Origin of the sequence: Streptomyces sp. NPDC002698, assembly GCF_042888945.1 — a bacterium.
In the GTDB taxonomy this organism is placed as follows: domain Bacteria; phylum Actinomycetota; class Actinomycetes; order Streptomycetales; family Streptomycetaceae; genus Streptomyces.
In genome coordinates this window covers 1-108,632 of record NZ_JBIAQM010000027.1, presented here as the reverse complement: position 1 = coordinate 108,632, position 108,632 = coordinate 1, and the positions used below count along the sequence as shown (strand labels likewise).

At 71.6% G+C, this 108,632-nt stretch carries 92 protein-coding genes and 4 pseudogenes; 68 read left to right on the top strand and 28 right to left on the bottom strand.

Features of this window, described 5'->3' with window-relative positions; genetic code table 11:
• Window positions 1-320: 320 nt before the first annotated feature.
• Together ACFYW9_RS30105 and ACFYW9_RS30100 are read left to right on the top strand one after the other, a co-directional pair.
• Complete coding sequence (locus ACFYW9_RS30105; protein WP_389156794.1) at window positions 321-1,496, top strand: cytochrome P450; 1,176 nt, start codon at window positions 321-323, stop codon at window positions 1,494-1,496.
• A 31-nt stretch (window positions 1,497-1,527) separates the two neighbouring features.
• Window positions 1,528-2,031 (top strand): hypothetical protein, encoded by a 504-nt coding sequence (locus tag ACFYW9_RS30100; protein ID WP_389156791.1) that lies wholly within the window; start codon window positions 1,528-1,530, stop codon window positions 2,029-2,031.
• A 91-nt stretch (window positions 2,032-2,122) separates the two neighbouring features.
• On the opposite strand, the gene ACFYW9_RS30095 is transcribed toward ACFYW9_RS30100, so the two are convergent.
• Window positions 2,123-3,136, bottom strand: a complete 1,014-nt coding sequence (locus ACFYW9_RS30095; protein ID WP_351862082.1) for a Gfo/Idh/MocA family oxidoreductase — start codon at window positions 3,134-3,136, stop codon at window positions 2,123-2,125.
• A gap of 128 nt (window positions 3,137-3,264) precedes the next feature.
• On the opposite strand from ACFYW9_RS30095, the gene ACFYW9_RS30090 reads away from it, so the two are divergent.
• From ACFYW9_RS30090 to ACFYW9_RS30005, 18 genes and pseudogenes are all read left to right on the top strand, one after another.
• Entirely contained in the window at window positions 3,265-4,002 is a 738-nt protein-coding gene (locus ACFYW9_RS30090; RefSeq protein WP_351862357.1) for a GntR family transcriptional regulator, read from the top strand.
• A gap of 210 nt (window positions 4,003-4,212) precedes the next feature.
• Window positions 4,213-5,217, top strand: coding sequence for a sugar ABC transporter substrate-binding protein (locus ACFYW9_RS30085; protein WP_389156788.1), 1,005 nt, complete (start codon window positions 4,213-4,215; stop codon window positions 5,215-5,217).
• On the top strand, window positions 5,214-6,269 hold the full coding sequence (locus tag ACFYW9_RS30080; RefSeq protein ID WP_389156784.1) for an ABC transporter permease: 1,056 nt from the start codon (window positions 5,214-5,216) through the stop codon (window positions 6,267-6,269). Before ACFYW9_RS30085 ends, ACFYW9_RS30080 begins: the two co-directional genes overlap by 4 nt.
• A 14-nt stretch (window positions 6,270-6,283) precedes the next feature.
• Complete coding sequence (locus ACFYW9_RS30075) at window positions 6,284-7,090, top strand: ATP-binding cassette domain-containing protein (protein ID WP_389156781.1); 807 nt, start codon at window positions 6,284-6,286, stop codon at window positions 7,088-7,090.
• 129 nt (window positions 7,091-7,219) lie between these two features.
• Window positions 7,220-8,407 (top strand): ROK family glucokinase, encoded by a 1,188-nt coding sequence (locus ACFYW9_RS30070; RefSeq protein ID WP_328446601.1) that lies wholly within the window; start codon window positions 7,220-7,222, stop codon window positions 8,405-8,407.
• Window positions 8,404-8,985: a sugar kinase gene (locus tag ACFYW9_RS30065; RefSeq protein WP_389156777.1), complete on the top strand. Its 582-nt coding sequence runs from the start codon at window positions 8,404-8,406 to the stop codon at window positions 8,983-8,985. Before ACFYW9_RS30070 ends, ACFYW9_RS30065 begins: the two co-directional genes overlap by 4 nt.
• Window positions 8,986-9,144: 159 nt before the next feature.
• A complete protein-coding gene (locus ACFYW9_RS30060) occupies window positions 9,145-12,129 on the top strand; it encodes an SNF2-related protein (protein WP_389156774.1) in 2,985 nt (994 codons plus the stop codon).
• 356 nt (window positions 12,130-12,485) lie between these two features.
• On the top strand, window positions 12,486-14,456 hold the full coding sequence (locus tag ACFYW9_RS30055; RefSeq protein WP_389156771.1) for an SWIM zinc finger family protein: 1,971 nt from the start codon (window positions 12,486-12,488) through the stop codon (window positions 14,454-14,456).
• 533 nt (window positions 14,457-14,989) lie between these two features.
• On the top strand, window positions 14,990-18,664 hold the full coding sequence (locus ACFYW9_RS30050) for a S8 family serine peptidase (RefSeq protein ID WP_389156768.1): 3,675 nt from the start codon (window positions 14,990-14,992) through the stop codon (window positions 18,662-18,664).
• Window positions 18,664-19,305, top strand: coding sequence for a hypothetical protein (locus ACFYW9_RS30045; protein ID WP_389156765.1), 642 nt, complete (start codon window positions 18,664-18,666; stop codon window positions 19,303-19,305). The genes ACFYW9_RS30050 and ACFYW9_RS30045 overlap by 1 nt, the downstream gene beginning before the upstream one ends.
• 103 nt (window positions 19,306-19,408) lie before the next feature.
• Window positions 19,409-20,452, top strand: coding sequence for a helix-turn-helix domain-containing protein (locus ACFYW9_RS30040; protein WP_389156762.1), 1,044 nt, complete (start codon window positions 19,409-19,411; stop codon window positions 20,450-20,452).
• 155 nt (window positions 20,453-20,607) lie between these two features.
• On the top strand, window positions 20,608-21,624 hold the full coding sequence (locus ACFYW9_RS30035; protein ID WP_389156759.1) for a helix-turn-helix domain-containing protein: 1,017 nt from the start codon (window positions 20,608-20,610) through the stop codon (window positions 21,622-21,624).
• Window positions 21,625-21,852: 228 nt separating this feature from the next.
• Window positions 21,853-25,242, top strand: coding sequence for a S8 family serine peptidase (locus ACFYW9_RS30030; RefSeq protein ID WP_389156755.1), 3,390 nt, complete (start codon window positions 21,853-21,855; stop codon window positions 25,240-25,242).
• Window positions 25,243-25,607: 365 nt separating this feature from the next.
• A complete protein-coding gene (locus ACFYW9_RS30025; protein ID WP_389156752.1) occupies window positions 25,608-26,903 on the top strand; it encodes an alpha/beta fold hydrolase in 1,296 nt (431 codons plus the stop codon).
• A 59-nt stretch (window positions 26,904-26,962) separates the two neighbouring features.
• Complete coding sequence (locus ACFYW9_RS30020; protein WP_351862108.1) at window positions 26,963-27,598, top strand: MBL fold metallo-hydrolase; 636 nt, start codon at window positions 26,963-26,965, stop codon at window positions 27,596-27,598.
• 125 nt (window positions 27,599-27,723) lie between these two features.
• Window positions 27,724-28,503, top strand: a complete 780-nt coding sequence (locus ACFYW9_RS30015) for an exodeoxyribonuclease III (protein WP_389156747.1) — start codon at window positions 27,724-27,726, stop codon at window positions 28,501-28,503.
• Window positions 28,504-28,733: 230 nt separating this feature from the next.
• The gene (locus ACFYW9_RS30010) at window positions 28,734-29,174 is read left to right on the top strand and encodes a DUF6278 family protein (protein WP_326784704.1); all 441 of its coding nucleotides are present in this window, start codon (window positions 28,734-28,736) and stop codon (window positions 29,172-29,174) included.
• A 211-nt stretch (window positions 29,175-29,385) separates the two neighbouring features.
• Window positions 29,386-29,601: pseudogene (locus ACFYW9_RS30005) on the top strand (amino acid ABC transporter permease); the annotation flags it as partial.
• Window positions 29,602-29,678: 77 nt separating this feature from the next.
• Here the strand turns inward: ACFYW9_RS30005 and ACFYW9_RS30000 are convergent.
• Together ACFYW9_RS30000 and ACFYW9_RS29995 are read right to left on the bottom strand one after the other, a co-directional pair.
• Window positions 29,679-31,253 (bottom strand): alpha/beta fold hydrolase, encoded by a 1,575-nt coding sequence (locus ACFYW9_RS30000; protein WP_389156742.1) that lies wholly within the window; start codon window positions 31,251-31,253, stop codon window positions 29,679-29,681.
• Window positions 31,254-31,437: 184 nt separating this feature from the next.
• Window positions 31,438-32,256 (bottom strand): hypothetical protein, encoded by an 819-nt coding sequence (locus ACFYW9_RS29995; protein WP_389156739.1) that lies wholly within the window; start codon window positions 32,254-32,256, stop codon window positions 31,438-31,440.
• A gap of 103 nt (window positions 32,257-32,359) precedes the next feature.
• On the opposite strand from ACFYW9_RS29995, the gene ggt reads away from it, so the two are divergent.
• Window positions 32,360-34,177 (top strand): gamma-glutamyltransferase, encoded by a 1,818-nt coding sequence (ggt, locus tag ACFYW9_RS29990; RefSeq protein WP_389156736.1) that lies wholly within the window; start codon window positions 32,360-32,362, stop codon window positions 34,175-34,177.
• 153 nt (window positions 34,178-34,330) lie between these two features.
• Here ggt and map read toward each other — a convergent pair whose 3' ends face one another.
• The gene (gene map / locus ACFYW9_RS29985) at window positions 34,331-35,098 is read right to left on the bottom strand and encodes a type I methionyl aminopeptidase (RefSeq protein WP_389156733.1); all 768 of its coding nucleotides are present in this window, start codon (window positions 35,096-35,098) and stop codon (window positions 34,331-34,333) included.
• Between the two features lie 32 nt (window positions 35,099-35,130).
• Between map and ACFYW9_RS29980 the strand changes: the two genes are divergently transcribed.
• From ACFYW9_RS29980 to ACFYW9_RS29940, 9 genes are all read left to right on the top strand, one after another.
• The gene (locus ACFYW9_RS29980; RefSeq protein WP_351862120.1) at window positions 35,131-35,385 is read left to right on the top strand and encodes a helix-turn-helix transcriptional regulator; all 255 of its coding nucleotides are present in this window, start codon (window positions 35,131-35,133) and stop codon (window positions 35,383-35,385) included.
• A gap of 257 nt (window positions 35,386-35,642) precedes the next feature.
• Window positions 35,643-37,568 (top strand): hypothetical protein, encoded by a 1,926-nt coding sequence (locus tag ACFYW9_RS29975; protein ID WP_389156730.1) that lies wholly within the window; start codon window positions 35,643-35,645, stop codon window positions 37,566-37,568.
• Window positions 37,569-37,915: 347 nt separating this feature from the next.
• Window positions 37,916-38,758 (top strand): nitrilase-related carbon-nitrogen hydrolase, encoded by an 843-nt coding sequence (locus tag ACFYW9_RS29970; protein ID WP_351862124.1) that lies wholly within the window; start codon window positions 37,916-37,918, stop codon window positions 38,756-38,758.
• Complete coding sequence (locus ACFYW9_RS29965) at window positions 38,755-40,038, top strand: aspartate aminotransferase family protein (protein ID WP_351862126.1); 1,284 nt, start codon at window positions 38,755-38,757, stop codon at window positions 40,036-40,038. The genes ACFYW9_RS29970 and ACFYW9_RS29965 overlap by 4 nt, the downstream gene beginning before the upstream one ends.
• A 149-nt stretch (window positions 40,039-40,187) precedes the next feature.
• On the top strand, window positions 40,188-41,744 hold the full coding sequence (locus ACFYW9_RS29960; RefSeq protein ID WP_351862128.1) for a PucR family transcriptional regulator: 1,557 nt from the start codon (window positions 40,188-40,190) through the stop codon (window positions 41,742-41,744).
• 225 nt (window positions 41,745-41,969) lie between these two features.
• Window positions 41,970-42,812 carry a nitrilase-related carbon-nitrogen hydrolase gene (locus ACFYW9_RS29955; RefSeq protein WP_359019453.1) on the top strand — a complete coding sequence of 281 codons (843 nt, stop codon included), beginning with the start codon at window positions 41,970-41,972 and terminating at the stop codon, window positions 42,810-42,812.
• A gap of 196 nt (window positions 42,813-43,008) precedes the next feature.
• Complete coding sequence (hydA, locus tag ACFYW9_RS29950) at window positions 43,009-44,409, top strand: dihydropyrimidinase (protein ID WP_351862132.1); 1,401 nt, start codon at window positions 43,009-43,011, stop codon at window positions 44,407-44,409.
• Between the two features lie 19 nt (window positions 44,410-44,428).
• Window positions 44,429-45,451: a TIGR03842 family LLM class F420-dependent oxidoreductase gene (locus tag ACFYW9_RS29945; protein WP_389156722.1), complete on the top strand. Its 1,023-nt coding sequence runs from the start codon at window positions 44,429-44,431 to the stop codon at window positions 45,449-45,451.
• A 127-nt stretch (window positions 45,452-45,578) separates the two neighbouring features.
• Window positions 45,579-47,105, top strand: a complete 1,527-nt coding sequence (locus tag ACFYW9_RS29940; protein WP_389156719.1) for an NCS1 family nucleobase:cation symporter-1 — start codon at window positions 45,579-45,581, stop codon at window positions 47,103-47,105.
• Window positions 47,106-47,144: 39 nt separating this feature from the next.
• On the opposite strand, the gene ACFYW9_RS29935 is transcribed toward ACFYW9_RS29940, so the two are convergent.
• Entirely contained in the window at window positions 47,145-47,813 is a 669-nt protein-coding gene (locus tag ACFYW9_RS29935) for a hypothetical protein (protein ID WP_351862138.1), read from the bottom strand.
• 156 nt (window positions 47,814-47,969) lie between these two features.
• On the opposite strand from ACFYW9_RS29935, the gene ACFYW9_RS29930 reads away from it, so the two are divergent.
• Entirely contained in the window at window positions 47,970-48,911 is a 942-nt protein-coding gene (locus ACFYW9_RS29930; RefSeq protein ID WP_389156715.1) for a DUF4232 domain-containing protein, read from the top strand.
• Between the two features lie 267 nt (window positions 48,912-49,178).
• Here the strand turns inward: ACFYW9_RS29930 and ACFYW9_RS29925 are convergent, their stop codons facing one another.
• Window positions 49,179-50,372: a PP2C family protein-serine/threonine phosphatase gene (locus ACFYW9_RS29925; RefSeq protein WP_389156712.1), complete on the bottom strand. Its 1,194-nt coding sequence runs from the start codon at window positions 50,370-50,372 to the stop codon at window positions 49,179-49,181.
• On the bottom strand, window positions 50,369-51,961 hold the full coding sequence (locus tag ACFYW9_RS29920) for an ATP-binding protein (protein ID WP_389156707.1): 1,593 nt from the start codon (window positions 51,959-51,961) through the stop codon (window positions 50,369-50,371). Before ACFYW9_RS29920 ends, ACFYW9_RS29925 begins: the two co-directional genes overlap by 4 nt.
• A gap of 129 nt (window positions 51,962-52,090) precedes the next feature.
• Between ACFYW9_RS29920 and ACFYW9_RS29915 the strand changes: the two genes are divergently transcribed.
• Together ACFYW9_RS29915 and ACFYW9_RS29910 are read left to right on the top strand one after the other, a co-directional pair.
• On the top strand, window positions 52,091-52,864 hold the full coding sequence (locus ACFYW9_RS29915; RefSeq protein ID WP_389156704.1) for a response regulator: 774 nt from the start codon (window positions 52,091-52,093) through the stop codon (window positions 52,862-52,864).
• A 745-nt stretch (window positions 52,865-53,609) separates the two neighbouring features.
• The gene (locus ACFYW9_RS29910; RefSeq protein WP_389156701.1) at window positions 53,610-54,254 is read left to right on the top strand and encodes a GAP family protein; all 645 of its coding nucleotides are present in this window, start codon (window positions 53,610-53,612) and stop codon (window positions 54,252-54,254) included.
• Here the strand turns inward: ACFYW9_RS29910 and ACFYW9_RS29905 are convergent.
• Window positions 54,236-54,439 carry a restriction endonuclease gene (locus ACFYW9_RS29905; RefSeq protein ID WP_389156697.1) on the bottom strand — a complete coding sequence of 68 codons (204 nt, stop codon included), beginning with the start codon at window positions 54,437-54,439 and terminating at the stop codon, window positions 54,236-54,238. The genes ACFYW9_RS29910 and ACFYW9_RS29905 overlap by 19 nt on opposite strands.
• Before the next feature lie 362 nt (window positions 54,440-54,801).
• Window positions 54,802-55,380, bottom strand: a complete 579-nt coding sequence (locus ACFYW9_RS29900) for a DUF5994 family protein (protein WP_389156693.1) — start codon at window positions 55,378-55,380, stop codon at window positions 54,802-54,804.
• Window positions 55,381-55,464: 84 nt separating this feature from the next.
• Between ACFYW9_RS29900 and ACFYW9_RS29895 the strand changes: the two genes are divergently transcribed.
• The 6 genes from ACFYW9_RS29895 (at window position 55,465) to ACFYW9_RS29870 (ending at window position 58,937) form a co-directional block, all read left to right on the top strand.
• Entirely contained in the window at window positions 55,465-55,680 is a 216-nt protein-coding gene (locus ACFYW9_RS29895) for a hypothetical protein (protein WP_389156690.1), read from the top strand.
• Window positions 55,681-56,020: 340 nt separating this feature from the next.
• Window positions 56,021-57,022: an acyl-CoA desaturase gene (locus ACFYW9_RS29890; RefSeq protein WP_389156687.1), complete on the top strand. Its 1,002-nt coding sequence runs from the start codon at window positions 56,021-56,023 to the stop codon at window positions 57,020-57,022.
• 33 nt (window positions 57,023-57,055) lie between these two features.
• Window positions 57,056-57,499 carry a DUF5994 family protein gene (locus ACFYW9_RS29885; RefSeq protein WP_389156684.1) on the top strand — a complete coding sequence of 148 codons (444 nt, stop codon included), beginning with the start codon at window positions 57,056-57,058 and terminating at the stop codon, window positions 57,497-57,499.
• Between the two features lie 580 nt (window positions 57,500-58,079).
• Window positions 58,080-58,274 carry a hypothetical protein gene (locus ACFYW9_RS29880; RefSeq protein WP_389156681.1) on the top strand — a complete coding sequence of 65 codons (195 nt, stop codon included), beginning with the start codon at window positions 58,080-58,082 and terminating at the stop codon, window positions 58,272-58,274.
• Window positions 58,275-58,359: 85 nt separating this feature from the next.
• Window positions 58,360-58,485 (top strand): hypothetical protein, encoded by a 126-nt coding sequence (locus tag ACFYW9_RS29875; protein WP_389156678.1) that lies wholly within the window; start codon window positions 58,360-58,362, stop codon window positions 58,483-58,485.
• Window positions 58,485-58,937, top strand: a complete 453-nt coding sequence (locus ACFYW9_RS29870; RefSeq protein WP_389156675.1) for an SPFH domain-containing protein — start codon at window positions 58,485-58,487, stop codon at window positions 58,935-58,937. The genes ACFYW9_RS29875 and ACFYW9_RS29870 overlap by 1 nt, the downstream gene beginning before the upstream one ends.
• A 97-nt stretch (window positions 58,938-59,034) precedes the next feature.
• Here the strand turns inward: ACFYW9_RS29870 and ACFYW9_RS29865 are convergent, their stop codons facing one another.
• From ACFYW9_RS29865 to ACFYW9_RS29855, 3 genes are read right to left on the bottom strand one after another with little or no spacing between them, the layout of a single operon-like run.
• The gene (locus tag ACFYW9_RS29865) at window positions 59,035-61,455 is read right to left on the bottom strand and encodes a phosphoketolase (protein WP_389156672.1); all 2,421 of its coding nucleotides are present in this window, start codon (window positions 61,453-61,455) and stop codon (window positions 59,035-59,037) included.
• Between the two features lie 26 nt (window positions 61,456-61,481).
• Window positions 61,482-62,207, bottom strand: coding sequence for a GAF and ANTAR domain-containing protein (locus ACFYW9_RS29860; RefSeq protein ID WP_389156669.1), 726 nt, complete (start codon window positions 62,205-62,207; stop codon window positions 61,482-61,484).
• Window positions 62,208-62,238: 31 nt separating this feature from the next.
• Window positions 62,239-63,042 (bottom strand): GAF and ANTAR domain-containing protein, encoded by an 804-nt coding sequence (locus ACFYW9_RS29855; protein WP_389156666.1) that lies wholly within the window; start codon window positions 63,040-63,042, stop codon window positions 62,239-62,241.
• Between the two features lie 1,758 nt (window positions 63,043-64,800).
• Here ACFYW9_RS29855 and ACFYW9_RS29850 point away from each other — a divergent pair.
• From ACFYW9_RS29850 to ACFYW9_RS29835, 4 genes are all read left to right on the top strand, one after another.
• Window positions 64,801-65,079 (top strand): hypothetical protein, encoded by a 279-nt coding sequence (locus tag ACFYW9_RS29850; protein WP_389156663.1) that lies wholly within the window; start codon window positions 64,801-64,803, stop codon window positions 65,077-65,079.
• Window positions 65,080-65,751: 672 nt separating this feature from the next.
• On the top strand, window positions 65,752-66,081 hold the full coding sequence (locus tag ACFYW9_RS29845) for a MerR family transcriptional regulator (protein WP_389156660.1): 330 nt from the start codon (window positions 65,752-65,754) through the stop codon (window positions 66,079-66,081).
• 60 nt (window positions 66,082-66,141) lie between these two features.
• Window positions 66,142-66,939 carry a hemolysin III family protein gene (locus ACFYW9_RS29840; RefSeq protein WP_389156657.1) on the top strand — a complete coding sequence of 266 codons (798 nt, stop codon included), beginning with the start codon at window positions 66,142-66,144 and terminating at the stop codon, window positions 66,937-66,939.
• Between the two features lie 264 nt (window positions 66,940-67,203).
• On the top strand, window positions 67,204-68,442 hold the full coding sequence (locus ACFYW9_RS29835) for a PP2C family protein-serine/threonine phosphatase (protein ID WP_389156654.1): 1,239 nt from the start codon (window positions 67,204-67,206) through the stop codon (window positions 68,440-68,442).
• Window positions 68,443-68,573: 131 nt separating this feature from the next.
• On the opposite strand, the gene ACFYW9_RS29830 is transcribed toward ACFYW9_RS29835, so the two are convergent.
• The 3 genes from ACFYW9_RS29830 to ACFYW9_RS29820 form a co-directional block, all read right to left on the bottom strand.
• On the bottom strand, window positions 68,574-69,179 hold the full coding sequence (locus ACFYW9_RS29830; RefSeq protein ID WP_389156651.1) for a DUF5994 family protein: 606 nt from the start codon (window positions 69,177-69,179) through the stop codon (window positions 68,574-68,576).
• A 265-nt stretch (window positions 69,180-69,444) separates the two neighbouring features.
• Window positions 69,445-70,113, bottom strand: a complete 669-nt coding sequence (locus ACFYW9_RS29825; RefSeq protein ID WP_389156648.1) for a hypothetical protein — start codon at window positions 70,111-70,113, stop codon at window positions 69,445-69,447.
• The gene (locus ACFYW9_RS29820; RefSeq protein WP_389156644.1) at window positions 70,110-70,514 is read right to left on the bottom strand and encodes an STAS domain-containing protein; all 405 of its coding nucleotides are present in this window, start codon (window positions 70,512-70,514) and stop codon (window positions 70,110-70,112) included. Before ACFYW9_RS29820 ends, ACFYW9_RS29825 begins: the two co-directional genes overlap by 4 nt.
• Before the next feature lie 651 nt (window positions 70,515-71,165).
• Between ACFYW9_RS29820 and ACFYW9_RS29815 the strand changes: the two are divergent.
• Window positions 71,166-71,418, top strand: a pseudogene (locus tag ACFYW9_RS29815) (FAD-dependent oxidoreductase); the annotation flags it as partial.
• A gap of 116 nt (window positions 71,419-71,534) precedes the next feature.
• On the opposite strand, the gene ACFYW9_RS29810 reads toward ACFYW9_RS29815, so the two are convergent.
• The gene (locus ACFYW9_RS29810) at window positions 71,535-72,368 is read right to left on the bottom strand and encodes a serine hydrolase domain-containing protein (RefSeq protein WP_389156641.1); all 834 of its coding nucleotides are present in this window, start codon (window positions 72,366-72,368) and stop codon (window positions 71,535-71,537) included.
• A 437-nt stretch (window positions 72,369-72,805) separates the two neighbouring features.
• On the opposite strand from ACFYW9_RS29810, the gene ACFYW9_RS29805 reads away from it, so the two are divergent.
• The 4 genes from ACFYW9_RS29805 to ACFYW9_RS29790 all read left to right on the top strand — a co-directional run bounded on the left by ACFYW9_RS29805 (window position 72,806) and on the right by ACFYW9_RS29790 (window position 77,829).
• Entirely contained in the window at window positions 72,806-74,629 is a 1,824-nt protein-coding gene (locus tag ACFYW9_RS29805) for a gamma-glutamyltransferase family protein (protein ID WP_389156638.1), read from the top strand.
• Window positions 74,630-74,882: 253 nt separating this feature from the next.
• Window positions 74,883-75,749 (top strand): inositol monophosphatase family protein, encoded by an 867-nt coding sequence (locus ACFYW9_RS29800; RefSeq protein ID WP_389156635.1) that lies wholly within the window; start codon window positions 74,883-74,885, stop codon window positions 75,747-75,749.
• A 164-nt stretch (window positions 75,750-75,913) separates the two neighbouring features.
• Window positions 75,914-77,323 (top strand): phytoene desaturase family protein, encoded by a 1,410-nt coding sequence (locus ACFYW9_RS29795; RefSeq protein WP_389156632.1) that lies wholly within the window; start codon window positions 75,914-75,916, stop codon window positions 77,321-77,323.
• The gene (locus ACFYW9_RS29790; RefSeq protein WP_328446509.1) at window positions 77,320-77,829 is read left to right on the top strand and encodes an O-acetyl-ADP-ribose deacetylase; all 510 of its coding nucleotides are present in this window, start codon (window positions 77,320-77,322) and stop codon (window positions 77,827-77,829) included. Before ACFYW9_RS29795 ends, ACFYW9_RS29790 begins: the two co-directional genes overlap by 4 nt.
• Before the next feature lie 288 nt (window positions 77,830-78,117).
• Here ACFYW9_RS29790 and ACFYW9_RS29785 read toward each other — a convergent pair whose 3' ends face one another.
• Window positions 78,118-79,062, bottom strand: coding sequence for an endonuclease/exonuclease/phosphatase family protein (locus ACFYW9_RS29785; protein WP_389156627.1), 945 nt, complete (start codon window positions 79,060-79,062; stop codon window positions 78,118-78,120).
• A gap of 232 nt (window positions 79,063-79,294) precedes the next feature.
• The gene (locus ACFYW9_RS29780) at window positions 79,295-79,681 is read right to left on the bottom strand and encodes a BlaI/MecI/CopY family transcriptional regulator (protein ID WP_351862162.1); all 387 of its coding nucleotides are present in this window, start codon (window positions 79,679-79,681) and stop codon (window positions 79,295-79,297) included.
• Between the two features lie 219 nt (window positions 79,682-79,900).
• Here ACFYW9_RS29780 and ACFYW9_RS29775 point away from each other — a divergent pair, with 219 nt between their 5' ends.
• The 12 genes and pseudogenes from ACFYW9_RS29775 (at window position 79,901) to ACFYW9_RS29720 (ending at window position 92,346) form a co-directional block, all read left to right on the top strand.
• Window positions 79,901-81,403 (top strand): hypothetical protein, encoded by a 1,503-nt coding sequence (locus ACFYW9_RS29775; protein WP_389156622.1) that lies wholly within the window; start codon window positions 79,901-79,903, stop codon window positions 81,401-81,403.
• 278 nt (window positions 81,404-81,681) lie between these two features.
• Window positions 81,682-82,617 (top strand): YbhN family protein, encoded by a 936-nt coding sequence (locus ACFYW9_RS29770; RefSeq protein WP_389156800.1) that lies wholly within the window; start codon window positions 81,682-81,684, stop codon window positions 82,615-82,617.
• 134 nt (window positions 82,618-82,751) lie between these two features.
• Complete coding sequence (locus ACFYW9_RS29765; protein ID WP_326784669.1) at window positions 82,752-83,147, top strand: BlaI/MecI/CopY family transcriptional regulator; 396 nt, start codon at window positions 82,752-82,754, stop codon at window positions 83,145-83,147.
• Window positions 83,144-84,073, top strand: coding sequence for a M48 family metalloprotease (locus ACFYW9_RS29760; RefSeq protein ID WP_389156617.1), 930 nt, complete (start codon window positions 83,144-83,146; stop codon window positions 84,071-84,073). Before ACFYW9_RS29765 ends, ACFYW9_RS29760 begins: the two co-directional genes overlap by 4 nt.
• A gap of 110 nt (window positions 84,074-84,183) precedes the next feature.
• Window positions 84,184-85,677, top strand: a pseudogene (locus tag ACFYW9_RS29755) (AlkA N-terminal domain-containing protein); the annotation flags it as partial.
• Between the two features lie 185 nt (window positions 85,678-85,862).
• On the top strand, window positions 85,863-86,348 hold the full coding sequence (locus ACFYW9_RS29750) for a methylated-DNA--[protein]-cysteine S-methyltransferase (protein ID WP_389156614.1): 486 nt from the start codon (window positions 85,863-85,865) through the stop codon (window positions 86,346-86,348).
• Window positions 86,349-86,493: 145 nt separating this feature from the next.
• Window positions 86,494-87,756 carry a glycosyltransferase family 4 protein gene (locus tag ACFYW9_RS29745; RefSeq protein WP_389156611.1) on the top strand — a complete coding sequence of 421 codons (1,263 nt, stop codon included), beginning with the start codon at window positions 86,494-86,496 and terminating at the stop codon, window positions 87,754-87,756.
• Window positions 87,753-88,568, top strand: coding sequence for a hypothetical protein (locus tag ACFYW9_RS29740; protein ID WP_351862180.1), 816 nt, complete (start codon window positions 87,753-87,755; stop codon window positions 88,566-88,568). Before ACFYW9_RS29745 ends, ACFYW9_RS29740 begins: the two co-directional genes overlap by 4 nt.
• A gap of 104 nt (window positions 88,569-88,672) precedes the next feature.
• Complete coding sequence (locus tag ACFYW9_RS29735) at window positions 88,673-89,305, top strand: hypothetical protein (protein ID WP_389156607.1); 633 nt, start codon at window positions 88,673-88,675, stop codon at window positions 89,303-89,305.
• Between the two features lie 111 nt (window positions 89,306-89,416).
• Window positions 89,417-89,689, top strand: coding sequence for a ferredoxin (locus tag ACFYW9_RS29730; RefSeq protein WP_389156604.1), 273 nt, complete (start codon window positions 89,417-89,419; stop codon window positions 89,687-89,689).
• Complete coding sequence (locus ACFYW9_RS29725) at window positions 89,646-91,070, top strand: NAD(P)/FAD-dependent oxidoreductase (RefSeq protein WP_389156601.1); 1,425 nt, start codon at window positions 89,646-89,648, stop codon at window positions 91,068-91,070. The genes ACFYW9_RS29730 and ACFYW9_RS29725 overlap by 44 nt, the downstream gene beginning before the upstream one ends.
• Window positions 91,071-91,110: 40 nt before the next feature.
• Window positions 91,111-92,346, top strand: a complete 1,236-nt coding sequence (locus tag ACFYW9_RS29720) for a cytochrome P450 (RefSeq protein ID WP_389156598.1) — start codon at window positions 91,111-91,113, stop codon at window positions 92,344-92,346.
• A 44-nt stretch (window positions 92,347-92,390) separates the two neighbouring features.
• Here ACFYW9_RS29720 and ACFYW9_RS29715 read toward each other — a convergent pair.
• A pseudogene (locus tag ACFYW9_RS29715) lies at window positions 92,391-92,615 on the bottom strand (hypothetical protein); the annotation flags it as partial.
• 12 nt (window positions 92,616-92,627) lie between these two features.
• Entirely contained in the window at window positions 92,628-94,055 is a 1,428-nt protein-coding gene (locus tag ACFYW9_RS29710) for an alpha/beta hydrolase family protein (RefSeq protein WP_389156595.1), read from the bottom strand.
• Window positions 94,056-94,215: 160 nt separating this feature from the next.
• Between ACFYW9_RS29710 and ACFYW9_RS29705 the strand changes: the two genes are divergently transcribed.
• Window positions 94,216-94,854: a TMEM175 family protein gene (locus ACFYW9_RS29705; RefSeq protein WP_389156592.1), complete on the top strand. Its 639-nt coding sequence runs from the start codon at window positions 94,216-94,218 to the stop codon at window positions 94,852-94,854.
• A gap of 49 nt (window positions 94,855-94,903) precedes the next feature.
• Here ACFYW9_RS29705 and ACFYW9_RS29700 read toward each other — a convergent pair whose 3' ends face one another.
• Together ACFYW9_RS29700 and ACFYW9_RS29695 are read right to left on the bottom strand one after the other, a co-directional pair.
• Window positions 94,904-95,638: an NAD-dependent deacetylase gene (locus tag ACFYW9_RS29700; protein ID WP_389156589.1), complete on the bottom strand. Its 735-nt coding sequence runs from the start codon at window positions 95,636-95,638 to the stop codon at window positions 94,904-94,906.
• A gap of 230 nt (window positions 95,639-95,868) precedes the next feature.
• The gene (locus tag ACFYW9_RS29695) at window positions 95,869-96,138 is read right to left on the bottom strand and encodes a hypothetical protein (RefSeq protein ID WP_389156586.1); all 270 of its coding nucleotides are present in this window, start codon (window positions 96,136-96,138) and stop codon (window positions 95,869-95,871) included.
• A 342-nt stretch (window positions 96,139-96,480) separates the two neighbouring features.
• Between ACFYW9_RS29695 and ACFYW9_RS29690 the strand changes: the two genes are divergently transcribed.
• Entirely contained in the window at window positions 96,481-97,374 is an 894-nt protein-coding gene (locus tag ACFYW9_RS29690) for a phosphotransferase family protein (protein ID WP_389156583.1), read from the top strand.
• Between the two features lie 173 nt (window positions 97,375-97,547).
• Complete coding sequence (locus ACFYW9_RS29685; protein ID WP_389156579.1) at window positions 97,548-97,832, top strand: hypothetical protein; 285 nt, start codon at window positions 97,548-97,550, stop codon at window positions 97,830-97,832.
• Here the strand turns inward: ACFYW9_RS29685 and ACFYW9_RS29680 are convergent.
• Together ACFYW9_RS29680 and ACFYW9_RS29675 are read right to left on the bottom strand one after the other, a co-directional pair.
• Window positions 97,801-98,226 (bottom strand): ArsI/CadI family heavy metal resistance metalloenzyme, encoded by a 426-nt coding sequence (locus tag ACFYW9_RS29680; RefSeq protein ID WP_389156576.1) that lies wholly within the window; start codon window positions 98,224-98,226, stop codon window positions 97,801-97,803. The genes ACFYW9_RS29685 and ACFYW9_RS29680 overlap by 32 nt on opposite strands.
• 51 nt (window positions 98,227-98,277) lie before the next feature.
• A complete protein-coding gene (locus ACFYW9_RS29675) occupies window positions 98,278-99,651 on the bottom strand; it encodes an NAD(P)-binding domain-containing protein (RefSeq protein ID WP_389156573.1) in 1,374 nt (457 codons plus the stop codon).
• A gap of 171 nt (window positions 99,652-99,822) precedes the next feature.
• Between ACFYW9_RS29675 and ACFYW9_RS29670 the strand changes: the two genes are divergently transcribed.
• Window positions 99,823-100,197, top strand: a complete 375-nt coding sequence (locus ACFYW9_RS29670) for an ArsR/SmtB family transcription factor (RefSeq protein ID WP_389156570.1) — start codon at window positions 99,823-99,825, stop codon at window positions 100,195-100,197.
• Window positions 100,198-100,260: 63 nt separating this feature from the next.
• Here the strand turns inward: ACFYW9_RS29670 and ACFYW9_RS29665 are convergent, their stop codons facing one another.
• Together ACFYW9_RS29665 and ACFYW9_RS29660 are read right to left on the bottom strand one after the other, a co-directional pair.
• The gene (locus ACFYW9_RS29665) at window positions 100,261-101,064 is read right to left on the bottom strand and encodes an aquaporin (protein ID WP_389156567.1); all 804 of its coding nucleotides are present in this window, start codon (window positions 101,062-101,064) and stop codon (window positions 100,261-100,263) included.
• A 42-nt stretch (window positions 101,065-101,106) separates the two neighbouring features.
• A complete protein-coding gene (locus ACFYW9_RS29660; protein ID WP_389156565.1) occupies window positions 101,107-101,421 on the bottom strand; it encodes an ArsR/SmtB family transcription factor in 315 nt (104 codons plus the stop codon).
• Between the two features lie 108 nt (window positions 101,422-101,529).
• Here ACFYW9_RS29660 and ACFYW9_RS29655 point away from each other — a divergent pair, with 108 nt between their 5' ends.
• Entirely contained in the window at window positions 101,530-101,949 is a 420-nt protein-coding gene (locus ACFYW9_RS29655; protein ID WP_389156563.1) for an arsenate reductase ArsC, read from the top strand.
• Between the two features lie 332 nt (window positions 101,950-102,281).
• Entirely contained in the window at window positions 102,282-103,586 is a 1,305-nt protein-coding gene (locus ACFYW9_RS29650) for a chloride channel protein (RefSeq protein WP_389156560.1), read from the top strand.
• Here ACFYW9_RS29650 and ACFYW9_RS29645 read toward each other — a convergent pair.
• A complete protein-coding gene (locus ACFYW9_RS29645) occupies window positions 103,537-105,354 on the bottom strand; it encodes a glycoside hydrolase family 15 protein (protein WP_389156557.1) in 1,818 nt (605 codons plus the stop codon). The two genes, ACFYW9_RS29650 and ACFYW9_RS29645, sit on opposite strands and share 50 nt — an antisense overlap.
• A gap of 13 nt (window positions 105,355-105,367) precedes the next feature.
• Window positions 105,368-106,786: a DUF2252 domain-containing protein gene (locus ACFYW9_RS29640; RefSeq protein WP_389156553.1), complete on the bottom strand. Its 1,419-nt coding sequence runs from the start codon at window positions 106,784-106,786 to the stop codon at window positions 105,368-105,370.
• 507 nt (window positions 106,787-107,293) lie between these two features.
• On the opposite strand from ACFYW9_RS29640, the gene ACFYW9_RS29635 reads away from it, so the two are divergent.
• Together ACFYW9_RS29635 and ACFYW9_RS29630 are read left to right on the top strand one after the other, a co-directional pair.
• A complete protein-coding gene (locus tag ACFYW9_RS29635) occupies window positions 107,294-107,938 on the top strand; it encodes a GAP family protein (RefSeq protein ID WP_389156550.1) in 645 nt (214 codons plus the stop codon).
• A gap of 160 nt (window positions 107,939-108,098) precedes the next feature.
• Entirely contained in the window at window positions 108,099-108,518 is a 420-nt protein-coding gene (locus tag ACFYW9_RS29630; protein ID WP_389156797.1) for a DUF6325 family protein, read from the top strand.
• Window positions 108,519-108,632: the final 114 nt, after the last annotated feature.

Genomic DNA, 108,632 nt, shown 5'->3' with positions numbered 1-108,632 from the left:
CGGGTGAGGGGTGGGCGTCGGTGGCGACGGGCATCGATGTACCGGCACGTCCCCTCGCGCCGGATCCCGGCTGCGGGTGTGCGGTGGCTTGGGTGCCGTCCCTCACGGGCGTGATTTTCAGCCCCTCCGGCGTTTGAGGAGCGGGGTCCGGGGCGGAGCCCCAGGGGTGAGTCAGGTAGGGGCGGAGGGGGCGAAGAGCCGGTTGCAGGGTCCGCTGGACCGGGGGTGGGGCGAGATCCGGCCCTTTCGGCGTTCGAGGAGCGGGGTCGGGCACTGGTGAGGGCGCTCGTGCGTTGGGCGGGTTGACGGGAGGGAGAGTCGTGATCGATCTGGGGGAGTACGGAGCGCGGTTCACCGAGGATCCGCATCCGGTCTACGCCGAGTTGCGCGCGCTCGGGCCTGTGCACAGGGTGCGGCTGCCGTCGCCGGACGCGGCGCACGAGACCTGGCTCGTCGTCGGGTACGAGGAGGCGCGCGCCGCGCTCGCCGACCCGCGGCTGGCCAAGAACCCGGACGCGGCGGGGTTCGTGTTCCACGGAGAGGAACTGATCGGCCGGCACATGCTGTTCGCCGACCCGCCGCAGCACACCCGGCTCCGGACGCTGATCGCGGGCGAGTTCACCGGCCGGAGGGTCGCGGCACTGCGCCCGCGGATCCAGGAGATCACCGACGAGCTGCTCGACGCGATGCTTCCGCGCGGGCGGGCCGACCTCGTCGATTCCTTCGCCTATCCGCTCCCGCTGACCGTCATCTGCGAGCTGCTCGGGGTGCCCGAGCCGGACCGGGCGGCGTTCCGCGCGCTGTCCACGGAGACGGTGGCTCCCACCAGCGCCGAGAGCGAGGAGAAGGCCTTCGTCCAACTGGCCGAGTATCTGGGCGACCTGATCGAGGACAAGCGGTGCGCGGGTCCCACGGACGACCTGCTCAGCGGTCTCATCCGGACCACCGCGGAGGACGGTGACCGGCTCTCCGCGCGGGAGTTGCGCGGTATGGCGTTCCTGCTCCTCGTGGCCGGACACGAGACGACGGTCAACCTGATCTCCGGCACCGTCCGGGCGCTGCTCGGCCATCCCGGCCAACTCGCCGCCCTGCGGGCCGACATGACGCTCCTCGACGGCACCATCGAAGAGACCCTGCGCCACGACGGGCCGGTGGAGAACGCGACCTTCCGCTATGCCGCCGAGCCGCTCGACATCGGCGGCACGGCGATCGCGGCCGGGGAAGAGGTGATGATAGGCCTCACCGCGGCCGACCGCGACGCAGCGCGCTATCCGGAGCCCGACCGCTTCGACCTCCGGCGCGAGCCCCGCGGCCATCTCGCCTTCGGTCACGGCATCCACTACTGTCTGGGCGCGCCACTGGCCCGGCTCGAAGCCCACGTGGCTCTCCGCTCCCTGCTGGAGCGGTGCCCGGACCTGGCGCTCGACGGACCGCCGAGCGGCTGGCTGCCCGGCATGCTGATGCGAGGTGTGCGCCGTATGCCGGTGCGCTGGTGAGCGGCCCGGTGCCGTGGAAGGAGCGTTGCCCGTGCTGCGTACGGCGGAGATCACCGCGGAGCTGACAGACCTGGAGAATACCCACCACCAGCTCTACTGGCGCTCCCGGCTGGAGTTCACCCTCGACTGCTTCATCTGCGAGCGGACCGGGCGGACCACGGTGTTCGAGCGCGGCGCCGAGCAGGCCCAGTGCTCCGGCAGCCGCAGTGGATTCCAGAGCCACCGCACCGCGGGCAGGATCGCCGGGTTCGACACGACGACCGGCCGGGACCGGCTCGCGGTCCGCGCCCTGGTCGACTTCTGGTGGGCGCCCTTCACCGACACCCGGGACGACCGGAAGGCCGCCGCGCCCACCAGCCACCCCTGGGTTCGGCTGCACCTCGCCTACTACTGCCCGGAGGCGAAGGAGTCGGGGACCGGCAGCATCCAGACCAACCTGGTGCGGCCGCACCAGGTGAGGTGCAAGCACTGCGACGGCCTGCTCGCGGTCGGCCGCGAGACCCCGGCGGTCCGGCTCCTCGACGGCCAGCGATGACGCACTCGCTCCCCGCCCTCCGCCTGCCCCTCGCGGCGGAGGGAGGGAGCCGGGGGAAGGGGGTCAGCGGGGGCGCGGTACGCGCCCCGGCTCAGAGCCTGCCGCCCGGGATCTCCGCCGGGGAGACCGCGCGTCGCTCGCGCCGCGACAGCTCGCAGGCCTCGGCGATGCGCAGCGCCTCCAGTGCCTCGCGGCCGTCGCAGGGGTTGGCGCGCTCGCCGCGGACCACCTCCACGAACGCGGCGAGCTCCGCCTCGTAAGCGGGGCCGAAGCGTTCCAGGAAGCCCGTCCACGGTTTGTCCGCGGGCGGCGGTCCGGCAGGTTCGGTCGAGGCGATCGGCGTACGGTCGTCCAGGCCGACGGCGATCTGGTCCAGCTCGCCCGAGAGCTCCATGCGGACGTCGTAGCCCGCGCCGTTCATGCGGGTGGCCGTCGCCGTCGCGAGCATGCCGTCGTCGAAGGTGAGGACGGCCGCCCCGGTGTCGATGTCGTTCGCCTCGCGGAACATCGGGGGCCCGGCGTCGGAGCCGGTCGCGTACACCTGGACGACCTCGCGGCCGCTGACCCAGCGCAGCATGTCGAAGTCGTGGATCAGGCAGTCGCGGTAGAGCCCTCCGGAGAGCGGGAGGTAGTCGGCCGGGGGCGGCGACTGGTCCGACGTCATCGCGCGTACGGTGTGCAGCCGGCCGAGCCGGCCCGAGCGCACCGCCTCGCGGGCGGCCGTGTAGCCCACGTCGAAGCGGCGCTGGAATCCCATCTGCAGAACCGTTCCGGCGGCATCCACCTCGGCGAGCGCCGTCAGCGTCCCCGCCAGATCGAGCGCTATGGGCTTCTCGCAGAAGACCGGGAGCCCGGAGCGTGCCGCCCGGCCGATCAGTTCGGCGTGGGCCGAGGTGGCGGCCGTGATGACCACCGCGTCCACGCCCCAGGTGAAGATCTCGTTCACGGTGGGCGCCGCCGTCGCGCCCAGCCGGTCCGCCAGCCGCTGAGCCCGTGCGGGATCCGCGTCCGTGACGATGAGAGAGCCGCCGACCTCACGGTTGCGGCTGAGAGTGGCCGCATGAAATGTGCCGATACGGCCCGCTCCGATGAGTCCGATGCGCATGGGAACAAACTGAGGGGCGACCCGTCACACTGTCAATGGTTTGTCCGGACAATCGAACTTCACAACTTCCCGTCAACATCTCCCGGAGCTACGCTCGATCCGTGGCCAAACCAGTTGTGGATCCGACCGTGTCGCTCCAGCTCAGTGTCGACCGCACCAGTCCGGTCCCGCTGTACTTCCAGCTGTCGCAGCAGCTCGAGGCCGCCATCGAGCACGGAGCGCTGACCCCGGGAAGTCTGCTCGGCAACGAGATCGAGCTCGCCGCGCGGCTCGGTCTGTCCCGCCCCACGGTCCGCCAGGCCATCCAGTCCCTCGTCGACAAGGGGCTCCTCGTACGGCGCCGGGGCGTCGGCACCCAGGTCGTGCACAGCCAGGTCAAGCGCCCCCTGGAACTCAGCAGCCTCTACGACGATCTGGAGTCGGCCGGCCAGCGCCCCGAGACCCAGGTGGTCGTCAACACCGTCGAACCGGCGTCCACCGAGGTCGCGGCCGCCCTCGGGGTGACCGAGGGCAGCGAGGTCCACCGTGTCGAACGACTGCGTCTCGCGCACGGTGAGCCGATGGCGTACCTCTGCAACTTCCTGCCCCCCGAGCTGCTGGAACTCGACAACGAGCGCATGGAGGCCACCGGCCTGTACCGGCTGATGCGCGGGGCCGGCATCACCCTCCACAGCGCCCGCCAGTCCGTCGGCGCCCGCGCGGCCAGCGCGGACGAGGGCGAGCGGCTCGACGAGCCGGCCGGGGCACCCGTGCTCACCATGCAGCGCACCACCTTCGACGACACCGGCCGCGCCGTCGAGTTCGGCTCCCACATCTACCGCGCCTCGCGCTACTCCTTCGAGTTCCAGCTCCTCGTACGCCCCTGACCCGACGGTCTGTCTTCCGCACGGCCGTCGAGCGTCGTCGAGGCCCGTCCTGCCGCGCGCGGGAGCCGTGATTTGGGCGGATGATCCCAATGATCGATACTTGGCCGTTTGGGCCGGTACGAAACCGGCCCTCGAGGGCCCGCGGGAGGGCCCCCGGGCCGGTCCTCACGGCCCGGCACACCAAGAGCACGGCAAGAAGGGCACGGCCTCGTGGCACGGACACGGACCTGGGTGGGCATCGCGCTGGCGGGGGCGCTGACAGTGTCCCTCGCGGGATGCAGCAGCACCGGGGGAAAGCGAGCCGAGGACGCCCGCAAGGCGGCGGCGGCCCAGGGCAGGGCCGCGGTGAACACGCCCCGGTGGACCTTCGCGATGATCACCCACTCGGGAGACGGCGACACCTTCTGGGACATCGTCCAGAACGGCGCCAAGCAGGCCGCCGTCAAGGACAACATCAACTTCCTGTACTCGCACGACGACGAGGCCCAGCAGCAGGCGCAGCTCGTGGACGCCGCCGTCGACAAGAAGGTCGACGGCATCATCGTCACGCTGGCCAAGCCCGACGCCATGAAGGCCGCCGTCGAGCGCGCCCGCAAGGCGGGCATCCCGGTGATCACGGTGAACTCCGGCTCCGCGGAGTCCAAGGCCTTCGGCGCGCTCACCCACATCGGCCAGGACGAGACGATCGCCGGTGAGGCCGTCGGGGACGAGCTGAACGAGCGGGGCCGCGAGAAGGCCCTGTGCGTCCTGCACGAGCAGGGCAACGTCGGGCACGAGCAGCGCTGCGCGGGTATGAGGAAGACGTTCGACGGGACCGTGGAGAACCTCTACGTCACCGGCACCAACATGCCCGACGTCCAGTCCTCCATCGGCGCCAAGCTCCAGGCCGACAAGTCGATCGACTCGGTCGTCACGCTCGGCGCGCCCTTCGCGGACACCGCGGTCAAGGCCAGGCAGGACGCGGGCAGCGAGGCCGAGATCGACACCTTCGACCTGAACGCCAAGGTCGCCGCCGAACTCAAGGACGGCACCCTCGGCTTCGCCGTCGACCAGCAGCCCTGGCTCCAGGGCTACGAGGCCGTGGACCTGCTCTGGCTCCACAGGTACAACGCCGACGTCCTCGGCGGCGGCAGGCCCGTCCTGACCGGACCGCAGATCATCACCAAGGACCAGGCCGCCGAGCTGCAGCGGTACGCGGACCGGGGGACCCGATGACCGCCACGGCACCCGCGTCGGCGCCCGGCCCCGAGACCGACGAGCGCCTCCTGAAGACCTCGCCGCTGCGCAAGCTGCTGAGCCGCCCCGAGCTGGGCTCCGTGGTCGGCGCCGTCGCGGTCTTCCTCTTCTTCGCGGTCTTCGCGGACAGTTTCGTACGGGCCGCGAGCCTCAGCACCGTCCTGTACGCGGCCTCGACCATCGGCATCATGGCCGTCCCGGTCGCGCTGCTGATGATCGGCGGCGAGTTCGACCTCTCCGCGGGCGTCATGGTGACCAGCTCCGCGCTGATCTCGTCGATGTTCAGCTACCAGATGACGGCGAACGTCTGGGTCGGCGTGTTCGTCTCGCTGTTCGCCACCCTCGCGATCGGCGTCTTCAACGGCGTCATGCTGACCCGTACCGACCCGCCGAGTTTCATCATCACGCTCGGCACCTTCCTGATGCTGACCGGCATGAACCTCGGCTTCACCAAGCTGATCAGCGGCACGGTCTCCACCAAGTCGATCTCCGACATGGAGGGCTTCTCCTCCGCCAAGGACGTCTTCGCCTCGACGATCACCATCGGCGGCGTCGACTTCAAGATCACCATCCTGTGGTGGCTGGTCCTGGTCGCCGTGGCCACCTGGATCCTGCTGCGCACCCGCGTCGGCAACTGGATCTACGCCGTCGGCGGCGGCGAGGAGGCGGCCCGCGCGGTCGGCGTCCCGGTCGACAAGACCAAGATCGGCCTCTACATGGGCGTCGCCTTCGGCGCCTGGATCTCCGGCCAGCATCTGCTGTTCTCGTTCGACGTCGTGCAGTCCGGCGAGGGCGTCGGCAACGAACTGATCTACATCATCGCGGCCGTCATCGGCGGCTGTCTGATCACCGGCGGCTACGGCTCCGCGATCGGCGCCGCCGTGGGCGCGCTGATCTTCGGCATGGTCAGCAAGGGCATCGTCTTCGCCGAATGGAACCCGGACTGGTTCAAGTTCTTCCTGGGCGTGATGCTGCTCCTCGCGACCCTGCTCAACCACTGGGTCCGCAAGCGCGCGGAGGCGACGAAGTGACGACGGAGAGCGACATGACCGGGGAACCCGCCGCCGTGGAGCGTCCGGCGCTCGTCGAACTCGACGACGTCAGCAAGTACTACGGCAACATCCGCGCCCTCGAAGGTGTCTCGCTGGAGGTCCACGCGGGTGAGATCACCTGTGTGCTCGGCGACAACGGCGCGGGCAAGTCCACCCTCATCAAGATCATCGCGGGTCGTCATCAGCACGACGGGGGCATCCTGCGCGTCGAGGGCGAGGAGACCCGGCTGTCGTCCCCGCGTCAGGCACTGGACCGCGGTATCGCCACCGTCTACCAGGACCTCGCCGTCGTCCCGCTGATGCCGGTCTGGCGGAACTTCTTCCTCGGCTCCGAGCCGCGGAAGGGCTTCGGCCCGTTCAAGCACCTCGACGTCGACCACATGCGGCGCACGACCCACGCGGAACTCCTGCGGATGGGCATCGACCTGCGCGACGTCGACCAGCCGATCGGCACCCTCTCCGGAGGTGAGCGCCAGTGCGTGGCGATCGCCCGCGCCGTCCATTTCGGCGCCAAGGTCCTCGTGCTCGACGAGCCCACCGCCGCCCTCGGCGTGAAACAGTCCGGTGTGGTCCTCAAATATGTGGCCGCCGCACGAGACGCCGGACTGGGTGTTGTGTTCATCACCCACAATCCGCATCACGCCTATCTAGTGGGTGATCGTTTCGTCCTGCTGAAGCGCGGCACCATGTCGGGCAGCTACGCCCGGGACGGGATCACACTGGACGAGCTGACGCGCCAGATGGCGGGCGGGAGCGAGCTGGACGACCTGCGGCACGAGCTGGAGAACCGTGCCCTGTGAGGGGCGCGGGACCGTGACCCGGACGCCCGCGCGGGCCGGCCGGAACAGGCCACAGACGGCCCACAGGTCACATGGGTCACCGCGCTTCCACGGTGCGGCCCCGGTGCGGCGTAAGGCAGAATCGGCGCGATGAGCACCTACCGCGACCTCGCGCTGCCCCGAGCTCTCGGCTCCGCTCGCGCGGGGGGCACCCCCATCGGCTCCGCGCGGGCCACCGTCCTGCGGACCGTGGGCACACGCGAGCGCCGTTCCCATCTGACGGCACCCCGCGTCCCCACCGTCGGCATCGACATCGGTGGCACGAAGGTGATGGCGGGTGTGGTGGACGCCGACGGCAACATCCTGGAGAAGGTCCGCGCCGAGACGCCGGACAAGTCCAAGAGCCCCAAGGTCGTCGAGGACACCATCGTCGAGCTGGTGCTGGACCTCTCCGACCGGCACGACGTGCACGCCGTCGGCATCGGCGCGGCCGGCTGGGTCGACGCCGAGCGCAGCCGCATCCTGTTCGCCCCCCACCTGTCCTGGCGCAACGAACCGCTGCGCGACCGCCTCGCCGGGCGGCTCGCGGTGCCGGTCCTGGTCGACAACGACGCCAACGCCGCCGCCTGGGCCGAGTGGCGCTTCGGCGCCGGACGCGGCGAGGACCACCTCGTGATGATCACGCTCGGCACCGGTATCGGGGGCGCGATCCTGGAGGACGGCCAGGTCAAGCGCGGCAAGTTCGGGGTCGCCGGAGAGTTCGGCCACATGCAGGTCGTGCCCGGCGGCCACCGCTGCCCGTGCGGCAACCGCGGCTGCTGGGAGCAGTACAGCTCCGGCAACGCGCTCGTCCGCGAGGCCCGTGAACTCGCCGCGGCCGACTCCCCGGTGGCCTTCGGGATCATCGAGCACGTCAAGGGCAACATCGGGGACATCACCGGCCCGATGATCACCGAGCTGGCACGCGAGGGCGACGCCATGTGCGTCGAGCTCCTCCAGGACATCGGGCAGTGGCTCGGCGTCGGCATCGCCAACCTGGCCGCCGCCCTGGACCCCTCCTGCTTCGTCATCGGCGGCGGTGTGAGCGCGGCCGACGACCTGCTGATCGGACCCGCCCGCGACGCCTTCCGCCGGCACCTCACGGGCCGCGGCTACCGCCCCGAGGCACGGATCGCGCGCGCCCAGCTCGGCCCCGAGGCCGGCATGGTCGGGGCCGCCGACCTCGCGCGGCTCGTCGCCCGCCGGTTCCGGCGCGCCAAGCGGCGCCGCGTGGAGCGCTACGAGCGGTACGAGCGCTACGCCGAGACCCGCCGCACGACGCAGCAGGAGTCGCGGTGACCGCCTCGCTCCCTCGTCAGGCGACATCCCCGGACGAGCCCCGGCGACCGCCCGAGGACCCGCGCCACAAGTTCCGCCGCCGCGCGCTGACCCTGCTGATCATCGTGCTGCTCATCGGCGTACCGGCCGGTTACCTGGTGATCTCCGCCGACCAGAGCCGCAACAGCGGCAAGGACAAGGAGGAGAAGTACTCGGCGACCGGCCTCACCTCGGGCTGGCCCTCGCGCGTCCAGCGCCGCCTCTACCAGGTGCCGATCCCCGGCAAATCGACCGACGTCGCGTACTACGAGACGAACAACTGGAAGACCAGCCGGCTGTACGTCCAGTTCGGCACCACCCAGGCGGGTCTCGACGCCTTCCTCAAGGGCGTCGGCACGAGCCGTTCCGCCCTGAAGAAGGACCACATCACCATCAGCGACCGCAATCAGAAGGTCGTCGGGTGGGACTTCACGGGCCCCGGCCCCTGGTGGGGACTCGTGCACAAGCAGAAGGATCCCGCGCCCACCCAGGACATCGTCGTGAACGGTTCCCAGACGGCCCACCCCATGGTGTACATCGTCTCGCGCACGATTCCGTAGCCCGTCCCGCCCACGAGCCCGTACCTCGGTTCCGCGCGGTCCGGCCCGGCCCGGACGGGTCCCACGCCGCCCGCCGAGGCCCTGGGAGCCGATTGTCAGACCCCGCCCGTAGAGTCGAGGACAACTGATTCGACCGACGGGCGGGAGGTGACCGGGCGTATGCGGGACACGGCGGAAGTGGTGACCGCGCGGGTGCCTTCCGCGGGCGCGCCTTCGGCATGGGCACCCTCCGCGTCCACGGCGGATCCCCGGCCGCGGGACCTCACGCGGCCGCCGGCCGGCCTGGCGCCCTCCGCGCGGCTCGCCGCCGTCTTCCTGCCCGCGACGCTGCCCCGCGAAGGACGCGTCGCGTTCTGGGACCCGCGAGGCGAACCCCTGCCCGCCGAGGACGACGGGGACGGCCCGCGGCCGGGGGAGCACCCCGGCGGAGCGACGCCGCCCGGCACGCGGGCGTCCGCGCGCGAGCACACGGAACTGACGGTCGTACGGCCGCACGGCACGGGCGTCCGCAGGAGCACCGTCCCCGCCCTGGTCCTCTCCGTCGGCGAAGCCCTGCCCGTGCTCGCGGGGGCGCGGCGTGACCCCGGAGCCCATCCCGCCACCGTGTGCTGGGGCGCCGCCGCGCTGCACGCGCTGCGCCTCGTCGCCCGCGGCCGCCTGCTGCCGGGGCTCACCCCCGACGGCTTCGACGCCTGGCGCGCGGGTCCCCTGAACCCGGAAGACATCGCCCACCTGCGGTCCGTCGCCGCGGCCCTCCCGTACGAGGGACACGCCGTTCCCCTGCCCGGCAGGGGGCCGGTCCGGCTGCCCGAACCGGAAGCCCTGGTGCGGTCCTTCCTGGACGCCGTCGCCGACACCCTGCCCCGCACCCCCGCCGCGCCCCACACCTGCGGCAAACCCTTCGCGGCCCGGGAGCCGCAGCGGCTCACCGGCGCCCACGACTGGGCCGCCGAGGTCGCCGCCGGCATGGACGCGGGCGTACGGATCTCGCTGCGCCTGGACCTCTCCGCCCACCAGCTCTTCGACGACGGCGAGGGAGCGCGGCGCGCGGGCGCCGCCGTCGTCCAGGTGCACAGCCTCGCCGACCCCACCCTCGTCGTCGACGCGGCCGCCCTGTGGGCCGGGGACGCCGACACGGTGTTCGGACCCCGCGCCCGCGTCGACGCCGCCCTCGCCGTCCGTCGCGCCGCCCGGGTCTGGCCACCCCTCGACCGACTGTCCGAACAGGACGTGCCCGATGTGCTCGCCCTCTCCGAGGACGAGCTGTCGGACCTGCTCGGGGTCGTGGCGACCCGGCTCGGCGCCGCCGGTGTCGCCGTGCACTGGCCCCGGGACCTGGCGCACGACCTGAGCGCCGCCGCGGTGGTACGTCCCGCGCCCGGTTCGGCGACCGACGGGACCGGATTCTTCGAGAGCGAGGAACTCCTCCAGTTCCGCTGGCAGTTGGCCCTCGGCGGAGATCCGCTCAGCGAGGCGGAGATGGACGCGCTGGCCGAGGCCCACCGGCCGGTCGTGCGGCTGCGCGACCAGTGGGTCCTGGTCGACCCCGCCCTGGTCCGCAAGGCCCGCAAGCGTGAACTGGGCCTGCTCGACCCGGTGGACGCCCTGTCCGTCGCGCTCTCCGGAACCGCGGAGGTCGACGGGGAGACCGTCGAGGCGGTCCCGGTCGGGGCCCTCGCCACCCTGCGCGACCGCCTCACGGCGGGCGTGACCCCCGTCGAGCCCCCGCCCGGCCTGGACGCGCGCCTGCGGGACTACCAGCTCCGCGGGCTCGCCTGGCTGGACCTCATGACCTCCCTCGGCCTCGGCGGCTGCCTCGCCGACGACATGGGCCTCGGCAAGACCGTCACACTCATCGCGCTCCACCTGAAGCGGGCCCGCGGCGAACCGACGCTGGTGGTCTGCCCCGCGTCGCTCCTCGGCAACTGGCAGCGGGAGATCACCCGTTTCGCGCCCGGCGTCCCCGTGCGCCGGTTCCACGGCCCCGACCGCACCCTCGACGGTCTCGACGGCGGCTTCGTCCTCACCACGTACGGCACGATGCGTTCGGCCGCCGCCCACCTCGCCGAACAGCGCTGGGGCATGGTCGTCGCGGACGAGGCGCAGCACGTCAAGAACCCGTACTCGGCGACGGCGAAGGCCCTGCGCACGATCCCGGCCCCCGCGCGCGTCGCGCTCACCGGCACACCCGTGGAGAACAACCTCTCCGAACTGTGGGCGCTGCTGGACTGGACGACCCCGGGTCTGCTCGGCCCCCTCAAGTCCTTCCGCGCCCGGCACGCGCGCGCCGTGGAGAACGGCGAGGACGAGGAGGCCGTGGCCCGGCTCGCCCGGCTGATCCGCCCGTTCCTGCTCCGCCGCAAGAAGTCCGACCCCGGCATCGTCCCCGAACTCCCGCCGAAGACGGAGACGGACCACCCCGTCCCGCTCACCCGCGAACAGGCCTCCCTGTACGAGGCGGTGGTCCGTGAGTCCCTGCTGGCGATCGAGACCACCGACGGCATCGCCCGCCGGGGACTGGTCCTCAAGCTGCTGACCTCCCTCAAACAGATCTGCGACCACCCGGCCCTGTTCCTGAAGGAGGACGCGCGGGCCGCCGCACAGGGGGCCCCCTCCCGTTCGGGCAAACTGGCCCTGCTCGACGAGCTGCTGGACACCCTGCTCGCCGAGGACGGCTCGGCGATCGTCTTCACGCAGTACGTCGGCATGGCCCGCCTCATCACGGCCCATCTGACCGCCCGCGCCGTCCCGGTCGAACTCCTGCACGGCGGTACGCCGGTCGCCGACCGCGAACACATGGTGGACCGCTTCCAGAGCGGGGAGACCCCCGTCCTGGTGCTGTCGCTCAAGGCCGCCGGCACGGGTCTGAACCTCACCCGCGCCGGCCATGTCGTCCACTTCGACCGCTGGTGGAACCCCGCCGTCGAGGAGCAGGCCACCGACCGCGCCTACCGCATCGGCCAGACCCAGCCCGTCCAGGTGCACCGGCTCATCACCGAGGGCACGGTCGAGGACCGGATCGCCGAGATGCTCGAAGCGAAGCGGGCCCTCGCCGACGCGATCCTCGGCTCCGGCGAGGCGTCCCTGACGGAGCTCACCGACCGCGAGCTGTCGGACCTCGTCTCGCTCCGGAGGCCGTCATGAGCGGGACCGGGGGAGAGGAGCCCCGCGTGCCCGGAACCGGAGTCGTGCCCGGGACCGGAGTCGCCGAACCGGCCGACGGCGCCGATCAGCAAAGTCCCGTCACCGGGGAACGCCCCGCCGACGCGGCCCGCCGCGCCCTGCGCGCCGCCCGGAGGGCCGCGGCCGCCGACGATCACGAGGGTGAGGGCGCGGGTGCGGGGGCCGATGACGGTGGAAGCGCTGGTGCGGGTACAGGAGCCGGCGCCGGTGGGACTGCCGAGCGGGAAGCGGTGGCTGGTGACCGGGAGTCCGTGGCCGCGGCCCCTTCCACTGCGTCCGGTGCGCCCGAACTCCCGTCGAGGGCATCCGCCCCGGCGGTGAGGCCGAGCGACGCGGCCCGCGAGGCCCTGCGACGGGCGACGGCGACGGAGTCGGCCACGACGGATCGTTCGGGTGCGGAGGCCGGGGGTGGCGCGCGCCCCGGTGACATCGCCCGTGAGGCGTTGCGCGCCGCGCGGGACGAGGCACGGCGGCTCCGGTCCGAGGAGGCGGACGGCGGCGACGAGCGGTCGACGGAAGGCAGGAGCACGGGAGTCGGATCGAGGCGGCGGGCCGACAGGACGTCCCCGGCCGGAGCCGGTGGAAGACGGGGTCCCGCGCACCCCGTGAACACGGACCGGGTGTCCCAGCAGCGCCGCCTTCGGGGTCTCCTCGCGGACGCCTTCCGGCTGCCCCCCGACGTGGCCGCCGAGACGGGTCAGCCGTCGCGCCCCGACGCGGACACCGGCGCCGACGAGACGACTCGGGACCGAAACCCGGGCCGACCCGCACGCGCCTCGAACGCCGAGCACGACGAACCCCCCACGCACTCCGCGCACGATGATCACTCCGTGCACCCCGAGCACCCCGAGCTTTCCACGGACCTCGTGCCGGAGCGGGAGACATCGGCTTCCGAGCCCTTCACGGTCGGCTCCCTCGTCCCGGAGCTCTTCACCCCCGGGGCAGGCGCCGAGTCCCCGGAACCCGCTCGGTCCGTCGGCGAACAGATCACCCCCGCCCCCGCCGAGCGGCACCCTCGTTCCATGGCGTCCCCGGGCCGTGACGGTGAGCTGCGGCGGACCTTCCCCGCCTTCGCCGCGCGGGCCCGGGAGGAGGGCGGCCGGTTCGCGGAGACCTGGTGGGGCAACGCCTGGGTCACGGCGTTGGAGGAAGGGGCGCTCGACGCGGCACGGCTGGCGCGCGGGCGGACGTACGCCGGGCGCGGCCACGTCGACGCCGTCACCGTCACACCGGGTCTGGTGCTCGCCTATGTGCACGGGAGCCGGCCGCGGCCGTACCGCGTCCAGGTCAGGGTGCGGACGCTGACCGACGGCGACTGGGACCGTTTCCTCGACGCCGCCGCCGAGCGGCCCGGACACATCGCGGCGCTGCTCGACAAGGAGATGCCCAAGTCGCTCGCGGACTGCGGTGTCGAACTGCTTCCCGGCCCCGGCGAGCTCGAACCGCACTGCAGCTGCCCGGACTTCGGCCACCCCTGCAAGCACGCGGCCGCACTCTGCTACCAGACGGCGCGGCTGCTGGACCAGGACCCGTTCGTCCTGTTCCTGTTGCGCGGCCGGGGCGAGCGCGAGCTGCTCGACGCGCTGTCCCGGCGCAACGCCACCCGTGCGGCCCGCGCGGCCCAGGACCGGGAACCGGCACAGCCGGCCGGCGTACGCGCCCGTGACGCCCTCGCGCGGCGCGTGCTGCCGCCCCTGCCCGCTCCGCTGCCGCCGCCCGCGCATCCCGAGCAGCCGCCGGCCTACCCGGGCGTGCCGGGCGGCCCGGACGCCTTCGCGCTGGACCAGCTGGCCACGGACGCGGCCGCTCGCGCGTACGCGCTGCTCATCTCGGGCCGCGATCCGGTCGCGGAACTGACGCTCTGGCAGGACGCGGTGCGCATCGCGGCGGCCCGCCCCGGGTCGGGGCTCACCGCCGCCACCCGCGCCCTCTACTCCTCACTCGCGTCCGCGACCGGCCGCACCCCGGTCGATCTGGCACGGGCGGTCGCCGCCTGGCGTCAGGGCGGATTCGAGGCGCTCGCCGTGCTCGAGGAACCCTGGGACCCCCCGGCGGGCCGGTTCGACCGGGCCCGGCCGCTGCTGATGGCCGCCGACTTCCCGGCCTTCCGCCCCTGGCGCAACCACCTCACCCACCCGCGCGGCCACGCCCAGCTCCGCCTCGGCCGCAACGGCCTGTGGTACGCCTACGAGTCCGAGCCGGGCCGTGACGACTGGTGGCCCCGAGGCACCCCGGACCTCGACCCGGTCGGCGCCCTGACGGGCCTCGGCGCACCGGGCGAGCTCTGACCCGCACCGGATTCCCGGACCGGTCCCATGCGTTCTCACCCGGTCCGGCCTGAACAAGCGTGAACGAAGGGGCCCTGTTTTCACACCGCGCTTCCGGGGAGAAGACGCGCGCTTGTGCCGATGGCCATTGTTTCGGGGGTGTGTCGCTTTGCTTCGGTAATCAGGAATTGCCGAAATTGGCAGCATCCTCGGAAAGGCTGGAAATGTCTTAGATTTCCGATACTTGTGCCGGTCTGTTTGCTGGGCCGCATCATCGGCCCAGCTCCCGTCGATGAGCAGGGCTCCGGCCGTTTTTCCTGTCCATGAAAGGGTTTGGCGCGCCCTTGCCGGATCTCTGGCCGGTCGTTGTGGCGGGTTTATGACATGAGGCATATCCGCCACACCCATGCGTTGCCCCGGTCCGCGCGGAGCCCGAAAGTGAATGCTGAATGCGGCAAGTACTTATTTCTCGCGATGAGTAGGAGGCGCTCGTGCATCCATCGCGTCATTTTTTATGGCGACCCCGAAAAGGCGGCATCTCAGGAAGCCTCGCGATGAGGCGTTTCGGGCGAGGCCTGGCCGGCGCGGTCGTCGGCATCACCGTCCTCGGGACGATCGTTCCGGGTACCTCGGCGGTCGCCTCCGGACCGACTACGGATCTGTCCCCGGCCGCTTCCACCGGCCTGACCCTGCCCGCGTCGGTCCGTGACAACGTTCTCCAGGCTGTCGCCGCGACCGGGGCGGACGTACCGCTGACGCTGGTGACCGGCGACAAGGTGCGGATCGGTGTCACCAAGGACCGGCGTCCGGTCGTCCGTGAGATCGAGCCCGCGACACGACCCGGGCACGGATCGGTTCTCTTCCACACCGTCACCAGGAACGACCAGGTCTACGTCGTACCGGACGACGCGTTGCCGCTGCTCGGTACCGACCTGCTGGACTGGGAGCTCTTCAACGTCGCCAAGCTGGCCGACTGGGCGGCCGCGGGCAGGACCGGCGAGGTCCCGGCGATCGCCGAGTACACCGCGACGACCCGCGCACGGGCGGCGACGACCGCGGTCGGTACGACCGCCAAGGACGTCCTGCCGAGCGTCAACGCCCGCTCGATGATCATCAAGGGCGACGGCCGGTGGTGGCGCGAGGTGCGCAAGGAGGGCGCCGACAAGCCCGCCGCGTCACGGGCCGCAGGCCCGCTGGCCGGTGTGGACAAGGTCTGGCTGAACGAGCTGATGACGGTCCGGCTCGACAAGTCCGTACCGCAGATCGGCGCGCCCGCCGCCTGGGGGCGCGGCTACGACGGCTCGGGCGTGAAGGTCGCGGTGCTGGACAGCGGCATCGACGCCACCCACCCCGATCTCGCCGACCGGATCACCGAGGCGGTCGACTTCACGGGCAGTCCCGACGGTCCGGTGGACGGACACGGACACGGCACGCACGTGGCGTCCACGATCGCCGGTACCGGCAAGGCGTCCGACGGGCTGCGCCGCGGTGTGGCGCCAGGGGCGAAGCTCGCCATCGGCAGGGTGTGCGACAAGGACGGCAGGTGTGCCGGCGACGCCGTCATCGCGGGCATGGAGTGGGCCGCCAAGTCCGGTGCCGACGTGGTGAACATGAGTCTCGGCGGTCAGGCCAGCGACGGAACGGACCTGCTGAGCACGACGGTCGACAAGCTCAGCCGCACCTACAACACCCTGTTCGTCATCGCCGCCGGCAACAGCGGCCCGGGCGCCGGAACGGTCGGTTCGCCGGGCGCCGCCAGCGAGGCGCTGACCGTCGCGGCCGTGGACAAGAGCGACAAGATGGCCTCCTTCTCCAGCCGCGGACCCCGCCTCGGGGACGGCGCGGCCAAGCCGGACATCGCGGCTCCGGGCGTCGCCATCGCCGCGGCCCGCGCCAAGGGCACCACGATGGGCACGCCCGTCGACGACCACTACACGTCCGCCAGCGGCACCTCCATGGCCACTCCCCATATGGCCGGAGCCGCCGCGATCATCGCCCAGCAGCACCCGGACTTCACCGGGCGGCAGATCAAGGCGCTGCTGATGGCGACCGCCAAGGACCTGGGGCACGACCTGTACGCCCAGGGCGCCGGCCGGGTGGATCTGGCCCGCGCGATCGATCCGAAGATCATCCCGGACGGAAACCTGGGCTTCGGCCGCTCCGAGTACCCGCACGCGTTGGTGCCCAGGACGGTCACCTACAGCAACTGGACCGACGAGCCGATCACCCTCACGCTCTCCCTCTCGGCGTCCTCCTCGGGCAAGCCCGCACCGGCCGGGCTGTTCACGCTCAGCGCCGACCGGGTGACCGTGCCCGCCAAGGGCTCCGCCGACGTGACGGTGACCGAGGACGGCACCGTGCTGGACAGCTTCGGCCGGTACGGCCGGTACACCGGCGCTCTGACAGCGCAGGACGACGCCGGGACACTGCTGGGAGCGACACGCATGTCGGCGTTCCTGGAGCCGGTCCGCCACGACGTGACCGTCAAGGTCGTCCCTCCGGCCGGGGCCACCGACGTGTCGTACGGCAACGCGCTGATCGTCCCGGTCGACGAGGACGAACTGAACCTGTACGAGGACCCGCTGACGGTACCGGGCGGCGGGACGATCAGGGCACGGGTCTTCTCCGGCACCGTCACGGTGGCCATGGCGGTGACATGGCGGGACACGGCCGGTGACCTGCACAAGGCGGCACCGATGGCACCCCAGGTGGCCGTCACCGGCGCGACCACGGTGGAGCTGGACCTGAGGAAGGCCAAGCCGGTCACGGTGAACACCCCGGAGCCGACCGAGACGTACCGGGCGGCTTTCAGGATCGAGCGGACCTCCGTGGACGGCGACTGGGGGCTCACCGCGCAGTTGGCCACCGAATACGGTCCCGGCGAGCCGGACTGGTGGGTACTCCCGACCGGCGGGGTCAGTCTCGGCACGCTCGACTTCGGCAGTCGGCACGTCCTGGTGCCGCCGTCGGTGACGATGAAGGTGACGGGCAACGGTGACTCCTTCGCCCTGGACGCCCGCTACGCCACACCGGACACCTCCATCCACGGCGGAGTCCAGACGTGGAAGGAGGACGGGAAGTCCCTGACGAACCTCGTGCGGTCGACGATCCCCCGACTGCCCACCACGGGGCGCAGGTCCGTCGTCCACGCGGGCACCGGTTCGGCCGAGGAACTCGCCGCGGTCGATGCCAAGGGCGCGCTGGTACTGCTGAGGCCGACCGACATCTGCGCGAAGACCTGTGACTTCACCGCACTGCGCAAGCGGGTGACGGCGGCCGCCGCCGCGGGCGCGGTCGGGGTGCTGGTGACCGGCACGACCGACCGGGTCGCCCTGCTGAACTACGAGCCCCGGACCTACAAGTGCGCGGACGGCCCCGGCAGTTGCCCGCCGGCCGATCCCTACGCGGCGCTGCCGATCGTGACCGTGCCCCCGGCCCGGACCACCACGCTGATCCGGCGGATCGAGGGCGGAGCGAAGCACGGTGTCCGGGTCGAACTCGGCGGCGACAAGGAAGTGTCCAAGTCCTACGCCCTGGCCTTCCGTTCCCCCGGCCGGATTCCCGGCGACCTGCCGTACCGGGTCACGCCCCGGGACCTGGACCGGGTCGACCAGCGCGTCCACGCCGACCGGCCCGGCGTGACCCCCCACCTCAGCTGGAGCCGGTCGACCAAGTCCGTCCCGGCGGGAGAGGAGATGGAACTGCCCAAACCGGCCAGTCAGCGGCAGGTCACCACACTGGTCGGGCCGCGGGACGACAACGCGATCGACCGCTTCGAGGTGTCCGTCAGGGACTACGTCGCGCCGTCCGCGGCGCGTTCGTCGGGCTCGGCGGAAACCCAGGACCTGGTGCTCGGAAGAAGGAACGTGATCGACTGGAACGCGGGTCCGTCCCTTCCCGGCGCGGTGCCCCAGGCCCGTACGAAGTCGGGCTTCACCGTCGGTACCGGCCTGCCGTGCGCCGGCTGCCGGGAGGCCGACCGCTTCTGGCCCACCCTGTATCTGACCGGCAGCGGGGGCGGTCGCCAGTCCGTGATGGGCGTCCTCAACGACCTGGGTGGCACCTCGTTGATCTACGGGATCCCGGCGTGCGCGCCCTCCGACTGCGGCGTCAGCCTCTTCGACGGGGGCGGCCGTGAACTTCCGCGACGGCTCGTCCCGGCCGAGTTCGTCTTCCAGCTCGGTGAGCCCGGCAGCGTGCCGGACCTGGTGTCGAGGAGTGAGCGGTGATGACCGAAACGGCGAAGGAGACTGCTCCGATGAACGCGGCCGCACCGTCGAGGTGGCGCCGGAAGGTGAATCTGGCGGTGTCGGCCGCCGTGGCGGTGCTCGCGCTGGCGGGGTGCTCGGTCAGCGCCGACGTCGTCGCGTACGACCTGCCCGCCGAATCGGCCCGCTACTCGTTGCGGACGGAGACGGGCGGGGTCGAGACCGTCTGGAAGTACACGTCCGACCGGCCGGCCAAGGCCGACACACCGACATCCCAGCCGTGCATCGCGGACGTCCTCGTCAAGGATCCCGGTCCGTGCCGTCCGGAGCCGTTGATCTTCCTGCGGTACGACCTGGACCTGGGGCTGGACAACACCGCCGAGGCCGACGCGTTCCACTCCGTCACCGTCACCGGGTACTACCAGGAGCGGCTCGGCACGCCACCGACCGTGACCCGGCTGCGGGTGGAGGCCAGTTTCGACGGCGGCAGGACCTGGCAGCCGACGAGCACCCGGCCCGACGGGCGGAACACCTTCACCGCGCGCATCAGGCATCCACGGCGTGACAAGGCTCCCGAAGGAGTCGCGCTGCGGATCACCGCGACCGACAGCGCGGGGAACAGCGTCGAACAGACCATGCCCAAGGCGTACCGACTGCGCTGAGGCGAACCGATGAAGCGGTGAACGGACCCGAAGGGTCACGGCCGGGGCGCGGCGTGAGGTCCGCCCCGGCCGTCCCTCGCGCTTTCGAAGGCGGAGAGACATCTTGCTGTCAGACGTGCTGGGACTCACCCCCGAAGAGGCGGACACCTACCGCACCCTGGTCTCGGTGGCCTCCGCCACTCCCGCCGGACTCGCCGAACTCGTCGGTTGCGACGTCCGCCGGACGGTTCGCATCCTCGGCAGGCTCGAAGGCCGGGGGCTCGCCGCCCGCAGCCTCGGCGACGCCACCCGGTTCGTCGCCTCCCCGCCGGCGTCGGCGCTGCGGGCGCTTCTGATCCAGCGGCAGAACCAGCTCAATCTGGCGGAACTCGAACTCGACTCCCTCGACGAGATCTATCGCGCGGCCACCCGCGGGCGCGGCACGGTGGAGGTCGTCGAGGTGATCCACGGCAGCGAGGTCATACGCGAGCGCGTCGGACGCATACAACTCGGCGCACGCAAAGAGATCATGAATCTTGTCAAGGCGCCGTTCTTCTCGTCCGGCAACATGACCGACGGCGCGACCATCGAGCGTGGTGTCCGCTACCGCGTGGTGGTGGAACGCGGGACGCTCGACGGACAGGTCCCGTCGTTCGACGAGATCATCGAGGCGCGCGCCGCGGGAGAGGAGGTCCGGATCGCCGACGCCGTACCGCTCAAACTCTTCATCGTGGACAGCGAGTTGGCCATTGTCCCCCTTCTCGGCTCGGCCAGTACCGCGAAGGCGGGAGCCCTGCTCGTGCACGAGAGCAGCCTGCTCGACGCGCTGATCGCGCTGTTCGAGTCCGAATGGGAGAAGGCGACGCAGTTCGTCACTTCCGCGGGCGCCCTGCGGAACGCGCCGGTCATCGATGATCTGGGCGCACAGATCCTCAGCCTGCTGCTGACCGGCCTCACCGACCAGGCGATCGCCACCCAACTACGCACTTCCCTGCGGACGGTGCAGCGCCGGATCCGGCACCTGATGGACAGTGTGAACGTGCAGAACCGCATGCAACTGGGCTTCCACACGGCACGGTTGGGATGGCTCGAAGCCGGACGGGACGACACGGGAGAAGCATCCCGCCGCAACGCCCCACCACCGGCCGCGGCCGAGGCCGCCCAGTGATCCGCCGGGGCGGACGTCCCGGGTACGACGCGCAACAGGCGGAGGCCCACGGCGACTTGCCGACCGTGGGATAGGGTTCGGCCGAGAAAGGATCCGCCCGGTCCACCCGAGCTGCGCCAAGGACAGACAAGGCGGCCGCCCGAGAGGGGAGCTGGATGCTGCAGGCGTTGGGACTGGGTCTGGCCGAAGAGACCGTCTACACCGCTCTGCTCGCCCGCCCGACAGCCTCCGCGCACGACCTCGCCCGGCAGACCGGACTCGACGAGACCGAGACCACCCGCATCCTGCTCGGCCTGTCGTCACGTGGCCTGGTGGCGGTCGCCGCCGAGGCCGAGAGCGAGGTACCCGACCCGCCCGGCCCCCCGACCCCCCGCTACCGGCTCACCCCGCCCTCGGTGGCCCTGGCCCCGCTCCTCGTCGAGCAGCGCAACGCACTTCAGCGGGCCGAGACCGCGTTCTCGATGCTGACCGAGCAGTACCGCAGTACCGCCGCGCATCCCGCGGGCAGCGTCATGGAGGTGGTCGTCGGCGTGGAGCAGGTCGCGCACCGGTTCCACCAACTGCAGCGCGGCGCTCAGCGGGAGCTGCTCGTCTTCCTCGTCGGGGATCCCATCGCGGTGCCGCGCGCGGACGCCGACGCGTCGGAGAGTTCCGCGCTGGACCGGGGAATCGACTTCCGGGTCGTGGCGGCCAAGGACTACCTCGACGGCCCCGACGTGGGAAGGGACGTGAGAGAAGCCGTCATGGCGGGTCTCGAGCTTCGCCTGGTCGACTCGTTGCCGCTGAAGATGGTCGTGTCGGACCGGGAGCGCGCCATGGTGCCGCTGGACATGACGGACTCCGGCGACGAGCCGAGCGCCATCGTGGTGCACCGCAGTGGCCTGCTGACGGCCCTGGTCCACCTCTTCGAGAAGGAGTGGGCCCAAGCCCGTCCGCTGTACGCCACCGCCACGGGTGTGCGTGCGGAGCCGGCAGGCGATCAGCAGCCGACCGAGGGGGAACTGGAGGTCCTCGCCCTGTTGTTGGCAGGGGTCTCCGACCGGCGGGTGGCCTCCCAGCTCGGTCTCTCGATCCGCACCGTGGAGCGACGGACACGCCGTCTGATGGACCTCGCCGGGGCGGACTCGCGCCTTCAGCTCGGGTGGCACGCCGCACGTGCGGGCTGGTTCTGAGCCGCTCGCCCGACGTTCGCCCGGAGGATCGCGGCGAAGAGGTGCGTGGGGTTGCCTCCGTCTGCCGGGGTCGAAGTCCCACCGGGCCCACGAGCCACCGGATGTGCTCGCGTGGCGGGATACCGACATGCGGGAAACCCGTCACGCACGGCGTCCCCGACCGATCCGCGGGTCTGCCAGGCTGCAGCCCACAACCTGGCATGTTCACGGTATTCATTGGGGAGATTCATGCGCTCCATAACGCGTACAGCTCTGGGGGCGGCTACCGCCGCCGTCCTGAGCGTCACCGCGGTCTCGCCTTCCGGGGCAGCGGACACATCGACTGACGCGACGTCAGGGAAGCGGCCCGTCGTCGGCAGCGGGACCGCGGCCGCGGGTGGCAAGCAGGTGTCGGTCACCCTCGTCACGGGCGACAAGGTGCTGGTGACCACGGACACGTCGGGGCACAGCTCCGCCGCCGTCCTGCCCCGCGAGGACGGCACCCAGCCGACGGTCCAGACGTATCAGAGCGGCAAGGACCTCTACGTCTACCCGGAGGACGCTTCCCCGGCGATCGCGGAGGGCAAGGTCGACGAGCAGCTGTTCAACGTCACCGGGCTCATCCGCCAGGGATACGACGACGCGCACACCGACGCGCTTCCGCTCATCGCCACCTATCAGAAGAGTGTGAACCTCGCCGACAGCACGCCGGCGGCCCCTCGCGGGGCGGAGCGGGGCCTGAGCCTCCCGGCGGTGGACGGCGTCGCGCTCAAGGCCGACAAGGACACGGCCGCCACCTTCTGGCAGGACGTCACCAACCCCCGTTCACGCTCCGCCTCCACGCTGAAGAAGCTGTGGCTGGACGGCAAGGTCGAGGCCACCCTGGACCGTTCCACCAAGCAGGTGCACGCGCCGGAGGCCTGGGCGGCCGGATACACCGGCAAGGGCACCAAGGTCGCCGTGCTGGACACGGGCGTGGACGCCGAACACCCGGACCTGGTCGACCGGATCGGCGAGGTCAAGAACTTCACGACCGCCAAGGACGCCGGCGACCACGTGGGCCACGGCACCCACACCGCCTCCACCGTCGGGGGGACCGGAGCGGCCAGTGACGGCCTCAAGAAGGGTGTCGCCCCCGGTACTTCCCTGTTCATCGGCAAGGTCCTCGACGACTCCGGCTCCGGTCAGGACTCCTGGGTCATCGCGGGCATGCAGTGGGCCGTCGACCAGCAGGCCGACGTCGTCTCCATGAGCCTCGGCAACGCCTCGGTCCGTGGCTGCACCGACCCGGTGGCCCAGGCCGCGAAGGAACTCTCGCAGAGCACCCACTCGTTGTTCGTCGTCGCCGCGGGCAACTCCGGTTCGGCCACCGAGACCGTCTCCTCGCCCGGCTGTGTGCCCGAGGTGCTGACCGTGGGCGCCGTCGACCGCGACGACACCACCGCGTGGTTCTCCAGCCGCGGTCCGGTGGCCGTCACCCACACCCTCAAGCCCGAGATCGCCGCCCCCGGCGTCGGCATATCGGCGGCCAACGCGGGCGGCCGGGGCGTCTACGCCTACCAGTCGATGTCCGGTACCTCCATGGCCACCCCGCATGTCGCGGGTGCCGCGGCGATCGTCCGCCAGGCCCACCCGGACTGGACCGCGCAGCAGGTCAAGGCCGCCCTGGTCTCCTCCGCCCGCACCGGCGGCAAGGTGGCCGGTGCGGACGAGACCGGCGCCGGGGTGCTCGACGTGTCCGACGCGGTGAAGCAGAAGGTGCTCGCCGCGCCCGCCGTGCAGGCCGGCAGCTACGACTGGCCGCAGGACGCCTCGGACCGCACCATCGTGAAGGTGCCCTTCACCAACACCGGCGGCAGGGACCTCACCCTGAACCTGAAGGTCAGCGGGGTGCACGGCAACGACGGCAGCGATGTCCACTCCGACATCGTCGAGCTGACGGACGGCAGGGTGAGGATCCCCGCGGGGGCCACCGTCCAGGTGCCGCTGCGGATCGACCCCACCGCCCGTCTGAGGGACTCCCAGTACGGCGCGGTCACCGGCCGGATCCTGGCCACCGGCGGCGATGTGCGCGTCTCCGTGCCCGTCACGCTCTACGTCCAGCCGGAGACGGTCACGCTCCGGGTCAAGCTCATCGACCGCAACGGCAACCCCGCGGCCGGTTCCTCCTCCCTCGACCTCGTCAAGCTCGACATCGACAAGGGGGAGCGCCGCGCCAACGCCGGTGCGGCCGACCAGACGTACAACGTGCGCCCGGGCAGCTACTCCCTGAGCAGCTTCGTCACGTCGTACGACGCGAACAAGGCGATGGAATCGGTCAGTTACCTCGCGCGGCCGCAGCTGCGGATCACCCGTGACACCACCGTCGTCCTCGACGCCCGCGAGGCCCACCGGCTGAGTCTGGAGACCGACCGCCCCTCGACGGTGGACAACACCACGTTCAGCTACACCCGCACGTGGGACGACACCTGGCTGGTCGCCGCATCGCTCACGGTCCCCAAGACCGTCCCGAACCTCTACGGGGACATCGACGGACGTGCCACGAAGGGCACCTTCGAGTTCCGGCCCACCTGGCGCGCGTCCGGCTCCGAGGACGGGCAGTCCTACGTCTACAACCTGTCGTTCCCGACCGGGGGTCCGCTGTACTCCGACCGGCTCTACCGGCCCAGGGACTCCAGGCTGGCCCAGGTCGAGGAGACGTGGAGGGCCATGGGCAAGGAGGGCGACTACCTGGACGCACTGTTCGTCCGCCCCGGCGGAGGCGACACCGGCTATGTCCCCGTCAGCCCGTACGGCGGGATCCACGTGCCCGTCACCCGCACCGCCTACTACACGACCGGTGACGACGCCTGGTACCACGGCGCGATGACCAGCTTCCCGTTCGCCGCGTTCATGGGCGACCAGGAGCGCACCTACCGGGCCGGACAGCACCGCACCGAGGAGTGGTACGGCGGCCCCCTGCGGCCGGCCGCGCCGCGCGACGCCGACGGCGAACTGATGCTGTCCGCCGAGCGGCAGGGCGACCTGATGGGCTTCCAGAACGCGCTCTGGGTCGACGGCTCCGGCGACCACTGGACCTACGGCGGGTCGTTCGGCGACCTCGGCAACCTGTCGCTGAAGCGCAACGGTGAGAAGATCGGCAACAGTGCCTACCCGTACGACGTGTTCCGGGTGCCGGACGAGGACTCCGCGTACGAGCTCACCCAGAACCTGGAGAAGATCTTCACCGCGGACCGGAACTGGCTGCGCTCCACCGCCGTCACCACCACGTGGAGCTTCCGTTCCCACCGGGAGCCGGACGTCTACTCGCGCGGCCTGCCGATCCTCTCCCCGGTGTACGACCTGCCGGTGGACGGGATGAACACCCTGCCCGCGCAGAGCGGCATCAAGGTCGGCCTGTCGGTCGAGGGCCACGCCGGGTACACCCCGGGCGCGATCACGAAGGCCGCGCTGTCCTACTCCTGCGACGGCGGCATCACGTGGACCGAGGCGCCGACCGAGCGGCGGGGCGGCAGGTGGACGGCCGTACTCGACCACACCGGCGCCACCGGCAAGCAGGTCATGACGAAGGCCGTCTTCACCGACTCCAAGGGCAACGCGGTCACCCAGACCATCACCCGCGCCTACGACGTCCGGTGACGACCCGGTCCGGCCGGGCGGTCCCGCGTGACAGGCCGCCGGGCCGGCCGCCCCTCCCGTCTCGTGGCCGTCGGAGCGCTGTCTGCTCCAACTCGTCCGGTGGGACGTGATAATGGTTCGACCGACGGATGAAACCTCCGGTGGACGAGTTCCCGGTCAAGGGAACCGCGTCCACCGAAGGCTTCGCACATTCGTCCATCCGCCCGGGGTCTCCTGTCGACACGGTCACGAATGCTCATCGAAAAGTGCAGATCCGGACCTGTGAGGGTTCATACAGGTCCGGATCTGTCGCGGTGTGAGCGGCAAGTGCCGTTGAGCTCGCCCCAGCGATGTGAGATTTCGTGCTGTATGAGAGGGTCGGGCGGGTGAGTGAGACACCACCGAACACCCTTCAATACCGCTTTGACGGGCCGGAGGACGCGCCCGTGCTGATCCTGGGGCCCTCTCTGGGCACCACCTGGCACATGTGGGACAGGCAGGTCCCGGAGCTCGCGAAGAGTTGGCGGATCTTCCGGTTCGATCTGCCGGGACACGGCGGAGCGCCCGCTTATCCGGCCGGATCGGTGGCCGAGCTCGCCGGGCGGCTGCTGGCCACGCTCGACCGGCTCGGCATCCAGCATTTCGGGTACGCGGGCTGCGCGTTCGGCGGGGCCGTCGGGCTCGAACTGGCTCTGCGCCGCCCCGAGCGCGTGGCCTCCCTCGCGCTGATCGCGGCCTCGCCCCGTTTCGGTACGGCCGACGAGTTCCGTCAGCGTGGGGTGGTCGTGAGGTCGAACGGCCTGGACCCGATCGCCCGCACCGCGCCCGAACGCTGGTTCACCAGCGGTTTCGCGGCGGCCCAGCCCGCGATCACCGAGTGGGCCGTGCAGATGGTGCGTACCACCGACCCCGGCTGCTACATCGCGGCCTGTGAGGCGCTCGCCGCCTTCGACGTGCGGGACGAACTGGGCATGGTGGGTGTTCCCACCCTCGTCCTGGCCGGCTCCGACGACCAGGTCACCGGGCCGGCGGAGGCGCGCACGCTGGTCGCCGGAATACCGGATGCCCGCCTGGCGGTCGTCCCCGGTGCCTCGCACCTGGTTCCCGTGGAGCAGCCCGCCGCCGTCACGGATCTGCTCGTACGGCACTTCTCCAGCGCCTGGCTGCCCGCCTTCGACTCGTCCACGGGGCAGATGGCGGTCCCGGCCGCGCCGGCGTACCCCGTGCAGGCGGCCCCGTCACCGGTCGGGCCCTTCGCCGAGATCGCCCCGGCTCCCGTCGAGCCCGAGACCGTGGGGTGGCGGGATCCCTACGACGTCGGGATCAAGGTGCGCCGCGAGGTGCTGGGGGACGCGCACGTGGACGGGGCGCTGGCCTCGGCGGACGAGTTCTCCGGGGACTTCCAGGAGTTCGTCACCCGGTACGCGTGGGGCGAGATCTGGGACCGGCCCGGACTCGACCGGCGTTCGCGCAGCTGTGTGACGCTGACCGCCCTGGTCGCGGGCGGCCACCTCGACGAGCTGGCCGTCCACACCCGCGCCGCCCTGCGCAACGGTCTCACCCCGGTGGAGATCAAGGAGGTGCTGCTCCAGGCGGCCGTCTACTGCGGTGTGCCGGCGGCGAACAGCGCCTTCCGGGTGGCCCAGAAGATCATCCATGAGGAGACGACCCCCCAGGAGTGAGCCGGCGGAGTTGTCCACAGGGCCGAGCCCCCGAGCTTGTGCGGGGGCAGGATGGACTCATGAAGCTCACGAAGAAGTCGCACGCCTGCGTCCGTCTCGAGAAGGACGGGCGGACGCTCGTCATCGATCCCGGGGGTTTCAGCGAGGAGGACGCCGCCCTGGGCGCGGACGTCCTCCTCGTCACGCACGAGCATCCCGACCACTTCGACGAGGAGCGGCTCCGCGCGGCCATGGAGGCCAACACGGCGGCTGAGATCTGGACGCTGCGGTCGGTGGCGGAGAAGGTCTCCGCCGCCTTCCCCGGCCGGGTGCACACGGTCGGTCACGGCGACACCTTCACCGCCGCCGGGTTCGACGTCCAGGTGCACGGCGAACTGCACGCGGTGATCCATCCGGACATCCCGCGCATCACCAACGTCGGCTATCTCGTCGACGGCGGCCGCGTCTTCCACCCCGGGGACGCCCTGACCGTCCCCGACCAGCCGGTCGAGACGCTGATGCTCCCCGTGATGGCCCCGTGGAACAAGATCTCCGAGGTCATCGAGTACGTCCGCGAGGTCAAGCCGCAGCGCGCGTACGACATCCACGACGCCCTGCTCACGGACCTGGCCCGGCCGATCTACGACCGCCAGATCGGCGCCCTCGGCGGCTCCGAGCATCTGCGGCTCACGCCGGGAGCGTCCGCGGAGGTCTGAGCCGGCAGCGCCTGAACCGGGCAGCGCCCGACCCCGTGCCGCTCCGTGCCGCTCCAGTGGTGAACGGACGGCACGGAGTGTCTTCGGCGGACCCGTTGTCGTACCCGCCCGGTAGGTTGTGAGGCATGCGCATCGCCACCTGGAACGTGAACTCGATCACCGCCCGTCTCCCGAGGGTGCTGGCCTGGCTGGAGAGCAGCGGCACGGACGTGCTGTGCCTCCAGGAGGCCAAGGTCGCCGCCGAGCAGTTCCCCGTAGAACAGCTGCGCGAGCTGGGATACGAGGCGGCCGTGCACGCCACGGGACGGTGGAACGGCGTGGCGGTGATCTCCCGGGTCGGCCTGGAGGACGTGGTCAAGGGGCTGCCGGGCGGTCCCGAGTACGAGGGCGTGGAGGAACCCCGGGCCGTCTCCGCGACCTGCGGTCCGGTCCGTGTCTGGTCGGTGTACGTGCCGAACGGCCGCGAGGTGGACCACGCTCACTACGCGTACAAGCTCCAGTGGTTCGAGGCCCTGGGAGCGGCGGTGGCGGGCGACGCGGCGGGCGGCCGCCCCTTCGCGGTGCTGGGCGACTACAACGTGGCGCCCACGGACGACGACGTCTACGACGTGGCCGCGTTCGAGGGACTGACCCATGTCACCCCGGCCGAGCGTGCCGCACTGGCCGCCCTGCGCGAGGAGGGCCTGACGGACGTGGTCCCGCGCCCGCTCAAGTACGAGCACCCGTACACGTACTGGGACTACCGCCAGCTCTGCTTCCCGAAGAACCGCGGCATGCGCATCGACCTCGTCTACGGCAACGAGGCGTTCTCGACGGCGGTCAAGGACGCCTACGTCGACCGCGAGGAGCGCAAGGGCAAGGGCGCCTCGGACCACGCGCCGGTCGTGGTGGACCTGGACGTCTAGGAAGGGCGCGTCCCGGCGGGGCGACGGCCGAGCGGCCGGCACAGGCATTCGGCCTCGCGATTGCGGGCATCCTTCTCCATGGACGACTCGGGAAACCGGTGGAGACCCGAGGCGTGTTCCTCAGGGCGTCATGATTTGCCTGATTCCGTGATGAAATGCCGCGAGCTACATTTTGTTCACATACCGGGAACACGGAGCTTCGACGATCGCACCCCACGGAGAGGCCGGTCATGAACATCCCCTTCTTGGACAAGCTGCTCAAACGGCAGCCGGTGCGGCGGGACCGGCCCCTCGCCAAGGCCTTCGAGGACGACCCGGTGGGTGTGGCCGAGCTGTTCTCGGAGTGCGAACTGCTCCGTTCCCAGGCCGCGGCCGTCGGCCTCGAACTCGACGACACGCCGGACTCGTTGGTGGCCCTGGACCAGCTTCTGCCGTTGTGGCGCGACGACCCCGAGGCGCTGCCCTGGCTCGGTAACGACGCCGGTCTCTATCTCGGCACCGTCGTGGTGCGCACGGTGCCCGGCGCCTCCTGGCACGTCTGGCCCGGCGGCAGTCCGGCCGTCCGGCTCCCCTCGGGCCGTGAGATCCCGGTCGTCGAGGCCGGCCTCGACTGGGCCGTGCAGGGTGTTCCCGAGCTGTCCCAGATGTACGCCGAGGCGACGGAAGCCTGACCCGAGGGCCCCGGCGGAGCGTTCCCGTGACCGCTCGCGGTGCCGTGATCCGTTCGTGTCCCGCAGGACGACGACCTCGCTTCGGCAAGGGAGAGGTGGTCCTGATCACCGGCCCGTCGGAAAGATCCTCGACTGCCGCGTGACATGAAGGAATCCGTACCCGAGCCCGCCGGCGACGGGCACGCGGCGAAGGGCCGGGCTCCCGCCCCGCGAGGACTTCCTCGGGCCCGGGAGGCTGATCGCGGCGATCCTCGACTACGATTTGCCGTTCATCCCCGTGGTGACGGCGAGCCCGCCGATCCGCATCGGGATGTGTGTGCCGCTCTCCTGGTCCGCCCCACGGGCGTACGGGCGGGAGCGGCGCAGTCCCGAGACCGAGGCCGTGGACGTGGCTCCGGCCGAACCAGGGACGCTGCTGCCGGGTGGGGGGTACCCACCACAGCCCCGACACGGTAGGGGCGGCAGCAGCTCACAGGGCCAGGCCCGACCGGCGCCAGCCGGGGATCACTGCTCGCGCAGGGGTACCGACACGAAGGACGGGTCGTGCTCCGGCGAGGAGAAGGTCAGCTGCGCGCCGGACGGGTTGTGCTCGATGTACAGCGGGTCGACCGTGTCGACGACCACGGCGAGACGATGTCCGGCCGGGACGTCGTAGGCCGTGGAGAACAGGTCCAGGTCCACGCCGAACGGTTCGCCGGGCGTTTGCCCGTGGAAGGTGTAGGGCGCGTTGCTGACCAGCTTGCCGATGCCGAGCGGGCCCACGTCGTAGAGGTAGGCGATGAACGTGCCGCTCTCCTTGGTGCCGGTGACCGTGGTGTGGAGTCTGGCGGTGCCCCGTACGCGCTGGATGTCCGTGGACTTCTCCGACTGCCACACCGCGGTCCAGTAGCGGGGCAGCAGCGGGATCGAGGCCATCGGCGGGATCCGGGTGAGCTGGTCGAGGATGCTGGACAGGAAGATGATCCCGCCGTCCGCGCCCGAGTCGACGTTCGTGTGGATCCTGGTGGTACCCCCCAGGGCGATCTTCCGTGAGGCCGCGCCGACCGACTTCCAGTCCGGGTAGCCCTCGTAGCCGCCCGTGGAACGGGACTTGAGCTGTACCGGCTGTTCGCGGTCGATGCCGTTGTCCCTGCCCGCCAGGTAGTGGTCGAACCAGCGGCCGGTGTCGGTCCACACGTCGTTGGGAAGCCCGAACAGGCCGGTCATCTCGGCGGTGGCGTGGTCGCCGGGGCGGAACTCCAGCCGCTTGGGCCCGGTCAGTTTCTCGTAGAACTTGGCGTACTGGTTGGCCGAGAAGATCGTGTCGCCCCAGGTGTTGGCCATGAAGACGGCGGGGCCGTTCTTGTCGAGCTGGGCGACATACGTCTCGGGGGAACGTTTCTTCCCCCAGTCGATCAGGTCCTGCTCCTTCGACAGATTCGAGGCGAAGAAGTCCTTGAACACCTGCTGGGTCTCGGCACTGGGGTGGCCCGTGATGTGCCCGACACCGTTCAGCAGCGCGGCCGCCTGGACGTGTTCGGTGCGGCCGGAGTAGATCGACGTGGTCAGATCCGCCCAGCCGCTCAGGGCGGCGACCGCCTTGATGCGCTTGTCGTGCGCGGCGGCCAGCAGGCTGATACCGGCGCCGTACGAGACGCCCGCCACGCCCACCTTCCTCGCGTCGGCCGGGGTGTTGGCGAGCGCCCAGTCGATCACCTTGGACACGTCGGCGGTGTCACGGGGACCGGCGACGTCGATCTCGCCGCCCGACTGCCAGAAGCCGCGGACGTTGTAACTGACGACCACATAGCCGGAGTTCGCGAGCTTCTGGGCCTGTGCGAGGTACTCGACCTGGGGCAGACCCCAGCTCGTGGGCAGCACGATGAGCGGATAGGCGCGGGTGCCGTCCGCTCCCGCGGGGGTGACGACGTTGGCCTTGAGGGTGGTACCGCCGTCGCCGGAGATGTCGACGAAGCGGACACCGCCCGAGCTGTCGGCGGCCTGGGCGGCGGGTGCCAGGCCCAGGCCCGCGGCGGCGATCAGCGTCGCCGAGACGGCGCCGACGGCGGAAGTGCGCAGGGGGTTGCGACCGTTTCCCAACGGGTCACTCCTCACTTGGTCAGTGCAAGGTGACCCGACGGTAACCGCGGCGGCTTACTCGAAGTAACCCGCCGGTAAGTTACGTGCGAGTAACGATTGTTGAAGTGTTCATTTCCATCCGTTCAAACCTCGCCGGGGTGGGCCGCCGCGAACGGCCGGAAAGCGCCTGCGGGCCGACCGGATGTCACGTACGCCGGCGTGCCCGGGGCGTGGCCGGCTTCGGCGAGGTCTCCCCGTCGGTGTCGGGCCCCGCGTCAGGCGCCGGGTCCAGTGCCGGCGGCGTCGGCAGCGGGGCCTGGGCGGCGCGGGTGACGTCCGCGACGACCTCGACGACATCGGGGCCGTACGCCTGGGAGTTCACGACCTTCAGGAGCAGGACGAAGCTGTTGCCGCCGTGCTTGCGGGCGAGGCGCGCGTGGTTGCGGGCGAGATAGCGGCTCGCGGCCTGGTTGGTGATCGCGCGCTGGCCGCAGAAGAGGAAGACCGGTCTCACGTCACGGCTCTGGCCCGCGGTCAGCCGGGCGAGGATCACGTACTCGGCCTGGCCCGACTCCAGTCGGTAGCGCTCGCTGCCGATCTGGAAGGCGCCCCGGTCGGGTCCCCGTCCGGAGTCCACGTTGACCTGTACGCCGGGCAGCAGGGACTGCAGATGCGCGGCCATGCGCCGGTTCGACGCCGGTCCGCCCACGCAGAACTCCGTGCGTTCGCCGAAGCCCTGCTGGGTCGCGTCGTGCGCGATCACCTGGGCGTGCGCGCCACAGTCCTTGATCAGGGCGGACAGTTCGAGAAGCGCGAACACGTCGTGCCGCATCACCGTGAGCTCGGGACCGCCCGCCTCGCGGTTCACCACGAGCAGCGACTCGGAGTTGTCGGGCAGCCCGAAGAACGCCTGCTTGCGGCGGAGCTTGCGCTTCCACAGGTAGGTGCGGGCGAGCCAGCCGAGCGAGGCACTGATGCCTGCGGCCAGGACGCCGAGGACGATGTTGCGCACGTCGTCATTCATGTGCGCGCATGCTAGCGGGCCCACGGAATCGTGTTCGAGGGGGCCTGACGTGGTCACCGTGGTGAAGTTACGCTGCGCAGACGGCTGTTGACTGGAGGTATTGATGCGACGTCCTCTTGCACGGAATCTGACGGTCCTGGCTGTTTCGGCCGCGACGGCATTGGTGGGTGCGGCGGCGCCGCCCGGGGCTCCGGCGGCGGGTACGGCCGCGGGGACGCCCGCCGCGAAGGTGCCCGTCGCGGTCGGGTCCGGAGGCGCCGTGGCGAGCGTCGACGCGGACGCCTCCGCCGCGGGCATCGAGGTGCTGAGGAAGGGCGGCAACGCGGTCGACGCGGCCGTCGCCACGGCGGCGGCCCTCGGCGTCACCGAGCCCTACTCGTCCGGCATCGGCGGGGGCGGCTACTTCGTCTACTACGACGCCAAGTCCCGTACGGTGCACACGATCGACGGACGCGAGACGGCCCCCCTGACCGCCGACTCCGGGCTGTTCCTGGAGAACGGCAAGCCGCTCGCCTTCGCCGACGCCGTCACCAGCGGGCTGAGCGTGGGTACACCGGGCACGCCCGCCACCTGGCAGACGGCCCTGGACTCGTGGGGCAGCAGGCGCCTCGGCACCGTCCTGGAGCCGGCCGAGCGCATCGCCCGCTCCGGGTTCACGGTCGACCCGATCTTTCGCGCGCAGACCGAGTCGAACCAGGCCCGCTTCGCGAACTTCCCCGACACGGCGAAGCTCTTCCTGCCCGGCGGCTCGCTGCCGGTCGTCGGATCGACCTTCAAGAATCCCGATCTGGCCCGCACGTACGAGGAGTTGGGCAGGAAGGGCACACGTGAGCTCTACACCGGCGGTCTCGGCCGGGAGATCGTCGGCACCGTGAACAAGCCGCCCGTGGACCCGGCGTCCGGTTACGACGCCCGTCCCGGCAAGCTGTCCCTGAGGGACCTCGCGGCCTACGGGGCGAAGCGCCAGGCGCCCACCAGGACTTCGTACCGCGGTCTGGACGTCTACTCGATCGCTCCCTCCTCCTCCGGCGGCACCACCGTCGGCGAGGCGCTCAACATCCTGGAGGGGACGGACCTTTCGAAGGCGAGCGAGACGCAGTACCTGCACCACTACATCGAGGCGAGCAGGATCGCCTTCGCCGACCGGGGCCGCTGGGTGGGCGACCCGGCCTTCGAGGACGTACCGGCAAAGGGACTTCTCTCGCAGAGGTACGCGGACGGCCGGGCCTGCCTCATCAAGGACGACGCGGTGCTGTCGAGCCCGCTCGCGCCGGGCGACCCGAGCAGTCCCGCCGCCTGCGGCAGTGCCGGTACGGCCGCCCCGACGACGTACGAGGGCGAGAACACGACCCATCTGACGGTGGCCGACAAGTGGGGCAACGTCGTCGCCTACACCCTGACCATCGAACAGACCGGCGGCAGCGGGATCACCGTCCCGGGACGCGGCTTCCTCCTCAACAACGAGCTGACGGACTTCTCCTTCGCACCGGCCAACCCGGCCGTGCACGACCCCAACCTGCCCGGTCCCGGCAAGCGGCCGCGCTCGTCGATCTCGCCGACCATCGTCCTCGACCGGCACAACAGGCCTGTCGTGGCGCTCGGTTCACCCGGGGGCGCGAGCATCATCACGACCGTGCTCCAGACACTGACCGAGTTCGTCGACCGCGGACTCCCGCTGGCCGACGCGATCGCCGCGCCGCGCGCCAGCCAGCGCAACGCCGCCCAGACCGAGCTCGAACCGGGCCTGTACGACAGCCCGTCGAGGGCCGGGCTCGAAGCCATCGGCCACTCCTTCAAGGTCAACCCGGAGATCGGCGCGGCCACGGGCGTCCAGCGCCTCGCGAACGGCACGTGGCTGGCCGCGGCGGAGAAGGTCCGGCGGGGCGGAGGCTCGGCCATGGTCGTGCGGCCCGCGCCCTAGGGGCCGTGTGGCCGGGGTCCGCGTGACCCGTGACCCGGAGTCCGGCCGCCACGCCTCGGTGGTCCTGAACCCTGGGACCGGCGTCGGTACGTGGCACTCGCGCCGCGGGGCAGGCGTCGTCCCCTGCCCCGCGGCCGGCGGGGGCCCGAGCGGTCAGCGCGCCGTCAGGATGCGCGGACCCGAGTCCGTGATGGCCACCGTGTGCTCCGCGTGCGCCGCACGGGAGCCGTCGTTCGTGCGCAGCGTCCAGCCGTCGGGGGCCGCGTGGTAGCCGTCCGTGCCTCCGCCGATGAGCATCGGCTCGATGGCGAGGACCATGCCGTGCCGCAGCGGCAGCCCGCGTCCCGGGCGGCCCTCGTTCGGGACGCCCGGGTCCTCGTGCATCCGGCGCCCGATGCCGTGGCCGCCGAACCCGTCCGGGATCCCGTACCCGGCCGCCCGGCACACCGTGCCGATGGCGTGCGCGATGTCCCCGATGCGGTTGCCCACGACGGCCGCCTCGATCCCCGCGGCCAGGGCCCGCTCCGCGGTCTCCACGAGCCGCGCGTCGGCGGCGCGCGGCTTGCCCACGACGAAGCTGATCGCCGAGTCGCCCACCCAGCCGCCCAGTTCGGCGCCGAAGTCGATGGAGACCAGGTCTCCGTCGCGCAGCCGGTAGCCCGTCGGGATGCCGTGCACGATCGCCTCGTTCACGGAGGCGCAGACGACCGCGGGGAAGGGCGTGGGCGCGAAGGAGGGGTGATAGCCGAGGAAGGGCGACGTCGCGCCCGCGTCGCGCAGGACCTGATGCGCCACCTCGTCCAGCTCCAGCAGTGAGACGCCCACGCCGGCGGCCTCGCGCACCGCGGTGAGTGCCCTGCCCACGACCTGGCCGGCCGCGTACATCTCGTCGATCGATGTGTCGGTCTTCAGTTCCACCATGCCAATTACTATACCGGTATTAGAATGGTGTCATGGTGCGAACCCCACTGACCCCCGAAGAGCACGAACGCGGCGAGCGGCTCGGGCGACTGCTGCGCGAAGCCCGTGCCGGCCGCAGCATGGCGGACATCGCGGGGGTGGCGGGAATCTCCGCGGAGACCCTGCGCAAGATCGAGACCGGGCGCGCGCCCACCCCGGCCTTCTTCACGGTCGCAGCGCTGGCGCGGGCCCTGGGGCTCTCGATGGACGAGATCGCCGTGCGGTGCGCGCTGGTGCCGGCGGCCTGAGGTCTGAGCCGCAGGGCCGAGCTGAGGTCTGGGCCTGAGGTCCAAGGCGTCGGGTCCGACCTCTGTGGCTCGACGGCCGGCGCTTCACGGCCCGTCCATCCGCTCGTCCGGCGCGCGCCCGTGCGTACGCCGGGCACTCCCGTGCGCCCCTCGCGGAAGGCTCCGCGTTCCCGCCGAAAACTCCCCGTAGTCGATCCGTAACACGACTGGTGTTCGCTGTCGGGTCGAAGTGCTCACGTCGGGCGGGGAGTTGAGTGATGACTGTAGGACAACTCCCGGAACAGGTACTGGAGTTCGCGCGGTATCTGAACGGGCTTGTGGAGCGGCTCGACCGGAGCGGCGGCTGGTGCGGAGTCTTCTGGCAGCGCGACCCCGACGGCATGCGAGCGTGCCTCGAAGGCCAGGAGGTGCCGCCCTGGGATGTCGTCGAGGCGCTCCTCCAGGACGTCCTCGCGCGGTACGGCGAGCGTGCCGCAGCCCAGGAGGCGGCACGGGCCCGCACGCTGTACGAGGCCTCGCTGGCCGCGTACGACGTCCGTCCGGGCGCCCGGGAGGCCCTCGGCGACCGCCTGGACGTCATGCTCCGCGAACAGCGCTACGCCGCCGAACGCCAGGCCGAACTGAGTGGGCGGCTCCCCTCGGCCGTTTCCAGGGGAGAGGCCGAGGCGATCCGCCTGGACCTCGCCTGGGCTCAGGACGATCACGAACGGGCCACCGCCCGCTGCGCCGAACTGCGCCACCGCATGGACAACGTCGACCGTCACGCCCTGCGTGCCCGTGCGCGGAGCTCTCCGGGCTTCCCGGCTCCGGCCTCCGGGGGCGGCGTGTGGGCGCCGCAGCCGGAGAACCGCGCGGACCCGTCGGAGGGGCATCTGACCGAACGGCACCCGTCGGGAGGCAACCGGTTCGGTGGGGACCCGTCCGCAGGGGATCCGTCCGGAGCGGGAGGTGTCCGGCCCGGCCGGGAGACGGGCGCGCCGGGCGGCGAGGCGGGACGCGGGTCCCCGCTGACGAACCGCGTGACGAACCACGCACCGGGCCACGACGCGCGGCCCCTGTCACCGCAGACGGACTACTCGCCGGGCCGCGACGCCCAGCCTCGGCCCCCGGCTGCGGACCACTCGCCGGGCTACGACGCCGAGCCCGGGTTCCGGCCCACCGGCCACGTGCCGGGTCACCACGTGCAGCCCCCGTCCCCGGCGGACCACTCGCCGGGATACGAAGCGCAGCCCGGGTTCCGGCCCGCGGACCACGCGCCGGGTCACCACGTGCAGCCCCCGTCCCCGGCGGACCACTCGCCCGGATACGAAGCGCAGCCCGGGTCCCCGGCGGCAGAGCCCCCGTCGAGCGGTCAGCGGGCCCACGACCGGGGCGCCGCCCCCGCTCCGACGCATGACAGGACCCCGCCCGGCGCCGACGGGCATCCGGCGAAGCGCTCCAAGCGTCGCCGCAGAGGGGGCGCGCGCTTCGCCGGGATGGAGGAGTCGGACGCGCCCGTGGCGGTGCCGGAGTCGGGTCCCGTGCTGCCCGCCCCGCCCGCGCAGAGCAGGCGTACGCCCCGCGGCGCGCGTTTCGCGGGAGCTGCCGAGGAGTCCGCGCCCCCACGCTCGGGAGCGGGCACCGGGACGGCGGCCGGGGCGGAGCCGCCGGACGAGGACGCGCGGCGGCTCACCGCCGAGGCCGTCGCGACGCTCACGCGGCTGCGGAGCGAAGGCCGCAGCGGCGAGGCGCACGCCGTGCTCGTCGAAGCGGCGTACTGGCCTCCCGCACGCTTTCCCCTGCTCGCCGCCGAGCTGCACCGCGCCGGCCTCGACGCGGACTGGGCCACCCTGCTCTGGGAGGCGGCCTCGCTGCCCGCCGACCGGCTGGTCGCCGCCGCCGACGCGCTCACCGCCGCCGACCGCACCGCCGACGGCAGGCAGATGCTGCGCCAGGGCGTCACCCGGCCCGCGCCGGAGATCGGGGCCGCCGTCCTCGGCCTCGCCGACGAGGGCCGCGGCCGCGAGATCAGTGCTCTCCTCGACGCGTACGTCCGCGTACGGACCCCGGAGGAGGCCGCCCGCAGCGCCGAGACGGACCCGCAGCGCCTCGTACCGCTCCTCCTGCGGGCGGCCCGGGGCGTGTCCGACGAATGCCAGTGGGACCTGGTCCACGCCCTGCGCGTGGCCGGCTTCACGGCGTGACGGCCGCCGCTCCGGACCGCGGCCGTCACGCCGGTCCGGAGCGGCAGCCCGTCACGCCCGTCACGCCCGTCACGCGGGCGTGCCAAGGGCGCACCACTCGGCCGCCGGCTCGCTCCCCGTGGCCTTCCGGCCGGCCCTCCACATGGGCTTCCGTCCGGTCCTCCGATCGGCCGCACCTCCGGCTCCACCGGCCACGTCACTCACCCGTGAGGGTCAGAAACGTGATCGACTCAGCGGGTTAACGACGATGGTCTTGGCAAGGCTGTCCGGGGGGCTTACTTTCGAGCCTCTACAGCCTTTGTCTACGGGCGTAGAGGCTCTCTGACGTCCCGTCGAAGGAGCAGCTCATGGGCAACGTCGTACGTGCCGCCCTGGTCCAGGCCACCTGGACCGGCGACACCGAATCCATGGTCGCCAAACATGTGGAGCACGCCCGCGAGGCGGCCCGGCAGGGTGCCAAGGTCATCGGGTTCCAGGAAGTCTTCAACGCCCCCTACTTCTGCCAGGTCCAGGAGCCGGAGCACTACGCCTGGGCGGAACCGGTCCCCGACGGGCCGACCGTCACCCGGATGTGTGAGCTCGCGCGCGAGACCGGCATGGTCATCGTCGTGCCCGTGTTCGAGGTCGAGCAGTCCGGGTTCTACTACAACACCGCGGCCGTGATCGACTCCGACGGCACCTACCTCGGCAAGTACCGCAAGCACCACATTCCGCAGGTGAAGGGGTTCTGGGAGAAGTACTACTTCAAGCCCGGCAACCTCGGCTGGCCCGTCTTCGACACGGCTGTCGGCCGCGTCGGCGTCTACATCTGCTACGACCGGCACTTCCCCGAAGGCTGGCGGCAGCTCGGCCTGAACGGCGCCCAGCTCGTGTACAACCCCTCCGCCACCTCCCGAGGCCTCTCCGCCTATCTCTGGCAGCTGGAGCAGCCCGCGGCGGCCGTCGCCAACGAGTACTTCATCGCCGCGATCAACCGGATCGGGCAGGAGGAGTACGGCGACAACGACTTCTACGGAACCTCGTACTTCGTCGACCCGCGCGGACAGTTCGTCGGCGAGAGGGCGAGCGACAAGGCCGAGGAACTCGTCGTCCGCGACCTGGACTTCGGCCTCATCGAGGAAGTACGCCAGCAGTGGGCGTTCTACCGCGACCGGCGCCCCGACGCCTACGAAGGGCTGGTGCAGCCATGACCGACCTGTACACCCGCCACCAGGCCGTCCTGCCCGAGTGGCTCGCCCTGTACTACGAGGACCCGATCGAGATCACCCACGGCGAGGGCCGCCACGTCTGGGACGCCGACGGCAACAAGTACCTCGACTTCTTCGGCGGCATCCTCACCACGATGACCGCGCACGCCCTGCCCGAGGTGACGAAGGCCGTCAGCGAACAGGCCGGCCGGATCATCCACTCCTCGACGCTCTACCTCAACCGGCCGATGGTCGAACTCGCCGAGCGGATCGCCCAGTTGTCCGGGATCCCCGACGCCCGTGTCTTCTTCACCACCTCCGGCACCGAGGCCAACGACACGGCCCTGCTGCTCGCCACCGCCCACCGGCGCAGCAACCAGATCCTCGCCATGCGCAACAGCTACCACGGCCGGTCGTTCAGCGCGGTCGGGATCACCGGCAACAAGGGCTGGTCACCCACCTCCCTGTCGCCGCTCCAGACGCTGTACGTGCACGGCGGTGTCCGCACCCGCGGCCCCTACGCCGACCTCGACGACGCCGCGTTCATCGACGCCTGCGTCGAGGACCTCAAGGACCTGCTCGGCCATGTCCGCCCGCCCGCCGCCCTGATCGCCGAACCGATCCAGGGCGTCGGCGGCTTCACCGCTCCGCCCGACGGCCTGTACGCGGCCTTCCGCGACGTGCTCCAGGAGCACGGCATCCTCTGGATCGCCGACGAGGTGCAGACGGGCTGGGGCCGTACCGGCGAGCACTTCTGGGGCTGGCAGGCCCACGCGGCCTCCGGCCCGCCCGACATGCTCACCTTCGCCAAAGGCATCGGCAACGGCATGTCCGTCGGCGGGGTCGTCGCCCGCGCCGAGATCATGAACTGCCTCGACTCCAACTCCATCTCGACCTTCGGCGGTTCACCGGTCACGATGGCGGCGGGGCTCGCGAACCTCACCTACCTCCTCGAACACGACCTCCAGGGCAACGCCCGGCGCGTCGGCGGCCTGCTCATCGAACGGCTCCGCGCGGTCGCGGCTCAGTTCGAGGGTGTCCGCGAGGTGCGCGGGCGCGGACTGATGATCGGCATCGAACTGGTGCGGCCCGGTACCGACCGCGCGAACCCCGAAGGGGCCGCGGCGGTACTCGAAGCGGCCCGTGAGGAAGGCCTGTTGATCGGCAAGGGCGGCGGTCACGACACCAGCGTGCTGCGCATCGCCCCGCCGCTCTCCCTCACCGTCGCGGAGGCGGAGGAGGGTGCGTCGATCCTGGAACGCGCTCTGAGGCGGGCCCAGTAACGGATGAGCAAGGGCGGGTGGGCCGAGGGGACGGTGGTCTCGAAGGCCGGGCGCGCGAAGACCCGGGGGTCCGGGCACGCGTCGGGTCCCCGAGGCCGCCCGCAGCGCTCCGGAGGCGAACCGAGCCACGGACAAAGGGGAACCCCGCCATGACCACCACCCTGGAACCCGCACTTTCGGTACGCCAGGTCCTCGCCCTGGACCGGGTGCTCGCCGGGGAGCCCGAGGTGGTGGCCGGCGCCGGTCATCTCGACCGGTCCGTCCGCTGGGTGCACGTCGCCGAGGCCGCCGATGTGGGCGTCATGCTCAGCGGCGGCGAAATGGTGCTCACGACCGGGGTGCTGCTCGCGGGTGACCCCGACGCCCAGGCCGAGTACATCCGTTCGCTGCACCGGGCCGAGGCCGCGGCCGTCGTCCTCGGTCTCGGCCGGGCCTTCCCGGCGCCCCCGGACGTGATGCGCCGGGCCGCCGAACGCTGCGGGCTGCCGATGGTGGTGCTCCACCGACCTTTCCCCTTCGCCGAGTTGACGGAGGAGGTCCAATCCCGGCTGGTACGGCACAAGTTCGCGGCCGTGAGCCTCTCCGAGTCCGTACGCACCGCGCTGACCGGGCTGATCACCACCGGCGCCCCGCTCCAGCGCATGCTCGACGAGATCGCCGTGCACGCCGCCTGCCCCGTCGTCGTCACCAACCTCGCCCACCGGGTGCTCGCCACCGCCGGTGAACGCTCCGCCGTCGACGACGTCCTGCGTGACTGGGACCGTATCGCCCGGCAGGCGGGCGGCATCGAGGGCGACGGATGGATCCGCGCCGAACTGGGCGGACGGGGGGAGAGATGGGGCCGTCTGGTGCTGTGCGGCCACCGGGGCGACGCGGCGACCGGGCGGCTGCTCGCCGACCGTGCCGCCGAGGCCCTGGTCCTGCACCGTATGCTCGGCGGCCCCGCCCACTCCTGGGAGGAGGAGTCCGCGCAGGGGCTGCTGACCGACCTGGTGAGCGGTGTCGTACCGGCCCGCCAGCTCCTGCCGCGAGCACGGGCCGCCGGACTGCCCGTGAACCGCCGCACCTTCGTGCCGCTGGTCGTACGCGACGGCGACCCGGCCCAACTCGGCCGTGTGCTCAGGCTGCTGGGACTGCCGGGGCTCGTCGCCGAACTGTCCGACGGAGCCACCGCCGTGCTGCTCAGCCTCCCGCGCGACCAGGACGCGGAGGCGCTGGCCGAGCACTTCGCCGTACGGCTGCGGGACGAGACCGGGGTCCCCGCGGTCGTGTCCGCCGCCGGAGCCCGTACCGCCTGGGACGACGTGCCCGTCGGACTGCGGGAAGCCCTGCACGTCGCCGAGGCCGCCGCCGGCACACCCGCCGACCAGGACCGGCCCGCGCTGGTCCGGCTGCGTGACGTGCATCTGCGCGGTCTCGTCCGGCTGCTCCGGGACGATCCGCACGTCCAGTCCTTCGCGGAACGCGAACTCGACGGGCTGCTGTGCGGACCGCGGGCGGATCCCCGGCTGCTGCCCGTCCTGCGGACCTACCTCGCCACCGGGCGCAACAAGTCGCGCACGGCGCAGCTCCACCACGTCAGCCGGCCCGCGCTCTACCGCCGTCTCGAGGCCATACAGGCCCGCCTCGGCGTCGACCTCGACGACTTCGAACAGGCCGCGTCCGTCCACATCGCGCTGCTCGCGCACGACGCGCAGCAACGGTGAGGGCGCCGGCGGCGGCGACAGCCCTGCGAACCCGGACCCGGCCGTGACAGCGGTGAGGATCCGGCGGGCAACGGCGGTGAAACACAGGACCACTCGGCTGAAACACGGGAGAACACGGAGGTGACACCGTGGAACGGCACAGCACTTCGGACGTGACACGGTGCAACTCAAAGAAGGGGCCGGGGCTTTCTAGTCTCCTCGCACACCGAGCGACCGGAGGTCCCGATGAGCAGAGTGATCCGCGCCGCCGTCTTCCAGACCGCGTGGACCGGCGACAAGGAATCGATGATCCAGGTCCACGAGCAGGCGGCCCGCGACGCGGCCGCGCAGGGCGCACAGGTCCTGTGCTTCCAGGAGCTGTTCTACGGACCGTACTTCTGCCAGGTCCAGGACAAGGAGTTCTACGCGTACGCCGAGCAGATCCCCGAGGGCCCGATCGTCCGGCGCTTCCAGGCGCTGGCGAAGGAACTGGGCCTCGTCCTCGTGCTGCCGATGTACGAGGAGGAGCAGCCCGGCGTCCTGTACAACACGGCGGCCGTGATCGACGCCGACGGCTCCTACCTGGGCAAGTACCGCAAGACCCACATTCCCCAAGTGCCCGGATTCTGGGAGAAGTTCTACTTCCGGCCCGGGAACTCCGGCTGGCCCGTCTTCGACACGGCCGTGGGCCGGATCGGCGTCTACATCTGCTACGACCGGCACTTCCCGGAAGGCTGGCGGGCTCTCGGACTCGCGGGTGCCGAGATCGTCTTCAACCCCTCGGCCACCTCACGCGGTCTGTCCGGCTACCTCTGGCAGCTGGAGCAGCCGGCCGCGGCCGTGGCCAACGAGTACTTCGTGGGCGCCATCAACCGGGTCGGGCAGGAGGAGTACGGCGACAACGACTTCTACGGGACCTCGTACTTCGTGGACCCCGAGGCCCAGTTCGTCGGCGAGGTGGCGAGCGACAAGGAGAGCGAACTCGTCGTCCGCGACCTGGACATGGCCAGACTCCGCGAGGTCCGCGACCGGTGGCAGTTCTACCGCGACCGCGCCCCGGGGACCTACGGGCCGCTGACCGCGCCCTAGCGACGCCCCGCGCCGCGGGTCCGGACCGGCTCCGGGCGCCGGACGGCGGCGCCCGGAGCCACCCGCGGCACGGCGATCCACACGGCCCTGCTCGCGAACCGCCTCACGAGCCTTCTCGCCAGGAAACAGCGCCGACCTCAGTCCCTGACAGCCTCACAACCCCCTCAGCGCACGCCCGACCGGAAGGAGAGGGAGCATGAGCCGTACCGTCATCCGGGGTGGTCTCGTCATCACCGCGTCCGACGAGATCCACGCCGACGTCCTGATCGAGGACGGCCGGATCGCCGCCCTCGCCGCGTCGGGCACGCCCGCGGCCGAGTCGTGGACGGCCGAGCGCGCCATAGACGCCACCGGCAAGTACGTGATCCCGGGCGGCGTCGACGCCCACACCCACATGGAACTGCCCTTCGGCGGCACCTTCGCCTCCGACACCTTCGAGACCGGCACCCGGGCCGCCGCCTGGGGCGGTACCACCACCATCATCGACTTCGCCGTCCAGAGCGTCGGCCGCTCCCTGCGCGAGGGCCTCGACGCGTGGAACGCCAAGGCGGACGGCAACTGCGCCATCGACTACGGCTTCCACATGATCGTCTCCGACGTGAACCAGGAGACGCTCAAGGAGATGGACCTGCTGGTCGAGGAGGGCGTCACCTCCTTCAAGCAGTTCATGGCCTATCCGGGCGTCTTCTACAGCGACGACGGCCAGATCCTGCGCGCCATGCAGCGCTCCGCCGAGAACGGCGGCCTGATCATGATGCACGCCGAGAACGGCATCGCGATCGACGTGCTCGTCGAACAGGCGCTGGCCCGCGGCGAGACCGACCCGCGCTTCCACGGGGAGGTGCGCAAGGCGCTCCTGGAGGCGGAGGCCACCCATCGCGCCATCAAGCTCGCCCAGGTCGCGGGCGCCCCGCTGTACGTCGTGCACGTGTCGGCGACCGAGGCCGTCGCCGAGATCGCCCGGGCGCGCGACGAGGGCCTGAACGTCTTCGGCGAGACCTGCCCCCAGTACCTGTTCCTGTCGACCGACAACCTCGCGGAACCGGACTTCGAGGGCGCGAAGTACGTGTGCAGCACGCCCCTCCGCCCCAAGGAGCACCAGGCGGCCCTGTGGCGGGGCCTGCGCACCAACGACCTCCAGGTCGTGTCGACGGACCACTGCCCGTTCTGCTTCACCGGCCAGAAGGAACTCGGCCGCGGCGACTTCTCGAAGATCCCCAACGGGCTTCCGGGCGTCGAGAACCGCATGGACCTGCTCCACCAGGCAGTCGTCGACGGGCACATCTCCCGCCGCCGCTGGATCGAGATCGCCTGCGCCACACCGGCCCGGATGTTCGGCCTGTACCCGAAGAAGGGCACCATCGCGCCGGGCGCCGACGCCGACGTCGTCATCTACGACCCGCACGCCGAGCAGGTCATGTCGGTCGAGACCCACCACATGAACGTCGACTACTCGGCGTACGAGGGCAAGCGCGTCACCGGACGGGTCGAGACGGTGCTCTCGCGCGGCGAAATGGTCATCACCGACCGGGAGTTCACCGGGCGCGCGGGCCACGGCGTCTACACCCCCCGTTCCACCTGTCAGTACCTTCTCTGAGCGACCAGGAGTGGCGCCAATGGACTTCGGACTCGTACTACAGACAGACCCTCCGGCCTCCCGTGTCATCGACCTGATGAAGCGGGCCGAGGCCAACGGCTTCACGTACGGCTGGACCTTCGACTCGGCCGTGCTGTGGCAGGAACCCTTCGTGATCTACAGTCAGATCCTCGCCAACACCGAGAAGCTGACGGTCGGCCCGATGGTCACCAACCCGGGCACCCGCACCTGGGAGGTCACCGCCTCCACGTTCGCGACGCTCAACGACATGTACGGCAACCGCACGGTGTGCGGCATCGGGCGCGGCGACTCGGCGATGCGCGTCGCCGGACGCAAGCCCAACACGCTCGCCCGCATAAGCGGTGCGATGAAGGTCATCCGCGCCCTCGGCCGGGGCGACGAGGCGGACCTCGGCGGCACCGTCATCAGGTTCCCGTGGGTCAGGCCGGGTGCCGAACTGCCGGTCTGGATGGCCGCGTACGGCCCGAAGGCGCTCAAGATGACCGGCGAGGAGGCCGACGGCTTCATCCTCCAGCTCGCCGACCTCTACCTCACCGAGTACATGGTCAAGGCCGTGAAGGACGCGGCGGCCGGAGCCGGGCGCGACCCCGCCGAGGTGAAGATCTGCGTGGCGGCGCCCGCGTACATCACCGAGGACGACTCGTCCGAGGCGCTCGCCCACGCACGCGAGCAGTGCCGCTGGTTCGGCGGCATGGTGGGCAACCACGTGGCCGACCTGGTCTCCAAGTACGGCGAGCACTCGGCCGCGGTTCCCGACGAACTCACCGAGTACATCAAGGCCCGCGAGGGCTACGACTACTCGCACCACGGACGGGCCGACAACCCCGACACCGCGTTCGTGCCCGACGAGATCGTCGACCGGTTCTGTCTGATCGGGACGGCCGAGCGGCACATCGAGAAGCTGAACGCGCTGCGCGAGCTGGGCGTCGACCAGTTCGCCGTCTACGACATGCACGACGCCCAGGAGGCCACGATCGACGCGTACGGAGCGCGGGTCATCCCCGGCGTCAACGGGCGTTAACCGAAGGCCGACCCCCTCGTTCTCCCCTTCCCGCCGTCCCGGGAAGGGGATCAGGGCGCTCCCCGCGCACCCCCCGAGTTCGTCCCCGCACGGCCTTTCCCGTCACTCCTCATTGATTGGCCTGCTCATGACAGAAATCGTCTCCCCGGGCGGACCGCCCGCCGGACAAGTCACGCTCCCCGACGGCCGGGTGGAGATCGCGCCCGACGCTCCCGCGCCCACCGGCCCCTACGCCAACGACGACCTGCTGCCGGTCCCGGTCGAGAAGCGCACCTGGACCACGTACAACTTCTCGGCCCTGTGGGTCGGCATGGCCCACAACACCGCTTCCTGGACGCTGGCTTCGGGCCTGATAGCCGTCGGCATGGACTGGAAGCAGGCCGTTCTCACCATCGCGCTCGCCAACCTGATCGTGCTGGTCCCGATGCTGCTCACCGGGCACGCGGGACCGAAGTACGGCATCCCCTTCCCCGTCTTCGCCCGTGCCTCCTTCGGGGTCCGCGGAGCCAACCTCCCTGCTGTCGTACGGGCGTTGGTGGCCTGCGGCTGGTTCGGTATCCAGACCTGGATCGGCGGCGAGGCGATCTACTTCCTCGCGGGCAAGCTCTTCGGCGACGGCTGGCGCAACGCCTCCGAGGTGGGCGGCCACGCCTGGACCATGTGGCTGTCGTTCGCGATCTTCTGGGCTCTCCAAGTCGCCATCATCTACCGGGGAATGGAGACGATCCGCCGGTTCGAGAACTGGGCCGCGCCGTTCGTGCTCGTCGGTGCGGGCGTGATGCTGTGGTGGATGAGCGACAAGGCGGGAGGCTTCGGCCCCCTGCTCGACCAGCCGTCGAAGCTCGGCTGGGGCGGGGACTTCTGGAAGCTGTTCTGGCCCTCGCTCATGGGCATGATCGGCTTCTGGTCGACCCTGTCGCTGAACATCCCGGACTTCACCCGGTACGGAAAGAGCCAGAAGGCGCAGACCTGGGGGCAGGCGCTCGGGCTTCCCACCACCATGACGCTCTTCGCGTTCCTGTCCGTCATGGTCACCTCGGGCTCGCAGGCCGTGTACGGCCAGGCGATCTGGGACCCGGTCCAGCTGGCCGCCAAGACGGACAACGTCGTCGGCATCCTCTTCGCGCTGGTCACCGTGCTGGTCGCGACACTGTCCGTGAACATCGCGGCGAACCTGGTCTCCCCGGCCTTCGACTTCTCCAACATCGCACCCCGGAAGATCAATTTCCGCGCCGGCGCGCTCGCCACCTGTGTCCTGGGCGTGCTGATCTTCCCGTGGAAGCTGTACTCGGACCCCCAGGGCTACATCTTCACCTGGCTCGGGCTGGTCGGCGGTCTGCTGGGGACGGTCGCCGGCATCCTCATCGCCGACTACTGGATCCTGCGCCGTACCGAGCTCGACCTCGCCGACCTGTATCGCACGGGCGGCCGCTACTGGTACGACGGCGGCTGGAACTGGCGGGCCGTGGCGGCCTTCGTCACCGGCGGCGTCCTGGCCGTCGGCGGCGCGGACTTCCATCCGCTGATCGACGGGCGGCCCGTCCCGGCGCTGGAACCGCTCGCCGACTACGGATGGGCGGTCGGCCTCGGCACGTCGATGGCGCTGTACGTGGTTCTGATGCTGCTGCGCGGAAAGGACAGAACCACGGTCTGACGGCGGCGACGGAGGACGGTCGGTTCTTCCGGCCGTCCTTCAGCTCTTCTGGGCGCCCTTCAGGGCCGCCGTCGCGTCCTTGGCCGCCTTGATGGCACCCTTGTTGATCTCGTCGGTGGCGGGCGCCTTCTTCGTCTCGAAGTCGCTGCCGTTGTAGGTGACGACCACCAGGGCGTTGGACGCCCGGACGATCACCACGCCCTCACGGGTCTCCTGCTTGTCCTCGGTGCTGAGATTGACCACGGAGTAGGCGGAGTCGCCGACACCCGGCACCGCCCCGCCTCCGCTCTTGTCGGCGACGCGGTCCTTGTAGGCCTTCTCCGCGGCGGCGTCCGACTCCTTGATCTCGTACGAGACGTCGAGCCAGCGGTAGTCGAAGTCCTTCAGGGCGTTCCACGAGCAGGTGCGGCGCACCGCCTTGTCGGTCGACGCGATCTCCTGACCGGCCGTCTTGGCGCCGGGGACCAGGGACTTGATCGTGGCGACCTGGATGCCGCCACAGGGGGCGGGGGAGGCGGTGAACGTCTTGACGGCAGCCGACGCCGAAGGAGCCGACGATGCATCGGATGTCTGTTTTTGCGTCGATTTGTCCTCGGCGTTGGGGGTCGCTGCGGACGGGCCCGCGGCCAGGGCCCAGCCCGCGGAGGCGAGCAGAGCGACCGGCAACAGGCGCGCGGCGAGCGCGAGCGGCAGAGGAAGAGAACCCAAAGCGCACTTCTCGTGGGGGATGGTGCGGAGGAGTCCGCACTGCGGACGGGACGCCAGTGTCACACGAGACGCTGTGGTGCGGAAGGGCCGGCAGGCGTCATGCCCGTCTGATGACAGCGACTCACCTTGGCGCCGATTGACTGATGCTGTAGCAAGATGTCTGTTTTATTCGCCTCGGTGATCGCCGAGCATTCCGTCATTCCACCTCATCGCGGTCACGGCTACCGCTTCGAGGCGCGGACCGGGAGGACCTGCTCGACGCGGCCGACGGCCGCCCGCGACCGGGCCCAACTCGCCCTCTCCGCCTACGAGTCGGGCCCGATGACGCCCTCCGCCGGGCTTCCGTGCCATGATCGGCCCGTGATCGCGACAAGCCCGGAACGGGTCGGCACGGCAGCAGCCGCCGAGCGTCCGAGACGCGCCGGTGCCTCCACCGTCGCCGTGCCCCCGCGCGGTGACCGTTCCGGTACCGCCGGCATCCGGGCGAAGTGGGTCCGCCCGGTCGTCCTCGCCTGCCTGGTCGCGACGGCCACCGGTGGGTGCGGCCTGCCCGCCGAACTCGACCGTGAGCGCGACCCCGGGCGGACGCACGTCCCGGACCGGGCCTCCGGTCCGGATCCCCTCGTCATCGAAGTGCCCGAGCCCGAGCCCTCGAACTCGGTACCGGTGCAACAGGGCCGCGGCTGTCCGCCGTCCGGCCTGCGCCTCGACATCGGACCCGTCGACGCGGCCATGGGCCTGCGCGGTACGACCCTGACCCTCACCGACTGCGGCGAGCGGCCGTACAAGGTGAACGGCTACCCGGCCATCGCCCAGGTCCTCGACGAGGAGGGTGCCCCGATCGCCGGGGTGCACAGCGTGGTGGGGACGGACAAGGTGCCCATGGCGCCCGCCGACCCCGGTCCCGAGCCCTTCACGCTGAACCCGGGCGACAGCGCGCACGCGGTCCTCTACTGGCGGATGGCGGCCGAGCCCGGCGTGTATGTGCGCGTCGCACCGCGGAAGGGGCAGGAAGCCGTAACCCTGCGGGTGCCGGACCACCTCGACATCGGCCCGGAGAACACGCTGGGGACCACGGCCTGGGTGCCCGCGTCCTGAACACCGGCCGGTCGGCCCGCTCCGGGCCCCGCACTCCTGACCGGGCCGGCCGCACGGAGCGAGTGGGCGCGGGCGTGGTGGGCTGACGGCGCGGTACTGACCGGGGCGATGCCGCTGGACCTGTTGAGGCGCTGCGCTTCGATCTGGCTCGGGACGTGATGCACCGTCACGTGCGGTGGTGTCCACCGTCATGTGTGGTGGTGTCCACCGCCGCGGGCGGTCGTTCATGAGAATCAGGCGAGCTGCGGTCCTTGCGCGGATCGGTGCTCACCGGTTGTCCCAGTCGAGGCGTAGTACGGCGAGGTCGTCGGTGTGACGGCCGGCGTTCAACGCCTGGGTGTCGCTGATGAGGCGGTCGACGTGGGCGGCCGGGTCTGTCGGCGGCAGGTCGCGGATCAGCGCGAGGAGTCCTTCGACGCCGAGCCGCTCGGTGTTCGGGCCGTTGTGTCCCTCGGTGAGGCCGTCGGTGTAGAGGGTCAGGGCGCCGGCGGCCGGTAGCGGGGTCACCGTGGCAGGCCAGGTACCGAGTTCCGGGGCGATTCCCAGGGCCATTCCGTGTGCGGCGACCAGTTCACGGGTGCCTTCGGCGGTGGTGAGGAGGGGCTCGTGGTGGCCGGCCAGGTAGAGGGTGGCGGTGGCGGCCTTCTGGTCGAGGGTGAGGAGGGTGCAGGTGGCGAACAGGGGCTGGGGGCCGCGTTCGGCGATCAGGATGCGTTCCATGAGGCGCAGGAGGTCGGGGCCGTGATGTCCGCCGAGGACGAGGGAGCGCCAGGCGATGCGGAGGCAGACGCCGACCGCGGCGGCGTCCGAGCCGTGTCCGCTGACGTCGCCGACCACGGCGTGCAGGAGGCCGTCGTCGTTTTCGACGACATCGAGGAAGTCTCCCCCGAGCAGTGCTCTTTCGGAGCCGGGCAGGTAGCGGGTCGTCACCGTGACCGTGGAGGTGTCCAGGATGGGCCGGGGCAGCAGGCCCCGTTCGAGGCGGGCGTTCTCCTCGGCGTGCAGTCGGGCCTTCTGGGCCTCGGCGGTCGCGTGTTCGGTCTGGCTGCGGTAGACGGCGTAGCGGACGGTCCGGTGCAGCAGGTCGGCTTCGACCTTGCCTTTGACGAGGTAGTCCTGGGCGCCGGCGGCCATCGCCTCGGCTCCGGCCTGCGTCTCGGACAGGCCGGTGAAGACGATCACGGCGGTGTGGGGGGCGAGCTCCCGGACGGCGGCGATGGTCTCGGTGCCGGACCCGTCGGGCAGGTGGAGGTCGAGGAGGACGCAGTCGATCGCGCGGACGGCGAGTTCGGTGCGGGCTTCGGCGAGGGTGGTCCTCGTGGTGAGCTCGAAGCGCAGTCCCGTGTCCTGGAGGAGTTCCTCGACGAGCAGGGCGTCCGCCTGGTCGTCCTCGATGAGGAGGATGCGGTACGCCGGTTCCGGTGCGGGTCTGCCGGGGATGTCGGTGACGGGCGCGGTCACGGTGCCGGTTCCGTGTCGGCGCGGGTCGCTTCCGGCATGGTGGAGGGGCCCATGGCTTTGGGGGGTTCGCCGGAGAGGGTGAAGGTGATGCGGGCGCCGTCTCGGTAGCCGGGGTCGACGGAGATGGTGCCGCCGTGGAACTCGACGATCTTCTTGCACATGGCCAGGCCGATGCCGCTGCCCTTGTAAGCGTCTTTGGTGTGGAGTCGCTGGAAGATCACGAAGACCTTTTCGGCGTATTCGGGGGCGATGCCGATGCCGTTGTCGGTGATCGTGAACCGCCACAGCGCGTCTTCCCGTGTGGCGGAGATATGGATCTCGGGGGCGTGGTCGGGGCGGTGGAATTTGATGGCGTTGCCGATCAGGTTCTGCCAGAGCATGCCCATCTGGGTGGGGTCGGCGACCAGGGGCGGCAGCGGGTCGTGCGTGATCGAGGCGCCCGTCTCCTCGATGCTCACACTGAGGGAGGACAGGGTTCGCTCCAGCACGGAGCCGAGGTCGACGCTCTGGAGTTCGTGGTGGACGCGGCCGACGCGGGAGAAGTCGAGGAGGTCGTTGATGAGGGTCTGCATGCGGTTCGCGCCGTCGACCGCGTAGTCGATGTACTGGTCGGCCCGGGCGTCGAGTTGGCCGCCGTATCGGCGCTGCAGGAGCTGGGTGAAGCTGGAGACCTTGCGCAGCGGCTCCTGGAGGTCGTGGGAGGCCACGTACGCGAACTGCTCCAGCTCGGCGTTCGAGCGTTGCAGGTCGGCGGCCTGCGCGTCGAGGCGCAGGCGTGCCTCCTCGGTGAAGGCCAGCTCGCGTACGAGGCGCCGGCGCATGAAGTCGATCTCGCCGCTGAGCAGGCGCAGGTCCGCGGGCCCGGTGAGGGTGATGGGGTGGTCGAAGTCGCCGTCGGCGACAGCGCGGGCGTCCGCGCCGAGCTGGTCCAGGGGGACGGTGATGCCGCGGCGCAGTCCCTCGAAGACCGCCACCGTGAGAGCGGCGATGACGACCGCGATAGCGGTGAAGAGCCAGTTCCGCAGCACCATCGTGGCATCGAGGTCTTCCACCGCCTGCGCCCGCTCCGTCCGCAGCCGCTGCTGCTGACCGCTCAGGGCGCTGCGGAGCGCGTCGAAGGCCTTCTTGCCCGCCGCGGCCTCTTCGACAGTCAGCTGAGAGGGTGTTCCGGCGGGTGAGGCGGCGATCGGACGGGCGATCCTCGTCTGCCAGGTGTCCGCGGCGTCCTGGACGGTTTTCAGGTCCTTCAGGGCGGCCGCGTCACCGCGGAGGAGTTCTGTCAGGCGTGCCGTGTAGGTCGCCTGGTCGGTGAGCCCCTGCCGGTAGGGGGTGAGGAAGCCGGGGGTGCCGGTGACGCCGTATCCGCGAATACCGGTCTCCTGGTTGAGCAGCGCCGACTCCAGACGAAACGATGTGCTCAGGGCGGGAGACTTCACGTTCACGAGGTTCTCGCTGATCGATTGCGTCTGCGCCAGCACCCACGCTCCTGTCACCGCGAGGAGGGTGAGGACCGTCAGCGCGACGGCCGCCCCGGCGCGCAGCCACCGTCGGGTGGTCCAGGTGGAGGACCCCCGTGTACGCGCTCTCATGTTCCCGCTCATGCCGTGTACCCCTCCACTGTGATGACCGCCTGCAACATACGCGGGGCAGCGGCCACTGTAGAGGGCGTTCGACAACTGCGGTTGTCGCGGGGTCGGCCCGAGACTAAGGTGCCGCGTATGCCTGGCAAGAATTTCGTTTTGCGAACCACCCCGGAGGAGACGGCGGTTGTCGCGGACGCCGCGGTGGGCCGGCTCGCGAGGCGCCTTGCTCTGCAACTACTGGAAGAAGCCCCGCCCACGACGGAGGGGGATTCGGCGCGAGCCCTGGCTCTGCTCCACATGCTGGACCAGCTCCAACAGGCGGCCGAGCGCCTCCAGCGGGACGCGGCCGTGTCCGCGGCCCGCGTGGGAGCCGGATACCCGCAGATAGGTGCTGCCTGCGGCATGACCCGCCAGGGCGCCCGGCGTCGCTGGCCAGGGCTCTTCCACCACTCCCACGAAGCACCTATGGAGCATCCGATGATGACCACTCCCACTCGGCCCTTCGACGTTCTTCTCGTCGAGGACGACATGGCCGATGCCCTGCTCATCGAGGAAGCCCTCTCCGAGCGCGGGGCCCGCAACCTGGTCCAGGTCACCGACGGAGTCGCCGCACTCGAGCACCTGCGCGCGCCCGCCAGCGTGCGCCCGGACCTGATCGTCCTGGATCTGAACATGCCCCGGATGAACGGACGCGACCTCCTTCGCATCCTCAAGACGGACGAGAGCCTTCAGACCATCCCCGTGGTCGTGCTCACCACGTCCGCCGCTCCCGACGACGTCGCCGACGCGTACAGCAGCCACGCGAACGCCTACGTGACCAAGCCCGTCAACCTGGAGGAGTTCGAGCAGGCCGTCCAGAGCATCGACGCCTTCTACCTCGACACCGCCACCCGCCCGCCCCGCACCTGACCACCGCTGTCCGTGCCCGCCTGCCGATGGTTTCAGAATGAGGTTCGGAGTCGTCTCGAGCAGATGATGCCGCGGGCGGGCCGGAGCAGCGTGAGGTGGAGGCCGGCGCGTGTCTCGTAGCGGATCCGGAAAGACGAACCTCGCGGTGATCGTCAAGCGGGGCTCCGGCCGTGCACGCCGATGCCCGAGGCACGTCCCAAGGCGGACGGGGCCGGCACCACATCCAGGCGGCAGGGCCTTCCAGGTGGCCTGAAAGACGCCGACGGGGGCACTCGGCTCTTGCGGCGCCGGTGGGCGCCGCTCCCCCGAAGGAAAGAGAAACCCGTGTACATAGGCCTGGGCACCGTCGTCCTCATCATCGTGGTCGTCGCCGTCGTCATGATGCTGCGCCGCCGCTGATCCACGCCCCGTTCTCCGCGCGATCCACGATGAACGCCCCCGCCCCGGATGTCCTTTTCAGGGCGTGCCTGGTCGCGACCGGCGGAGAACGGAGGCGGCTCGGTGCGGACATCGCGGAGAGCGGCTCCGGGCAGGGAGGGACGTGGCGGAAAGCGGGAGTTCGGTGCCGTGGCGGTCGAGTTCCGGGCCTGGTGCATACGAGGACGTGGGCGTGGTCTGCTTGACCGGCCGGGACACCCCCTGCAGGGTCGGGATGCGGCGCCACGAGTGCGTTGCCCGACTCTGCCGACCGGCCCGCCCGTCCCCAGACGGTAGACGGTCCTGATCTTCAGGAGCGACGTATCCGATGGTCCTCGACCTGCTCGTGATCGGTACGGCCGTCACCCTGGGGCCTTTGCACAACAGCGCCTTCATCCTGCTGCTCTCCTCGCGGCGCGGCGTTCGCCAGGGTCTGGCGTTCCTGCTGTCGTGGCTGGCCAACCTGATCGTGGTGATCGTCTGTGTGGTGCTGCTGACGGGCGGTCAGCCCCCGGCCCGTCACAGCGTGCCCTCGACCGCGACGATCGCCGCGAAACTCGCCATCGGCCTCGCACTGGTGCTGTACGGCGCGCACCGGCGCCGCCGGCCGCCCCGCCCGCACGGCCCTCCACGCTGGACCACCCGGATCGACAACGCCTCCCCGGCCACGGCGGCCGGCCTGGCATGGCTGCTGCAGCCCTGGGCCATGGTCGGCGCCGGAGCCGCGACCGCCGTCGACGCAGACCTCTCCACCCTCACCGACTGGCTCGCGCTGACCGGCTACTGCCTGCTGGCCACGCTCAGCCTCATCATCATGGAGATGTACACGGTCTGGGCGCCCACGGCCGCCAACGCCCGGTTGAACGCCCTGCGCGGCTGGCTGGAGCAGCACCAGGAGCAGTTGATCGTCACGCTCTCACTGCTCCTCGGTCTGTACCTCATGGCCCGGAGCATCTACGAACTGGTCGCCTGACGGCAGCTGGGTGATTGTGCTGCTCGGCGCGTACCGCCGCATCGGATCACCATGGCCCGGCCGTCCGGAAGACGCCCGAGGACGTCAGCGCCCTTGCCGTGCGGCCCGCCCACCCGCCGAACCTCCGTGCACCCGTCGCGGCGGCACGAGCTCGCGACCCGTTCCTCGAACTCCGTGCCGGTCATGACGTCCGCCTCGGCGACGGTCCGGCGGCCAGGCTTCCATCCCACGTCCTGTCGCCGGCGGCGGTCCCGGGCATGCGCGATCCGGTCCGTGCGCCACGACCACCAGCCGTGGCTCCGACACCGCCCGAGGAGCAGGGCCGCCGTGGCATAGGGCCACACGGCCGACCGGAACGTCGTCAGGAGGACCGGCAGCACGCCGCGAGGGATCACAGCCGAGTCAGTCGCGCCTTCCGCCGCTTGCGGGCAGTTGCACCCCGCCCACGTCCCGGATGGGCAGTGGCCGTAGCGCTGGTGCCCCAGCGGTCGGTGACGGCAGGGGCCTGGAGCAGGGCCCGAAGGCGGCTTTTTTGCCGCCGTGCACCTCACATACCGATGATCAGTCGGCTGGCCTTCCTCGGGACAGCCACGGTGACCTGCGAGGTGCCGCCCTCGGACTCCCATGCCGTCTCCGCGTCCTGCACCTGGTTGGGCACGCAGACGTCGTGCAGGGCCCGGTCGGCGGTGATGAGCACGCTCGCGGTCAGTGGCGGGCCGCCGTATTCGGATGCCGCCGCCATCAGACGTCCGGCTGCTTCCGGGCCGGTCTCGGGCGGGATCACCAGCAGGTCCCAGCGGCCGGTGCCGTAGGACAACAGCAGAAGCTTGTGCGGGTCGATCTCCGGAGTGAACCAGCCGACCTTCACGACATGACCGCTGACGGGCACCTTGTGAGGGATGACCGGCCAGTGCTCGGGGTTGACGGCGATATGGGTGATGCGGCCCCACAGGGGGTCCAAGGCATCAGTGAGCGCGGGCAGTTCGCGCAGCAGGTCGCGGGACCGCGGCCACCAGGCGCCGTCCAGGAGTCCGCGGGAGGGGGCGTCGGCCTTCAGCACGAGACGGGCGGGAGGCGCTGCGACGGGTGCGAGCCGCGGCAGAGTTGCTTCGAAGGTCGCGGTCATGATGAGGACCCGTCTCCGGGCCGCCCGTGAAGTCGCGGCCCGGGTTTCACCTTTCGCCGGGAACGACCCGGCGTGGAAGCCGGTGTGCGAAATGCTCTCGGTGCCTTCACCGTACTCCTTCTCCTGGCCTTCCTGGCCTTCCTGGCCTTCCTGGCCTTCCTGGTCCTGCCGCGGCTGTCGTACGGGCAGGAGTACGGTGAAGACGTCGAGGGCACGTCGTACGCCGGTGATCGCACGGGCCTCGTCCTCGTCGCAAGAGAGACGCGGGCCGCACAGGTCCGGGCAGGTTCCGCCCCGTGACATCCGAAGCCGCGCACCGCCTACCCCGTTCCGAGGTCACGCACGAGCGCGCAGGGCCGGGTGGAGGTCCGCGTGGTCGCCGCGGACCGTGAAGCGGTTCGGCGCGTCCCGGACGCGCTCCGGTTACTTTTCGCCGGCGCCGAGCGGCGTCGCGGCCCCCTCGCGAGCGGGGACGCGACCGCACCTCACAGCGGACGCCTCGCACGGCGCGGGTCCGCTCCGCTCCGCTCCTGGCCCGGCTTCGGAGGACCGTCCGCCGATCGTACCCACCCACCCGCCGTCGAAGAGGCGCAGCCCAAGACCCCGGCCGCACTGTCGTCACCGAGGTCAAGGACCGCCCATGTCTTTCCCGTCTCTCCGTCCCCCGTCCGTCGCTCAGCCGGAAAGCGCCCCGCCGCTCCTGGAGTACGACGGGAGGGCACCTTTCCCGCGCGGCGGAACGGCGTGCGAGCGCACCGGCAACGAGCGGCTGTCTCTCACGATCACGGCGTTGATCGTCTTCCTGCCGTTCCTGGCACTCGGCCTGGCCGGATGGCTGCTGTGGGGGCGCCTGGTCCATCCTGTCGATGTGCTGCTCGCCGCGGTGCTCTACACGGTCACGGGCCTCGGCGTCACAGTCGGCTTCCACCGGGGCCTGACCCATGGCGGCTACCGGGCCGTACGGCCCCTGCGCATAGCGCTCGCGACGGCCGGGTCGATGAGCTTCCAGGGTGACGTGATCGGCTGGGTCGCCATCCACCGTCGCCACCACGCCTTCACCGACCGGCCGGGCGATCCGCATTCTCCGTACCGCTACGGCACGTCTGCGCGCGGCCAGTTGCGGGGTCTGGTGGACGCCCACGTGGGCTGGCTGTTCCGCAACGACCCCACGTCCGCGGTGCGTTACGCTCCCGACCTCGTCGCCGACCGCGACATCCGGGCCGTGTCCCGGGCCTTCCCGGCCCTGTGCGTGCTCACCCTCGTCATACCCTTCGCCGTGGGCGGGCTGATCGGCGGCACGTGGATGTCCGCTCTGACCGCCCTGCTGTGGGCGGGACTTGTCCGCATCGCCCTGCTCCACCACGTCACCTGGAGCGTGAACTCCCTCTGCCATGTGATCGGCGAGCGTCCGTTTCGCACCCGTCTCCACGACCGCGCCACCAACCTGTGGCCTCTGGCCCTGCTCTCTTTCGGAGAGAGCTGGCACAACCTCCACCACGCCGACCCCACCAGTGCCCGGCACGGCGTCGACCGCGGCCAGTTCGACCTCTCCGCCGCCGTCATCCGCCTTTTCGAACGCCTCGGCTGGGTCAGGGACGTGCGCTGGCCCACCCCGGACCGTATCGCCGCCCGTCGCGCGTGAACCCGATGGACCGTGTCCCCTTCAGGAGTTCTCATGACACTCGCTCCCCCGCCCCCGCCCCCGCTCTCCTCGGCGTCCGGCGTCCGTCTGCGTCTGTCGGCCCAGCCGGCACAGGGCCGCATGCCCCGTCGCATCGACGGCGCCTGGTGGCCCCGCTCTGCCGATCTGACGTCCGAACTGCCCCAGCTGCTGGGCGGACTGCCACCCGGCTGGGGTCACATCAGCAGCGTCCTGGTGGACGAGGCCGTATGGGCGCCGTTCCCCGGGCGGTTGCTCGTCGCCGATCAGGTGGTACGCCTGCGCCGGACGACCAGCCGGCACGCCCCGTCCACCATCTGTCTGCTGGCGCCCGGCCGCGGCCGATGGGACCTGCTGGTCGTACCGCCCGCGGCCACGGAGGCGGAGGCCGGGTGGCTCATGGACAGCATGGACACCGCCGCGAAGGACGGCCTGGGGTCGGGAACCGCTGTCCGTTGACGGTGTCTCTGCCGGACCGGCCGTGGGCTCGTGGCACCCAGGGGTGCTGTGGGCCCGGGGGTGTTGTCACCGCACCGGTTGAGGGCCGTCAGTGTCTTCGGTCCGGCACCGAGCGGCGCAGCCCGGAGCGGTGGAGGCCGGTGGCGCTGCGGTGACCACGACCGGGCGGGGCGGGGCGCTCGTTCCCCGTCCTGCGGCAGCCGTGTTGTCCGGACGCGGAGTCCGTCCGGACCCTCGGCGGAGTACGCTCGGTGCTACCGAGGGTATTTCGCGCACCGGCTCCCATGTCCGTGTCGCTTTCGGCGATTTGATCACCTCGGGCCGGTCGCAGTCGGTCCGGAGCCGGGTTCGTGCCATGAATGCGACCGTTTCCCCCACACCGATCCCCGAAATCTCGCCCCCCTCTTCGTCCTTCCGGATGCCTTCCGCTTCCCTTGGCCCCTCGCCGACGGCCTGGCTCGCTCCGCTGTGGGGTCGGGTCACCGGCGACCCGGCGGACCACCCGTACCGGTCGGCTGTCCCGGGCTCGGTGCCCGTAGGTGGGCAGGTGCAGCCGACTCCCGCCTCGGCTCTTTGGCTGATGGCCGCCGGGAGAGACTGTCTGCGCACCTCGCACGCGGGCCGGCTGATGGTGGAGGCGGCGAGCCTGCGCACGGTCTCGGAGACCGACCGGGCTGTCGAGACGGCCTGGGACTCGGAAGGGGACCAGGCGGTCCGCGAGCCGGCGGTACGCCCGCAGATCCCGGTCGTTTCCGCTCCGCCGACGGTGAGATGAGGACCGTGGAGGTGCTGTGACCACCACGGCCGCAGCCGGACCATGCCGGGCGGGCGCACCCGGAGGTGAGGGAGGAAGAGCCGCCGTGAGCACCGTCGGGCTCCTGACGGACGGTGGCGGCGAGCCGGTCCTTCCCGGCACCGTGGTCCTGCGGATGGAGACGACAGCCGAGCCCGCGGGACCTTTGACCGCGCGGAACTCAAGAAGGTGATGGACGCCCCCACCGAGGAGCCCTGGGGACTGCGCATCGAACGCGTGGAGATCAAGGACATCGCCCTTCCGGAGTCGATGATGCACTCGATGTCCAAGCAGGCCGAGGCGGAGCGGGAACGTCGTGCCCGGGTCATCGCCGCAGACGGAGAGTTCGAGGCGTCCCAGCGGCTGACCGACGCCGCCACCACCATGGCCGACACCCCCGGAGCCCTCCAACTGCGCCTGCTGCAGACCGTGGTGGACGTATCCGCCGAGAAGAACAGCACCCTCGTGATGCCGTTCCCCGTGGAGACGCTCCGCTTCTTCGAGCACCAGAGCAGGGAAACCGACGGCGCGTCCGACGGACGGGTCACGCACCGGAGGGCCAGCGCGTCCTGCCGCGCCCGCGGGCGTCGTGATCCCCGAACCCGCCATCCCGGCACCGGCCCATCGCGCCCGCCCTCTCGCTGAGCGGAGAACGGGTCGGCTCCGGCGGCGAGCGCGGCCAGTACGGCCTTCGCGTCTTCGGTGGCGGCGTCCCCGACCCGCGGCTCGGCCACCCGGGTGGTCACTGACTCCAGGTCCATTCGGTGACCTCGGGCAGGTCCGCGCCATGGGCGCGGATCCAGTCGTGGTGGCGGTAGCGGACGTCGACCATCCGCTGCCGCAGCGCCGCGGCCCGGACCGAGAGACCGGGCACCCGGTCGATGACGTCCATGACCAGCCGGTACCGGTCGAGGTCGTTGCGTACGACCATGTCGAACGGGGTCGTGGTGGTGCCCTCCTCCTTGTAGCCGCGCACGTGCAGGTGCGGGTGGTTGGCGCGGCGGTAGGCGAGCCGGTGGATCAGCCACGGATAGCCGTGGTACGCGAAGACGACGGGCTTGTCGGGGGTGAACAGTGCGTCGTACTCGCTCTCGGGCATGCCGTGCGGGTGTTCCTCCGCGGGAAGCAGCCGGGCGATGTCGACGACGTTGACCACGCGTACCGCCAGTTCGGGCAGATGGAGACGGAGCAGCGAGGCGGCGGCCAGCACTTCGAGGGTGGGTACGTCGCCCGCGCAGGCGAGCACCACGTCCGGCTCACCGCGCTCGGACTCGGTGCCGGCCCAGGACCAGATCCCGGCGCCGCGGGCGCAGTGCGCGCGGGCGGCGTCGAGGTCGAGCCAGTCGAAGCAGGGCTGCTTGCCCGCGACGACGACATTGACGTAGTCGCGGCTGCGCAGCACGTGATCCGCCACGGACAGCAGGGTGTTGGTGTCCGGGGGGTAGTAGACCCGCACGACCTCCGGCGACTTGTTGAGCACGTGGTCGACGAAACCGGGGTCCTGGTGCGAGAAGCCGTTGTTGTCCTGGCGCCAGACGTGCGAGGTGAGCAGGTAGTTGAGGGAGGCGATCGGGCGGCGCCAGGGGAGCCGGCGGGCGACGCGCAGCCACTTGATGTGCTGGTTCGCCATGGAGTCGACGATGTGGACGAAGGCCTCGTAGCAGGAGAACAGGCCATGCCGCCCGGTGAGGAGATAGCCCTCCAGCCAGCCCTGGCAGGTGTGTTCGGACAGGATCTCCATCACCCGGCCGCCGCGTTCCAGGTGCTCGTCCGTCGGCAGTACCTGGGCCTCCCACGCCTTGCCGCTCGCCTCGTAGACGGCCTGGAGGCGATTGGAGGCCGTCTCGTCCGGGCCGACCAGGCGGAAGTCCCGCCGCTCGGCCGTGTCGGCCATCACCCGTGCCAGCAGGTCGCCGAGGACACGGGTCGGCTCATGGGCTGTCGCGCCGGGCTTGTCGACCGGGACGGCGAACTGTTCCAGGGGCGGGAGAGGCAGGTCGTGCAGCAGCAGACCGCCGTTGGTGTGCGGGTTGGCGCCCAGGCGGTGCGTGCCGTCGGGGACGCAGGCCAGGACCTGTGCCCGGGGGTGTCCGTGCTCGTCGAAGAGTTCCTCCGGCCGGTAGGAGCGCAGCCATCGTTCCAACTGCCGCAGGTGGTCCGGGTTTTCGCGTACGGACGGCAGCGGGACCTGGTGCGCCCGCCAGGTGCCCTCAACGGGGAGGCCGTCGACCTCGGCCGGTCCGGTCCAGCCCTTGGGTGTGCGCAGCACGATCACCGGCCACCGTGGGCGTTCCGTGACGGCGGAACCGGTGCCCTCGGTGCGGGCGGCGTGCTGGAGGGCGGCGATGCGGTCCAGGGCCTCGTCCATGGCGCGGGCCATCGCCTGGTGGACGGCGCGGGGGTCGTTCCCGGTGACATGGAGGGGCTCGTGGCCGTATCCCCGGAGCAGGGAGTCGAGTTCGGGCTCCGGTATCCGGGCCAGGACCGTCGGGTTGGCGATCTTGTAGCCGTTGAGGTGCAGGATCGGCAGGACGGCGCCGTCGCGTACCGGGTCGAGGAACTTGTCGGAGTGCCAGGAGGCGGCCAGTGGGCCCGTCTCGGCCTCACCGTCGCCGATCACGCACGTCACCAGGAGCCCGGGGTTGTCGAACGCGGCTCCGTACGCGTGCGAGAGGGAGTAGCCCAGCTCGCCACCCTCGTGGATCGATCCGGGGGTCTCGGGCGCGACATGACTGGGGATGCCGCCCGGGAAGGAGAACTGCCGGAAGAGGCGGGCCATGCCGGCCGCGTCCCGCGCGATGTCCGGGTACGTCTCGGTGTAGCTGCCCTCCAGCCAGGAGTTCGCCACCACGGCGGGCCCGCCGTGACCTGGCCCCCAGACACAGATCGCGTCCAAGTTCCTTGCCTTCACGACCCTGTTGAGGTGCGTGTGGACCAGATTCAGTCCCGGTGAGGTGCCCCAGTGCCCCAGCAGCCGCGGCTTGACGTGCTCAAGAGCCAGGGGCTCGGTCAGCAGCGGGTTGGACAGGAGGTAGATCTGCCCGACGGCCAGATAGTTCGCCGCCCGCCAGTGGGCGTCCAGCGTGCTCAGTTCCTCCTCGTCGATGGTGCCGATGCCGTCAGGGGTGTCGAGGGAGGTCTCGCGAGGGAGGTCGAGTGGCATGACGAACCCGTCTTTTGGAGGGTTGTTCAGGAACTTCGGGAACTGAGGCCGGGGAGGTACTCGGTCTCGTCGATGAAGGCGCGGGCGACATCCGAGAGGCGGCGGTTGTGGGAGCGGGCGTAGGCCCTCAGGGTGGTGAAGGCCCGTTCCATGTCCGTGTGGCGGCGTTCGGCGAGTTTTCCCTTGGCCTGTTCGATCAGGACGCGGCTGCTGAGGGCTGTCTGCAACTGCTCGTTGAGGAGCGTGTTGCGCTCGGTGGTGCGTTGTTGCAGCAGGCTGATGGTGGCGACGTCTGCGAGGGCCTGGGCGAAGGGGGTGGCGGAGGGGCTGATGGGTGCCGGGGTGGCGTGGAAGAGGTTGAGGGCGCCGACGACCTCGTCGCGCAGGCGCATGGGCAGCGCCTGGACGGCGGTGAAGCCGCTGCGCTGAGCCTGGGCGGTGAACAGGGGCCAGCGGGCCGCCTCGTCGCGCAGGTCGTGGACGGAGACCGCGATTCCGGTGTGGAAGCAGTCGAGGCAGGGGCCTTCGTGGTTCTGGAGCTGGAAGAGTTCCAGGAGGCGCACCCGTTCGTCGGAGGCGGCCATGACGCGCAGTACGCCGTCACGGTCGGCGAGCAGGACGCCCGCCGCGCTCGCGTCGAGCAGGTCGACGCAGCGGTCGGTGAGCAGGCGCAGGAAGTCCATGAGGTCGAAGTCGGCGACGAGACTGTCGGCGAGCTCGACGAACGTCCGGGCCATCAGTTGTTCCTTCATCGTGCACACCTCTGTGGATGGGGTGTGAGCATCAAGACTCCTCGTCGGGGGGTCGTGCCTCCGGCGGTCGGATGTCGGACGGAGCCGTGTCCGGGGGGAGGCGGAGCCGGTGGGCGACCACGTCGGCGGCGACCACCGAGATCCGTGTCCCCCGGGCGTAGGCGTGGGCGCGCAGCCGGATGAAGGCTTCCTCGAAGCCGACGTCGAGCTGGACCATGAGGATGCCGGTGGCCTGGTCGATCTCGGCGCGGTATCCGCCCAGGTCGTCGAAGGGCGCGGTGTCCGGCCGGTCGGTGCCGGCCACGTGGGTGTCGAACGGGACACCTGTCTCACTGATCCGGGCATCGAGCAGAATCAACGTGGCAGCGTCGGCGAAGGCCATCGCGTCGGCCACCTCCTCCGCGTCCAGCTCGACCGAACTGCCGGAGTACAGGTCGAGTACGCCGGGGCTGACGGCCCCGATCCGCAGGGGGAAGGCGAAGACCGCTCTGGCACCCGCCTCCAGAGCCGCGTCGGCGAACACCGTCCAATGCCGCTGGAGTTCACCGGCCAACAGGTCGGGGCAGAGGACCGTCGAGCCGAGGACGTGGGCGTCCACGCACGGTCCCTCGCCCAGGGTGAGCTGGAGTTCCTCCAGATGCTGACTGACGGAGTCGGTGCTGCACAGTGGATGACTCGCCCGGTCGCGGGACATCGCGGACATCCCGGCCCCGCCGACCGGCAGTGCCGCCACCGCCGCCGTACACACGTCGAGGACGCTCACCCGGGCGCCGCGCAGAGCCGCCTGCTCGGCCACGAGAGCCTGGATCCGCGCCGACCGGCTGCCGGGGATCATGGCGACCACCGGGTCCAGGAGCGCTGATCAAGTCCCGGCAGCCTCGCCGCCGTTCGTACCCCCGAGGGGAGAGCCGGCGCCAGGAGCACGGCGCCGTCGGCTGCCCTGCGGCCGTCTCCGACGTCCGTCCGGTCCCAGGGGAATCCGGACGCGCACCCCACCGAATTCGATGCCTCAGCGGTCAGCACCGTCGACCCCGGTCGCCCGGTGTCATGCGCGACACGGTGCAGGACTCCATGTACGGGTCCGCCAGATCCTCCCGTCGTTCCATGACCTGCCGACGGTTGAGCCGGTACTGACTCAGGGGCGTCACAGCACACCGCCCGGGAGAGCGGCCGGCGCCGACGCGAGCCGGTGTGTGGCCCGGTGCACGGGAGAGGGCCGCGAGGACGGTCGGCTCCCGGCGAAGGCGTTCGGAAGGGCGAGGAAGCGGGAGTCCGAGCCGGTGAGGGGGCCGAGGTGTTCCAACGCCGTTCTGGACCGGTGCAGTTGCAGGGGATCCTCCGGCCGTGGCGCTGCGCGGCAGGGCGTGGAGGAAGGCGTTGATGCCGCTGTGGTCGCAGGAGGTCACGGCGGTGACATCGACATCGATGGTGTGGATGCCGTCGTGCGGGTACCGCTCCGCAGGCGTGTGCACCAAGGGCACCGATTGCAGGTCGATTTCGCCAGCCAGGGTGGCCGGCGCCCGGTTGTCCGTGTCGTGCCGGCAGACGTTCAGGATCGGTGGGATACCCATGGGCAGGGTGCCTCGGTTCACGAGACCGTACCGGGTGCGCGGTACGGTCGTACGGTCGTGCAGGCAGGTGAATGACCGATCCAGCAGCCGATGTTCCGGAGCACAGGACCCAGCCGGTTACCTCGGGATGCGCGGGGCGGGCGGACGGGTGATCCGCTCTCCGCAGGCATGTGGGCCAAGCAGTGGTGGCCCGCCAGGGTCTGGGACGTCCGTACGCAGCATAGTCCCGAGGCCGGTCTCTTGGTTGGTCCGGAGAGGGGCACCACGATGTTCACACCGTGGTGCCCAGGTGGCTCCCATGCCGTGCCGGTGCTCCGGATCGCGGGAAATTCCTTACTTCCGCGGGGTTCGGGCGGAGCGGAGGGCGGAATGCACCGTCCGGGTGATCCGGAGTGACATGGCCTGCGCCGTGCTGTCGGTCAACGCCCGGCTACCTCCCTTGTCAACGCAGTGTCGACAAACGGGAGTTCCGTGAGCTGGACAGGGGCCGCTGGGGCGAACGGAGTCTCGGCGGGAGCGTTGACCCGATCGGCCGTTGGCGCCGGCAGGATGCGGTCCTCCCACCAGGACAGGCCCATCACGACGGCGAGCAGGACGAAGGGGGTCGAAGCCGGAACGATCAGCGCGTACATGTGTACCGCCTGCGGTGGTATGCGTGCGACGTGGCGGACAGCACAAGGGTGCCCGTCTGGGGCGCATCGATGCTGCGCCAGGGTCCAGGGGCGACGGCGGGTGCGGGAGCGGCCCGTTGGTGACGGGACGGAGTCCGGCACTGATGCGTGAGGTGCGCCCCCGAAGGGGCGCGAGAGGTGATCGACGCTGCCGGGGGCTCGGGCCGTACCCCGCACGTTAGCCCTCACCGCACTCCCCGGACAGACGTCAAGCGGCCATCCGCTTCCGGCCGTTTCCGCCGGACGTCGCGGACATGGGGTGCTATCCGCGACCTCTTGGAAGGGCTACGCTGTGCGAACAGGCCCTGGCCCCCGGCAGTGATGGTTTGTTCCGCTCCAGGGAGGCCCGCCGTGTTCGTTCTGTTTCTCCTCCTGATCGTCGTCCTGTTCGGTCTCGGCTTTCTCAATCCCCTCTGGTGGGTGGCCGCGGCCACGTTGCTCTTCGGCGCCACCCGCTACGGCCGCGATCGCGGGGGAGGCTGGATCCGCGGCGACGGTTCCGATCTCAAGGGCTACCGGGACTACCAGCAGCGCCGGGACCGTCAGGACCGCTGGGACCGCCGCTACAGCCGTCAGAACCGGGCGCGCTGGAGGCGCGAGGACCGTCGGGGCCACGAACGCCGCAGGTGACCGATGAACCGGCTTGGCGTCAAGAGGTTTCCGGGTGGCCTTCGGCCCCATCGGGCGCACGGGCCCGCTCCGTCAACTGCTCGCCCGGTGACCGGTCCAGGCCGACTGTTCCCGCCGACCCCGCACCCGTTCCGCCGAGGCGGAAGCCGCGTCCGGGATCAGTACGACAGCGGGGTTCCCAGGTCCGCACTGACCGCTTCCACCGTGGGGGCAGCTTCGGAAGCAGCTCCCAGAGCGGTCGTGAGCCTCCCGCCCACTCGATCAGGGTTCCGCGGTCGACCAGACGCAGCTTCTGGACCTCGCCGACGGAAAGCCCCCGAGGTGAAGCGTTCGTTCGTCCCCAGAAGCACGGCGCCCCCGTCGTGCAGCCGGCGCGGCCCGTGTCAGGGGTACGCCACTCACGGATCTCGGCTGCCCGGATGATGTGCTGTCCCTCTTGAGCGGGACACCCGTCGATGCGAGGCGCGCCCCTTGGAAGGTCGCGGCCTGGCCGGGACCGCCAGTGCGGCTGTAACAACGACTCCGGCGCAAACACGCCGGAGTCGCCCTTCCGGGCGGCTGCACGTGAGAGTGAGCCAACCCACGATCCATGGTACTGCGGGTGGCGCGGCTCGCACTTTCCCGAACGTCGCATCAGCCACGCTCTCCAGCACTACGTAAATGGAGGTGCAAGTGACAGCAGACGACTCGTTCGGCCGTCTCGATGACGATTACCCCGACTGCACCATGGGCCGGGCCGCCGACATGCTCGGTACCACCCAGGGCTTCCTCCGTGCCATCGGTGAAGCCTGCCTCAGCACCCCGCTGCGCTCCGAAGGCGGACATCGCCGCTACTCCCGCTGCAGGCTGCGGATCGCCGCGCGCGCCCGGGAACTCGTCGACCACGGCACCCCGATCGAGGCCGCCTGCCGCATCGTCATCCTCGAAGACCGGCTCGAAGAAGCCCGGCGCATCAACGCCGAATACCGCCGCGTCGCGTCCCGGCACACGACCGCCACCTGAACCGCGGTCCGCGGCGGCGTGCCGGGCGGTACTCTTCCGACTGCTTCAGAATATGAGTGCATGATCGCCGAAGATGCTCAGCCGCCTGCACACGGACGGGAGTCCCGGAGCGGCACCACGCCCGACGCCCAGCGCACCCCTGCCGTCGATGCACCCGCGGGCGCGACCGGTCGGCCGGCTGCCGGGCGGGCGGCGGGCGGCCTGGAAGGCGGGGCGGAACGGGCGGCGGCTGCGCTGAAGCCGAGGATGCGCGGCCGGCTGCACGCCGGGGTGTTCCCGCTCTCGCTGGTCGGCGGCGTCGTCCTGATCTCCGTTTCGCGCTCGGCTGCGGCAGTGGCGGCCTGCTCGGTGTACGCGGTGTCGGCCTGCCTGCTGTTCGGTACCAGCGCGGTCTACCACCGCGGAACGTGGGGGCCGCGCGGGGAGGCGGTCCTGCGGCGGCCGGACCACGCGAACATCTTCCTGATCATCGCCGGCACCTGCACCCCCCTGGCCGTGCTCCTCATCCCGTCGGACCAGCGGTCCGTGCTGCTGTGGATCGTGTGGACAGGCGCGCTGGCCGGCATCGCGTTCCGGGTCCTGTGGGTCGCGGCTCCGCGCCGGCTGTACACCCCGTGCTACCTGGCCCTGGGATGGGCACCGGTGTGCTACCTGCCCGACTTCCTGCACACCGGGGGAGCGGCCGTACTCGCCCTGATCGTGGCCGGCGGGCTGCTCTACAGCGCGGGCGCGGTCGTCTACGCCCTCAAGCGTCCCGATCCTTCACCGGCCTGGTTCGGCTTCCACGAGGTCTTCCACGCCCTGACCGTCACCGCCTTCACCGCGCACTACACGGCCATCGTCCTGGCAGCCGCGTGACGGCATTCGGGGGATGCCGAAGCGCAGGACGCGGCGGACGGGCCCGGCCGCACATGGTCCGGGAGAGGCTGGTGGGCGGGGCGGCTCCCGGGTCCCGGGGTGCAAGGTGACCTGTCCGGTGCTGGGCTTGGCACAGGTCTTTCGCACATCCGGGGCGGAGTCCTGAGCGTCATCGAGCAGTGAGGAGCCGCTGTGACCGCAAGAGGGCCGGGCGGCGGGCGAGCCCCTCGTCATTCCGGGGGCGACAGCCGTCGGGGCAGTGCGATGACCTTGGCGGGGACGTTGGAGGCGGCGGAGGCCGCGGCGCCCGTGGAGTCGCTCGACGTGGTCGCGCGCATGCTCAAGGAGCATCTCGGGGCCGTGTCGGTGTCGTTCCTCATCACCGACTTCACCGGCAGCTCCGTCGTACGGCTGGGGGCGGCGGGCAGCGTCGACACCGATGAACCCGCCCGGCGCATCACGTTGCGGGGCACCCTGTACGACGACGTGATCCGCACCCAGCGGCCGAGCGTGGAGGACAGGGGTGAGGGCGCACTGGTGCGGATCGTGGCCCCGGTGACCAACCGCGGGGACGCCATCGGGCTCCTCGAACTGTTCCTGCCCGCGGCGCCGGACGCGGAGGTGATGCGGGAGATCGGCGAGACCGCGCACGCGCTGGCGTACATCGTCATCGCGAACCGGTCCTTCACCGACGTCTACCAGTGGGGCCGCCGCACCACCCCGCTGAGCCTGGCCGCCGAGATCCAGCACCGGCTGCTCCCGGCATCACTGGCGTGTGAGGCGGCGCAGTTCGCGGTCGCCGGGGCGCTGGAGCCGGCCGACCACGTCGGGGGTGACACCTTCGACTACGTGATCGACCGGGACACCGTCCAGCTCTCCGTCACCGACGCCATGGGCCACGACGTCGACGCCGCACTCCTGGCCACCCTCGTGGTCGGGGCCCTGCGCCGAGCGCGGCGGGCCGGTGCGAGCCTTGGGGAGCAGGCCCACGAAGCAGACCGCGCCGTGCGGGAACACGGCCGCGAGGGTTATGTCACCGGTCAGCTGCTGCGGATCGGTCTGCTCGACGGCAGTACCGAGTTCGTCAACGCCGGGCACCCCTGGCCGCTGCGGATGCGGGACGGCCAGGTACGGGAGATCGTTCCGAAGGTCGACAGGCCGTTCGGCTTCCACGCCCCGCACGCCTACCGGGTGCAGTCGTTGGACCTGCGGCCGGGCGACCGGCTGGTGATGCTGACCGACGGCATGCTGGAGCGCAACGCCAACAGCCTGGACCTGTCGGACCTGATCGTCCGCACCCGCGCACTGCATCCCCGCGAAGCTGCTCGCGCCCTCATCGGGGCGATCGTCGACGCCGGCCATGGTCGCCTGGAAGACGACGCGACCGTCATGTGCCTGGACTGGCATGACGGCAGCCGCTCTCAGCGGGACGCCGCCACCGGCGCCGACCTCACCGACGCCTCACAACCGTCAGGGACGGGACGGACCAGTCCCGGGCGATGACTCTGGGCGGGGGTGGGGAGGAAGGCGGCGACGCGGTCGCTGTGCTGCGAAATTGAGCAGGTGGACGAGAAGCACCACGGGGCCGACCATCGCCAGGAGCACGACCATGGTCACAAACGTGTGCGTGGTCCTCACCTCCCCATCGGCTGATACGGCAGCGTGGCGGTGACGAGCGGGATCCGTGGACGCACGGGAGGCGAGACCGGACCGCGGACCTCATGTCCTCCTTCGGAGTCCCAGACCGCCTCCACGGCCCGGTCGCTCTCTGACACCGTCCGCAGGCGCGCCGCCTCCTCCATCAGCCGGCTCGCGGTCGACGTGCCCAGGGGGTCGCTCGCGGCGGCCATCAGCCAGGCGGCTGAGACGGGGTCCGTCCGCGGCGGGATCACCAGGAGGTTCCAGCGGCCCATGTGGTAGGAGAGCAGCAGTAGTTCATGTGGGTCCTGCTCGGCCAGGAAGCAACCCACGTTCACCACGTGCCCGGCGACGGTCACCTTGCGCGGGACGACCGGCCAGTGTGTGGGATTCACCGTCACCCGGGTGATCCGCCCCCACAGCGGATCCAGTACGGCTGTCAGGGCGGGGAGTTCCGCCCCGAGATCGCGGGCGCGGGGCCACCATGCGCCGTCCAGCAGGGCCGGAGCGGGACCGATGGGAGCGAGCGAGAGACGGAGAGAGGACGAGGAGGACCGGTCTTCGACTTCGGGTGTCGGCGAGAGGGAAACGGCCGCAGTCATGACGCGAACCCTGCCCCGGGCCGGTTGTCGACCGGCCCGGCATAGTGAATCGCCGAAAACGACACGAGCGTGGAAGCCGGTGCGCGAGAAATCCTCGGTGATTTCACCGTACTCCTCGGACCAGCCGAACGGACCGTACGCTCAACCCGTCCCGTGCCGAAGCGTCTTGTCCACGGCGTGCATCGCAGGGCGGCGAACCGGGTACCGCACAGGGCCGCCGGCTCGGCGACCAGCACCTGGATGCGGGCCGACCGGCTGTCTGACCTCACCCAGGCCACCGCGTCCAGGCATCGTGCGCAAATCCCCCCGGTCTCGGGGAGGTCGGTTTGCCGACGGGAAGGATCAGCACCCGGAGCCGCGTGGCGCCGGTCGGCTTCCAGAACGCTCCCACGTTCAGCCATCCCCAGGAACGGAGCGTGTTGAGGGTGGGGTGATCGGCCCGGTCCACCAGGACGGCGCCGAGTGACGCCCGGTGGTCGGCCAGCAGCCGCTCCTGCAACCGGAGAGCCACGTGCGCGTCCTGCGGGTGCGGGGGGATCAGGATGTCGGTGATCACGAAGATGCCGCCGGCCGCTGCGAGTTGTTCGACGCCGCGCGGTGGGGTTCGGTCGAACGCGATCCACCCGAAGGCGTCGCTGAGCATCGGGAATCCGAAAGCACATCCCACCAGTCCGTCCGTCTCCGCGATCACCATCGCGAAGCCCGGCCGCCGGATGTCGGCTGTGAGACGGTTCAGAAACTGCCGGCGGCTGGGACGGCGGTACGCATCAGGACGCGATGATGTCCCGTGGGAGTCCACATACAGATCCGTCAGCTTCCCGCTCAGATCCTGTGCCAGCCCGCGGTTCACCCGACGTAACCGGACCGCCTCCCCGGTGGACGATTCGCAGCCACGGGGCTTTCGTGGCCGCCCCCGCCCCGCCCATGCCGTCACGGCGCATCACCCGAGAGCACAGAGGCAAGCGGAACAGCCCGGCGCCGCGGGGTCTGGGCGGTCGGGGCCGGGACATCCCCGAGCGGATCGTCGAGGAGCAGGAACCCGGAGCCGGTGAGGTCGAGGATCAGACCCAGTGTCGGTGGCGGGTGGTGGAGCCGCAGGGTCCCGCCGGCCTCGGTGGTCTGCTGCGCGGCGTGGAGGAAGACGTTGAGGCCGGTGCAGTCGCAGAAGGTGACAGGGGTGAGGTCGATGTCGATGGTGCGGATGCCGTCGCTCAGACATCGCGCCAGCGCCGTGCGTACCGGCGGGGCCGATTCCAGGTCGATCTCACCGGCCAGGGTGATCAGTGCCCGCTTTCCTCGGTCATGGCGGAAGACGGTGAGCTGCGGGAGCGGCATGATGCCTCGGTTCGGTGGACCATCCGTCAGCGGACGCGGTGACGCCGGGGATCCCGGCCCCCCCATGGCGCGCTGCCGGCAGGGCGTACGTTCGGCGGAGACGGAGCAGCGGCCGGTCCGACAGCCCGTGCGACGGTGCACCGGACCCGCGCAGTTCCCTCCAGGGATGCGCCGGGTCACAGACGAAGAGTCCGCTCCCTGCAGCCATCTGTGTCGGGTAACGACAAGCCGCCAGGGTCTGGGACGTCCGTACAGCAGCATAGTCCTCGACCCGGTCCGGCGGACGGCCGGAAGCCGTCCGTTCCTCGTACCCGGGCGACGCCCGGAGACGATGCCGTGCGAGTACGTCCGTGCCCCGCGTGATCCTTGGGCAGACAGCGCGAAACACGGTGACCACCGCGATCCGGGGTGACTGACCGTGCACCACACAAGGAGGCGGCTCCGTATGACGGAGTCGAACAGTTCGACTCCGCGGGCCGCACGGCCCGGACCTGGGGAACCGTCGGCGACCCGCGGCTGGACAACCGTCGCGGACGGAGCGGTTGAGAAGATCGCCGGGATTGGCGCACGGGAAGTCCCCGGAGTCAAACGCGTGGGTCGGCGGATTCACTCGCACCGGGCCGCCTGCGCGACTGTGAACCGGGCGGGCACGCCATCGGCCACGACCCGCGCACCGAGCTGTTCAAGGGACAGCTCGACTTGGACGACGACGGCTGTCGAGGTCCAGTCCCCTTCCACCCGCACGAACATCGCCGGGGTCTACGGCGCCGGCGACGTCACCGTCCACGCCTATCGCCAGGCCGTCACTGCCGCAGCCAGCGGTTGCGTGGCCGCCCTCGATGCCGAGTGGTATCTCGCCGCCCTGGCAGCGGACGAACCGGAACTGGTCGCCGTCAGCACATAGAACAGGACGCCGCCCCGCAGCCTGCCGGCCGTGAGGTGAGGACAAGGACCTCCGCGACATGGAAGCCCTGTCCCCGGCGCCGGGCGGCCGGAAGCGTTCCATGCTCGCCCCCAGCGTCAAGCTCGGGGCCCGGTGAAGTGCCTGAGCGTGTCAAGGGCCAGCTTGTCCGTCACGGCACTTCGACCGGACAGACGGTGAACAAGAATCCAGCCCTGCGGTGAGGCTCCCGCGAAAACGGACGCGCCGCCTGTCGCGCCGTTGTGCCACAGCAGGCTCCCCGCCTTCTGCCAGGCCGGTGCCGGTTCACCCAGTCTGCGGTCGACAAGCAGGTCGGTGAGGAGGCGGGCGGCGGCCCGGGGAGTGGCCCACAGCCCGCCGGCGGGAAGAATCGCGCCGTCCATGGTCCATTCCTGCCGAGACCGGCCGAACAGCCCCCTGCGGCACAGCCGTCTGCCCGACGGCGGATCGGTGGCGACGTCGGCGATACCCAGGGGACCGAGGAGGTGACGGTGCAGCAACTCCTCGTACGGGGTTCGGGTGGCCGACACGAGAGCGGCACCCAGGAGCGCGTATCCGAGGTTGGAATACTCCTCGGCGGTCCCCGCGGGAGCCGTGGCCAGGGTGTCGAGGTGCCGTACGACCGAGTCCAGGGCGTCGGCGTCGAAAGCCGCGTAAGGATCGCGCCCGCCGATGCCGGGAGGCAGTCGAGGAAGGCCCGAGGTGTGCTCGGCAAGCCGACGCGGGGTGATTCCCGTGCCGCTGGGCACCGGCAGGAACAGTTCCAGCGGGTCGTCGAGGCTCAGGACTCCGTCGTCGGCCAAGGCGGTCAGGACGGTCGCGGTGAGCGGCTTGGTCAGCGAACCGATCTGCACGAACAGGTCGGGGTCGTGGCCGTGTGAGATCCGGGGTGTCTGAAAGCTGCTGAGTATGCAGGTGGGAACTCGGCTCATGATGATCTTCTGTCGTGTGTTCGGGGCACCACGTGCCGCCGTGCCGACGGGCGTGCGATGCCGGTGGGTGGCTGTTCCGGCGATGGACGAGTCGAGAGGTCTCGCTGATGACGACCGCCCGCTGGAACAGGGCGATGACCGCGGTCCGTCGACCGGGGCGGAGCGCAATGAGCCCTGGTCCGGCTGGAGTCGGCCGGGTGGTGGATCAGTTCCAGTGGGTGTCCGTCATCAAGTGTGACGGTACGGGCGGTTCCGGACCGGGCGGATGCGGGCAGCGGACCGCGGGGCATCGCTGGAGCCCGTACGCCCTGACGCCCCCTCAAGGTCCGGTGCCTGCGTCCGGGCCGTGTACTCAGGGCCGGAGGATGGAAATACGGCCCCACGGCCACTTTGATGTTCGATGGGCTGACCGGCGCGCACAGACACCGAGGTTGCAGATGCTTTTCACGACTCGTCCGACCCTCCAGGGCACCTTCGGCATGGTGTCCTCCACACACTGGCTCGCCTCGCAGTCCGCGATGGCCGTCCTGGAGGACGGAGGCAACGCCTACGACGCCGCCGTCGCGGCCGGTTTCGTCCTGCACGTCGTGGAACCCCATCTCAACGGGCCCGCGGGCGAGGTCCCGATCATCCTGGCTCCCGCGGACGGCCCCGTGCGGGTGCTCTGCGGGCAGGGCGTCGCGCCCGCCGGAGCGACCGTCGCCCACTACAGGAGCCTCGGTCTGGAGCTCGTACCCGGTACGGGCCCGCTCGCCGCCGCCGTGCCGGGCGCGTTCGACGCCTGGATGCTGTTGCTGCGCGACCACGGCACCAAACCGCTCGCCGACGTCCTGAAGTACGCCATCGGATACGCCGAGGACGGGCACGCGCCGGTGGAGCGCGTCGGCGAGACGGTGGAGGCGGTACGCGCGCTGTTCGAGGCGGAGTGGACCTCGTCGGCCGAGGTGTATCTGCCGGGCGGCAGGTCGCCGCGCCCCGGCGAGCTGTTCCGCAATCCGGCACTCGCCGCGACCTGGCGACGGCTGCTCGACGAGGTCTCGGGCGCCGGGGACCGGGTGGCCGAGATCGACGCGGCACGGGAGGTGTGGCGCTCCGGCTTCATCGCCGAGGCCCTGGTCCGGCAGGCCCGGCGGCCCACCATGGACACCAGCGGCGAGCGTCACACCGGCACCCTGACAGCCGCCGACCTGGCCGGCTGGTCCGCGACCTACGAGGCCCCGGCGACGTACGACTGGCGGGGCTGGACCCTGTGCAAGGCGGGCCCCTGGAGCCAGGGCCCGGTCCTCCTCCAGCAACTGGCGCTGCTCCCGCCCGAACTGCCCCGCCACGGTTCCGCCGAGTACGTCCATCTGCTCGTCGAGGGCTGCAAGCTCGCCATGGCCGACCGGGAGGCCTGGTACGGCGACGCGGCCGAGGTACCGCTCGGCGACCTGCTGTCGGAGTCCTACAACGCCGCCCGGCGGGCACTCGTCGGCGACAAGGCGTCGTACGAACTGCGCCCCGGCAGTCCGGGCGGCCGGGAGCCGCGGCTGAGCGGGCACGCGCGCGTGGTGGCCGCCGAGGAGTCCGGCTTCGACGCGCTCGCGGTGCCCGGCGCCGGTGAGCCCACCATGGGCCGCGCGGCCGCGGAACCCGAAGTGGCGCCGGACGGAGGCACCCGGGGCGACACCTGCCACCTGGATGTCGTCGACCGCTGGGGCAACATGGTCGCCGCCACGCCCAGCGGCGGCTGGCTCCAGTCCAACCCGGTCGTCCCCGAACTGGGCTTCCCGCTCGGCACGCGGCTCCAGATGGCCTGGCTGGAGGAGGGGCTGCCCAACTCCCTGACCCCGGGCCGCCGGCCCCGCACGACGCTGACGCCCTCCGTGGCGCTGCGCGACGGCGTGCCCGTCATGGCGTTCGGCACTCCCGGCGGCGATCAGCAGGACCAGTGGCAGACGCACTTCTTCCTGTCCGTGGCGCTGCGCCCGCAGGTGCGCGGCGGACTCGACCTCCAGGGCGCGATCGACGCCCCGAACTGGCACAACGACAGCTTTCCGGGCTCCTTCTATCCGCGCGGAATGCGTCCGGGCAGCGTCACCGTCGAGTCCCGCACGGACGAGGGGGTCGTCGAGGAACTGCGCCGCCGGGGCCACGACGTCACGGTCGCCGAGGCCTGGTCCGAGGGGCGGCTGTGCGCGGTGGCCCGCGATCCCGGGACCGGCGTCCTGTCGGCGGGGGCCAACGCGCGCGGGATGCAGGGGTACGCGGTCGGCCGCTGAGGCCCGTCGGGGCACCGGCGCCCGTCCCGCCACCGATGGCTGTCTCGTCACCGACGGCTGTCCCACCACCCGCGCCCGTAACGGGCATCCCCCGCGCTCGTAACGGCATCCCCCGTGCCCGTACCGGGCATCCCCCGAGGCCGGGATCCCGGGTCGGTGCCGGTGATCGTCCGGCCCCGGGAATTCATGGTGATTCCACCCGGAGTACCCCGGAGGGGTGAGGATTGTCAGTGTCGCGTGTTGTCATGGAGCCATGATCGAAGACATCGAAACCATCGACGAGTTTCTCGCCCACCGCGCGTCCGACGTGGAACACGCCATCTGCAAGGCCGCCGCCACCGAGATCATGCCCCGGTTCCGGCAGCTCTCCGCGGACGAGATCGACCAGAAGTCCGGCCCGCACGACCTCGTGACGGACGCCGACCGCCTGGCCGAGAGGTACCTCACCGAGGCCCTCACCGCGCTGCTGCCCGGTTCGGTCGTCGTCGGCGAGGAGGCGGTGCACGCCGACCCGGCGACCTACGAGGCGATCCAGGGCACGGCCCCCGTCTGGATCGTCGACCCCGTCGACGGCACCAGGCAGTTCGTGCACGGCGACCCCGGGTTCTGCACGCTGGTCGCGCTCGTGCTGGACGGTGTGGTGCGGGCCTCGTGGACGTACGCACCCGCGCGCGACGAGTTCGCCACCGCGGTACGGGGGCGCGGGGCCGTGCTCGACGGCGTGCCGCTGCGCTGCGGTTCGCCGGAGCCCGGCCGTGACCTCGACATCGCGACCTCCCACCCGGACTACACCACGGACGAGCAGAAGCGGGCGCTCCTCGGACTGCGCGTCGAGGGCGTCGTCCCGCGGCCGTGCGGTTCGGCCGGTCTGGAGTATCTGGCCATAGCCCGCGGCGAGTTGGACGCCACCGCGTTCAGCTGGGAGGCGGCCTGGGATCACGCCGCGGGACTCCTGCTGGTCGAGGAGGCGGGCGGCGCCCACCTGACGCTCGGCGGCGAGCCGTTCCGTGTCACCGGGGGCAACGCCCTGCCGTTCACGGCGGCCCGGGACGAGGCCACCGCCCGCCGCGTGACCGCCCTGCTGGCGGCACCGTCCGAGCAGGTGGCCGTCGGCGCCTGAGCGGGAGGTCCACGGCCCGTGCGGGCCGTGGACCCGGTGCGGCGGCCGTCGTGCGGTACGGGGTGATTCCCTCCAACGCCCCGTACCGTCAAGGCTGTCAGTCCTCCGGCATATCCTGATGCTCAGTGGCCGTCGGCTGACAAAGGAGTCCGAAGGTGCCGTCGATGCTCGATGCGGTCGTGGTGGGTGCGGGGCCGAACGGACTGACGGCTGCCGTGGAGCTGGCCCGCCGGGGCTTCTCCGTGGCCGTGTTCGAGGCCCGCGACACGGTGGGCGGGGGATCGCGCACCGAAGAGCTGACCCTGCCCGGTTTCCGGCACGATCCGTGCGCGGCGGCGCATCCGCTCGGCGTCAACTCGCCCGCCTTCCGGGCGATGCCCCTGGAGCGTTACGGCCTGGAGTGGCTGCACGCCGAGCTCCCCATGGCGCACCCGTTCCCGGACGGCTCGGCGGCGGTGCTCGCGCGGTCCGTGGCCGAGACGGCGGCCTCCTTCGGGCCCCGTGACGCGGGCGCGTACCGCAGGCTCGTCGCGCCGTTCCTGAGCAAGTGGGACACCCTGGCGCACGACTTCATGTCACTGCCGCTGACCGCGCTGCCCCGTGACCCCGTCACCCTCGCCCGCTTCGGTCTGGCCGGGCTGCCGCCGTCGACCTGGCTGATGCGCCGCTTCCGCGACGAGCGGGCCAGAGCCCTGTTCGCCGGTCTGGTGGCGCACGTCATCGCGCCGCTGGAGGGAATCGCCACGGGCGCCGTCGGCCTGGTCTTCGCGCTGGCCGCGCACGCCCGGGGGTGGCCCGTCGCACGCGGCGGCTCCCAGTCCATCGCGGACGCGCTGACCGCGTACCTGGAGGATCTCGGCGGCACCGTCCACACCGACTACGAGGTCAAGCGCCTGGACGATCTGCCCCCCGCGCGGGCCTACGTCTTCGACACCTCGCCCAAGGCGCTGGCCCGTATCGCGGGTTTCGGGCGGTACTACGAGGGCTACCGGTACGGGGCGGGCGCCTTCAAGATCGACTACGCGCTGGACGGGCCCGTGCCCTGGACCGCCGAGCAGGCGCGTGTCGCCGGGACCGTCCAGGTCGGGGCGAGCCGGGCGGAGATCGGCGCCGCGCTGCGGGCGGCCTCGCGCGAGGGCCGGGCGCCCGACGCGCCGTTCCTGATCACGGTGCAGCCGAGCGTCGTGGACCCGTCGCGCGCCCCCGAGGGCAAACAGGTCTTCTGGGCGTACGGCCATGTCCCGAACGGCTGGACGGGAGACCTCACGGACGCGATCGAGCGCCAGCTGGAGCGGTTCGCGCCGGGCTTCCGCGACCGGGTCCTGGCCCGCGCGACCGCCGGACCGCCCCTGCTCGCGGCCCGCAACGCCAACTACGTGGGCGGCGACATCGCCTGCGGCGCGGCCTCCGGACTCCAGCTCATGCTCCGCCCCAGGCTGTCCCTGTCCCCGTACAGCACCCCGCACCCCGCCGTCTTCCTGTGCTCCTCGGCCACCCCGCCCGGTCCCGGAGTGCACGGGATGTCGGGGCACAACGCGGCGAAGGCCGTCTGGAGGAGGCTGAGAGAGTCATGACCACGATCACGCTGGTGCAGGGCGACATCACCCGGCAGAGCGTCGACGCCGTCGTCAACGCGGCGAACTCCTCGTTGCTCGGCGGCGGGGGCGTCGACGGAGCCATTCACCGCCGAGGCGGCCCGGCCGTTCTCGCCGCGTGCCGCGAACTGCGGGCCGGTCACTACGGCAAGGGCCTGGCGACCGGCCGGGCGGTCGCCACGACCGCGGGCGACCTCGACGCCCGCTGGGTGATCCACACGGTGGGTCCCCGCTACGCCCGGGAGGACGACCGGTCGGAGCTGCTGGCCTCCTGCTACCGGGAGTCGCTGCGGGTCGCCGACGAGCTCGGAGCCCGTACGGTCGCCTTCCCCGCCGTCTCCGCGGGCATCTACGGCTGGCCGATGGACGACGCGGCGCGCATCGCGGTGGAGACCGTCCGGGCCGCCGAGACCGATGTCGAGGAGATCCGTTTCGTGCTCTTCGACGAACGCGCGTACGACGCGTTCGCCGGGCAGCTGGGATGACGGGCCGGACACGGGACGGCGCCGGCTGAGCAAGCCGGCGCGGCCGGAGGCCGTCGAGACCCGGGGCCGTGCCGGGCCCGTGCGGACCGGATGCCCGCGCGGACCGGATGCCCGCACGGTCCGACGGGGCCGACGGCCCGGTCACCGGGTTCCTCCGAGGATGCCCCGGCCTTCGGGCCGGGGTGGGGGTACCTCCCGCTCGCGGGAGGAAGAATCGCGGAAGACCTGTCGGGCCGCCGACCCGCAGGCGGCGTGAGCCGGGAATCCCCTGCTTCGGCCGGGGAGGATTCAAAGGGGCAGTTCGACCACCAGCGGCCGGTGGTCCGAGACGGGGGTGCTCGGCGCGTGCGCGCCGGTGGCCGCGCCCGCCTCGATGCCGGTGGCCAGCACATGGTCGAGCTGGACGAGGGGGCGGTGCGAGGGGTAGGTGGGCGTACGGGCCAGGTCCCGCCAGCCGCGCGGCAGCGGCGGGGTGCCGACGGACCGGGTCCGGACGCCGCCGATCGTCCCGGCCGGACCGAGGACCGTCCTCGGAAGCGCGCCGGGCAGGTTGAAGTCGCCGAGAAGCACGCGGGGCCCGGGCAGGTCGGCGGTCCAGGCGCGGACGGCGAGCAACTGGCGGACGTTCCAGCCGGGGACGAAGGACAGGTGCAGAGCCACCACGGTGAACGGCCCGCGGCTTCCCTCCAGGACGGCGGCCAGCGCGGCCCGCGGCTGGTCCCTGGACAACGTGAGTCCACGGCGTCCGGGTGTCCGCAGCGGCATGGGGACCGGCGCCGGGGCCAGCCGAAGGGCCCTCCAGTGCCGTACGGGCAGCCTGGACAGCAGGGCGATGCCGTGCGAGGGGACACCGTCACCCGCCTCGGCCTCGCGCGGCCCGTACACCCGCAGACCCGGTTCGGACGGTTCCGGAACCCAGCCGCCGCCCGCCTTCGCCATGCCGTGGAACGCGGACGCGTAACGCCAGTGCGGCGCGCCGGACCCCTCGGCCGCGGCGGACGCCTGGTCCACTCCGCCGGAGCGTTCCTGCAGCCGGTCCACCTCCTGCAGCGCCACCACATCGGCGTCCAGTGACGCGACGGCCCGCACGAGCGGCACCTCGGGGCCGCCCGCGACCCGGACGGAAACGGGTCTGCCGTCCACCAGCGTCCGGCCGTGCAGCACGTTGAACGTCGCGAACCGCACCCGCCCGGAGCGCGAGGAGCCGGGACGAGCCGTCTCGGAAGGTGTCATGGCCGCGACCGTACCCGGCGCGACGGACAAGCGGGGGCCTGTCTTCCGGAGGCAGGGAGGTGCCGGAGCCCGGTGGGGGCACCGGCGCGGCGGTGTTGCCAGGGGGGTGAGGTCATCGACGGGCGGTGTCATGGACCGACGGGTCCGTCCCGGCGGGGCGGTGCCGTACGCGGGGCAGGGGGCGGGGACCGGCGCCGGTACGGGCGGAACGTGGACATCGATCCTCAGATCCTCATGGCCCGTTCCCTCCCAGGAGGTCGCGCAGGGCTTCCTCCTCCTGGCGGCTGAGCCCGGTCACGAACTGCCGGAGGGCCGCGATCGGGTCGGGCCCGCGGTCGAGTGCCTCGTGCATGGCCTCGGCGGTCAGCTGGGCCGCGTTCTTGGCGGGGCGGTACGCGCCGCGCCGGCCGTCAACGTCCCGGAGCACAAGACCCTTGTCGTACAGACGTTTGAGGATGGTGTGCACCGTGTTGTAGGCGAGTCCGCCGCCGATCCCGGCCTGGATCTCGGCGGGCGTCATCGCGTCGTCCGTGGCCCACAGGGCGGCGAGGACCGTGCTCTCCAGTTCACCCGCGCTGCGCCGTTCCGCCCTTCCGCGGGGACCTGTGCTGCCAGCCATGCCCGTCACCTTACAGCGCGTAGCCAAGCCGGTGACGGGGCCGGTCCGGGGTGTGCGCCCGGGGGCGCAGGCGGCCCCGGGTGCCTCCCCGCATGCCTGTCCCGTTCGGCGCGTTCTTCCGGTGAACGGTAGTTTGTCCATGATTCCCCGGCTCTTGGTCTCACCCTACGTCTTGTAGGGTGAGGAAACCCTACAGCGCGTAGGGTCGAAGGGTGGACGATGGCCAAGACCCTGAACGTCCCGCTCATCGGCGCCCGGCGGTCCGGAGCCCCGGACGGGACGGCCCGGGCGTCCCGGCGCCCCGGTGACCCCGGCGCGCTCGCTCTGGTCGCGGCCGCCTTCGTCCTGGCCCAACTGATCCTCGTGCGCCCCGGGACGGGACTCGGCTGGGACGAGACCGTGTACGTCAGCCAGGTCTCCCCGCACGCCCCGGCGGCGTTCTTCAGCGCACCACGGGCCCGCGGGATCTCCCTGCTCGTCGCGCCGGTGGCCTCCTGGTCGTCCTCCACCACCCTGCTGCGGATCTACCTCGCCCTGCTCTCCGGACTCGGCCTGTTCGTGGCCCTGCGCGTGTGGCGCGGACTGTTCCCGGTGCGGGTCCTCGCCCTGGCGGGCGCCCTGTTCGCGACGCTGTGGGTGACCCTCTTCTACGGCCCGCAGGCCATGCCCAACTACTGGGTCGCGATCGGCGCCCTGGTCTGCGCCGGCTGCTTTCTGCGGGCCGGGGCGGGCGGCCGCGACCGGGCGGTGCTGTGGGGGACCGGGCTGAGCGCGGCGCTGATGGCGTGGATGCGGCCCCCCGACGCGGTCTGGGTGACGCTGCCGCTCCTGGTCCTCGCCGTCGTGGCCCCTCGGTGGCGGCGGGTCCGGCCGCTGCTCGCGCTCGTCGCGGGCCTGTCGGCCGGAGCGGCCGAGTGGATCATCGAGGCGTACGTGAGCTACGGCGGCCCGGGGCAACGGCTCGCCGACGGTTCGCGCATCCAGGGCGGCCTCGGCTGGAACATCGCGGTCGGCGACCAGATGCGCAGCCTCGGCGGACGCGTGCTGTGCCGGCCCTGCACCGGCGGGATGCCGGACCCCGCGGTGATGGCGTGGTGGTTCGTCCTGCCGCTGATCGCCGCCCTCGGCCTGGTGACCGCCGTCAGAGCCCGTCGCCCGGCACCCACCCTGCTCCTCCTGGCCTGTGCCACGACAGCGGGGTTCCCGTACCTCTTCATGATCGGATACGCGGCCCCGCGCTTCCTGCTGCCCCTCTACGCCCTCGCGGCGATCCCCGTCGCCGACGCCCTCGTCCACCTGGTCACCGCCGGGGGCCGGTGGCGGCCGGTGACCGTGACACTGGTGGCCCTCGGTCTCGCCGGGCATCTGGCCGTGCAGTTCGCGGTGCTTCAGGCCACGGTGCGGCGCACCGCCGACAGCCACCACGGCTGGGCGGTGACGGCGGCGGAACTGCACAGGCTCGGGGTGCGGCCGCCCTGCGCGCTGACCGGCCGTCAGTCGGTGCCCATCGCCTTCTACGCCGGCTGTTCCTCCGTGGCGACCGGCGGACGCGACGCCGGCGCCACCGCGGCGGCCGTCGCGCGTTCCGTCCGGCACATGCCGGTCGCCGTCGTCACGGCACCGGGAGGCGAGCCGCCCGGATACGCCCGCGCCTGGTCACCCCACCGCGCGGGTGACGTCGACGTCTACGTCTCTCCGGGCGCGGGGAGCCGTACGCCGTGACCCCTCCGCCGAAGACGCCCTCACCGGCGGACAGGACGCGGGCGGCCGGCGGCGGTGGCGCGGCCGGCGCGGGCCGCCCCGCCCGCGGCGAACCGGCGGGCGCCCCGCCGCCGGGTCCGGCCGGGAGCGGGGCGCCCGGAGGCGCACCCGTGTCCCTCGCCGGGTCCGGGCCGGAGGCCGACGGACCGGGGACCTCTCCGCCCGAGCCGGTGTGCGGCCCGGGCGGACCGTCCTCCCCCTCACCGGCCGACGGCGGGCGGACGACGGCCGGGCGGCGCCTGACCTGGCGGGACGGGCGGGACGGGCGGACGGCCCGGCACGCCGCGCTCTCGCTGCTCGTGCTGGTGGCCGCCGGGTTCCTCGCCCACCGCCACTGGCCGGTGATCGAGTCGGGAGCGGGCATGCTCGCGCACGCCGACCGGGGCTGGCTGCTGGTGGCGGCCGTCGCCACCCTGGCGACCTGGGGGTGCTCCGCCCTCGCCCAGCAGGGCGCGGTGGCGGAGCCGCTGCCCGCCGGACGACTGGTGGCGGTGCAGTTCGCGGCCGCCTCCGCCAACCACGTACTGCCCTCGGGCCTCGGCGCGGGGGCCGTCAATCTGCGCTTCCTGACCCGGTGCGGACTGCCCTTCGCCCGGTCCGCGACCGCCCTCGCGGTCAAGGCCTGCGCCGGAACCGTCGTACGCGGCTGTCTGATCGGCGGACTGGCCCTGGCCTGTCCCGGCGCGCTTCGCCTTCCCCGGCTGACGGCGAGTGCCTGGACCGTGGCCGCCTGGACGGCCGGGGTCGTCGTGGCCGCCGTCGCCGCGGCGCTCTTCGCCGGACCGCTGCGGCGGGCGCTGCGCCGGGTGCTCCTGGACGTCCGCGCCGTGCACGAAGTCCCCGCGCGGGCCGCCGCGCTGTGGGGCGGCTCGCTCGCCTTCGCGGCGCTGCACGCCACCGTGGTCATCGCCGTCGCCCAGGCCATCGGCCTGTCGCTGTCCCCGGCCCGGGTGGCCCTCGTCTACTTCGCCGCGAGCAGCGCCGCCGTCCTGCTGCCCACCCCGGGCGGCCTCGGCTCCCTGGACGCCGCCCTCGCGCTGGCCCTCACGTTCGCGGGGGCGCCCGGCGAGGCGGCGGCGTCCACGGTGCTCGGCTACCGGCTGCTCACCGTGTGGCTTCCCCTGCTCCCGGGGCTGGTGGCGCTGGGAGTGCTGATCCGCCGCCGGGTGCTGTGAACGTCGGTGCGGCCATCGTCACGGGCCCTCTCATACTGGAAGGGGCGGGCGTGGTCGAAACCCGCGCCCGGCTGACTACAATTCTGTAGACGGTCTACTGAACTGTAGACGATGGTGGGGTGAGGATCGTTCCGATGAGCAGTGACAAGGACGAACGCCGACCGGCGGGCGAGCTGGAGGCCAGCGTGATGGCGGCTCTCTGGGCCGCGGGGGTGCCGCTCACGCCCGGACGCGTGCAGACCGAGCTGGACTCCGGTCTGGCCCGCACGACCGTGACGACGATCCTGTCCCGGCTGCACGAGAAGGGCATCGTCGGCCGCGAGCGGCTCGGCCGGGGCTACGCGTACTTCCCCGTCCAGGACCCGCACGGCCTCACCGCGCGCCGCATGCACACCGAGCTCGACCGCGACGACGACAGGGAGACCGCGCTGGCCCGCTTCGTCGCCCAGCTCAGCCCCGACGACGAGCGGCTCCTGCGGGATCTCCTGGAGCCGGATCTCGGCACGCGCCCGGAACCGGGCGACGAATGACCCTTCTCCTGATGGTTCCCCTGCTCGTCCCCTTCGCGCTGGGACCGCTGGCCCGCCGCTGCCTGGACCGGCTCACCCCGGTCGCCGCGCTGTGGTCGGTGACCCTCGCGCTCGTCGTGCTGGCCGGGGCCTCCGTGGCCTCGCTCGGCGCGCTCGTCCTGACGGGTCTGCTCAAGACGCCCCTGTTCGCGGGCCTCGGCGACCTCGTCCACCCGCTGCGCACGGCCTCGGACCTCGTCGTCCTGCCCGCGGCGGCCGCCGCGACGGGTGCGCTCACCGTTGGCGCCTGGACCGCCGTCCGCTCGGCCCTGCGCCAGCTGCGTGCCTTCCGCACCGCGCGCAGCCAGGCCGACCGCCGTCCCGCCGCCGGCGACCTGTGCGTCATCGAGTCGCCGCACCCCGACGCCTACGCGCTCCCCGGCCGGCCGCACCGCATCGTCGTCACCACCGCCATGCTCCGCAGCCTCGGCGCCGACGAGCGCGAGGCCCTCTTCGCCCACGAGCGGGCCCACAACGCGGGCGGCCACCACCGCTTCCTCGTCGTGGCCGAACTCGCGGCCCACTGCCACCCGGGCCTGCGCACGGTCCGCTCCACCGTCGCGCTCGCGGCGGAGCGCGCCGCGGACGAGGCCGCGGCCGTCACCGTGGGGGACCGGAGGCTGATCGCACGGGCCATCGCCCGCGCCGCCCTGGCCGTCGGCGAGGCCCGCACCGGGCGTCCCGGCTTCGCCCCCGCGGCCACCACGGGTCCCGTCCCCCAGCGGGTCGCCGCCCTGCTCTCCGTCCCCCGGCACCGCCCTCGCGCCGCCGCCTGGATCGCCGTCCTCCTCGCCGCCTGCGCCGCCGTCTCGGCCGGCGCGTCGGGGGCGGGTGTCGTCGCCTTCCACCACGAGGTGGAGGTCGCGCAGGGCGAGGAGGCTCGCTGACGCGATTCCGGCCGGGAGCGGCCGAGGGGCCGGTCGCGGCTCACCGGCCGGGCGAGGTCGATGTCGGATTCTCGCCAGCCCCGCCCTCCGGGGTGCCCGATGCTTGAGGCATGCAGAACGGGATGCACACGGACACGGAGCGCTGCGTGCGTGCCGTCCAGTCGAAGGACGCGCGTTTCGACGGATGGTTCTTCACCGCGGTGACGACGACGAGGATCTACTGCCGGCCGAGTTGCCCGGTCGTGCCGCCGAAGCCCCGGAACATGACCTTCTACCCGAGCGCCGCCGCCTGCCAGCAGGCCGGATTCCGGGCCTGCAAGCGCTGCCGCCCGGGCACCAGCCCCGGCTCCCCCGAATGGAACCACCGTGCCGACCTGGTCGCCCGGGCGATGCGGCTGATCGGCGACGGGGTCGTCGACCGCGACGGGGTACCGGGCCTGGCCGCCCGACTCGGCTACAGCACCCGGCAGATCGAACGGCAGCTCCTGGCCGAGCTGGGCGCGGGACCCCTCGCGCTCGCCCGCGCCCAGCGCGCCCAGACGGCCCGGCTGCTCATCGAGACGACACCGCTCCCCATGGCCGAGATCGCCTTCGCCGCCGGCTTCTCCTCCATCCGCACCTTCAACGACACGGTCCGTGAGGTCTTCGCGCTGTCCCCGAGCGAGCTGCGCGCCCGCCTGCCCAGGAACAGGGCCGGAGCCGTGGCCGGGCCCCCGAGCGTGCCGGGCGTGCTGAATCTCCGGCTCCCTTTCCGTGCCCCGCTCAACCCCGACAACCTCTTCGGACACCTCGCGGCGACCGCCGTGCCCGGGGTGGAGGAGTGGCGCGACGGCGCGTACCGGCGGACGCTGCGACTGCCGTACGGGCACGGCGTGGTCGGTCTGGCACCGACGCCGGACCACATCGCGTGCCGGCTGGCCCTGAGCGACCTGCGGGACCTGTCCGTCGCGATCAGCCGCTGCCGCCGCCTGCTGGACCTGGACGCCGATCCGGTGGCGGTCGACGAGCAGCTGCGCACGGATCCGCTGCTGGCGCCGCTGGTCGACAAGGCCCCCGGCCGCCGGGTGCCGCGTACGGTGGACGAGGCCGAGTTCGCCGTACGGGCGGTGCTGGGGCAGCAGGTCTCCACGGCCGCCGCGCGGACCCACGCCGCCCGCCTGGTCACCGCGTACGGAGATCCGGTCGACGACCCCGGAGGCGGTCTCACCCACCTCTTCCCTTCGCCGGAGGCGCTCGCCGCACTGGACCCCGAGTCGCTCGCGATGCCCCGCACCCGGCGGACCACGTTCGCCACGCTGGTGGGTCAACTCGCGCAAGGAACGCTGCACTTGGGAGTGGAGAGCGACTGGGGGCAGGCACGGGCCAGGCTTCTGGCGCTTCCCGGCTTCGGCCCCTGGACCGCCGACGTGATCGCGATGCGCGCCCTCGGCGACCCGGACGCCTTCCTCCCCACCGACCTCGGAATCCGGCGCGCCGCACAGGAGTTGGGGCTCCCCTCCACCCCTGCCGCCCTGACGGCCCGTGCCGCGGCCTGGCGCCCCTGGAGGGCCTACGCGGTCCAGTACCTGTGGGCGACGGACAGCCACCCGATCAACTTCCTGCCGGAGCGGGCCGGCGCACCGCACCCGTCGGAGGCCACGAGGCCCGCCTCCCGTACGACGACGCCCCGCACACGTATTCCGCTTACTCCGGGCGGTCCGGGCAGCCCAGGCAGTCCGGTCGTCCCGAGCGCTCCAGGCGCTCCAGGCGCCTCACGCACTGCACGCACCTCACGCACCAAGGACGCCCAGTGAAACGGCACACGGTCATCGACAGTCCCTACGACCCCCTCACGCTCGTCGCCGACGACGACGGCGTCCTGTGCGGTCTCCACATGGTCGGTCAGCGCCACCGTCCGCCGGAGGAGAGCTTCGGCGACCGCGACGACACCCTCTTCAACGAGGTGACGGAGCAACTGAACGCCTACTTCGAGGGCGAGTTGAAGGAGTTCACCGTCGAACTGCGCATGAACGGGACGCCGTTCCAGCGCAGTGTGTGGGATCAGCTCCGGCGGATCCCCTACGGCGAGACCCGGTCGTACGGCGAACTCGCCGAAGCACTGGGCAACATGGGTGCCTCCCGCGCGGTCGGCCTCGCCAACGGCAAGAACCCGATCGGGATCATCGTGCCCTGCCATCGCGTGATCGGCGCGAGCGGCGGCCTCACCGGCTACGGCGGCGGCCTGGACCGTAAGCGGCAACTCCTGGACTTCGAGAGCGGATCGGCGCTCTTCTGACCGCTCCCGCGTCCCCGCCGGGCCGCCGGACGCCCCGGTCGCCCGGCCGGCGGAGCGGTCCGGGCGGCGGTGCTCGACGACCGGTGATCAGTACGGGTTGATAACAGGCGGCAACCCTTGCGGAGTCGGCGCTGTCTGAACCCCCATGAAGATCTCTTTTCTGCTCCACAACGCCTACGGGATCGGGGGCACGATCGCCACCACCTTCAATCTGGCCCGCGCGCTTGCCGCGCGGAACGAGGTGGAGATCGTCTCCGTGCTGCGGCACCGAGAGCGGCCGACTCTGTCCCTGGATCCCAGCGTCTCGTTACGGTCGCTGGTGGATCTGCGGCAGGAGAAGGACCACCCGTCGCATCTGAGACCGGCGCGGGTGTTTCCTCGCGCCGAGTACCGGTACCGGCAGTACAGCGAGTTGACCGACCGACGGATCGGCGAGTGCCTCGCGGAGACCGACGCCGATGTGGTGATAGGGACCAGGCCCGGGCTCAACGTGCATCTGGCGCTCCAGGCTCCGCGGCACGTCGCGCGCGTCGGACAGGAGCACCTCACCCTGGACGGCCACCCGCCCCGGCTGCGTTCCGCCCTGCGCCGGGCCTATCGCCGGCTCGACACGCTCACCACGGTGACCGAGGCGGACGCCACCGCCTACCGGCGCAAGATGCGGATGCCCGGAGTCCGGGTGGCGGCACTGCCGAACAGCGTGCCGGAAGCCGCGCTGCCGCCCGCCGACGGCGCCGCCAAGGTGATCATCGCGGCCGGCCGGCTGGTCCCCGTCAAACGGTACGACCTGCTCATCGAGGCCTTCGCGCTGGTCGCCGCCGAACACCCCGACTGGCGGTTGCGCATCTACGGCAAGGGCGAGGAGCACGAGAGGCTGCGGCGGCTCATCGCGGACCTCGGCCTGTACGACAGCGTCCTCCTGATGGGTGCGGCGGCCCCCATGGAGGCGGAGTGGGTCAAGGGCTCGATCGCGGTGGCGGCCTCCGACTACGAGGCGTTCGGCATGACCATCATCGAGGCGATGAGCTGCGGTCTGCCGGTGGTGAGCACCGACTGCCCCCACGGACCGGGCGAAATCATCGAGGACGGCGTCGACGGCCGACTCGTGCCGGTCGGAGACCGCGACGCGCTGGGCGAGGCGCTGCGGGGACTGGTCCGCGACGACGAGTGGCGCCTGCGCGCGGGCCGTGCGGCCCGGAAGAACGCGCGGAGATTCGCCCCGGGCCCGGTCGTCACACAGGCGGAACGCCTGTTCGCCGAGGCCGTGTCGGCGAGAAGAGCGGGCCGGCCGGTCCTGCGGGAGCGCTCCGGCGCGCAGCGCGTCCTGGTCAGCCAGGGTTTCGCCCTGCGCGACACCGTCCACGGCACGGCCGACGGCGTGCTGCGCACCCTGAGGAGGCAGCGATGAGCACGGACACGAAGACGCAGCCGCACGTCGGCTGCGTGATCGGTGCCGACGGCCGGATCACCTTCGACCTGCCGCCCGGGTCGCCCGAAGGGCAGCAACTGCTGCTGCGACTGCGCCCGAAGAAGGGACAGCCCGAAAAGACGGTCCACGTCCTCGACTTCGAGTCCGCCGGAGAACGCCAGTGCGCCGTCCTGAACGCGCGACCCGTTCTCACGGAGGGCCGCTGGGACGTCTACCTGCTCCAGGAACCCGGATCCGAGCGGCAGCGTCCGCGCGCCGGTCTGCGGGATCTCCGCGCACTCGTCGACGGACACCGCCGCCCTCGGCCGTCCCCGGTCGCCGTCCGGATCCCCTACGTCACCAAGGACGGCCACCTCGCGGTGCGCGCCTGGCTGCGCGAGGCCCACGCGGAGGCCGAGGGCGTCGACGTCGGCGCCCGCTCGATGACGGTCAGGGCACGCCTGCACGGCGCCTCGCTCCAGGAGGGAGCCGTCGTGAGCCTGAGCCTGCGGGGTGCCGGCGCCACCGCCCTCACCGTGGAGCCGCGTGCCGGGGACGACGGACGGAGCCTCTCCTTCACCGTCGACCACGCGGAGCTGGCTGCCGGGGCACCGCCGGGGGGAGGCGTCTGGGACGTCTTCGTCCGTCCCGCGGCTCAGGCGCCCTCGATGCGTGTCGGCCGTCTTCTCGACGACCTGGCGGACCGCAAGAAGATCGTCGTCTACCCGACGGCCGACGTCGGTGGTACCGGCCTGCGCCCCTACTACACCGTCGACAACGACCTCTCCGTGGAGGTGACGGGGAAGCCCTGACCTGTATGGCGCACCGCGGTCTTCCTCCCGGGTGACCCCGGTGGCGTGAGCCGCCCGATCACTGGTGTCTGTACGAAGGGAGGGCAGCCAGAGAGCGGGAGACCATGGAGCGGAAGTACAAGAGCTTCGCGACGGCCCGGGCCGCCGGGGTGGCCGGGGTGGTGTTCGCGATCCTGATGGCCGCGGCGATCGTGCTGGTGCGCGTCGCGCTGCCCGACGGCGGGGACGAGACGACCCTCGACGCCGGACAGCGCGGTGGCGTCCGGACGGCGCTGGAGCTGGTGCCGTTCGCCGGGATCGCGTTCCTGTGGTTCATGGGCGCTCTGCGCGAGCAGGCCGGCCGGGCCGAGGACCGGTTCGTCGCCACCGTGTTCCTGGGCAGCGGCGTGGTCTTCGTCGCCACCCTGTTCGCCGCCGCCGCGGCTGCCGGGACCGTGCTCGGCGAAAGCGGGCAGGATCCTTCCTTCGGCAGCCACTTCGCCTACGCCCTGCTGACCACGTACGCCATGCGGATGGCCGCGGTGTTCATCATCGCGACCTCGACCATCGGCCGCCGGCTCGGCGCCCTCCCGCGCCCGCTCGTCGTCGTCGGCTATCTCGCGGGCCTGACGCTGCTCGTGGCGGGAACCGGTGTGCCCTGGTCCGAGCTGGTCTTCCCGGCCTGGGCGCTGCTCCTCAGCCTGAACATCCTGCGGGGCCGCCCTCCCGCCGCGGCACGGCCCGCCGCACCGGTCTGACCGGGCCGCCCCGATCACCCGAACGGTCCGCCCCTCGTCGCAGGCTCCCGTCCGGCCGCCGAGAGTGGTGCGCAGGAGGGTCGAACGGGGCCAGTGGAGAGGACCGATCCCGTGGTAAGGATTGCCGTCGATCTGAACCGCTGTCAGGGGTACGCGCAGTGCGCGTTCCTCGCGCCCGAGATCTTCGCCATGCACGGCGAGGAGGCACTGCTGTACGACCCGGAGGCCGACGCGGCACAGCGCGACAAGCTGGCCCGGGCCGCCGCGGCCTGCCCGGTCCAGGCGATCCTCGTCGACGCCGTGGAACCCGATGCCGTGGAACCCGATCGTGTGGACTCCGATGCCGTGGACGTATCGGCCGAGGCGGTGTCCGGTGGTCGGTGACGGATCCCTGGAACGGCTCAAGCGTGACGGCCGCATCGTCGTCGTCGGTGCCTCGCTGGCCGGCCTGCGGGCAGCCGAAACCCTGCGGGACAAGGGCTTCGCCGGGTCACTGACCCTGATCGGCGACGAGTCCTGCGAACCGTACGACCGGCCCCCGCTGTCCAAGCAGGTGCTGCTGGGCAGGGCGAGCGCCGAACGTACCGCCCTGCCCAGGCTCAGGGCCCTCGACGCGACCTGGCGCCTCGGCAAAGCGGCCACCGGCCTGGACATGGCCGCCCGGCGGGTGCGGCTGGCCGACGGCGACGAGGTGCCGTACGACCGGCTGCTCATCGCCACCGGCGTCCGGGCGCGACCGTGGCCGAACGAGGCCGAGGCGGACCTCGACGGTGTCTTCGTGCTGCGGACCCGGGACGACAGCGCCGCCCTCGCGCGGCGGCTCGACGCGGGCCCCGAGCGGGTCCTGGTCATCGGCGCCGGATTCACCGGCTCGGAGATCGCCTCCGCCTGCCGCGAACGCGGCCTGCCCGTCACCGTCGCCGAACGCGGCGCCGCGCCCCTGGTCGGCGCGCTCGGCGGGGTCGTCGGCGCGGTCGCCGCCGAGATGCAGCGCGAGCACGGTGTCGACCTGCGGTGCGGGGTCATGGTGACCGCGCTGGAGGGCGACACCTCGGGAAGGGTGCGCGCCGCGCAACTGTCCGACGGCTCCACCGTGGAGACCGACGTCGTGATCGTCTCGCTCGGCGCCCTCCGCAACACCGAATGGCTCGCCGGGTCCGGACTCGGCGCGGGTCCCCGGGGCATCGCCTGTGACGCGGGATGCCGCGCCTTCGACATCCGCGGCATCGTCACCGACGACATCTACGCGGCCGGCGACGTCGCCCGCAGCCCGCACGCCCTGTTCGGCTACCAGTTCCTGTCCCTGGAGCACTGGGGCAACGCCGTCTCGCAAGCCCGGATCGCGGCGCACAACATGCTCAGCGAGAGCACCGACCGCCTGCCCCACATGGAGGTTCCGGCGTTCTGGTCCTCGCAGTTCGGGGTCAACATCAAGTCCGTCGGGATTCCCTCGATGGGGACGGAGATCCTCGTCTCCCAGGGCTCACTGGCGGATCACCGGTTCCTCGGCGTGTACGGGTACCAGGGGCGCGTCATCGGCGCCGTCGCCTTCGACCACGGCCGGTGGCTGCCGTTCTACCAGGAGCTGATCGAGACCACCGCGCCGTTCCCGCCGCCGTTCGCGACGGTCGACCGGCGCCCGGAGGGACAGCGGCCGCTCGACGCGGACTTCCCCGACCCCTCGGTCCCCACCCACGGCCCCACCGTGACCCTCAGCGGATACTCGCCGGCCGACCGCCGGATGACGTTCACCCCGGCGCACTGACCGCACGGCCCGCACGGCCACGAGGACGCTAGGACTCGCCATGACGCAATCCCTGCTGCACCAGATCCTGGACTACGCCAACCGGGCCGACCCGTACCCGATCTACGAGGAGCTGCGGAAGTCGCCGGTCCACCACGAGGCCGACGGGCCGTACGTGATCAGCACGTACTACGAGATCCGCAGCCTTCTGCACGATCCCCGGATCAGCTCCGACGCCCGCAACCTGGCCTCGAACGCGGCCGGACCGCCGGCCGGGGCACCCCCGGAGGAGAGCACCCTGCCGCCGGGCTTCCTGCGGCTCGACCCGCCGGAGCACGACCGGCTGCGGCGCATGACGAACCGCCCTTTCGGGCCGCCGCACTCCCCGCACCGGGTCGACGGGATGCGCGGAGAGCTCCACGACATCGTCACCGGCCTCATCGACGGCATCGGGGACCCGGACCGGATCGACCTGGTGGAACAGTTCTCGTACCCCTTCCCGGTGACGGTGATCTGCCGGCTGCTCGGGGTGCCGCGCGAGGACGAGGCACGCTTCCACACCTGGGCGGACACCCTCGCCGCGAACCTGGACCCCGACCCGGACGCCGATCCCGCCGAACGGGACAAGGGCGCACAGGACGCCCGGATGCAGCTGGGCATGTACCTGGCCGGCCTGATCGAGGAGCGCCGCAAGAACCCCGGCGAGGACATGCTCTCCCAGCTGGCGACCGCCAAGGGCGACGACGGTCCGATGACCACGATGGAACTGCTCAGCACGGCCGCGCTGTTGCTGATCGCCGGGCACGAGACCACGGTCAACCTGATCACCAACGGCATGCTCACCCTGCTGCGCAATCCCGGCGTCCTCCAGCGGCTGCGTGCCGATCCGCGGCTGGCCGTGCCCATCGTCGAGGAACTGCTGCGGTTCGAGCCGCCGGTGCAACTGGTGCCGCAGCGCACCACCCTCGCCGACATCGAGGTCCGCGGGGTCACCATCCCCAAGGGCGCCTCCGTGTGGCTGGTCCTGGCGTCGGGCAACCGCGACTCCCGGCGTTTCGAGGACCCGGACCGCTTCGACCCGGACCGCCCCGACATCCAGCACCTCGGCCTGGGCAGCGGCGTCCACAGCTGCTTCGGCGCACCGCTCGCCCGGCTGGAGACGCAGTTCGCCCTGGCGGAGCTGGCCAGGAGGCTGGAGAACCCACGTCTGCTGGAGGACCCGCCCCCGTACCGGCAGAACGCCGTGCTGCGCGGCCCGCGGCGCCTGCACCTCACGTGCGACGGAATCCGCCCCTAGCGGGGGAGCCGTCCCCCGGCCGGTCGCGCGGACAAGCGCTCAGGTCAGCGCACTTGCCCGCTGTCCTCCACACGGAGCTGGCGCGGCGGTTCCGGCAACGCGGTGCCGATGGGATCGCGTACGACGTCGTCGGCGCGTTCGTCGTACGGGGTCGGCTCGGCGTTGACGACGACGAGCCGGGCCTCGTGGTCGGAGGCCACGCCCGCGAGGCCCGCCGCCGGCTGGACCTGGAGGCCGCTGCCGACGGCGATGAACACCTGGCAGGCCTGACCCGATGCCGGCTAACCGCGGTCGCCCCGGCCCAGGGTGTCCTCCAGCCAGTCGAAGACCACCTCGCAGTGCTGTTGCGGCGCCATCGGCGAGCAGTGCAGTTGGGCACCGGTGGCGGCCCGCATCAGCCGGAACTCCTTGCGGGTGCGCAGCAGTTCGAAGAACTCGCGTGGCTGACCCGGGTAGAAGAGCTCGTCGTCGTAGTCGAGGACCAGTGTGGGGCACTTGATGCGGCCCACGATCCGGGTGATGTCGAGTGCCATGATCCGCTGGGCCGGTGTCCAGAAGTCGGTGAAGAGCCGGCCCTGCCGGGCGGCGAGCATCGCCGGGATCGAGAAGGGCTCGATCCGCTTCTTGAGGACGAACTGCTCGGACGGCGTCAGTCCGGGGGCGACCTCCTCGTTCCAGATACGGTTGGTCTCCGCCTTGTCCGGCGTCACGATGTCCCGAAGCTCCGCCGGGAAGCCCAGCCACGGGGAGAGGCAGCCCGGCAGCGCGGCCAGAGCGGCGATCCGGTGCTCGAAGGCCGCGGCGCGTGGTGCGAGGTCACCGCCCATGGAGAGGCCGGTCAGCGCGATCCGACGGGCGTCGACGTCCCCGCGGCGCTCCAGCCAGTCCACGAGCGGCGAGACCACCTGCTCCCAGCGTGGGCTGAAGACGAGTCGGTCGACGAAGAGCAACTGGCCCTGGCCCGGGCCGTCGTAGACGAGCGCGTTCCAGCCGCGGGCGAGCGCGGCGGAGACCCCGTAGGTCCACATGTCGACGTTCGGGCCGTCGCTCCCGTTCGTGAGGATGACGGTCGGCCGGGGTCTTCCCGAGTCGTCGGGGCGGAAGAACCAGACAGGGATCGAGGTCCCGCCCCGGTACGGGACCTGGCCGGTGACCGCCGCCGGCGTGCACAACCGTGCGAAGGTGTCCCAGGACCGGCGCCCCGCCAGATAGAGCTTCTTCTCGTCACCCGGGGTCTTCGAGCCGAGGACGAAGAACAGCGCCTGCCCGTAGTACTGGGCGGCGCGCAGCGAGTGAGCGCGGTGTGTCTGCTCGTGGGGCGAGGCGGTGGTCGTCAGCCGGTCGCCCCAGCGGCGGAACTCCGCGGTATAGGTCTGCTCGCTCGCCCCGGCGGCGTTGATGGCGTTGACGGCGGTCAGCACCTCCCCGACCTCGGCCGCGCCGAACCCGGCGCCCCCGAGCGCGAGCAGCGCGTTGAAATTGAGCCCCGGGTCCGTGAACAGCCGCATGGCGCCGGGCGTCGGCGACGCGTCGGGTGCGGGAGCCGGGGCCGGACGGTGGGCGTCACGCTCCGCCGCGAAGGCCGGTGCCGAACTCGCCAGGGCTGCTGACGCCGCGGACAGCGCGACCGCCCCCGCCCCTGCCGCGAGCCCGGCGAGCGCGCCCCGTCGGGTGAGCGTCTGCGCATGGTCTGTGTACGCGTTCGTCATGAGATCGAACGTAGGAGCAGGCCTTGCCGCCGACCGGCCCGCCGCTCCCGACGGTACTTCGAACGGACCTCTGGGAGCGCCGGAACGGCTTCCCGTGCGGCGATGGAGAAGAAGGGGCGATCCGGGTATTTTCGGATGCTTGATCCTAGAGTGGGGGGTTGTGGACCGTCATCAGCGAGCGAGGGACGACGAGGGGAGCGCGGCGCGACTCCTGGCGCTGTCGGACGGCGTTTTCGCGATCGCGATGACGCTGCTGGCGCTGGACATCACGCTGCCTGCCGGGCTGGACCCCGCCGGGTTCGAGCGTGCGCTGGGGGACGTGATGCCCAACCTGTTCGCGTACGCCATCAGCTTTCTGGTCATCGCGGCGTTCTGGCGGGGCCACCACCAGATGTTCCGGTTCACACGGGAAGTCGACGGGACGGTCATCCGGTTCGGGCTGCTGAGCCTGGGGCTGGTCGCCCTGATGCCGTTCCCCACCACCCTGCTGGCCGAGTACGGGGACCGGCCGCAGTCGGTGGCCGCCTACTCCGGCGCCGTCGCGGCCGTGGGAGCCGCACAACTCGCGCTGGCGGTCGTGTTGTGGAAACGCCCGTGGCTCAGCAGCGAGGCGCTGCCCGACTCCGTCGCCCGCAACGATGTGGCCGATCTGGCGTCGACGGTGGTGGTCTTCGCCATCGCGGTGCCGCTTGCCTTCGTGTCCCCGACGAGCGCGAAGCTGTGGTGGGTGGTGCTGATCCCCCTCAAGGCCGCGACGGGGAAGCGCGGCAAGCGCCTGCGCGCGGCCGGCCAGGGATGAGTAGGAGCAGTCGGCCTTGCCGCATCGCGGTTGGACAAGGCATTCGTGGCTATCGGTTCGCCGCGTGCAGCCGGCGCAGCAGCTCCGGCAGGGCGGTGCCGATCGGTTCGCGGATCACCTCGTCGGCGAGTTCGTCGTACGGGGTCGGCTCGGCGTTGACGACGACGAGCCGGGCCCCGTGGTCGGCGGCCACGCCCGCGAGGCCCGCCGCCGGCTGGACCTGGAGGCTGCTGCCGACGGCGATGAACACCTGGCAGGCCTTGGCGATGGCGGCGGCCTGGCCGAGGACGACGGGGTCGAGCCGTTCACCGAACATGACGGTCGCCGGCTTGAGGATCCCGCCGCACGCCGGACAGTCCGGGTCGTCCTCCCCGGCGTCGACCCGGGCCAGGGCGTCCTCCATGGGCGCCTTCGCGTGGCACCGCGTGCACACCACTGTCCTCGCGGTGCCGTGCAGTTCGAGCACCTTGCGCTCGGGCATGCCGGCGAGCTGGTGCAGCCCGTCCACGTTCTGGGTGAGGACCCGCACCGGGACTCCGGCCCGCTCCAGGTCGGCGACGGCCCGGTGCGCGGCGTTGGGCCGGGCCTGGAGCGCACCGGCCTCCCGTCGCATCAGCCACGCCCGGCGCCTGATCTCGGGATCGCCCATGTAGTACTCGTACGTGACGAGCTTCTCGGCTTCGGGATCCTTCCGCCAGAGCCCGTTGGGACCGCGGTAGTCCGGGATCCCGGAGTCGGTGGAGACGCCTGCCCCGCTGAGGACGGCGACGAGTGGCCTGTTCACGGACATGAAGGTACGGGGCTCGACCGCTCGGAGCGACCGGATATCGGGCGCGGCCGGTTCCGCTGCTTCGCTCGGATCCGCATCCGCGTCCACATCCACCGCCCGCCGCTTGCGAAGCGGAACAGGCTCACCTCGGAGTCCTGCCGGCGCACGCACATGGTCCCGGCCCCGGGCTTGAAGCCCGGGGCCGGGACCGTTTATCGGCCGGTGACTCCGCGTCGGCCAGGACTTCAGAAGGCGCTGTTGTCGCAGCCCTGCTCGGAGCCGATGGTGGTGACCTGGGCACCGGGGTTGCCCTCGCCGCCCAGCAGGTTGCCGCCCAGGCCGTTGAGCAGGCCGACCTGGCCGAGGACGTCCAGGTTCAGGTCGTGCGACGTGCAGGAGGAGTGCTGCTTGACGTTGAACCCGTCGCCGTTGCCACCGGCGTGGGCCGTGCCGCCCACGAGTCCGATGCTGCCGATCGCGGCGATCAGGACGGCAACGTTGCGAAGCTTGCGCATGTCATCTCCGATGGAGTGAGTGGGTGCGATCTAGGGAAGATCGACTTCTACAATCCCGGGAGATTAGTTCGGAATGTGGCGAAACGGGCACCGGCGCGCCGGGTTTCATGATCGCGCCGCAGGAGTACCCGAAAGCCGTAGCGCATGCGAATAGATCCGTCCGTGGCCACCGGGCCGGCGGGCGGTGGCGGCCGCACCGGCCCGGCCCGGGAGGCTCCCGCGGCCGCCGCCCTCGACGCGGACACGCGGGTACGGCCCCTACGCGTCCACGGGTCTGGTCGGCGACCGCGCGGCCCTCCGGTGAACCACCTTTCTCATACGGTCGGTTGATAGGGTCGGTGAATGACCAGTCGCAGCCGCGACCGCGTCGCGGACGTCCGCGGTGTCGTGGTCACGCACATGCCCGAGTACCAGGTCGAGTCCGTCGTGCGGCTTGGCGGGGGCCTGGACAACCTGGCGTACGAGGTCAACGGTGAGCTGGTCGTACGCTTCAGCAAAGAGCCCGACCCGGCACGGCGGACCGCCCTGGTGGACCACGAGGCCCGCGTGCTCGCCGCCGTCGCCGGCATCTCGCCGCTGCCCGTCCCCGAACCGGTGTTCACGGTCGCGGAGCAGGGATGTCTGGCTTACCGCAAGCTCCCCGGCGTGCCACTGCTGGACATGCCGCGGCACCGGCGATCGGCCCACGGCACGTCGATCGCCGCCACGCTCGGCGAGCTGCTCACCGCGCTGCACGCTGCTCCGGTCGACCGGCTGGCCGATCTGGTGGAAACGGACCACCGGCCGCCGGCCGAGTGGCGGCATGAGGCCGCGGAGGACTACGCGACGGTGGCCGGGCAGGTACCGGCGGCGCACCGCCGGTCCGTCGAGGCGTTCTTGGACGCCGCACCACCGCACGACGGATGCGCCCCGGTGTTCTCCCACAACGATCTGGGGATCGAACACGTTCTCGTCGACCCGGGCACATGGACGGTGACCGGCATCATCGACTGGAGCGATGCGGCCGTCGTCGACCCGGCCCACGACTTCGGGCTGCTCCACCGCGATCTCGGCCCCGCCGCCACCCGCGCCGCCATCCGCGGCTATCGAACCGACGCCCACGACCTCGCGGCCCTCGGCGAGCGCGCCGTGTTCTATGCCAGGTGCAGTGTCTTCGAGGACCTCGCGCACGGCATCGAGACCGGACAGGGCAAGTACGTCGACAAGAGCCTCGCCGCGATGGAGTGGCTGTTTTGACCTGGGGCATCGAGCCGCGTTCACGGCCTCTTCCGTGCTGGGGGAAGCCACCGTTCGGATCATCCGAGGCGGCCCTTCAGGTGATTGCCGGACGCCTCATGAGCCGGGCGAGCCGGCGTGGGGGTAAGACGTCTCGGCAGAGGGCGAACCCGAACGCCGTGAGGAGCTTGGCGATGTACGCAGCAGTCCGGCGGTACGAAGGGGTCACCGATTCGGTCGAGGCGGCACGTCTCGTGAACGAGGGGTTCGTGGCGCTCATGCGCCAGGTCTCCGGCTTCGTCGCCTACTACTGGATCGATGCCGGTGACGGAGTGATGGTCTCGACCAGCGTCTTCCAGGACCAGGCGGGCGCCGAGGAATCGATCGCGAGGGCCGCGGACTTCGTACGGGACAACCTTGCGTCACTGCTCCCCAACCCTCCCCAGGTCATGGCCGGGGAGGTAGTGGCTTCCGGGTGAGACGGCCCTGCTGCTCTGCCGGGGAGTCGGCGTCGGCCTTCACGACGTAGACCTCCCAGGGTTCCTGTCCCGGGCCGTGGACCCAGACCTTGTCCTGGAGGGCGTAGCAGCAGGTGGTGTCGTTCTCCACGTCGGTGGCCAGGCTGGCCTCGGCCAGGCGGGCGGTGGCGCCGTGCACCGCTTCGGTCGTCTCCACCTCGACGCCGAGGTGATCCATGCGCGTTGCCTCCCCCGCGGGTCCTTCGATCAGGACGAGTTTGAGCGGGGGCTCGGTGATGGCGAAGTTGGCGTAGCCGTCGTGGAGTTTGGCGGGCTCGGTGCCGAACAGCTTGGTGTAGAAGGCGATGGACGCGGTGAGGTCGGGGACGCGGAGGGCGAGCTGTACGCGGGACATGGCGAGCCTCCTGCTGGGTGATGGGTGCGGTGGCGGATCTGGAGTCGTGGGTCAGCAGCCGCCGGAGGGGGCCGGGGCGCCGATGCCGATCTGGAGGGTGGTCGGGGCCGCGCAGCAGCCCCCGCCGTCGCTGTCCTGTGCGGTGGCGGAGGCGTCGAAAAGGCCCGCCCCGCCGCAGACCCCGGTCTCGGGCAGGGTCAGCTCGACCCGCTCGGCGGCCTCCTGGTCGCCCGCGAGGGCGGCGGCGATGGAGCGGACCTGCTCGTAGCCGGTCATCGCGAGGAAGGTGGGGGCGCGGCCGTAGGACTTCATGCCGACGAGATAGACGTCCTTCTCCGGATGGGAGAGCTCCTTGACTCCGTGGGGGTAGACGGTGCCGCAGGAGTGCTGGTTGGGGTCGATCAGCGGGGCCAGCTCGACGGGGGCCTGGAGGCGCTCGTCGAGGCCGAGGCGGAGCTCGGACAGGAAGGACAGGTCCGGGCGGAAGCCGGTGAGGACGATGACCTCGTCGACCGGGTCGAGGCGGCGGCCGTCCTCGCCGACGAGGACCAGGCGGCCGTCGTCGGCGCGCTCGACGGCGTCGGTGCGGAAGCCGGTGACCGCGTCGGCGTGACCGTCGTCGACGGCGGCCTTGGCGGCGAGGCCCAGGGCGCCGCGGGCGGGGAGCTGGTCGGCACTGCCGCCGCCGAAGGTGGAGCCGGAGATGCCCCGGCGCAGGATCCACACGCCCTTGGTGCCGGTGCCGTCGTCGGACCTGGCCAGGTCGGCGAGGTGGGCGAGCGCGGTGAAGGCGGAGGCGCCGGAGCCGATGACCGCGGTGCGCCTGCCCGCGTACCGGGCGCGGACGGACGGGTCCTTGAGGTCGGGCACGCGGTAGGTGATCCGGTCGGACGCGGCCCTTTCGCCGAGGGCGGGGAGGCCGCTGCCGCCGGCCGGGCCCGGGGTGGTCCAGGTGCCCGACGCGTCGATCACCGCGCGGGCGAACAGCCGCTCCTCGCGGCCGTCGGCGTGGGTGACGTGGACGACGAACGGCTGGTCCTCGCGGTCGGCGTCCACGATCCGGTCCCGGCCCGAACGGGAGACGCCGGTGACCGTGGCACCGAAGCGCACCCGTTCGCCGAGAACGTCGGCGAGCGGCTGGAGGTACCGCTCGGCCCAGTCCCCGCCCGAGGGGTACGTGGAGGCGTCCGGCCTCACCCATCCCGTCGGGGCGAGCAGCTTCTCGGCGGCCGGGTCGGTGACCTCGCCCCAGGTGGAGAACAACCGCACGTGCGCCCACTCGCGCACCGCCGCACCGGCGACCGGCCCGGCTTCCAGTACCAGCGGGGTGAGACCGCGGTCGACCAGGTGGGCGGCGGCGGCGAGCCCGGCGGGGCCGGCTCCGATCACGACGACGGGCAGGTCGGTGGTGGCAGGCGCGTTCACGGTCGACTCCTCGGTATTTCGACATCCGTCGATGGCTTACTCGGCCAGCGTGGCACCTGATTCGACAAGCGTCAACATAGACAGCCATCTAATTCAGCCGCCCGGCGAGGAGTGTTCGGGTGGCCGGTCCGGCTCTCGCCAGGCTGGTTCGACGTATGTCAACATAGATGCATGTCGAACATGAAGGTGTTGCCGTTGCTGGAGCCCGCCGACCGAGCCGTGGAAGCGTGCTGCCCGCCGCTCGCCGAGCGCCCGTTCACCGCCGAGGAGGCGGAGACGGCCGCGCGGATGTTCAAGGCTCTCGGTGACCCGGTGCGGCTGCGGCTCTTCTCCGCCGTGGCCTCGCACGAGGGCGGCGAGGCCTGCGTGTGCGATATCTCCGACGTCGGTGTCTCCCAGCCGACCGTCTCCCACCACCTGAAGAAGCTCAAGGAGGCCGGACTGCTCACCTCGGAGCGGCGCGGCACCTGGGTCTACTACCGGGTCGAGCCGTCCGTGCTCGCCTCGATGGGCCGGCTGCTGGTCATCGCCCCGGCCGCGGCCTGACCGCGGCCCGGGGGGCGGGGAACGCCGCCCTGCCCGGCCTGATCGCCGAGTCGGGCGTGACCGTCATCCGGCGGGCTGTCCGGTCTTGTTCCGGCCGGGCGTGAAGATGAGCGCCACCAGCGCCAGCCCCACCACGGCGCCGATCAGCTGCATGCCGATGAACCCGGGGACCGAGCCGGGCGCGATGCCCGCGAAGGTGTCGGTGAAGGCGCGGCCGATCGTCACCGCCGGGTTGGCGAAGGACGTGGACGAGGTGAACCAGTAGGCGGCGCCGATGTACGAGGCGACCGCGACGGGGGCGAAGCGCAGCCGGTCGGTGCGGGCCAGCCCGAAGATCAGCAGGATCAGTCCGGCCGTCGCGACGACCTCGCCCAGCAGCAGATGCCCCGCCGAGCGGTTGTGCGTGGACCACTTGACCAGCGGTGCGCCGAACATGGCGTCGGCCAGGAAGGAGCCGGCGATGGCGCCGACGATCTGAGCGGGGATGTAGGCGGCAGCGTCACGCAGGGGGACTCCGGCACCGCCGCGGCGGGCGGTCCACCACTCGGCCAGGGTGACGACCGGGTTGAAGTGCGCGCCGGACACCGGGCCGAACAGAAGGATCAGGACCCCGAGGCCGAAGACGGTGGCGGTGGAGTTGGCGAGCAGTTGCAGGCCGACGTCCTTGGTCAGTCCGGTGGCCTGGATGCCGGAGCCGACCACGATCGCGACCAGGGCCGCGGTGCCGACCAGCTCGGCCGCCGCTTTGGCGATCAGTGGGGGCGCCTGGGGTGGCGTGGTGCCCGGGGCGGGCTCCGGGGTGACGGCGGAGGGGGCCGTGGCGGATGTCGCGGCGCCGTCGCGCTCGGTGGCCTCGGTGGCGGTCAACAGGACTCCTCGTTGCGTATGCGGGTCCCGCGCGGGCGGGGATCAGGGGCAGGGCCGCTTGACGTTGTTCTCGGCCGTGGCGCGCGCGGTCTCCGCCAGGTCGGCGAACTGGCCCGCGAGGGAGGCGATGACATCGGGCCTGAGCCGGTAGTAGGTGAACCGGCCGCACGGCTCCGTGTCGACGACACCGGCCTCGCGCAGCACCTTCAGATGGTTGGAGAGGTTGGTCTGCCTGGCGCCCGTCTCCTCGATCAGGTGCGTGCTGCACAGCGTCTCCCCGGCGAGCAGGGTGACGATCCGGAGCCGGAGGGGGTCGGCGAGAACCCGCATCAGATCAGTGTCGACCGACGTCATCATGGGCTGATAGTTTCACATCACTCCAGCCTGATACCAGTGTGGAGTGATTCCTGAGTCCTGTATCCCCGCACAGGCGGGGACCCGCGCCTTCTTGTGAGGGAAGAACCGATGTCCTCCAGCCCGCTCGCCTCCGTGCTCTTCGTCTGTGTCCACAACGCCGGGCGCTCGCAGATGGCCGCCGGATTCCTGAACCACCTGGCCGGCGACCGGGTCGAGGTCCGCTCCGCCGGATCGGTCCCGGGCGACCGGGTCAACCCGGCCGCGGTCGAGGCCATGAAGGAAGTCGGCGTCGACATCGCCGACGCCGAGCCGAAGATCCTGACCACCGAGGCCGTCCAGGCGTCCGACTACGTCATCACCATGGGCTGCGGCGACGCCTGCCCGGTCTTCCCCGGCAAGAAGTACCTCGACTGGGCCCTCGAGGACCCGGCCGGCAAGGGCGTCGAGTCCGTCCGCCCCATCCGCGACGAGATCAGGACCCGTATCGAGGCACTGATCGCCGAGATCGACGCGAAGCGGCAGAGGTGACGTCCGTGGCCCGCGTCGGGCCACGGAGGTGCGGATCGCGCGTCCACCCGGAGGGTTTTCGGGCCCGGGCGCGCGGGCCGCGCGGGAACGGCGGATCCCGTGGGTACGCTCGCGCCCCGGCGGCAGCGTCCCACGGCCGTCCCACGGCCGTCCCACGGCCGTCCCACGGCCGTCCCACGGCCGTCCCACGGCGGTGTCCTCCGAGCGGACGTAGGAGAAGACCCATCACCGAGCCGAAGTCCGAGGAGAGCGGGCCCGCCCCGGGTGAGCGGTCCGCAGGGGCCGAGGCTCCGCCGGGCAAGCAGCCCACGGAGGCCGAGCAGCTGAGAAGCATGCTGGCCCAGCCCGCCTACCGGCGGGGGCTGGTGTTCTGCGCCCTGATCGGCGTCCCGGTCTCGCTGGCCGCGTTCTGGTTCCTGGTGCTCCTCCACGAGCTGGAGCATCTGATGTGGGAGCAGTGGCCGCACGATCTCGGGTGGTCGGACCCGCCGTGGTGGTGGCCGCTTCCCCCGATGCTCCTGGCAGGGGTGCTGGTGGGCCTGATCGTGGCGTGGCTTCCGGGCCGGGGCGGACACATCCCGGCCTCGGGCCTGCACGCCGGCGGGGTGGCGACCTCCGCTCTGCCGGGCGTCGCGCTCGCCGCTCTGGCCGGCCTTCCGCTGGGAGCCGTGCTCGGCCCGGAGTCGCCGCTGATCGCCCTCGGCGGAGGTCTGGCCCTGCTCTTCCGGGATCTCGTACGGGTCCCCGCGACCCCGGCGAGCACGGCGCTGCTCGGTGCCGCGGGCGCCGCCGCGGCCATCTCGGCGATCTTCGGCAGCCCCTTGGTCGCCGCCGTGCTGCTGATGGAGGTCGCCGGCGTGGGCGGGCCGCACCTGTTCGCGGTGATGCTGCCCGCGCTGCTCTCCAGCGGAGTCGGCGCCATCGTCTTCACCGGTTTCGGCGACTGGACCGGCCTGCAGACCGGCAGCCTCGAGATCGGACTGCCCGCGCCCTCGACCCTCGACACCGGGGACGTGGTCTGGTCGGTGCTCATGGCGCTGGTCATCGGGGTCGGCGTCCACTGGATCATCGTGACCGGCCGTTACGCGGCCCGCTCGGTGTCCGCGCACACGCTGCGGAGCACGGTGCTGTGCGCGCTCGGCGCGGGCGGCTGCGCGGCGCTCTACGCGGCCGTCACCGGGCGATCGCCGGCCGAGGTGGCCCTGTCCGGCCAGACCGCCCTCGCCCAGCTCGCCGCCCACCCGCACGCGTGGTCGGTCGGCAGCCTGGTGGCCGTGGTGCTGCTCAAGTCCGTCGCGTACGCACTGTGCCTGGGCAGCCTGAGGGGCGGCCCGGTGTTCCCCTCGCTGTTCCTCGGCGGTGCGACGGGCGCCCTGCTGGCACCGCTCCCGGGGTTCGGCGTCGTGCCGGCCATGGCGGCCGGCATGGCCGCCGCCTCCGCCGCCGCGCTCAGGCTGCCGGTCAGCTCCGTGGTTCTGGTCGTGCTCCTCGTGGGCAACTCGGGAACGGTCCCGGTGGTCGTGCTCGCCGCCGTGGTGTCCTTCGTGACCGTGGAACTGCTTCCGCAGGGCCCGGACATCCCGCCGTTCAGGGCCGCAGCCGGTCGAGCGCCTCGTCCAGCGTCGTCGCGGCCATGATGAGGGACAGATGGGTGAAGGCCTGCGGGAAGTTGCCCAGCTGCTCCCCGCTGGGGCCGATCTCCTCGGCGAACAGACCGACATGGTTGGCGTACGTCTGCATCTTCTCGAAGGTGTAGCGGGCCTGGGGGAGCCGCCCCGCCCGGGCGAGCGCGTCGACGTACAGGAACGTGCAGAGGCTGAACGTCCCTTCGGAGCCGCGCAGTCCGTCCGGGGAGGCCTGCGGGTCGTAGCGGTAGACGAGACTGTCGGAGACGAGTACGCGCTCCATGGCGTCCAGCGTGCTCAGCCAGCCGGGGCTGCGCGGGGAGACGAAGCCGACGCGGGGGGCCAGCAGCAGGGAGGCGTCCAGGACGTCGCCGTCGTAGTGCTGGACGATCGCCTGCTGCTTCTCGCTCCAGCCACGCGCCATGACCTGTTCGAGGATCTCGTCCCGCGCCCTCGTCCAGCGGACGGTGTCGGCCGGTCTGCTGAACTCCGCGGCCAGCTTCAGGCCCCGGTCGAAGGCGGCCCAGCACATGACGCGGCTGTAGGTGAAGTCCTTGCGCCCGCCCCGGGTCTCCCAGATGCCCTCGTCCGGGCGGTCCCAGGAGTCCGCGAGCCAGTCGAGGATGCCGCTCAGCGCCTTCCAGCCGTGGTAGCCGCCCTGTTCGCCCACCGCGCGGCCCTCGGTCAGCGCGTAGAGGGCCTCGCCGTAGATGTCGAGCTGCAACTGGCCGGCGGCTCCGTTGCCGGCGCGTACCGGGTACGAGCCCCGGTAGCCCTCGAAGTGCTCCAGGATCTCCTCCGTCAGATGCGGGTCGCCGTCGACCCGGTACATGATCTGGAGGGGCTCGTCCTTCGGCCCTTCGCGCTCCTGCAGCCGGTCGCCCAGCCAGCGGGTGAAGTGGGTCGCCTCCTCCACGAAACCGAGGTCGACCAGCGCCCGCACCGACAGCGAGCCGTCCCGCACCCACGTGTACCGGTAGTCCCAGTTGCGCTCACCGCCGATCTGCTCGGGCAGCCCCATGGTGGCGGCGGCGACCGGCGCTCCGGTCGGGGCGTAGGTCAGGAGCTTGAGGGTGATCGCGGAGCGGTGCACCATCTCCGTCCAGCGGCCCCGGTAGTTCGAGGTGCGGACCCACTTCTGCCAGAAGTCGACGTTGCTCCACAGGTCCTCGGTGAGCCCGTCGACCGTGGGGGGCGGCGGGGCTTCGCCGTCCGGACCGCAGACCGTGAACACGACGGCGGCCGACTCGCCGTTCTCCAGGGTGATGCCGCCCCGGACGTCCTGGCCGTCGCGTTCGAGCGGGATGCTGCCCTGGAGATGGGCGGTCGCCACCGGGGACCTGAACGTCGCCGTACGGGGCGTGAGTTCGAGCTCGTGGCCGGCCCGCGCGTAGTCGAACCGCGGACGGCACTCCAGGGTGAAGTGCACGGTGCCGCGCACCGAACGGACGATGCGCACCAGACTGTGCCGGTCGGTCGGCGTCGGACCGGTGAGGACCGGCATGTGATCGATGACCTCGCCCACGCCGTCCGGGGACATGAACCGGGTCACGACGACGGCCGTGTCCGGGTAGTACAGCTGCCGCCAGGTCCCCTCGGGGTGATCGGGCGCGAGGCGGAGGTAGCCGCCGCCGTCGTGGTCCAGCAGCGCGGCGAAGACGCTGGGGGAGTCGAAGCGCGGTGCCGCGAACCAGTCGACGACGCCCCGGGACGACACCAGGGCCGCGGTCTGGAGGTCCCCGACGAGGCCGTGGTCGGCGATGGGCGGATAGCGGTCCATGCTGGCCTCCGTGTCAGGCGGCTTCGGCCTTGACGCGTCCCGAGCGGACGGCGTCGACGAGTGTCCGGTGGTCCTTCTCGTTCTGGTCCGCGTACGCCTCGGCGAACGGGACGAGCGCCCGGTCGAAGACGTCGCCCCCGCCCAGATAGGAGGCGATGGCGATCCGGTCGCCCGACCTCGCGTGCGCGCGGGCCAGCGTGGCACCGCACAGCTCGCCGAAGGCGCGCATACCGGACGGCACCATGAGCTCGGGTTCGGCGATCCCCTTCCAGTCCCTCAGCTGCCTTACGTAGAAGTCCCGTCGGCGGCCGTCGATGCCGTCGGCCCGCTCCCAGCCCAGGAAGATGTCACTGGTGGCCTGCATGAGCCGCTGTCCCGCGACCACCCGCTCGCCCTGGGTCCGGTACTCGCTCGCGCCGGCGTAGGGCGCCAGCACCGACTCGTCCGCCTCCTTGGCCTGGAGCAGCAGCGGATCCGAGCCGTCCCGGCCGAGCAGGAGGATGATCCAGCACCGGGTGCCCACGCTGCCGACCCCGACCACCTTGCGGGCCACGTCGGCGAACCGGTACTGGTCCAGCAGGAACCGCCGGTCCGAGTTCAGACTCCGGCCGTAGCTCCCGATCAGCCGGCGGAGCTGCTTCTCCAGGGCGCCGCGTTCCATGTCGGGAAGCAGGTCCTGCAGGGGGACGACGAGCGGAGGATCCGCGGTGATCAGCGCCTGGCCGTCGACCACGTGCGTGAGCTTGTTGAACGCCTGGAGGCTGTCGCGGCTGCGCGCCTTGTCGGTCGTCCTCTTCCACCGGTCGCGGCCCCGCGAGCCCAGCTCCCCGGCGATGTGGGTCCGTACCCAGTCCTCGTCGAAGTGCGTGTACCAGACGGGGAGATTGCCGAGCCCGGCGAAGCGCCTCATCCACTCGCGGTACGACCGCACGGTCGTACGGACGATGTCGGCACGCTCCTTGCGGCTGAAGCCGTTCGCCCGGGCCGCGATGACGAGGCTGGAGGACAGCCGCTTGACGTCCCACTCCCAGGGGCCGGGCAGCGTCTCGTCGAAGTCGTTGATGTCGAACATCATGCGGCGCTCCGGCGAGGCCAGCAGCCGGAAGTTCAGCATGTGCGCGTCCCCGCACAGTTGCGCCCTGATCCCGGACCGGGGCGTGCCGGCGAGGTCCGCGGCCATGATGGCGGCGGCCCCGCGGTAGAAGCGGAACGGCGACTCGGTCATCCTGCCGTAGCGGATCGGTACGAGCTCGGGCACCCGGGTCGCGGACTGCGCCTCGATGATGTCCACCGGGTCGGGCCGCTTCGGCGCCGGGGTGAAGTCGGCGTGGCTGGAGCGCGGCACGGCGGACCGGGCGGCCTTGCCGAGCGCGGCGCGCTCCGCCGGGGTGTGGTGCGGGGGATGGCTGCCGGCCGGGTGCTTGGGGGTCATCGCAGACGCTCCGCGAGGTGGTACACCGACGCGCGCGGCGCGGGTGCGGGCGGTGGCGGTTCGGCGGGGGATGCACCGCGCCGATGCCCGGGAGGAAGGCTCTGGTCGAGGAAGTGCGGAGGGCCGGAGACGCGCGGCTCGCCGACCACCGGCTTCGGCGGCGTACGGGCGGTCGTCGGCATACGGGTCGTGGTGGGAGTGGCCCGGTCCGGTCACCAAGGTAGCTCCGGGCCATGTGTCCGGCGAGTTGGGCCGATCGGGCGAGCGCGGACCGGAGGACCGCGATGGGGCGCGTGCGGGCCGGGCACAGAGCCACCGCGCCGCCCCGCTGCACGGGGAGGGCGCCGTCGGGCCGTACGGGAGGGCGCCGTCGGGCCGTACGGGAGGGTGCCGGACTTCGTCGTGGCGGGCGGGACACCGGATTTGTGGACGTGCGCGGGGGAGGTGACCATGAGGGCATGCGCGCTACCGCGGCTCCGGGCCACGCGAGACCACGAGGGGTCGGCCATGGTCCTTGACCTGCTGCTCATCGGTCTGGTGATCGCCCTGGACCCGCTGCCGGTCACCGGATTCGTGCTGGTGCTCTCCTCGGACAGGGGAATCTGGAAGGGCCTCGCCTTCATCCTGACCTGGCTGGCCTCCTTCGTCGCCATCATCGCCGCCGTGCTGCTCATGACGGGCGGTGAGCCGCCGCCTCCGAAATCCACGCCCTCCACGGCCGCGCTGGCCGGCAAGCTGGCCATCGGCGTCGGACTCGTCCTCTACGCGGAACGCAGACGACGCAACATCGGCAAGCAGCCGAAGTCCTCGGGCTTCATGTCCCGGATCGAACGGATCTCCCCCTGGACGGCGGCCGGCCTGGCGCTGCTGCTCCAGCCGTGGGGGATGATCGCGGCCGGAGCCTCCACCGTCGTGGACGCGAACCTCAACCACGCCGCGTCGTACGCGGCTCTGATGGGCTACGTCCTGCTGGCCAGTTCCAGCATTCTGGCGATGGAGCTCTACGCGACGTTCGCCCCGCGGACGGCCCACGTCCGGCTCGGGAAGCTGCGCGCGTGGATGGAGGGGCACCAGGACCAGGCGCTGGTGTCACTGTTCCTGTTCCTGGGTCTGTGGCTGGTCGGCAAGAGCATCTACCAGCTGACCGCGTGAACCACCCGAACGGCCCGAGCGCACCGTTCCCGGCGGCAGGAGAAGGCGTCGTACCGAAATGCGGCGGCTTCCGTCCGGTGCTGCAATGGCACTGACCAGGGGCAGGGGAAATCCATGACCGTGCAGGGGTGAAGCCGTGAGCGAAGATGAATTCGTCGAGATGGGACCGATCGACTATATCGTCGTGGAGTTTCCCGGTAACCGAATGACGGGTGAGGGACTTCCGATCCTGGTCGATCTGGTGGATCGCGGCCTCATTCGGATTCTCGACCTTTTGTTCGTGAGGAAGGACGCCGACGGATCCGTGGTCGGCATGGAGATCGCCGACTTCGACGCCGACGGAACCCTCGACCTCGCCGTGTTCGAGGGCGCGTCCTCCGGCCTGCTGGGCGAGGACGACATCGAGGAGGCGGGGAAGGCGCTGGAACCCGGCAACTCCGCCGGAATCCTGGTCTACGAGAACGTGTGGGCGGCGCCTTTGGCCACCGCGCTGCGACGCGGCGGCGCCCAGATGGTCGCCTCCGGGCGCATCCCGGTGCCGGCCGTGCTGGCCGCGCTGGAGGAGACGGACGCCGGATAGCCGTCACACGCACGAGACCGGCGGGGGGGGGGGGGGGGGGGGGGGGGGGGGGGGGGGGGGGGGGGCGGGGGGGGGGGGGGGGGGGGGGGGGGCGGGGGGGCGGGGGGGGGCGGG

Coding starts and splice junctions, on each gene's coding strand:
- ACFYW9_RS30095 (WP_351862082.1), bottom strand. CDS start 3,136: ATGCGCATCGGACTCATCGGAGCGGGCCGTATCGGCACATTTCATGCG.
- ACFYW9_RS30080 (WP_389156784.1), top strand. CDS start 5,214: ATGACCGCCACGGCACCCGCGTCGGCGCCCGGCCCCGAGACCGACGAG.
- ACFYW9_RS30075 (WP_389156781.1), top strand. CDS start 6,284: ATGACCGGGGAACCCGCCGCCGTGGAGCGTCCGGCGCTCGTCGAACTC.
- ACFYW9_RS30070 (WP_328446601.1), top strand. CDS start 7,220: ATGAGCACCTACCGCGACCTCGCGCTGCCCCGAGCTCTCGGCTCCGCT.
- ACFYW9_RS30060 (WP_389156774.1), top strand. CDS start 9,145: ATGCGGGACACGGCGGAAGTGGTGACCGCGCGGGTGCCTTCCGCGGGC.
- ACFYW9_RS30050 (WP_389156768.1), top strand. CDS start 14,990: ATGAGGCGTTTCGGGCGAGGCCTGGCCGGCGCGGTCGTCGGCATCACC.
- ACFYW9_RS30045 (WP_389156765.1), top strand. CDS start 18,664: ATGACCGAAACGGCGAAGGAGACTGCTCCGATGAACGCGGCCGCACCG.
- ACFYW9_RS30035 (WP_389156759.1), top strand. CDS start 20,608: ATGCTGCAGGCGTTGGGACTGGGTCTGGCCGAAGAGACCGTCTACACC.
- ACFYW9_RS30030 (WP_389156755.1), top strand. CDS start 21,853: ATGCGCTCCATAACGCGTACAGCTCTGGGGGCGGCTACCGCCGCCGTC.
- ACFYW9_RS30020 (WP_351862108.1), top strand. CDS start 26,963: ATGAAGCTCACGAAGAAGTCGCACGCCTGCGTCCGTCTCGAGAAGGAC.
- ACFYW9_RS30015 (WP_389156747.1), top strand. CDS start 27,724: ATGCGCATCGCCACCTGGAACGTGAACTCGATCACCGCCCGTCTCCCG.
- ACFYW9_RS30010 (WP_326784704.1), top strand. CDS start 28,734: ATGAACATCCCCTTCTTGGACAAGCTGCTCAAACGGCAGCCGGTGCGG.
- ACFYW9_RS29995 (WP_389156739.1), bottom strand. CDS start 32,256: ATGAATGACGACGTGCGCAACATCGTCCTCGGCGTCCTGGCCGCAGGC.
- ggt (WP_389156736.1), top strand. CDS start 32,360: ATGCGACGTCCTCTTGCACGGAATCTGACGGTCCTGGCTGTTTCGGCC.
- map (WP_389156733.1), bottom strand. CDS start 35,098: ATGGTGGAACTGAAGACCGACACATCGATCGACGAGATGTACGCGGCC.
- ACFYW9_RS29980 (WP_351862120.1), top strand. CDS start 35,131: ATGGTGCGAACCCCACTGACCCCCGAAGAGCACGAACGCGGCGAGCGG.
- ACFYW9_RS29975 (WP_389156730.1), top strand. CDS start 35,643: ATGACTGTAGGACAACTCCCGGAACAGGTACTGGAGTTCGCGCGGTAT.
- ACFYW9_RS29970 (WP_351862124.1), top strand. CDS start 37,916: ATGGGCAACGTCGTACGTGCCGCCCTGGTCCAGGCCACCTGGACCGGC.
- ACFYW9_RS29965 (WP_351862126.1), top strand. CDS start 38,755: ATGACCGACCTGTACACCCGCCACCAGGCCGTCCTGCCCGAGTGGCTC.
- ACFYW9_RS29960 (WP_351862128.1), top strand. CDS start 40,188: ATGACCACCACCCTGGAACCCGCACTTTCGGTACGCCAGGTCCTCGCC.
- ACFYW9_RS29955 (WP_359019453.1), top strand. CDS start 41,970: ATGAGCAGAGTGATCCGCGCCGCCGTCTTCCAGACCGCGTGGACCGGC.
- hydA (WP_351862132.1), top strand. CDS start 43,009: ATGAGCCGTACCGTCATCCGGGGTGGTCTCGTCATCACCGCGTCCGAC.
- ACFYW9_RS29945 (WP_389156722.1), top strand. CDS start 44,429: ATGGACTTCGGACTCGTACTACAGACAGACCCTCCGGCCTCCCGTGTC.
- ACFYW9_RS29940 (WP_389156719.1), top strand. CDS start 45,579: ATGACAGAAATCGTCTCCCCGGGCGGACCGCCCGCCGGACAAGTCACG.
- ACFYW9_RS29930 (WP_389156715.1), top strand. CDS start 47,970: ATGTCTGTTTTATTCGCCTCGGTGATCGCCGAGCATTCCGTCATTCCA.
- ACFYW9_RS29920 (WP_389156707.1), bottom strand. CDS start 51,961: ATGAGAGCGCGTACACGGGGGTCCTCCACCTGGACCACCCGACGGTGG.
- ACFYW9_RS29915 (WP_389156704.1), top strand. CDS start 52,091: ATGCCTGGCAAGAATTTCGTTTTGCGAACCACCCCGGAGGAGACGGCG.
- ACFYW9_RS29910 (WP_389156701.1), top strand. CDS start 53,610: ATGGTCCTCGACCTGCTCGTGATCGGTACGGCCGTCACCCTGGGGCCT.
- ACFYW9_RS29905 (WP_389156697.1), bottom strand. CDS start 54,439: ATGACCGGCACGGAGTTCGAGGAACGGGTCGCGAGCTCGTGCCGCCGC.
- ACFYW9_RS29900 (WP_389156693.1), bottom strand. CDS start 55,380: ATGACCGCGACCTTCGAAGCAACTCTGCCGCGGCTCGCACCCGTCGCA.
- ACFYW9_RS29890 (WP_389156687.1), top strand. CDS start 56,021: ATGTCTTTCCCGTCTCTCCGTCCCCCGTCCGTCGCTCAGCCGGAAAGC.
- ACFYW9_RS29885 (WP_389156684.1), top strand. CDS start 57,056: ATGACACTCGCTCCCCCGCCCCCGCCCCCGCTCTCCTCGGCGTCCGGC.
- ACFYW9_RS29880 (WP_389156681.1), top strand. CDS start 58,080: ATGGCCGCCGGGAGAGACTGTCTGCGCACCTCGCACGCGGGCCGGCTG.
- ACFYW9_RS29870 (WP_389156675.1), top strand. CDS start 58,485: ATGGACGCCCCCACCGAGGAGCCCTGGGGACTGCGCATCGAACGCGTG.
- ACFYW9_RS29865 (WP_389156672.1), bottom strand. CDS start 61,455: ATGCCACTCGACCTCCCTCGCGAGACCTCCCTCGACACCCCTGACGGC.
- ACFYW9_RS29860 (WP_389156669.1), bottom strand. CDS start 62,207: ATGAAGGAACAACTGATGGCCCGGACGTTCGTCGAGCTCGCCGACAGT.
- ACFYW9_RS29855 (WP_389156666.1), bottom strand. CDS start 63,042: ATGATCCCCGGCAGCCGGTCGGCGCGGATCCAGGCTCTCGTGGCCGAG.
- ACFYW9_RS29840 (WP_389156657.1), top strand. CDS start 66,142: ATGATCGCCGAAGATGCTCAGCCGCCTGCACACGGACGGGAGTCCCGG.
- ACFYW9_RS29835 (WP_389156654.1), top strand. CDS start 67,204: ATGACCTTGGCGGGGACGTTGGAGGCGGCGGAGGCCGCGGCGCCCGTG.
- ACFYW9_RS29830 (WP_389156651.1), bottom strand. CDS start 69,179: ATGACTGCGGCCGTTTCCCTCTCGCCGACACCCGAAGTCGAAGACCGG.
- ACFYW9_RS29820 (WP_389156644.1), bottom strand. CDS start 70,514: ATGCCGCTCCCGCAGCTCACCGTCTTCCGCCATGACCGAGGAAAGCGG.
- ACFYW9_RS29810 (WP_389156641.1), bottom strand. CDS start 72,368: ATGAGCCGAGTTCCCACCTGCATACTCAGCAGCTTTCAGACACCCCGG.
- ACFYW9_RS29805 (WP_389156638.1), top strand. CDS start 72,806: ATGCTTTTCACGACTCGTCCGACCCTCCAGGGCACCTTCGGCATGGTG.
- ACFYW9_RS29800 (WP_389156635.1), top strand. CDS start 74,883: ATGATCGAAGACATCGAAACCATCGACGAGTTTCTCGCCCACCGCGCG.
- ACFYW9_RS29795 (WP_389156632.1), top strand. CDS start 75,914: ATGCTCGATGCGGTCGTGGTGGGTGCGGGGCCGAACGGACTGACGGCT.
- ACFYW9_RS29790 (WP_328446509.1), top strand. CDS start 77,320: ATGACCACGATCACGCTGGTGCAGGGCGACATCACCCGGCAGAGCGTC.
- ACFYW9_RS29785 (WP_389156627.1), bottom strand. CDS start 79,062: ATGACACCTTCCGAGACGGCTCGTCCCGGCTCCTCGCGCTCCGGGCGG.
- ACFYW9_RS29780 (WP_351862162.1), bottom strand. CDS start 79,681: ATGGCTGGCAGCACAGGTCCCCGCGGAAGGGCGGAACGGCGCAGCGCG.
- ACFYW9_RS29775 (WP_389156622.1), top strand. CDS start 79,901: ATGGCCAAGACCCTGAACGTCCCGCTCATCGGCGCCCGGCGGTCCGGA.
- ACFYW9_RS29765 (WP_326784669.1), top strand. CDS start 82,752: ATGAGCAGTGACAAGGACGAACGCCGACCGGCGGGCGAGCTGGAGGCC.
- ACFYW9_RS29760 (WP_389156617.1), top strand. CDS start 83,144: ATGACCCTTCTCCTGATGGTTCCCCTGCTCGTCCCCTTCGCGCTGGGA.
- ACFYW9_RS29745 (WP_389156611.1), top strand. CDS start 86,494: ATGAAGATCTCTTTTCTGCTCCACAACGCCTACGGGATCGGGGGCACG.
- ACFYW9_RS29740 (WP_351862180.1), top strand. CDS start 87,753: ATGAGCACGGACACGAAGACGCAGCCGCACGTCGGCTGCGTGATCGGT.
- ACFYW9_RS29735 (WP_389156607.1), top strand. CDS start 88,673: ATGGAGCGGAAGTACAAGAGCTTCGCGACGGCCCGGGCCGCCGGGGTG.
- ACFYW9_RS29725 (WP_389156601.1), top strand. CDS start 89,646: ATGCCGTGGACGTATCGGCCGAGGCGGTGTCCGGTGGTCGGTGACGGA.
- ACFYW9_RS29720 (WP_389156598.1), top strand. CDS start 91,111: ATGACGCAATCCCTGCTGCACCAGATCCTGGACTACGCCAACCGGGCC.
- ACFYW9_RS29710 (WP_389156595.1), bottom strand. CDS start 94,055: ATGACGAACGCGTACACAGACCATGCGCAGACGCTCACCCGACGGGGC.
- ACFYW9_RS29695 (WP_389156586.1), bottom strand. CDS start 96,138: ATGCGCAAGCTTCGCAACGTTGCCGTCCTGATCGCCGCGATCGGCAGC.
- ACFYW9_RS29690 (WP_389156583.1), top strand. CDS start 96,481: ATGACCAGTCGCAGCCGCGACCGCGTCGCGGACGTCCGCGGTGTCGTG.
- ACFYW9_RS29685 (WP_389156579.1), top strand. CDS start 97,548: ATGTACGCAGCAGTCCGGCGGTACGAAGGGGTCACCGATTCGGTCGAG.
- ACFYW9_RS29680 (WP_389156576.1), bottom strand. CDS start 98,226: ATGTCCCGCGTACAGCTCGCCCTCCGCGTCCCCGACCTCACCGCGTCC.
- ACFYW9_RS29670 (WP_389156570.1), top strand. CDS start 99,823: ATGTCGAACATGAAGGTGTTGCCGTTGCTGGAGCCCGCCGACCGAGCC.
- ACFYW9_RS29660 (WP_389156565.1), bottom strand. CDS start 101,421: ATGATGACGTCGGTCGACACTGATCTGATGCGGGTTCTCGCCGACCCC.
- ACFYW9_RS29655 (WP_389156563.1), top strand. CDS start 101,530: ATGTCCTCCAGCCCGCTCGCCTCCGTGCTCTTCGTCTGTGTCCACAAC.
- ACFYW9_RS29650 (WP_389156560.1), top strand. CDS start 102,282: ATGCTGGCCCAGCCCGCCTACCGGCGGGGGCTGGTGTTCTGCGCCCTG.
- ACFYW9_RS29645 (WP_389156557.1), bottom strand. CDS start 105,354: ATGGACCGCTATCCGCCCATCGCCGACCACGGCCTCGTCGGGGACCTC.
- ACFYW9_RS29640 (WP_389156553.1), bottom strand. CDS start 106,786: ATGACCCCCAAGCACCCGGCCGGCAGCCATCCCCCGCACCACACCCCG.
- ACFYW9_RS29635 (WP_389156550.1), top strand. CDS start 107,294: ATGGTCCTTGACCTGCTGCTCATCGGTCTGGTGATCGCCCTGGACCCG.
- ACFYW9_RS29630 (WP_389156797.1), top strand. CDS start 108,099: ATGGGACCGATCGACTATATCGTCGTGGAGTTTCCCGGTAACCGAATG.